Source organism: Blastopirellula marina, from assembly GCF_002967715.1.
Lineage (GTDB): Bacteria > Planctomycetota > Planctomycetia > Pirellulales > Pirellulaceae > Bremerella > Bremerella marina_B.
Map to the genome: position 1 here is coordinate 115,343 of NZ_PUIA01000085.1, position 115,343 is coordinate 230,685.

Sequence of the window (115,343 nt, forward strand, 5' to 3'; positions counted from 1 at the left end):
AAACGGAAATAGCGACCCTGGAATCGGAAGGTCAGCTTTTCGTGATCGATCCCCAGCAGGTGCAGCATCGTGGCATGAAGATCATGCACGTGCATCGGGTTCTCTACCACATTATAGCAAACGTCGTCCGTTTTCCCGTAGGTAAACCCACGCTTGATGCCGGCTCCGGTCATCCACAGCGAGAAACAGCGGGGATGATGATCGCGCCCATAGGTCTCGGCATTGAGCGTTCCCTGACAGTACGAGGTCCGGCCGAACTCACCACCCCACACAACCAGCGTATCGTCCAGCATGCCTCGCTGCTTCAGATCGTTGACCAGGGCCTTGGTGGGCTGATCCGTATCGTGACACTGCCCCGGCAACTGTTTGGGCAGCGTGAAGTGCTGATCCCACCCCATGTGGAACAATTGCACGAAGCGAACGTCCCGCTCGGCCAGGCGGCGAGCCAACAGACAGTTGTAGGCATACGTTCCACGCTTGGTGACATCGGGGCCGTAGGAATCGAGCACGTGCTGCGGTTCGTCCGAGAAGTCGGTCAGATCCGGCACCGATGTTTGCATGCGGTACGCCAGTTCGTACTGCTGAATTCGTGTGTGGATCTCAGGGTCGCCAAACTCTTCCAACTTCTTTTGATTCAGTCGGGCAAGATCGTCCAGCATGCGGCGGCGGGCAGCGGGATTTAAACCTTCTGGATTGCTGAGGTAAAGAACCGGGTCCCCAACACTCATCAGCTTCACGCCGCTGTAAGTCGAGGGGAGAAAACCACTTCCCCACAGTCGATCGTATAACGGCTGGCAGTTCGGCCGCCCGGTTCCACGCGAGACCATCGTGATGAACGTCGGCAGGTTCTGGTTCATCGTGCCCAGGCCGTAGTGAAGCCACGAACCAAAGCTGGGTCGGCCCGGCAACTGATGCCCCGACTGAAAGAAGGTCATCGCCGGATCATGATTGATCGCTTCGGTCTGCATCGAACGAATCAGACACATATCATCGGCCAGCGAGGCGATATGTGGAATCAACTCGCTGCCGATCTCGATGCCAGACTGCCCACTCTTGGTGAACTTATACCGCGATCCAGCCAACGGAAACGACTTCTGCCCCGCAGTCATACCCGTGACACGCTGTGTCATCTCGACAAAGTCCGTCAGCTCTTTGCCTTCGTTTTCGCGTAAAAGTGGCTTCGGGTCGAACAACTCTTGCTGGGAAGGAGCGCCACTTTGAAACAAATAGATAACACGTTTTGCCTTGGGAGGATTATGGAACGCTTTCAGCGCACCAGTCGGAGCGGCATCGGTACTTTCCTTCGACTCGCCGAAGGCATTCTTACCCAAAAGTGAAGCAAGCGCCGCCACACCAATACCCGACGCCGATCGGCCAAAGAAGTGCCGTCGAGTCAGCATCATGCGATGTTCGTTTGCGTCGTTCAAAGGATTCATGGTTTATCACTCCGTGAACAAGTCACGTGGAATTCATCGAGGGAAGCGAAACTATTCGATAGTGACGAACTCATCCAAGTTCAGTATCAAGTGAGCTACGCTGGTTAGGGCCGCATGCTGAATGGGGTCAAGCGAGTTGTCAGTTGTTGATTCACCCACGGTCAGCAGCTTCTTCGCCTCGTCAGGGGATTGGGAAAAATACTGGTGAAAGAACTGCAAGTTCTCGGCCAGAATATCAAGCGTCTCTTTGTCCGCTGGTCGAGCGATCGCTTGGCGGTACATAACTGCTAAGCGGTCACGATCATCTTTGGCTTCTGCTTGCATCGCTACTTTCGCCAGTTGTCGAGCGCTCTCGATAAACGTGACATCGTTCATCAATACCAACGCCTGTAGCGGCGTGTTCGTTCGGGTTGCCCGCACGGTACACACTTCACGACTTCCTGCGTCAAAGATCGTTTGTCGTGGCGGATTAACGGCCCGCTTCCAATAGGTGTACATGCTCTTGCGATACAGACCTTCGCCGGTATCTTGCTTGTATCGAATGCCCGCACTAGAAGCGACCGTCGACCACAGGCCTGCCGGCTGATACGGTTTTACCGACGGTCCACCAGCTTTCGAGTTGAGTAGGCCGCTTGCCTGCAAAGCCACGTCGCGAATCGAGTAACCATCGGCTCGATAGCGAGGTCCGCGAGCCATTAGCCGGTTCTCGGGATCACGCTGGCGGAGTTCAGGTCGATGGATCGACGACTGGCGATAGACGCTGCTGGTAACGATCAAGCGGTGCATGGCCTTTACATCCCAGCCCGACTCGATGAACTCGACCGCCAACCAATCCAGCAGATCGGGATGACTGGGGGCTTCTCCTTGAAGCCCAAAGTCGTCGACCGTCTTCACCAGCCCCACCCCGAAGTGATCTTGCCACATGCGATTAACAATCACTCGGGCCGTCAATGGGTTTTCGTGTGAAACCATCCATTGGGCCAATTCCAAACGGTTGCCAGGCTGGATAGGTGAGTCTTCGGAAAACAGTTGTGCCGGCACAGCACGCGTCAGTGGTTCCTCTTTGACAGGCTCGTTGTATTGACCGCGATTGAGCAGGTAGATCGGCTCTTCCTTTCCTTGCCGCTCGCTCATGATCATGACGCTTACTTCAGGACCAGCCTCTTGGCGATACTGCTGTTCCGCTTTCTTCAGTTGAAGCTCCGCCTTGGCCAGTTGTTGGTCGATTGTTTCGTAGTACTTACGAATGGCTTCCAGGTCTTTGGGCTTTCGCTTGTCGGCCGATTTAGCTAAAGCAGCTTTCGCATCGGCGGTCAGCCCGTCGTCAGCGACCTTGCCTGCATCGGCATGGTCGGAGAATGCGATCCTTGCTTTGCCAATCGCGTGATTGGCGTACTGGCTGCCAAACTTGAGTTCGATGACGAGCGTCTCTTCACCTTGGATCTCGACTGGCTCGGCAAATCGAATAACGGCCGTCACAGGCTCAGGCTTCACATCCGTTCCGAACACCGCCCAGCCGGTGCTGGCCTTGCCATCGAGAATATTCTTGACTGGGAAGCTATCTTGCTCGAACGACGCCGTCGCTGATTGCAGCGCGATTGGTTTTCCATTCTGCAGAACATTCACACTCGTCAGAACGAAGTTACCGTTTACGCTTGGGGCAAGCTGTCTTGGCTTCGCGAAGGCATCGTCCGGCAGCGCCGTTAGTTGCAACGCGGTCAGAGACTTCTGCTGGGGTTGAACGGTGATGCTGTAAACAATCTCGGTCGACTTGTTTCCGCCTGAGTAGCGAACGGTGGCATCCCCTTCGATCACCAGATCTCCGTCCCCTTGAAGGTTGGCCTCTTTAAGTGTGGCCGGCGTCCAGACAATCGAATCCTCTTCGCTTGGTCCCTGGTATTCATCGAGCCATCGCTGCATGCGCTCAGGCACGCCAGCTTTAGCTACTTCCATTTCCTTTTGAGCTTTATCGCGCTTGGCAATCGTTGCCGGCGACACCTCAATCAGTGGCGAACTTGTTTTCATAGTCGGGTTCGCGTCGATACCTCTGCCGGTCCCACGTTCGCCGATGTTGTTGAAATAACCATAGAACTGGTAGAACTCGCGCTGGCTCAATGGATCGTACTTGTGGTCGTGGCAGCGTGCACAACCCATCGTCAGACCCAGCCAAACAGTCGAAGTCGTCTCAACGCGATCGATGACGTTTTCGACGAAGAACTCTTCGGAGAGTGCCCCAGCTTCGGCATTCTGGCGATGGTTGCGATTAAATGCAGTTGCCAGCCGCTGCGAATCGGTAGTATCCGGCAACATATCGCCGGCCAACTGCTCGATAGTGAATTGGTCAAACGGCATATTCTGGTGCATGGCTTGAATCACCCAGTCTCGCCATGGCCAGTTGGTCCGTTCATTGTCATTCTGGTACCCATCGGTGTCGGCATACCGTGCCGCGTCTAACCAGCGCAGCGATTGGTGTTCGGCATAGGCCATCGATCCGAGCAGTTCGTCTATCGCTTCCAGGTAGGCCGTATCGCTGGGGTCCGCCAGAAACTTCTCTTGAAGTTCTGCCGGAGGTAGCAGTCCGGTGAGCGTCAACGATGCCCGACGCAGGCGCGTCGCCGGATCTGCTTCCGGCGAAGGCGCAAGCTTTTCATCCAGCAAACGCTTGGCTATGAAAACATCAATCGGATTGGTCGACCAGCGGGACTTGGTTTCCTCTGTCCATGACGCCGACTTCACAGCATCGAGGGGTACTTCCGGTCGCTGAGGAATCTCGAATGCCCAGTGACGCTGGTACTCGGCTCCTTGTTGAATCCATAAATCGAGAATTCGTTTTTCTTCTTCCGACAGGGTGCGGTTGCTGCCAGAGGGAGGCATTTGCGACGATTCATCGTCGCTGTGAATCCGCAAATGCAACTCGCTGGCTTTCAAATCACCAGGCACAACGCCTGCATACCCCCCGAGGTCTTTCAGTAGATTATCTTGGCTATCCAAGCGAAATTCTGACTCTTGGTTCTTCGCATCCGGTCCATGGCAGTGAAAGCAGCGATCGGAAAGAATTGGCTGAACCTGGGTACGGAAGTCGACCTTTTCCTCGGCCTGGCACACTCCCGGCAGCACCAGAAGTGGAAGTAAGCCCAGAGATTTGATCACGTTACGCCCAAAATACCGTAAAATGAACATGAAGCTTCTTGCGTGAGATTTTATGGGAAATCATGGCAGGTATGCCTATCATACTCCCAATTTGCCAATAACCTGCCGCGCAATTTCGTAACATCCTTTTTTCTCAGAATTTACGGCAGGTAAGCTCGATCCTGGGAGTAATCAGGTTGAGCAACAGTATCGCGAGGTTGGGTTCCAACGTGGAAAAAGATCGATTTCTCACCTTATTTTTGAAACACGAGCGCGAACTGGCAGCGATCGCCAGAGCCTCGCTCCCTGACTGGAACGCGGTGGACGACGTTCTGCAGGAAGCCAGCTTGGTCATGTGGAGAAAGATTGATCAGCTTCAGGCGGACGACGAATTCATCCCCTGGGCACGCATGGTGTTGCGATTCGAGGTCTTGAAGTATCGCCGTAGCTGTAGCCGCGATCGGTTGCTCTTAGATGACGATCTTGTCGCGCTGATCGCCATCGAAGCGAAAGACGAGACGTCGGAATTTGCTCAAGAACAACGTTCAGCCATTCGAGCCTGCCTGGGCAAGTTCTCTGCGGAACATCAAAAGCTGTTACTGGCTCCCTATACACGTGAAGAAGCAGTGAAAGAGATGGCGGAAGCGGCCGGAAAGACGGCCAATAGCCTGTATAAACGCCTAGGGCGGCTACGCACAAAATTGCACGACTGTGTTCGGATGCAACTGGGAACAACATCATGAGCAACGAACCGTCCCCACCTACCGATGAATTGATCGAGAGATACTTCCTCGATCCCCAATCTTTGTCAGATGCCGAGCAGTCAACACTCGTTCGCGCTTTGCAGGAAGACCCAAGCGTACGCAGCCGGTTTCGCGTTGCCGCATTCATCGATGCGGAGTTGCGATTTGAATCGAGCGGTGAAGAAACCTCCTCGCCATCGATCACGGCTCCGACTGGGCTAGGTGATGCCTGGCCGAAATGGATACTCGCGATCGCGGCGACGCTTCTACTGTTCGGCGTGCTGGGTTACCTCAATTGGCCGGCGACTCCTCAGCAAACCCAAGAGCCGATTGCCAATCAGCAATCGCCGCCAGCTACGCCGGAAGTGGCCACCGCGATCGCCCTGCTCGATGTCGGACACAATCAGAAATTCGAGCCTGGTTTCGCCCCTAGCGGCAGCGAGTTCCATCAAGGCGAATACCATTTGAGCGAAGGGGAAGTCACGCTGACTTTCCAGAACGGAGTAGCGGTTTCACTTGAGAGTCCTGCTCGTTTCTCTATCATCGATCCAATGCGTATGCAACTCGATCACGGTCGAGCTCGTGCCATCGTGCCGGAGTCAGGGCACGGGTTTGTGATCGAAACCTCGACAATGGTTGTCGAAGACCTGGGCACCGAATTTGGCGTTGTCGTAGACGACCAGCAAAACCAGGAGCTCCACGTTTTTGCGGGTGAAGTGCGACTGCACGAGAAGAATTTGCCCCCGGAACTTCTGACCGAGAACTCGGCACTTGCCTGGGACAATCACACCAAGCGGCGCACGATTACCCCGGATGACGGAGCGTTCGCGACCAGCATGTCGATCGGCTATAAGCGCTGGCTCGATCACAGCTTGCAGCTTCGCCAAGACCCAGCAGCGCTCTTCTATTTCGATTTCGAGACCGACTCGCGCAAGAGCGCGGAAGTTGTCAATCGAGCCACCACCGGCATTGTCGACAATGGCCAACTTACCAGTGGCATCTGGGCGACTGGACGTTGGCCTGAAAAAGGAGCGATGCTTTTCGAGAATACCGGCGATCGCGTCGAGTTGAATATCCCTGGCACGTACGACCAGATCACCATCATGGGTTGGGTACAGATCAATCGCTACGACTTTGCACTTCAGACGGTATTCAACTCGGTTGACTATTCGCCTGGCCAGCATCACTGGAACTTGACGCGGGGAGGTTCGCTGCGGATGGGGCTCTCGGGTCAGTACGACCTGACAAGCAAGCAAACGCTTCCTCAAAATCATTGGACCCACGTCGCCGCTCAAATGGATGCCAAGTCCCAAGAGTCGGTGTATTACATCAACGGGGAAGAAGTCGATCGAAAGCAATGGACGACCTCGATCCCCATCCGCTACGGCCCTAGCTCGATTGGAGCCTGGGGACACACCAATCGCGCAGGCCAGGTCACCTACAGCCGAGACCTGCGAGGACGCATCGACGAAATTGCCCTGTTCAGCCGCATCCTTTCGGCCGACGAGATTCGCGAAGCGTTTGAAGCTGGAAGTAACTTTCAATAGTTATTTCACTTGTTTCGCTTACTCCCCAATAATTTCAAAAATATAAATATACGAATTCACGTAAGACCTAGCCTTGCTCAGACGCTATAGTTAGTATGAACTCGCGCTTCTCACGTGGTCCCACCTAAACTCGTCCCACCCCCGAAACCGTATACAAAGCCTTCGGTATTTAGGATCCCATGCGTAAAACAATCCTCTCGCTTGTTGTTTGTCTTGGCCTGTGTTGGTCGGGGCAAGGGTATGCTCAGACGTTGCAGCTTGAAAAAGGAGATCACATCTCCATCATCGGCAATACAACCGCCGATCGCATGCAACACCACGCCTGGCTGGAAACGTATATCCATGCGACTCATCCCGAGTTGAATTTGACGTTTCGCAACCTGGCCTTTCCCGGCGACGAGCTGAAAGTTCGACCGCGGGAAGACAACTTCGGCACGCCAGACGAGTGGCTCGCCAAGAACAAGACAGACGTCGTCTTCGCGTTCTTCGGTTACAACGAAGCCCTCAAAGGTCCCCAAGCTGTCGACGGGTTCAAAAAGGATCTGGCCGAAGTGATCGATGGGATGCGTGCCCAGAAGTACAACGGCAAATCGGCTCCTAAGATCGTGATATTCTCGCCTATTGCCCACGAGAACCTCTACAGCCGTCACCTGCCTGACGGTTCGAAGAACAACCCGAACCTGAAGCTTTACACCGAGGCTATGGCCGAAGTGTGCCAGGCCAAGGACGTCTTGTTCGTCGATCTCTTTACCCCATCGCAAAAGCTGTATGCCGACGCCGAGAAACCGCTCACGATGAACGGCATTCACCTGTTGGATCACGGCAACCAAGCGATCGCTGGCGTCATCTACGGACAACTATTTGGCAAGCCCCTACCCGATGCAGGCTCAGAAGAAATCGCCAAGCTGCGCGACGTAATCCTCGACAAGAACTACTACTGGTTCAGCCGCTATCGCGTGGTGGACGGTTACAACGTGTTCGGTGGTCGCTCGAAGCTGGCCTGGTTTGGCCAATCCAACGCCGACGTCATGCTCCGCGAGATGGAAATCTTCGACGTCATGACGGCCAATCGCGATCAGCGCGTGTGGGCGGTTGCCCAGGGTGGTGACCTGGAAGTCAAAGACGACAATCTTCCCGAAGAACTGGTCGTTAAATCGAACCGCGATGGCGACCTGTCCGATGGTGGTTTTTCGTACCGTACCGCCGAAGAAGGCCTGAAGAAACTGGAAATGCACAAAGACCTTCAAGCGAATGTCTTTGCTTCCGAAGAGATGTTCCCCGAACTGATCAACCCGGTTCAGATGGCCGTCGATCCGAATGGTCACTTGTACGCTTCGGTCTGGCCGAGCTACCCTCACTGGAACCCCACCGAACCGCGTCTGGATCGCATTGTCTGTCTGCCGGACGACAACGGCGACGGCGTGGCCGACCGCTGCGTGATCTTCGCTGACGAATTGAACAGCGTCACCGGTTTCGAATTCTGGGGCGGCGGTATGATTGTCGCTTCGCTGCCAGAATTGTGGTTCCTGAAAGATACCGACGGCGACTTGAAAGCCGACGTAAAAATCCGCCTCCTGCAAGGTCTGTCCAGTGCCGACTCGCACCACTCGGCCAACGCCATGGTGCTCGGCCCGGATGGCTGGATTTACTGGTCGCGTGGTGTCTTCAACGTGGCCACCATGGAGACGCCAACCAAGACGTATCGCTCCACACAAACTGGCGTGCATCGTTTCAATCCGCGAACGTTCGAGATGGAATTCCATTACCCCATCGGCCCGAATCCACACGGCGATGTCTTCGATCAATGGGGTTACCAGTTCGCTAATGATGGTACGTCCGGTACCGGCTCGTATGTCGATATCGGCAAAGGTGTCGGCAACAAGCAATGGTTCGACAAACGCGTTCGTCCCGTTGCCGCCACAGGCCTATTGGCCAGCAGCCACTTCCCAGAAGAGATGCAGGGCAACTTCCTGATTTGCAACTGCATCGGTTTTCTGGGCGTCTTGAATCACGAGATCCAGTACAACGGTTCCGACATCCGTGCGACCGAAGTCGATCCGATCCTTGTGTCCTCCGACCCCAACTTTCGTCCGAGCGACGTGGAGATCGGTGCCGACGGTGCGTTGTACGTTGCCGACTGGGCCAATGCCTTGATCGGTCATATGCAGCACAACATGCGTGACCCCAACCGCGATCATCAGCACGGACGTATCTTCCGCGTCACCGCGAAGAACCGCCCACTGATCGAACCAGTTCGCCTGAAGGACAAGCCGCTCGTTGAAGTCCTGTCCGCCTTCTATGCGAAGGAGAACGCGACTCGTTACCGTGCACGTATTGAACTAAGCGGTCGCGATTCTGAAGAAGTTCAGGCCGCGATCGAAAAGTTCGTTGCTGCCAAAGATATCAACAACCCAGCCGACGCCCAGGCAATGCTTGAGTGCTTGTGGGTGCTCGAAGAACACCGCATGCCAAGTATCGACCTGGTCAAAACTGTCTTCCAGGCTGGCGAACCTCGTGTTCGTGCGGCTGCCATCCGTACGCTTGGCCATTGGGCCGATTCGGTTGATGGCTGGGAGCCAACGCTTGTGGCTGCCGCGAGCGATCCTTCGCCGCTGGTTCGTGCCGAGGCCATCAAGTCGGCTGTCGAGTTCACAGGCCCTGCCGCTGCCGAAACCGTCTTCCTGGCTGCCTCGCAAGAGATGGATCCGGAACTGACGCGTCTGCTGCAATATGCCCAAAGCCAGATCGACGTCGATCAGATGATCGCCGAGTCGATTCGTTCGGGTCGCAAGCTCTCGCCTGCGGCAACAACCTATGCCTTAGAGAAGGCCAGTTCCGATCTCCTGCTGAAGCTGGATCGTACCGACGAAGTTTACGCGGCGATTCTTAGCCGTGGTGGTATCCAGCCTAAGTATCGCGAGGAAGCCATTTCCGTTCTGGCTACTAAGAACAATCGTTCCCCGATGGGCGAACTGATTGCATGGGTTTCGACTGCGGAAAGCAAGAACCTGCCGAGCTTGAACGATCTGGCGAACATGCTTCCGAAAGCGAGCCAGGCCGATCTCGCCAAATCGCAAGACCTGCTGGAGAAGCTGGCCTCGACGACCCAGTCAGCGGTCGTGCGTCGTGCCGTTTATACCAGCTGGATTCAAAGCGGCGGGGCCGAAGCTGCCTGGGCACATGCCTCGCAGTCCCCAGCCTTGATGGCTGATCTGCTGCAAAGTGCTCGCTCGATCAGTAAGTCGGCTGAAGCTGCCCCGCTGTACGCCAAGATCCGCCCTCTCATGTTTGAGTTGCCGGCTTCCTTGCGACCGGAAAGTGGTTCCATCGCCGGCGATGGGCCCGCGGTTGCGTTCGATTACTACGAACCCAACCCCGCCAAAGACGTGGCGATCGAAACGCTCAACGCGAGCAAACCGAAGTTCTCTGGCCGGATGGATAACTTCAACAAGTACGTTCCCAAGGGGCGACAAGATACGTTTGCCACCAAGCAAACGGCTTCGATCATCGCACCTGTCGCTGGCGACTATAAGTTTTACATCGCCTCTGACGATGGTTCCCGTGTGTACCTCAACGGAAGCCTTCTGATCAATAACGACGGGCTGCACGGCATGGTCGAACGGGGCGGCAACGCTACCCTGACCGCTGGCCCTCACGAGATCGTCGTGACCTACTTCGACAACGGTGGCGGTGACGGCCTTCGCGTGATGTGGGAAGGTCCTGGCATCAAGAAGCAGGCCATTCCAACCTCCGCTCTGCGTTCGGCCGGACAAGCCGATTTGCGAGCGGTTGCGATTGCTGCCGTTACGGCCTGGCCAGGTCACCAGGATGAAAAGATTGCCGACTTCGCGAAGCTAACGCAATCGGAAGATCTATCGACGGCCGGTCTCAATGCGTTGACCAGCCTGCCGCCTGGTGCTGTCGCCGAGAAACTATCGCCTGAAGCTCAAGCGACTATTCTGGCGACTCTTTTGACGCAAGCCAACGAGGCGACTCCGGTCGAGCGTCAATCGAAGCAGTACGCCAAGGTACTTGATCTTGGGGAAGCTCTGGTGGCCAAGAGCACGGCTAAAGACAGTGGCTCGCTCAATCGCAAGCTCGTGGACCTGCGTAAGAGCATTCCCGTTGCCGCCGATCCGAAAGTCATGGCGATGGGCAAAGAAATCTTCCTCCGCGAAAGTCACTGTGCGACTTGCCACCAGCCACACGGCCAAGGCATGCCGAATCTCTATCCACCGATCGATGGCACCCTTTGGGCGACCGGGTCGGAAGATCGTTTGATTTCAATGGTTCTGGACGGGATGCACGGCACTATCGAGGTAAAGGGGAAGACTTATAGCAGTCCTCCACTACCGCCGATGACCGGCTTCCGTCAGTTGTTGAACGACGAGGAAGTTGCGGCGGTGCTGACCTACGTTCGTAACTCGTGGTCGAACCGTGCCAAGCCGATTACGGCATCGCAGGTTGCCAAGATCCGAGCTATCGACCGCGGCGACGCCACCTTCTGGCACGTCAACGACCTGATGGCCAAGTTCCCGCTAGAAGATGGGCGCAAGCCGATCGAAGCCACTGGGGACAGTTGGGTTCCTAAGTTCGTCAAACAATGGAAGTACGAAGACCTCGATCCGAAGAAGGTTGCTGCCAGCAAGCGAAACTTCGTCGTCGGTCAGGTTTACTTCAACCGTCTTGGCTGTGCCCAATGTCACCAGATTAATGAAAAGGGAGGCAACTTCGGTCCCGACCTTACCCGTCTGGGTGAAAAGAAGGCCACCGCCGAGCACATCCTGGAATCAATCGCTGATCCTGCCAAGAACATCGACGAGAAATACCGAATGCAAACGATCCTGACGATCGATGGCAAGGTAATTTCCGGGATGACAATTGCGGATCGGCCGGATCAACTGGTGTTGATCACTGATCCCGAGCATCCTGACAAGCCGGTCACGATTTTGAAGGATGACATCGAAGAGCGTTCCAATACCGCTACGACCATCATGCCAGGCGGGATGCTGAACTGGCTGACCGAAGAAGAGATCTATGATCTGGCTGCCTTCGTTTTGTCAGGCGGGGACGCGAAGAACAAGCTCTTCCAAGACAAGTAATCGAAGCGATTACTCTTCGCAAACCAATCCAGAGCCTGTCGTGTGCCTAACACGGCAGGCTCTTTTTTTGTTTAACCCACCACCAGTCGTGCTTGCTGCGGAGACACGGTGAACGTCGCAATGTTACCGCTATTGAATTCGATGTAATCGTCTTCGATCCCATCGGAGAAGATCACTCCTTCAGTCGGCATCTGAGATCCGATGACCAGTTCGTCTTCGTCGTTAAGGATTCCCATAACGTGCTCGGCACTGGAATGGCGACTGACAAACGGCTCGCGTACAGCCCACATCAGCTGGCGATCTTTCCGGTCGATGGTGAGAGGCCGAATCTCGCTGCCACCAGCAAACCGGCTCACGCCAGCGGCCATGTTGAAGATCGACGACATCCAACCGGTCGCCCCGGCCCCGGTCGAAATCAACACGCCGCTGGAAGACTGGGCTTCGCGAGAATGCTGGATATCAAGCGTATACCGGGCCGAAGCATGCGACTTGCAACCAATAAAGAAGTCGTTGAAGGCCAGCATCTGCTGTCCGCTAATCGTGTTGACCTCGGCCAAGGTGACCTTATCGACTCGGTGCCGCTGCTTCAGCACCCGCTGCACCGCTGCCCTGGCTTCACCAATCTGAAACGGCAATAACACGCCGTCGTATTGATCGGGATCGGGGTTCACCCCAATAACCGGTAAGTCTCCCACGTACTTGGCCGCGTTGGCCACCAAACCATCTTGCCCCAGCACCACCACCGCCATGCAGCGGCCGAAGTCGAAGTTCGCCAGGTACGAGCGATCGATCTCTCGAACTGGGAAACCGAGTCCTGAAAGGTCCCGCATGACACTACGGACCGCGGTCTGGTAGCGTTGGTCCTCTTCTTCGTAAGCGCCGCGGTCTGTCAAGGCACTGGCTGAAACGACCATGGCATCCAAATCTGCGTCATTGATCGACAACCCTTTCTTGGCCCGAGACTTTCGCCGCCGCTCGACTTCATGATCGACTGCCGCGTCCAACAGAAAGTCGGCCTGATTGACGGTTCCCCACCGCTTCTTGAGGCCTTCCATTCGCGTATTGCGTGTGACCAGCACGATCCAATTTGAACCGAGTCCCATCAGATGCCCTCCTACGCGTTGCGACGTCGCTGTTGTCTAGGGCGGTCACCGTTACTTCCCGAATCCCCGAGCAGCGTTGCGAGCAGTTCCGGCGAGATGTTCAAATTGCCGACCTTTTCGGCATTGTCGGCCAGGTCGCGAAACGCCAACGCAATCATTTGGTTCGCATCGATCCCGCCAGGCGAAGCGGCCAGCAAGGTTCGCCAGTCGATGTCTTTGATCGGCTCGAGAATCGCTTTGAGGGCATCGGCTTTGGCCTGCGACTCTTTCCGCTGATTCTCGATCGCACGATCGACCAACGTGGCCCGTTCCTGCTCGATCGCGATGTCGGCGGCCAGTTTCGTTTCCCGAACTTGCCGCTGCTTCTGCTGCACGGCGATCTCGGTGTTCAGTTCGTTCTCCTTGATCTGGCGTTCCAGTTCAACGGCCGTATTGCGACGAGCATAGATCGCTTCATCCGCTTCCAAAAGCAGCTTTTCTCGCGCCTCGGCTTGAAGTGCTTTGGCCATCTCAGGCGTTGCTTTGATCGACAATACCGAAAGATTGATCACCTCGACCCCCAGCATGGCAACGGCCGGGGAATCGGCCAGTTGAGCGAAGACCTGCTCGACCAGTTCATCACTGCTGGTCAGCAACTGGCGAAGGGTCTTCTTGAGCGTAAACGCCCGAGCTAACGTCTGCGTTGTGTGAATGAGTCGATCGTTCAGCTTCGAGGGATCTTCCGAGCGATACCTTCCCCAAGCATCGGTGCTGAAATCGAGGATTGAGGCCAACTTTCCCGGGCTGTTGACCCGGAGCGTTAACTCTCCCTGAATGGTCGCATCCTGAAAGTCGGACGTCACTTCGTTGAACACGAACGGCACGTCGGTACTTGCCAGCGGAATCTGCACCAGCGTGGCATTGGGTGAAAAGTAGAAAAACGATAGCCCAGCCCCTTCACACACCGGCTTCCCACCACGAAAGAGCATGACATGCGTCGACGGCGGGGCCTTGATGTAGCTGATCCCCAACATGATGTAGTTCCTTCAAAGAAAAGAAGTGCCAGACTTAAAGCTGCCCGACACCCTTAGTGTACGATCAACACTTTTAAAGGTCAACGATTTTGTGCGAGAATTTTTCCGCGATGGAATCGATGCTACCAGGATGATTTCAAGCGATGCACCTCAAGCGAGCGAACGGTTACCTTGCCCGAGGATTTTAGGGCTACCGTCGTATTTTGGGGATCGATGTCCGCATTGAACGTAGCCACATACTGCCCTTCGTTGGTAAAGAGTTCCAGAGACGCCCGATCGACCAGCACGCGTAGCTTCACCACGCCATCGACCGTGGGTGCTGGTACCTGGTGGTTCTGGTAGTGGATAGCACCCTCTGAATACGTGATCGTTTGACCACGCAGATCTATTCGCAACTCGGTATCGGCGCTGGCTTCAAAGGCTACGCTGAAGTCGATGAGCTCGGCCCTGAAATCACTGAGCTTTTCACTAGCTGTCGTAATGTCCGTCTTCGCAAGCTTGATGCCTTCTTCGTACAAGCTTTCAATTTCAACAACCGGCCAACGGAACAGTTCCATCCCGCCTGGCGTCGTCCGCAACTGCATGGTCTGGGGAACACTCATCTGCTGATGAAACGGCATGTCCGCGCGGCGAAACGGTGTGTTCTCTCCCCGCATCCAACCGATGATCACCGTCCGGTTGTCGGGGCTGTTGTTGAAGGTCTGGGCGGCATAGAAGTTCGGGCCATAGTCGCCGCGATGAACCACCTTGTCTGTCGTAAGCTCCTTGCCGTCGAATTCGCCGACTTCGTATTCGAAGCTCGCATCGTACAGAACCCATTTCTTATTGTTGGGATCACCATCGACCGGCAGTTGCACCAGGTCCATGCATTCAAAGACCCAGTCGCGATCGAATTGACTGACTTCCTTCCATGTCTTCAGGTCGTCGGAATTGAAAAAGAGAACCCGCCCTGGCTTTGCCTGCTTGACCCACAGCACCATCACCCACTTCTTTGTCGCCTCGTGCCAGAAAATCTTTGGGTCTCGTTCACCGGCGTCGTATCCTTGGTTTGCCACGATCGGCTTGCCATCGTTCCAAAGCTGAAACGTCCGACCGCGATCGGTGCTGTAGGCGAGTGCCTGGTAAAACGGATGCCGGGCAAACGTGAACGCGGCCGCCAGCGTCTTGGTGTCCCCTTGTTGTACACCCAGGCTATTGTTGTGATCGACCACAGCCGTGCCGGAAAAGATCGTTCCTTCTCCATACGGAAGAATCGCGTGTGGCAGTTGTTTCCAGTGCACCATGTCTTTACTGACGGCGTGCCCCCAGGTCATATTCCCCCAGGCATTCAAGACCGGGTTATGCTGAAAGAACAGATGATACTCGCCATCCAGAAACACCATTCCATTAGGATCGTTGAGCCAATGCTTCAGCGAGGTGAAATGAAACTGCGGTCGATAGGTCTGATCGTAGCCCACTTCTTCATAGGACGGAAACGTCTGGAGATTCGGCCCCTTCGAAAGCTCACTGGCCGGGATGCCCTGGCTTTGACTGCTGACATGGATATCGTCGACATTGATGTGTCCCCAGCCGCCGGTACGCTGATCGACGATCTGTAAGATGCCTTGCTTGCCGACCAGATCCTGCACTTCCCAAAACACTCGTGTCAGTTGCTCGCTACCACCTGACTTGCGGTTGGGGCCGGTCGCCGTACGCACGACTTCCCCATCGACCAGAAGGTTCATGCATGTCTCACCTTCGTACCCTCCGCCACCGATGAGAAAGTGGAAGTACGGCTGCTTGATTTCGATCGTTGGCGAGGTCAGCGTGCCGGTACTGCGATCACCACCAAGAAACGTGTTGACGAGTTGCTTTCCTTGGTAGCCACTGACATCCATCTGACCACCGAGCGCCCCGGCGGCTGGCCGCGTGCCGAATGCCTCACCTTCCGCTTTCCAGTCGCCGTACGAGTCCCCCTCGAAGTCCGCGATAAGCACGTCAACGCCTGGTATGTCGTCGGCCGAAAGCAAGCACGGAAAGAGACACAAGAGCGTCAAAACGAAACAGATCAGGCGAGCGGGGTAGCGATTCATGAAGAGGCCTCTGGAGGTGGGGAAAGACCGCAGCATACAAGAAGAAACGCCGAAGTAAACCTTCGGCGTTTCGCGTTCTTTAAATTGTCGTGAAATCTCAACCGACTTATACTTTCGCGGCATCGGGGATCTCAAACCCCTTGCGATTTGGATCCTTAAGCAGCGTGTTTGCTGCTTCGGCATGGTCGCCGGTGTGCTGTTCGGTTCCAGGATCGAAGGTCAGCATCGGACCAACGGTGTACTTCTCGCTATCTTTGACGCCGACACCTTTCTCCATGATGTCGTGCAGTCGACCGAAGTGTTCGGCAGCGTCTTTGTTGTCACCGAACTTACCTGCCTTGGCGTTGAACGGAACCTGTTCGCCCAGGCGATACGAGTTATTCATCAAGTGCCCCAGCACACACGCATAGTGGGCATCGTGCACGTTGCCGTTGGCCATGCTCGGGTCGTTGGCACGAACGGCTGTGATGAAGCTTCCCCAGTTGCCGCCTGGGGTCACGTCTCCGCGATCGACCTTGACCTTTTCCCCCTTGTCACTTCCCTTGGGATAATACATGCCACGTACGATCCGTCCGCCGTCTTCAAAGTAGTATTCGTTCTCGACCTGGTGTTCGTATCCCTTGTAGTTCACGTTGCGAACGTTGAAGAAGACGTACTGGCCGTTGGGATACTCGGCCATGGCGAACATCGTATTGGGGGTTTCGCCTTGGTCGCCCCACTGGAACCGGCCCCCCAGCGCCATCGCACGAACGGGATGCGTTTGATCTTTATCGATCGCCCAACGAGCCACGTCCAGTTGATGCGTTCCCTGATTGTTCAGGTCGCCGTTGCCGGTCTTCCAGAACCAGTGCCAGTCGTAAGGGTGGTAGTTGGCATGGAACTCGTCAATCACAGCGGGTCCGCGCCACAGGTTCCAATCCAGGTTTTCTGGTGGAGACGATACTTTGTCGAATCCAATGCCACCGCGCGGCTTGCAACAGTAACCGTACGAGACCTTCAGCTTGCCCCACTTACCGGCCTGGATGGCCTCGTGCAGACCGGCGATACCCGCGTCGCTACGACGCTGCGTGCCGTGCTGAATAACGACACCATATTTCTTCTGGGCTTCGACAGCGACACGACCTTCGACCACGTCGTGGCTCATTGGCTTTTCAACATAAACATGCTTGCCAGCCTGGGCCGCCCAGATCGTGATGAGCGAGTGCCAATGATTCGGCGTTGCTACCGAAATGGCATCAAGATTCGGATCGTCGAGTGCTTCCCGAACGTCGCGAACCCCTTTCACTTTAAACTTGCCGTTGGCTCGCTCCTGAACGGCCTTCACGGTTTTGGCCAAAACCTTTTCATCGGGATCGATGAGGTAGGCGATTTCGACATTGTCTTGGCCGAACCAGCCATCGATGTGACTCTTACCACGACCATTCAGCCCGGCGACCGCGATACGCACGCGATCATTGGCACCTTGTACGGCCCCAGATGCGGCAGTTCCGGTAAGAATGAGTCCCGCTCCTGCGGCGGTCGATTGCAGGAAGGTTCGACGATTGACCAACGTCATGGCAAGCTCCGTGTGAGTTTTAGAAGAGGAATTCCAGGGGAAGGACACGCTCGAAAGCATGTTCAAAGTAGGTGAGCCATATTCTGACCATTCCGCACGACCGCGTCAAATTTCCGCTGCTGCGCATAAGTGTAGACCGTATAGGCAAAAACCGCTTGAAGGCATCTTTTTCGATTGACCTATCCATCAGATCCGATCTAACATAAAGCATCCCACCCATAGTAGGCCCCTGCCGCTTGTCCTTCCTTCTGACCTCATCTGCCGAGTGATAATGATTCGACAGCTAGCTCATACCACAGCCTGGACTTTGATTATTGGTTTGTGGTTACCTACGCTCGTTGTTGCTGAGCCTGCCCATCGGCCGTTTTCGGAAGAGATCGGTCCATTCATGCAAAAGCATTGCGTGCATTGCCATGGACCTGAATCGCAAGAAGGGGACTTTCGCGTTGATACCCTGTCGGAAGATGTCGGTGCCGCCAATTCGGTCAATCGCTGGCTGGAAGTGATCGAGAAGATCAACAACGGCGAGATGCCCCCTGAAGACGAACCGAATCGCCCCACGGCCGAACAAGGAGCCGTGGTCGTCGAATGGCTGGCGGCCCGTATCGAAGAAGGCCGCTCGGCTCGCATGGCCAAGCGACAGCCTGTTTCGTTCCATCGCTTGACCCGCGTTGAATATGCCAACACGGTCGAGGACCTGCTCGGTGTGCGTTTCGGTGTCGCCGATCCGGGCGGGCTGAACGAAGATGCCGAGTATCACGGCTTCGATCGCATCGGTTCGGTGCTCTCTCTTTCCGCTTCTCATGTTGAAAAGTACTACGCTGCCGCGGAAGCCATTCTGGACGAGGCCTACCCCGATAAGCCAATCGAAAAGTCGGTCGTCCGTAAGGTCGCCCTCGACCTGCAGGGAGGCCCCAGCAGCGAGCAGCGGCAACAACTGGAAGAACAAGGACTAGCGGATAAAGTCCGTGTCGACATGTGGCCAGGCCATCAACTGCGAGGTGGCCGCCCTGGTCCCGGCAACGATATGGTAAAGAATGGCGGCTACTTCAAAGTCCGTATTCAGGTCAGCGGTATGAAACCGCCTGGCGGCCGAGCCCCTCACCTGACCTTCTATGCGGAAAAGATCGACCGCCTGTTGTTCGAGCAAGACATCCTCGCCCCGGAAGATAAACCAACGATCGTCGAGTTCACCTGCCATCTACCGCCCGGCACAACCACGTTCGACGTGACCAACGATGTCCCTGGACCATCCAACCTGCCGCGATCGGGCCGCTCGGGCGCGATTCCCTTTTTCAGTCTCAAGCAAGGTCGTATTCCCTGGCAGATCAAACTGACCGACGAAGAAGGCGTACCTCTCTATCCGTTCTTGATCATCGACTGGATCGAATGGGAAGGCCCGATCATCACCGACGAGGTCCAAGCCAAGCGGGCCCGGTATATGCCTACCGAAGAAGGGAACCTGGACCAGGTTCGCCAGTGCCTGACGCGATTCTGCGAAGATGCCTTCCGTCGCCCCGTCTCAGAGAGGGAAACACATCGCTACGTTGCTATCGCCTCCCAGCAGATCGAATCTGGTGCCAGCGCGAAAGCAGCCGTAAAAACGGCCATGCTGGCGGTGATGTGCTCCAAGGACTTCCTGTTCCTGGTGGAAGGAGACTCCGCGCAGCCAACCGATAGCCTGAACGATTTCGAGATCGCCAATCGCCTGTCGTACATGCTGTGGAGCACCATGCCGGATGAAGAACTCATCGCGTTGGCTCACGAAGGCAAGCTTCAAGACAAAGCGATTCTGAAGCAGCAGTTGGATCGCATGTTGGCCGATCCGCGTGCAGCCAAGTTCAGTGTCGAGTTCCCTCGGCAGTGGCTGCAGATGCATAAGCTGGGGATGTTCCCGCCTGATCAAAATCTTTATCCCGAGTACGATCCGCATCTCGAACGCAGCATGCGTGGCGAGACGACAGCCTTCTTTCAGGAAGTGCTGGATCAGAACCTGAGCCTGCGCGAATTCCTCGATTCCGACTGGACTATGGTGAATCCGCGTTTGGCGATGCACTACAACATGGACGGGATCGATCAGGATAAATTTCAGCGTGTGCCTCTGGCTGAAGCAGATCACCGCGGTGGTCTGCTGACTCAGGCCGCGATTCTTTCGCTGACATCCGACGGAACACGTCACCGCCCGGTTCATCGTGGCGTGTGGGTGATGGAATCGATCTTCGGCAAGTCCCCTCCTCCACCACCGGCCAATGTCGATCCGATCGAACCCAACCCGGTCGATTCCCCCAAGGCGACCATCCGTATGAAGTTGGAGGCCCACAAGCACGATCCTAACTGTGCGGCCTGTCATCGTAAGATCGATCCACTCGGTCTGGCCTTCGACAACTTCAACGCAATCGGCCAGTGGCGAACCGAAGAAGTGGTTCCCTCCGGCACCGGTGCCAATCCGAAAGTCGATCCCAGCGGTGTGCTACCAGATGGCCGCGAGTTCGCTGGCCCCCAACAGTTCCGCCAACTGCTGCTGGCCAATGTCGACGACTTCAACCACACGTTCATCAAAAAGCTTGCTACGTATTCCCTCCGCCGCACGATGACCATCGACGATCGGGAAGATCTCGAAGCCATCGCGGTCCAAAGCCGTGCCGACGAGTACCGCGTGCGCGACTTAGTGGAAACGTTTGTTTTGTCTGACCTCTTTCAAAGACGATAACCCATGGCCAACTTCAACTCACGACGATGGATGATCAACCGCCGACACGTGCTCCGTGGCATGGGTGCCAGTATGGCGTTACCCCTTCTGCAATGCATGGATCCTGGTCGCCTGATGGCCGACGAGAAGGTCGCTGCCGAGCAGGGACAAGGCAAACCGAAACGCGCCGTCTTCATTTACGTACCCAACGGCGTCAACACGCTCACCTGGCAAATTCAGAAAGCCGGAGCAGATTACGAGCTAAGCGGGCCGATGAAATCGCTCGAGGAGCATCGTCAGCAGATCACACCCATCAGCGGTCTCTATCATCCCAACGGGATCGGCCAGGCTCACGAGTGCGACAAGATCTGGCTCACTTCCGCCAAGATCAGCCAAGAAGGGGGTGCCTTCCGCAATAGCGTCTCGGCCGACCAGATGATGGCCGACGTGACTTCGCAGCATACGCGATTCCCTTCGCTCGAACTGGCAATCACCGGCGGCACGTTAGCCTGGTCGAAGGATGGCATTCCGCTGCCAGCCGAACGTCGCCCAAAAGCGATCTTCGATCGTCTCTTTGGCGTCGAAAAGGGTGGACTGGAAGTCGCCAAGGCAAAACTCAATCGCCGCGGCAGTGTGCTCGATGCCATCCTGGAAGATGCCAACGATTTCCGCGGCAAGATTGGAACGGAAGATCGTAACAAGCTCGACGAGTACCTTCACGCGGTTCGCGACGTCGAACTTCGCACCCAGCGCAGCTACGACTGGCTGGAAGTTCCCAAGCCAGAGGTCGCCGCCGAAACCAAGGCCAAGCTGACTCGCGACATCCCCAACACGGAAGCCGGCGATCTGTACCGGACGATCTACGACTTGATGGTGCTCGCACTACGCACCGACATGACTCGCGTCATTACCTGCATGAGCGGTAGTGAAAGCAACGGCCTGGCGATTCCTGAAATCGGGGTCGCCCAGTCACGGCACGAACTCTCGCACCACAATGGCGATCCAGAACAACTGCGTCGCCTCACCGAAACCGATACCTTCCTGGTTCAGCAGTTCTCGTACTTCCTGAACCGTCTGAAGTCGTACCAGGAAGACAACGAGACGCTGCTCGACCGGACGATGGTCCTGCTGGGTAGTGGCATGGCCTATGGTCATAGCCATGGCAATGCGAACCTGCCGATGGTGCTCGCTGGCGGTGCGTCGATGGGCTTTAAGCACGGTACCCATGTCGACTTCAACTTGCCGACTCTCGGCCAGTACAACATGACCGAAGCACAGAAGCACTATCACGTCTGCTCGCGTCCCGTCGATAGCGACGCCCACTTGAGCAACCTGCTGCTGACGATGATGCAGCGAATGGACGTCAAGGTCGACCAGTTCGGCGACAGCCACCGTGTGATGACAGAACTATTGGGGTAACAAGCGGTGCGAATTCATTTCACCTGGCTACTGCTTCTTGCGACGTGTTTCGCAGCGCCCATCGCGGCGGAAGAAACGTTCCGTACCGACGCCAGCGAAGACGAGAAACTTCCGTGGTATCAAACCGTACCAGGTCAGTTCCCTCCTGAGGGATCGGCCCATTACTACACCGGCGAACTGGTCAGCAAAGATCATATCCACCGCAAAGGAATGATCCGCGTCTCGCGCACCGACAAGCAGCGCCGCAGCCACTGGGACCTGCCGGTTGACTTTCGCCTGCTGCCATACGGATCGCTCGCGTATCACGGTGCACCAGCGGCCTTGAAGGATATCCCCATCGGCACGCATCTTCACGGTTTGTGGTACATCAAGGACGAAGGGGAAGAGACGAAGTCTCTCTTCTACAACCGCAAGAGCATCGAGTCCGACTTCACCAAGGCATTTCGCCTGGTCGATGACTTCACCTACTACCAACAAAAGAATCAGCTGTGGCAGGTCGACCGCGTTGACCTCAAAGAGATGAAGCTGTATCTGGTCAGCCAGGCCGAAGGGGAGGAAAAACCCACTGCCATTGAAGTTGATCTGACGCCAGCCACGCGGGTGTACCTCGGCAAGCAATTCGCCACCCTCGAAGACATCCAGCCAGGACAGAACGTTTTGTTCAACTTGACCTGGGCAACGCTTTACGGCGTTGGCCGTTGTACTGAATTGTGGCTCGACGAAGAGAGCCGCCAGATCGCTACTGCCCAGCAGCGTGCCCAGCACCTGCTGCACCAGAAAGACCGCGGAATCGCAGGTATCATCGATGCCGTCGACAACCAGAACCGCATCTTGACCGTAACGTTCTTTGGCGGGATCGATCCGACGCTCCTGGAAGACTTTAAGCCAAACACGACTGCCCAGGTATGCGTATCGGAACCAACGCTGCAAATCTACGACCAGGTGAACGACAAAAAAGGGGGACCGATTCTTTCGGTCGAGCAGGTCGAGAAGCGGCCCGGCAGTAGCGGCATTCAGGTACGCGTTCAGCCTTCGCTGCTCTTGGAAGGCTACCGGCCCGGACGAATCGTTCGCATCTTCCCTAGCGGCTGGCCGATCGTGACGCTTCCCGAGGAAGAAACCCTGTGGCCGGAACGTGATTAGCCCATCGTTCTTCTCCACTTACATGAAAAAAGCCTCGCAGCATGTGCGAGGCTTTTCTTGTTTTGATTATCAGTCAAGCGAAAACTACTTCTTTAGCTTCGCGATCAGGTATTCCGTCGAGCTGTTATACTCAGGCTTCTCCACGCCTGGGACCTTCAAGTAGACATCGACGCCCACCTCTTTCAGCTTTTCAGCCAAGGTCAAACCCATCACACCGGAGTGGGTTGGATCTTTGGGGGAGGAACCCAGTTTAGGAACTTCGCCACCGTAGAACAGGGCGATCGGTGGATCGTCTTTGCTGACGAGCGAGTATGGCGAGTATTCCTTGATCCACGGCATTACTTCTTCGCGTTTCTCCATCACCACGTCCAGATTGGGCAGACCAAACGCGTGGGCACCGTAGCGATAGTTGGGCATCCACTCGCGTAGCTGCTTGGGATCGAGCGAAACCTGGGCACCATTGACCGCAGCGCAGAACAGGCGGGTCGATTCGCGGGCAATCGGATCGTCGCTCTTGGGATCGGCCATGTCATCATGAAAGGCCAGCCACAGCGAAGAACATGCGCCAGCCGAACCACCGGTAGCACCGATTCGTTCTTTGTCGAGGTTCCATTCTCCCGCTTTCGAGCGGACAAATTGCAAAGCACGTGCGGCATCTTCCAGAGGGGCTTTGACCGGAGGCGTTACACCCTCTTCGACGGCTTGTTTCACGTAGCGGTAATTGATAGCAACCACCGAGATACCGTTATCCAGAAAGGCCTTGGGATTGGTCTTCTTGTCGCCCCCTTGCCATCCACCGCCGTGAATGTAGAAGACAACCGGCGTCGGCGAATCGGATTCGGCCTGGTAGAAGTCGAGCACTTGCCGAGGGTGTTCGCCATACGGGACATCCTTCAGCTGCTTGCCTTCGGCAAAGATGGCCTGTTGAATCAACAACAAGGCAGCAATCGACAACAACATACGTTTCATGAGGGAACTTCCTTTGGTGGGAGGGAGACTAGACTGTGGGTAGGTTCGACTAAAAAATAGCCGCTTTTCACCCAGGTTGCAAGAAAACTCGTTGCCCAGACGTACTTTGATCTAGGGGGCTTTCGCCATGGGGACATCACCCTGAACCTTGGCTCCGGCTGCGTTGAATTCGACATTCTCATAGCGGCAGTCGTGAATGGTGACGACACCCCCATCGATTCGCACACGTGCTGGCAATTGTTTGTCCCTGGTCTCGATCGATACCCGCTCGAGGTTCAGCGAAAACGACTCATCCCCTGCCCTGGGCCCAGCCACCAGAGCCGATGCGGTTGTCCCGTTGATGATCTGACAATCAACCAGGCTGTGCTTTCTGCCAATCAGCAGCACATCGACGTTCACGTTCCCGTAGAACTCGCAGTTACGATAAATGGTCTCGGCCTGATTCACATCGGCGATGCCGTTCTCGTTGCCATAAAACTTGCCACTAGCAATCGAGCACTCTGCTGATTCATGAGCCGAGAATCCTTCGTCGAAGCAATCGAACCCCTCGATCGTTTCAAACACCAGTTGTCGGCAGTCTCCATGCACGTTGAAGCCGTCGTTCAAAAAGTTGCGGGCACGCAGATTACGGATCACCAGTCGTTCACAAACTCCACTCGTGGCGATTCCGTTTACACGGGTCGACCACTGAAGCTTCGATACATCGCCCCGAACGTACAGCCAGCCGGTCTTTTCATCGATGTTCTCGAAGCAGAACTGATTGGCCTTCAACTGAGCGACCGGCGGGAACTCGGGCGAGTTGGAACTTTGCGTTCGCCCCATGCGTTCCATCCGTCCGTCGAAGATCAACAAGTGACGATCCAGCGGCGTGCGCGGAAGCTTGCGGCGGTAGAGTCCCTCCTCGACGAGTTCCCAGCCGGTATCGGGCAACGGATCGGCCCCATCGAGCGTAACGCCGTTTCCTTCTATCGTAATGCCTGACTTCGCCCGAAAATGTCCCGCTTGCCGGTAGACGGCTCCTTGGGGATGCAGGTGAATCACGTCTCCTTCCACGGCCTTATTGATCGCGGCCTGCAATGTCTGTAGCGGGGCATCCAACGAACCAGCGTTCGCGTCGCTTCCCGTAGGCGAATTGACATGCCACTCAGCGGCATCCAGCTGAGTCGTTCCCAGAAGCAAACTATCGATGCAGAGAACCAGCGAAAGAATGAAAACGCGCATAACAAGCTTTGAAATCGGTAGGACCATTGGAGGAAGGTGGTCTCTATAGTGTATCTTCTACTCCAGGCGAGAGATATCTTGCCCCAGGCGAAGAGCGAATCTCTTAGACTTGTAATGGACGAAGCCGAGCGCATGAGAAGCGAAAACCGTCGATTCGTATTTCTACTGGTCTGCTGGTGGGTGGCATGCTTCGCCACCGTGGCGAAAGCGGCCGAGTTCCTGGTGATTTCCGATATTCACTTTGATCCATTCACGACTCTCACCCAACCGACATTCAAGGTCCTTGCCGATGCCCCAGCCAGTCGTTGGCCGGAACTTCTTAAAACCTATAATCAAACGCTGGGAGCCACTGGCAACGACTCGAACTACCTACTGATGGTCTCGGCGATAAGCGCGGCGAAGGCGCATACGCCTAAACCGCTATTCATTCTTTACCCTGGCGACTTCCTCGCACACCAGTGGCAAGAGCGCTACGAAAAGGTCGCCGGCAAGTCGATTGCGGACGACCCCGCCGCCTATCGCCAGTTCACCATGAGAGCGATTGAAGTCGTCACGAACGAAATCCGTAAACAGTTTCCTGACGTGCCTGTTCTGGCAACGCTCGGCAACGACGACTCGTTCTGCGGCGATTATTGGATCCAGCCCGATGGCATGTTTCTTCACCAATTCGCTGACCACTGGCAGCCGATGCTGGGCAGCACGATCGATGCCGATGCGTTTGGCCAATCGTTCCGATCGCTAGGGGCTTACCGCGCCGAACTGCCTGGACTGGCCGCCGATCGTTTGCTCGTGCTGAACTCGGTCTATTGGTCCGGCAGCTACTGCTCGTCCTATTTCGATCCGAAAGATCAGAACTGCTGCCAGTGTCATAATCCCGGCACCAAGCCGGGGCATGCCCTTATGGATTGGTTGACTTCTGAGTTGGAACTGGCCCGCAAGCAGCAGAAGCGGGTCTGGTTTCTGATGCATGTCCCACCGGGACTCGATAGCTACATCGAAGAGAAGGATAGCGGCCACAGCCTGGCAGCCGAGATGTGGCAGCCTGAGTTCATGCAGCGTTACCTGAAACTGATTGACGAGTATCGCGATGTCCTGCACATCTCGTTCACTGGACACACGCACATGGACGACTTCCGTATTGATCGGCTCGACGGCAAGCCGGTACTGCTGCACAAGATTGCCCCAGCGGTCAGTCCCATCTTTGGCAACAACCCCGGCTTCCAGACATTCCAGATTGATCCCCAGACAAGTGTTATCTCGAACTGGAAGACTTATTCGCTGAATCTGGCCGACCAGCAGAAATACAAATTGTGGAAGCTGGAATATGAAGCCCGCACCACCTATCAACTCGAGTCGCTCAACGCCCAGTCGGCCGAGCAGCTTTTCCGCTTCATGCATGCCCATCCTGATTCGACCTTTGCCAGTGCTTTTCGTCAGCACTACAACATGGGGGCATCGGTGATATCGCCGAAGGATCTGTCCGTTTATCTGTGTACCATCCTGAATGCCACCTACCCACTATTTGCTACCTGTCTGCAGAACCACGGCCTTGCCCAGCCCAAGCTGGCGGAAGAGCCAGCTCAAGTTCGTCGACACGCCGGTGGCATGATTGCCAAGTAACGCTAGCGGCCCGTAGTAATCTCTGCTATTCAGGCTGAAACTCGACCTGGCATACCCTCCAGCTCGATCAGCATCCCAACCGTCATTTCTTCGGTTTTGCCCCCATCTTAATCACCTCGGAAATTAATATTGACATATCGCGACCTGGCGATATATTAGATTAAGAGAGGAATGAAATGGAACCGATGAATCAACAATCCGGCAAGCCCTTGGGAAGCGTAGAGCACTTCACCGACGCGGCGGAATGCCTTCGCACGCTGGCTCACCCGGTCCGACTCAGAATTGTCCAATTGCTGCTTCATGGGCGCTACACCGTCGGCGAGATCGCCAAAGATTGCGAAACGCCAGACAACGTGACGTCCGAACATTTGCGGCTGCTGCAGCGATGCGGCTTTTTGCAAAGCGAACGAGAAGGACGATTCGTGTACTACCAGGTTGCCGAGCCTCACCTTCAGCAATTGATGGCGTGCATCGAAGGACGCTTCCTTCCCGGCAGCACAAAGAATGAATGATACCCATACCTTTTTTTAAGCTATTACCTCGTCGCATTGCGACATTACGACCCATTGTATCCTGGTTCACGTAGCCCTTCTGCAAAAGGCGAACATTGGTGTAGCCATGACGATCGTGCTCGCAGTCCTGTTCGGAGCAGTAGTCGGTTTTGCCCTAGGGCTGACCGGCGGTGGAGGAGGCGTGTTCGCCGTTCCTCTGCTCGTCTTCGGATTGGGGGTCGAGCCGCGAGAAGCTGTAGGCATCTCTTTGGCTGCCGTCGGCGGCACGGCGATTTCCGGAGCACTTCCTCGATTGCTGCGAAATGAAATCGAACTGAGAACGGGCCTGCTATTTGCGATCTCGGGCATGTTGGGCGCGCCGGTGGGAGCTTACCTTTCCAAATTTGTCCCCGGAAACGTTTTGCTCATCCTGTTTGCACTGCTGATGTTCGTGGTCGCCTATCGCATGTGGCAGAAAGCCAAGAACCCGGCGGTCGCCGTACCGACGGCCAACTGCGAAAGAGATTCCGACCGTGCCAGTTGTCAGCGAGATGAAGACGGAAAACTGATCCTCACTTCCAAGTGTGCTCGGCTGCTGGTTTTGGTGGGTATCGCCACCGGCCTGCTATCGGGGATGTTCGGTGTCGGAGGTGGATTCGTGATTGTTCCAGCCCTGGTGCTTTTCAGCGGCATGGCCATTCATAGCGCAATCGCTACGTCGCTGTTTGTCATCGTGCTGATCAGCCTGAGCGGGTTTACTTCGCACCTTTTTAGTGGCAATGATTTCAACTGGGGTCTGACCATTCAGTTCTTGATCGGCGGGTTCGCAGGCATGACCCTTGGGAGCCTGCTCGCTCGAAAACTGAAAGGCCCCACGCTCCAAAAGATCTTTGCGATTGCGGTCGCACTGGTCGCCATATTTGTGATCGCCAAGTCAACACTCCTATAACATTAAGGACCCTTACCATGTTACTGAAATACTTTTACGACAAGTCCTTGGCTCATGCTTCTTACATGGTGGGATGCCAACGCGGCGGAGTGGCCGTGATTGTCGACCCAGGCCGCGACATCCAAAAGTACCTGGATGCCGCCCAGCGAGAAGGGGTCAAGATCACCGGTGTCGCCGAAACCCACATCCACGCCGACTACGTCTCCGGTGCACGCGAACTAGCCGATCGCGTGGGTGCCACGCTCTATGTTTCGGACGAAGGTCCGAAGGAGTGGAAGTACGAATACGCTCACCAATACTCGCATCAGTTGCTGCACGATGGCGATCACTTCATGATCGGAAACATTCGTTTCGACGTGCTGCACACACCTGGCCATACGCCAGAAAGCATTTCCTTTATGCTGACTGACCAAGGGGGTGGAGCCCAAGAGCCGATGGGAATCTTCACCGGCGACTTCGTGTTTGTGAACGCGGTCGGTCGCCCCGACCTGTTGGAGCAGGCCGCCAAGATCATGAACACCGCGAGAGCAGGTGCCGTCGATCTTTTCCATTCGCTCGAGAAGTTCAAGCAACTGCCTGAGTACCTGCAAGTTTGGCCAGCCCATGGTGCCGGAAGTGCCTGTGGAAAGGGACTCGGTGCCGTTCCATCGTCGACCGTTGGTTACGAGAAGCGGTTCAACCCAGGCCTGCAGTTCAACGATGAAGAAGCGTTCGTTGAATACATCCTGGCCGATCAACCGGAAGTGCCTCCGTACTTCGCCGTGATGAAGCGAGTCAACAAGGAAGGCCCCAAGGTGATTGGCGAAAAGGCAACGACCAAAAAACTTTCGGCCAGCCAGCTTTCCGCAGCTATCGAGCAAGGCACCGTGGTCGATCTGGTCGCCTCGAAGACCTTCGCCCAGGGACACGCCCCGGGAACGATTAACATCCCCTTCGGCATGCTGAGCACCTGGGGAGGTTGGCTGATCGACTACGATCGTCCAACCAGCTTGATTGGCTCCTCGGAGCAAATCGAAGAGGCCCTGCACGTTCTTTTCAGTATCGGAGCCGAAGACATCAGTGGCTATTTCGAGCGAGACGAACTCGCCCAGGCAAACGTCCTGACCGAAAGCTACGAAACGGTCACCGCAACCGAGCTATCCGAACTGCTGGCCGATCAATCGGTCGCACTGGTCGACGTGCGAAGTGAACAAGAGTGGAACGCTGGCCATATCCCTCATGCCCAGCATCACTTCCTTGGCAAGTTGCCTGAAACGCTCGACACGATCCCACAGGGTCAAAAAGTGGTGATCAACTGCCGAAGCGGTGCTCGCTCGTCCGTTGGTGTCAGCGTGCTCCAGGCTGCCGGTCGCAAGGACGTGATCAACCTTGAGGGGGGCTACACGGCCTGGACAGGCAAAGGTTACTCGGTGGTTCACCCCGAGGCCGTTGCATCCAAGTGATTGGCGGAAGGCCCGTATCACTCCTCCTAGAATTGTAAGGTGACCCATGATCAATACGACGACCCAGGCACGTTCTCAATCTCTGGCAGAGCGGTTGAACGACCCTCGCACGCAAGAGATGTTGCATCGCCTGCTAGACCATGCAGAAGTGCTGGACAATCTGCTTGCGATGGCCCAAGACGTACCCAATCTTGTTGCCATCGCAACGGACTTGTTCGACGCCGTCGCTCGCCAGGCCGCTGATCAAAACATCGACCTCGAGCAACGTGCTACCCAATTGCTTCTGCTTTTCAAGAAGGCGACCGACCCCGAGAACCTCCAGGCATTGAACGTGTTGGTCGATCACCTTCCGCAACTGGAGAAAGCAGCAGAGATGTCGGACGATTTGCCGAACCTGATAGCCGTAGCGACCGATGTCTTCGATGAATGGGCCGCCGAGTTGAAAGCGGATGGCGTCGAACTGGAGCAGAGTGTCCGCAACGGGCTTCGTGCGGCACTCTACCTGGGTGGCCAAATCCGACGTGAAGAACTCGACCGGCTGGGTTACTTACTCAAGTCGGATGTCCTCAGTCAGCATTCCGTCGAAACGGTGAGCCTGATGGGCTCGGCCTTATCGTCTTGTCGCCAAGGAAGCTGCGAACATCCGGTGCCTGAACGCATGGGGCTAATGGGACTGCTCAGCGCCTCACGCGATTCCAATACGCAGCGTGCATTGGCCTTTGCAGTTCAATTCGGGAAGTGCTTTGGCAATTTGCTCGATAAGAACCATCCCTCCACCTCCCCCGATGTCAAGAATTAGGAGCACCTGTCATGACCCATCATCAGATTGTTATTGTTGGCGGGGGAACCGCAGGCATCACGGTGGCTGCACGTTTGCGAAACGCCGATCCGTCGCTCGATATCGCCCTCGTCGAACCTTCCGATAAGCACTACTACCAGCCGCTTTGGACCCTGGTCGGTGGTGGCATCTTTCGCCCCGAAGTATCCGGGCGGGAAGAAGCAAGTGTCATTCCACGAGGGGTGAAGTGGATCAAGGATGCCGTCGCGACATTCCAGCCGAACGACAATCAACTGACCACGCGCGACGGCCAAACACTTACCTATGATTACTTGATTGTCGCCCCAGGTATCCAGGTCAATTGGGATAAAGTCAAAGGACTCAAAGAATCGGTCGGCAAGGACGGAGTTTGCAGCAACTATTCAATCAACACGGTTGCCAGCACTTGGAAGTTCATTCGTGAACTCAAAGAGGGGACGGCCCTCTTCACGCAGCCAGCCGGAGCCGTCAAATGTGGCGGTGCCCCCCAGAAGATCTGCTACCTGGCCGAGGATCACTTCCGTCGATCAGGCGTCAGAGACAAAGTCAACGTGATATTCACCTCGGCAGGACCACGACTGTTCGCCGTGGAAGAATACCGCGAGGTGCTGGAGGAAGTAGCTGCCCGTAAAGGGGTGGATACCCGCTTCCGTCACAATCTGACCGAGCTACGGCCTGAAAGCAAGGAAGCCATCTATCGGCACATGGACACCGACGAAGAAATCGTTATCAAGTATGACATGATTCACGTGACACCGCCGATGGGCGCACCAGACTTTGTCGCCCATAGCGAATTGGCAGGCGAAGGTGGCTGGGTTGATGTCGACAAGTACACCCTGCGTCATAACCGGTTCTCCAACGTCTTCTCGCTCGGCGATGCCTCTAGCTTGCCGACCTCCAAGACTGGGGCAGCCATCCGCAAGCAGGCCCCAGTGCTGGTCGACAACCTGCTGTCCGTGATTCACGATCGTCCACCGGTCGCGCAGTACGACGGATATACGTCGTGCCCTGTAGTGACAGGTTACGATAGTCTGGTCCTGGCCGAGTTCAACTACGAAGGACGCCCGGCCGAAACGTTTCCCTTCGATCAAGCCCAAGAGCGATTCAGCATGTTCCTGCTGAAGAAATTCGGCCTGCCGGCTTTATACTGGCACGGCATGTTGAAAGGTCGTGTTTAGAAACCTCCATGGTTCCCAACTTTTTCGCAACCATCACAGATCACTCCCTCCACACTTAGGACGCCTCCCATGAACGGCATATTGTCTCGCTTCCTTCTTGTTCTATTACTTTCCGCAGTCTGGTGTGCCTCGGTCGATGCCCAAGGATTTGGTCGCGGTCGTATGGGACGCGGCCCTGGTCAAGGTCAGGGTCAGGGTCCTGGCCAAGGCCCAGGTCCGGGGCAGGGTCAAGGCCAAGGTCCGGGTCGTGGCCAAGGTCCCGGTCATGGTCACGATGATCAGCATGCGGTCGACATGGAGGTCTTTCATTACCTGCTGGAAAACCACGAGAAAATTCGGCGTACGGTCAAAGAGCTCGACAACGGTGTGGAAACTCTTACCGAGTCGGACGATCCCAGTGTCGCGGCGCACATCAAGACTCACGTCGAACAAATGACGGTGCGTGTCGAAAAGCCCTCCCCCATTCGCATGCGAGATCCTTTGTTCGCCGAAATCTTCCAGCACACCAAGAAGATCAAGATGCAGCATGAGGACACGCCGAAAGGGGTCAAAGTCACTGAAACATCCGACGACCCTTACGTAGCGACCCTCATCAAGGCCCACGCCAAAGTGGTTTCCGGTTTCGTTGCCAGAGGCTTTGCCGAAGCCGCCAAGAACCACGCCGTGCCAGGTCAAAAGCCAGCAGAACCAGGCGTCAAAAGTTTCCCCAAAATCAAAAACCACGGCGGCGTCATTAGCCTGCCTGGTGCAGCCCATCAGCCTCGCTCGGGCACCAAAATTGCCGTCGATGTTACGCAGTCGTCGGAACCAAACGTATTAAATCCCGCCATTGAAAAGGTTGCTCGCTTCGTCAACTTGTACGCCGGCGGGGGTAAAGAGTCTGCGACGGTCGAAATCGCTTTGGTCTTTCATGGCGGCGCTACTCTGGCCGTGCTGAATGACGATGCTTATAAAAGTACCTACCAAACCGAAGGAAACCCGAACCTCGCCCTCTTGCGGGATCTTCACCACGCTGGGGTGCAGATGTACGTTTGTGGTCAATCACTTCATGGAAAAGGCAAGACTCCCGACGACGTAGCTGTCTTTGTCGATACGGCCGTATCGGCGTTAACGACAAACGTCAACTTGCAGTCGGATGGCTACACCTACATTCCGCTGGGCGATTAACAACCTATTGGTCGACAGAAAATACCTGCTTGTCGGCTCGACAAATATTTAAGAGGAACACCAAATGAAGATCGTCATCGTTGGCGGTGTTGCCGGGGGTGCTTCGGCAGCCGCTCGTGCGCGACGTCTGAGCGAAGAAGCCGAGATCGTTGTTATCGAACGGGGTGCACATCCGTCCTTCGCCAATTGTGGTCTTCCCTATTACGTAGGTGGCGAAATTGAATCGCGCGACAAACTGCTCGTCGCGCCGATTCAACTGCTCCGCGAACGATTGAAACTGGATGTCCGCGTCCGAAGCGAAGTGACCAAGATCGATCCGCAAGCGAAAGCCGTTACCGTTAAGGAATTGGAATCGGGCAAAGAGTACACCGAAAGCTATGACAGTCTAATCATCGCCACCGGTGCCTCCCCTTTCCGTCCCCCGCTGCCAGGGATCGACAACGAGCGAATCGTCAGCCTGCGTGACCTGAATGATGCCGATCGCATGCGGGATCTGGCCATCAATGGAGCCACCCAGGCCGTTATCGTCGGTGCCGGTTTCATTGGTATCGAAGTCGCCGAAAACCTCATTCGTCGTGGCATCAAGACGACCATTGTCGAACTAGCCAATCAAATTCTGCCCCCTTGGGATCAGGAAATGATTCTTCCGCTGCAACGGCATCTCATCGCCGAAGGGATCGACCTGCGGCTAGGGGCTTCCGCAGCGAAGTTCGAGTCTGATCAAGACAAGATCAACGTCACGATGAATGACTCTTCCGTCATCCCGGCCGACTTTGTCGTCCTGTGCATCGGCGTTCGTCCCGATAGCAAGCTGGCCGCAGAGGCTGGCATCGAGTGCGGCCCACGGGGTGGGATTCGTGTCACGAGTCAAATGGAGACCAACATTCCCGACATCTACGCGGTAGGGGATGTCGTGGAAACAAAATGTTCGATCACCGGCGATCCCATCCAGATTCCGTTGGCAGGCCCAGCGAATCGCCAAGGTCGCATCGCCGCCGATCGTATCTTCCAACGCGACTCGCAATACCGCGGCACGCAAGGAACGGCGGTCGTTGGCATGTTCGGTCAGACCGCGGCCATGACCGGCATGAGTGAAAAGGTTCTGCGTGCCAAGGGAATCTCGTACGAAAAAATTTACCTCCACCCAACCGATCACGCTGGCTACTTCCCTGGCGCAAAGCAAATGCTGATGAAGCTGTTGTTCTCGCCGGACGACGGAAAGATCCTCGGGGCACAAGCCGCCGGAACTAGCGGCGTGGACAAGCGAATGGATGTGATCGCGATGGCGATCCAAGCCGGTATGACCGTGTACGATCTGGAAGAAGCGGAACTTTGCTACGCTCCGCAGTATGGCCACGCGAAGGATCCGGTCAACATGGCTGGCTTCATCGCTTCCGGAGTTTTGCGCGGCGACCAGCCGATTATCCATGCAAGCACGCTCGCCGATGAATCTTCCGCAGGTCTGTTTATCCTGGATGTCCGCACCACAGGCGAATATGCCAAAGGGCACATCCCCGGAGCGGTAAACATTCCGATCGAAGAACTACGTGATCGAATCCAGGAAGTTCCGGCCGATAAATCCATAGCAACCTACTGCCAGGTAGGCCAACGCGGCTATCTGGCCACGCGTCTTCTGCTTCAACATGGCATGAATGCCCGCAACATCAGCGGAGGATACCGTCTGTGGAGCATCCTGGAAGATCCCAGCTAGTTGCGCTGGGCAAGCTCTTTGAGGAAACGCAAGTCGGCTTCCGATAGCACCGACAAGGGAATCGTCAACTGATTGCCCTCGGAAGTTCTTAGAACAGCCGACTTCGCGTCCCACTTGACCAATGCTGCGTCGATGTGAAATTGGCCTGACTTATCGGTCCAGGTTCGCATCGGCGTCAGCAATTCGCCGGCACCAGCGGCAGGCATTTCTCCGTTTTGTTTTTTGCCTTTAGCCACCGCAACGAGCTCAATCTGTTTGGCCACCCCTTTCGGATCTCTCACAATTAGTTTCGTACCGTCAGGCGAGAAGGCCAGTCTGGGATCGCGTAAACCTTCTTCGGCATAGACAAGCTTTTTCGCGCTGGTGTCCCATATTTCGAGGCGGTCGAAGAACAGATCGCGATTTTCATCGGCCACGGCAGACGGATAGAAAGTCGCCAGGAAGCGGCCATTTTTGCTGATAGCAATCGGACCGCCTGAGAAACGCGGCCACACGACTTGGGTGGTGCCATCCGGCTGACGCCGAACCAGGTCGTTGTCGATCTCTTTGCCGACCCCAAGCAGTGATCCATCTGGCAGAAAGCCAGCGACCCATTCAAATGTTTCCATCATTCCCAGGTCCGTACCTTGCTTGGCATCATAAGCCTGGACACTCGCTTGAGCTTGAATCGCCAAAAGCATTTCATCATCCGGCGTAAAGGCAAGCTTCCCGAAACCGCGTGAACTGCTGCAGCCCAAAAAATCGAATGCCTTCTTACCGCTTTCAAGTTCCCAAACACATGCCGCGGCGTCTTTATTCGTCGCGGCCAGACGCGTTGCATCGTTTGAAAATACCAGGTCGGTGACCACGCCCTTCAGATCGGTCCATTGCTGAAGCGGACGCAATGACCTGGCGTCCCACAGAATGACACGACCATCGTTACCGCCAGTGGCGAAGTACTTGCCTGCGGGACTGAACGCAACGCTGTTCATCCCTTTCGGATCGTCCAACAGGCTCGCGATGATCGCACCACTTTCGGCCTGCCACACGCGCACTGACCGGTTAGATTGTTCGGCCACGGTCACCACGTACTTTCCATCCGGCGAATAGGCCACGTCGGCGATACGCTCGCCTGGGCCCCCAAGTTTTTCGCGCCCGGTAATCGGCAGCGGACGAAATTCATCCTGCGCATCAGGCCGCTTCTCGTTCACTTCCTGGATACCGGCTACCTCTTTAAAGGATTGGCCCGATCCATCGAACAACACTTGAAGACACAGTCTCTTCCCTCGCGTCTTAGGCGAGCACATCGCGATCAGCCCATAATTACGGGTGTAATTCAATCGACTCAGGCTATAAGTTCCGTCCTCGGTTCGTGTCGGTGGCCCCGGATCAGAAAAAGACCAGCGATTTCGGTACTCCCAAGGAACAGGCCCCAGCGAAGTCAGTTGGCCGGTGCTTAAATCGGCTTGACGCCACTCTCTGCCGGCCAGATGAAGTATCTTCGTTCCCTCGTCGTAACAGAAGTTTCCTTCTTCATATTCAGAAAGGACCAAGGTCTTTTGTTCGTCTCCCAAGCCTCGCCGGTAAAGCCCCTGCCCCTTATTTCGACGGGCAATCATTCTCTCGCGATAAAGTTCTCCGTCGATCACCCATCCTCCGCTGAATTCACTCCACGAGGGATCCAGCACTCGAATCGTTAGATCGTCGGGATTGATGAGCAGTGGATGACTCGACAGCACCTGGCTCATGCTAAAACGCGTTAAGAAGAAGCCTCGCTCGACGACCTTTCCGTTCTCCTTGCGTACCATGGGCAACATCTCGTGCGGGCCAAATCGAATATTGAGATTATCAGCTTCGACACTATTTCTTTCCTGAGGCAGCGTTTCCTTCGCCTCGTGGAAGATTTTAACCTGGTGATCGCCGTCCGCACTGAAGGTAACATCCGCGAACCAGGTTCTCCCCACGTAACCCACGACGATCGCCCTCCCAATGCTCACTGGGGCGACCACAATCCCGAACGTCTCGGCAGACGCATCGGGTACTTCTTTCGGCGAAAGCAGCGGCAAGCCATCGGCTTGAGAAAAGTCATGCCGTTTCCCCGTTTGCGGTTCGAAGACGGCCAATTCCAGGCCCCCTTCGTCATTCAAGACCGAAGCCCAGACAAACTTTCCATCGTAGTGAAATCGACCGCCAGCATTTCGCGGTCGATCGGCTATCTTTCGTAGTCCACTGGCCTGCGAGTAGAGATAGTATGCATTGTCCGCGCTTACCAGGTCCCAATCTCCCCCCAGCGACTCGCAACCGTAGATCGTTTTCAACCCATCGAATTCGATCCGGCGAAAGGTCAAGTTATCGTTCACGGATGCGTCGGCATTGCTGCGATTGACAACCGCAACCGGGGGCTCAGGCTGAATTTCCTTTCGCAGCGACTCTGCCGCCTGACGAACGTGCGGAAGAGCTTCTGGTGAATCGATCAGCTCCTGCAGAAACGCCCTTCCTTCCAGGCTACGAATTCGCTTGGGTTGTTCCCTGGCCAGGATGTAGATACGAGCAAAGTTTTCATCGCTGGCCAGTTGCTGATACTTCAGCAGGATATTCTTGATCTCCGCGTAGCGATCCTGCGGCTTCCAATCTCGAACAATCATGTGCAGCAGTTCCGAGCTTGGCGACCAGGCCTTGGCTTCCGCTAATCCATGAACCAACTGCATCGCGATTGTCGTACGCAAGTCTTGATACGCATGGCTGTTCTGCACAAGCCTCTGGGCAACGGAGTCGGGTTGAACAAAGACGCGTAATTCGTTGATCGACGACTTATCAAACACCCTCATATGCCGAGCAGCCAGGCTGTAATGAGAGTGGTTGACCAACACTTGAATATGCTGCAACGCGTGATACTTCAGCCGAGCACTGTTCTCAATATGCTCGACCGACTGAAAAGGGAACTCTTTCAGGCGGTTTTCCACAATGGTAACCGCCTGACTGTGCATCTCAGGTTGGTCCGGCTCCAGCAGCAAACTGGCTTCGACCAGTGCCTGTGCTTCATCCCAGTTGGCCAACCGCATGAACAAGTTGGCCCGCTCGTTGAGCAGCTTTACTTCCTGCTGTGGGTCAATCGAAGCGGTCTGGATACCCTGCGACGACGCCAGTTCTTGGGCATATTTCAGCAGCACGCCGGACACCGCTTCAGGTTCAATCGTTTCATTTTTATCGTGAACGACCTTTGCCCCTTGCTGAGCCTTCAAGCTCAACCGTACGCGGCGATCGTCTCCCCTTCCCTCGTTGCGGTATTCCCCTAGCACGTAGGTGGGCAGCTTACGCTCGACGTTGGCACCGTCGGCAGCGAGATTGTATTCGTTGGTAATCGCTTTCGCTTCGTCCAGTTCCACGACCACCACCCCAGGCAAGTCAAGCAGCGTTCGCTCGAGAAGCTTGGCGTAGGTCGATCGCAAATAGTCGTATTCATAGGTCAGGTCGTCACTGACAAAAGGAGGCACGGCAAAAATATGCGGTATCGCCCCTTGTGATTTGGCAATGCCATCGCTGGCCAGTTTGACCAGCACCTCGGCATCGTTGGCCGGATCTTTTCCCAGTAGCATCTTCTGACGTACCAGGCGAATTCCTTGATTGGTTTCCGCGATCACGATCTCGGCGTACTTCTTTTGATCCTCTTCGATTGTCCGCAGAAGGACCAGCACATCCGCTTTCAACACGCCGCCGATCGAACGTCGGTCATTGCCTGACTGGGCACCGACGATCGATTGCAACCGCTGCTCATTAAGTAGTTTCTGAATCTCGGTGCGTTCCACCCACTGCGTATTCGGCAATGCCAATAGCTCTGCTTCCAACAGGCCTCCCAACGCGGATTGATCGATATCGATCAGCGCACACCGCGGCTGTTGGGCAAGTGTCACCGAGGGAGCAAGAACCAGAACAGCCCAAAGAACGAAGCGATAAGTTAACAGCATGGGATCTCTAACGGAACTTCTGCAAGTAGCTGAAAACGACGAGGGGTAAGCTTCTTCAAGCTTACCCCTTTGTTCGTCACTGGATGAGGGTCAGATGTTTTACTTCTTTTTCCCTACTTTTTATCCGCGGTCTTCACCAGTTTCGGAATCATCCGTTCGGCGATCGTGGCCGCTGCCGATTGCAGTGCCGACTTACCAGCGATCTGCTCGTTGAGATCAACGGCCACCGATGTCTGTCGATCGATAGCGATCACCTTGCCGGTCTTCGCATCGAGTGCTTTGATTTCGACGCGAGCCTTCACCGGGGCCAGGTTGCCTGCTCGGGCAGTGAACTCACTGAAGCCTTCGCCGACGATCTTGATTTCGGCCGCACCCTTCGCTCCGTCCTTGGCATCGACCACTTCAAACCCAAGCTCTTGCAGGTAGAGAGTCATTTCGGTTTCTGCAGCCGGATCGATCGTGGCGCGTCCCACGTGTCGCTCTTCAATCGAAACACTGACCACAGGCAGCTTCGCTTCGCCGATCTTTTCCTTGAGGGCCGCGATACGTTCGCTCTGAGGAACAACCTTGGGGACCAATTGCTCGGAGTTCTTGCCAATCTCTTTCACGATTTCGGCGGAAAGCGCTTCGGCCAGTTCGTCGATATCTTGATCGACCTGCCCCTTGATGCTCGCGCCGGCAACGCGACTCGTTTCGGTGCCGATAATCTTGGCCACCAGCACCAGCTTGTCGCCTGCCTGAATCACACTGCCGGTCAGAATCAACTTGGCACCGGTTAGCTGTCCCACTTGCACGGCTTCCGAGGGATTGACCAGCCCAGACACGCTGAGCTCTTGTTCCTGCAAGATCTTAGCCATGTCTTCACGATCGACCAGGTACATGGTGGGATCAACAACCAGGCTGGCAAACAGTAGGTCAGAAACCTGGGCACCGAGCCCTTTCACATCCGCGCCACGTTCCTGAAACGGGAAGATGGCGGTGGGATAGACCGCGTCCTGAGCTTTCAGCGTACCGGCCGAACAAGCGACAAGCAGGGCCAGCGTCATTCCAAATAAGAACTTTTGCATCGTGTTATTGCTCCGTAGGAGAAGAGTCAGTTTCTGAAGTTAGTTTTTCCAACAGCCGAGCCAGCAAGAAGCGTGGCGTTGGGCTGCTGTCCCAATGTTGAATCAAATCGAAACAGCAAAGTATGCATGTCCCGTCGTTGTTGAAGCGTACTTCCCACCAAGGCCAACCATCCGAGGCTTCCGCAAGATGAACCCGAAGTTGTCCTCGATGCGATTCCAATGTCACCCGATTGACCGACTGTGGCGGATCGGCCAGCGAATCAAAGTCTGGGTTCAGACGCTTATCAAGGTCACCGATGGCCTGCTTCGATGAGAACTGTACCGCTACGAGTTCTGGATACTCCTCGCGCGTCGGCCAAGGAAACTCTCCGTCAACCGGCGCGATGCAAACAACACGCACGCCACGCTGGGCCAGCTTCATCAGGTTATCGGTCAGACCTCGATTCTTACGCAGGGACGTACGGCTACCAACAATCAGCAGCCCCCCTTCAAAATCAGTCAACACGTTAGAGTTGGTGATCCGCGTGTAAGGAATCTTCGCTTCCTCGAAGCATTTGGCAGTCGCATCTTCTGGATCGTAAAGATGAATATCGAGCCCGGCGAGCCACTCACGACGATCGGTATAGGGGTCTTCGGGAAAGAGCCAAATGGGCTGTTCGTACGTGGCAAGCGGCTCGTTGTTTCCATCGACGATCGTGATCACCATCCGCGTTGCCAAGACAACTCCCTCGCGAACCGGTGGAAACTCGATGGGCAACTCGAACACACCAGGTCTACCGGCGGCCAACTGCAGTGTGTCTTCGCCGCGAGCCAGGGTTCTCGCCCCGGCGGCGTACTGCCAAAGGACTTTGCCTTGCAATGCTTCGGCGGAAACACATCGATAGGCCAGCGCCCCCTGCTGAGCACCGAAGAAGTCTGACTGCTGCGAAAGAGGCTGGATCGACGCGACTCTCTCGTCCCCTTCCGCTGCCCAGACGCACGTTACCATTACCACAGCGTACAGGATCGCCGACAGACCAGAGAAGAATCGCTTCGTGAATTGTTCAATTACCATGGTCACATTCAGCCAAAAGAAATTAACGCGGGCTCAGTTCACGGACATACTTCTGATCTTCCGGCGACAAGCGATCCAAGGGAACAAAAATCGACTGACCATCGCTAGTCTGCAACTGAACATTCTGCCCCTGCATGCTTTGAAAGGTCCCTTCCCGCTTATGCTTACCGGTGCTATCGGTCCAGGTTCGCAACGCGGGGATGGGTGGACCAAGCTGTCGCGGACTGGAATCTGTTTCGGGGATCTCCACTCTTCGCAGGCCGCCTCGATACAAGGCAATCAGCAAGGCATCCTTTTCTGGTGTGAAGACATATCCTTCGTCCAAGATACCGTCGACACTGGTTAACTTGGTTTTCGTGGTTAAATTCCACACCTCCACTCGATAGATCTCTTTCCACTCGTCGTCGATGTAGAGATCGCGAACGTAAATCGCAAGCAACTGCCCATCTTGCGAAATTGCGACGGGGTAACCGATCATGCCAGGCCACAACACCTCGGAGGTCGCATCGATCGAATTCCACTTGATGAGAGTATTGTCCGCATCGTCACCTATGCCGACCAACGAACGATCTTCCAGGTAGTCAGCAGCCCGTGCGATCGACTCAATGCTCCCCACCATAGTCCCGTCGCTGGCATTCCATGCCTCAGACGTACTATTCGACGACGTCAATAGCAGCGAATCATCCGCAGAGAATCCAACCCATTGGATTCCCATATTCTTCCGCTCTACATGGTAGAGGTGTTTTCCATCAGGAACGCTCCAAACACTGGCCGTCCGATCTCTACTAGCTACGGCTAAGCGATCATCCTTCCATGAGAAGGCCATCGCGTAGATCTCTTCCGATTGCCCCTCGCACTCGGCCAAAGGCTGAAGGGTCTTGGCATCCCAGACAATCACTCGCCCCCGTCCCCCGCCGGTGGCAAACATCCGGCCGTTATGGCTGAAGGCGACCCTTGTCATTCCTTCCGCATCACTCGGTAAATTCGCCATCAATTGACCATCTGCAGCATTCCACACTTGGATCGTCTCATTGGTCGTTTTGCTCGTCGTGACAATCCGCGTGTTATCTGGCGAGTAGGCAATACTCAAGCATCGTGGCGGACGCTGCCAAAGGTTTCGATCTTCAACGGGAAGTGATTGGACAATTGTCTTGGGCGCGGCTTGGTCCTTCTTTTCGTCTTGAACACCGTTCAGTGCTTCCTTCAGCGAAACGCCAGAACCGTCGAAAAGTACCTGGATAATACCCGACGGCCCGTCGATCTCCGAACAACTCATGATCGTGCCAAAGTTGTTGCTATCGGCGAGGACTCTCATCTGAAAGGAACCTCGTTCAAAACGGATCGGCGGCGTTTTCTCGGACGCCCCCCAATGATTGGAATAGAGCCACGGCACGGGACCGTACGACTCCAGCTTTCCATCTTTCAGTCTTCCTCGTTGCCAATCGACACCAACGACATTCACTTCGCCCGATTGATTGAAAAAGAGGTCACCTTCTCGAATATCCGGCATGGCAACTTCAGGTTTGAAATCAGGCAAACCAACACGAATCAGCCCTATAGAATTGTACGAAGGGGGTAGTGCGCCAGCATAGTAAAGAGATCCATCTCGCATAGCCTTCACGTCCTTGTCTGGACTTCGGTTGTTCCAACGAGCCTCTGAAACTCTTATGCTGAGATCTTCCGGATCAACCAGTAACGCGTGTTCCGTGGCTTTGTAAACCGGGCACCCACGGCAGATCATCACCACTTGTTTCTGCTTGTCTGATTCAGCCGGTACCGAAATCGTACGAACGGCCGTCGGTTGAAATGCCAGGTCGATGTTTCGCCAGTCAACCTCTTGATCTGTGGTCGTGTTGACCTCTTTGGCCTCGTGGAACACTTTGACTTGATGCTTTCCTTCCGGACTAAAGCGAACATCGGCCAGCCAGGTTCGTCCGATTGCACCAACGACAATCGCACGACCTTCGGCAACCGTCGTCAACGACACCGTTGGAGAAACATAGCTGGTACCGGGAATTTCATCAGGGGCCAAGAGAGGCAATCCATCCGCCTTGGTCAGCTGCATGGCGTCTCCGCTGACAGGATCAAACACCCATACCTGAGCAGCTTGCCGATTAACCGCAGCAGCAACCCAAACATACTTGCCGTCGTAATCGACCTTTTGAATGAATGTGTTGCGAGGTGCTTGCCAAACATAACGCAGCCCGGTCTCTTGCGAGAAGAGAAACAATCCCGCGTTGTTATACAGCGCATCGATCCCATTCTTTAACGGAACGCACCCTTCCATCCAATTCAGTTTCTGGTCGTGCCCGCTCTTTGTTTGGTAGGCAAGTTCAACTCGCCGGAAGGTCAAACGGGTTTCGTTTTCCGGGTCACCAGTGGTTTGAACATGCTCCTTTTTCTGTTCAATACCGATCGCATCAAGCAGTTCTTTGGCCGTCTGCTTTACCTGCTCGTTGGCGTCGACATGAACCAGCAACGCATTCAGAAATCGACGTCCCTCAATACTTCGTAATACGTCGACGGTGGATCCGCCGTGCGCGTAGGCACGAACCATCGAGCTGACGCCTGGTCGATCCTGGTACTGCAAGATCTTGTTGGTTAGCTCCGCATATCCCTCGGCAGGCATCATGACATGAACCATATTTCGCGTCAGAGTCGCACTGGATCTCCAGTCGCCAACTTCAGCAAATTTTTCAGCCAACTTCGTCGCCAGACGGCGTTTCTCGCCTTGATACTCTTTTCCTAGTTCGATTTGCTCATCCAACAATGGAGAGCTGGCATCGTGGCTTTTCAGGCTGGTTCCGATGTTAAAGTAAAGCAAAAAGAAGTGTTGCCTGGAATGTTCAGGAGGGTAATTTGCTATCAATACTCCTAAATGCGATAGAGATCGGCGACGGAGTCCTAACACTTTGGCCAACTCCTCCAACTTGTCTCCGTTGTAGGTTCCGGCCAGTTGTCCCGCCAATTTAATCGCTTCACTATGTATCTCCGGCTGGTCGGGATACAACATCAAACTAGCTTCGATCAACCCCAACGCTTCGGCCCAGTTGCCCAGACGTGCAAACTGTTGGGACCGCTTGTTGAGTTGCTCGGCCTCGACCGCCGGTGCGAACACGATTGATTCGATGCCCTGCGTTTCAGCCACCTTGCGGGCACTCTCGCGCAGGAACTCGGCGACAGCATCAGGGGCAAGTTCCGCTTGTTGTTTATCCAGCTCTTTTGAACCTTGCTGAACGCTGAGGGTGATCCGAACCTTATGCGTTTCTCCTTTTCCTTCATTGCGAAACTGCCCCAGCAGGTAGATGGGCAAGCGGCGTTTGATGGTGCCAGCTTCCGACGTCAAGGTCAGTTCGCTGGCGATGGCCTGGGCTTCTTCCAGTTCCACGATCAGTACGCCAGGCGAGTCCAACAGCGACTGCTCCAGCAGTTTCGCGTACGACGATTTCAAGTAATCGTACTCGTAGGTTAAATCGTCACTCACAAACGGCGGCACGGCGAAGACCTGGCGGATCTCTTGGCGGGCTTTGCGAATCGCTTGATCGATCAGTTCCACCAGCGCCGCCGAATGCTCTTCCAGGTTCTCGCCCAGCACAAACGACTGAGTCAGCAGACGCAAACCTTGATTCGTTTCGGCCACCACAAGCTCGATGGTCGTCTTCTGTGGTTCCTTGCTGGTCCGCAACATGACCAGAACATCCGCCTTGAGCGTCTGCCCCAAGGCAACGCGATCGTCCCCGGCACCTGCCGCAAGGAGCAACTGAAGCTGCTTCTCTTCCAGCAGTCGGTTGATCTCGGTTCGTTCGAGCCACTCTTCGCTGGGGCGCGTGATCAACTCGGCCTCGACCAGGCCTGCCAGTGCCGACTGGTCGACGTCAATCAGCGCACACCGAAGCGGCTGCGAGGTTTCTTCCGGCGGAGCTGCCTGGGCGAAACAGGGATCGAGCAGTATCGCCGCCAAAAGAACCACGGCGAAAAGCGAAACATAGTGTCGATATCGCATACTGAGAGACATCGCTGGAGACGAGTTCCGATTGGAAGTGCATGACAAGGAATTACCGCTCCAGGGACACAGCCTGAATCCCCGCTAGAGAGGCATCTCCTCAAATCATATCACGCTTCATGCGAAATCAAAACCAAACTTCCACCAATGGTCTTAGTTTTCGCGAATCGAAGCTTGCCCCCTCGGGTATTCGGGCCTTCTTCCGGCAGAAACACGACCTTCTCTCCGATATCCGCCCCGCGAATTCTTAGCTGCGGGGGCGATAGATGCACCACACACCATCCTGCAAAACGGTTGTCTTCAGGCCACGGGCGTTGGCGAATTCGTCCACTGCTCGCTTGACGCCCCACACGCCTTCGCCATCGCGATGGATGGCATAGTCGTGCCCGCACAACGCACCTTCGGGGCGAACCTTCGGCCACCAGGCATTCACGTCGGCGCGGACCGACTCGTACATATGGTTGGCATCGATGAATACGAAATCAAGCGAGCCATCGGCAAAGCGATCGGCCGCAAGCGGAGAGGTCTCTTTCAGCGTGAAGCGGCGGTCAGCGGCAAAGTGCGTCCAGAACATGGTCGCGTCGTATGCCCGTTGAAAGTAGGCCGCGTCCTGCTTTCCCATGTAGCTTTCGCCGCCGTACGGCAGCCATGCATCCACCATCCACAAGCGAAGATCAGGAAACGTCCGTAACAGGACCTCGCTCGTCCAACCGTCGAAGACACCCACCTCGGCCCCCGTGAGCCCGCTGCCCAGCGACCGCAAAATTTCGATCAGCGATTCATGCCGCGCCTGTGCCGGGCGTTCTAGACGCATCACGTCGAGCGACTCGTTGAACCATTGAAACAGCAGGCACTGATAGTCCAGTTGCACCCGCGGATACCACTTCGGCCAAGCCCGCATGGCGACTGCCTGCTCTGAGTACGTATACCCGTGAACCGGTGGCTCTTTCGCCAGCGAGCGAAAGTACTCTCGGCAGAACTCGGTCCGACCGAAGAACATGCCACTGTTAAACCAGTGTCTGCCGCGGGCATGAACGGCCGCCGGCAGCGACGACTGGTATTCGATGTACTCTGGCAGTTCGGGCCAGCAGCGAGAGCCGGCGGCGTTGTACACCAGGTCGCACGTGAAGTGCGATTCGAAACGCTCGACCAGCAACGCCGGGTCGCGAAAGATAAGCGTATCGGACGAATCACTTCCCATGACATATGGCGTATCGATCGACTCCAGGGCTTTCGCCGTCAACGAAAGCTTGTCGATGTTATGCCAGTTGTCAGGCTTCGAGAGAATCAAAGGTTTCACGCCGAATCGTGCCAGGCTTTCCTCAAACGCACCGTTAGGCTTGTTACTGCGTGAAGGACCGTGCCAGGTAATAAACGTTACGTCAGAAGTCGCAGTCGACTGCTGCGGGGTAAACGCGGCAATGGTCTGCCGTACGCGGTGCCAGTTGCCGTGAAGGGGGCCTGGGCAATGCAACGCCAAGGGATCGGTATTCCAGAGAAGATTACTTATGCGGAACACGGTCGAGACTATCCCTTCGTTGGCCCTGAGCGTCGCTTTTCGCCTACCAGGCGTTCCAGCAACTGCGTATAACGATCGGCCATCATTCTGGCGTGACCATGCTGCCGGGCAAACTGTCGAGCTTCCGCCCCCATGGCCTTCGCCCACGTGCGATGAGTAACCAGCGACCTGGCGGCTTCAGCGAAGCAATGCGGCTTGCCTTCGACGATCAAGCCGCTTTGCCCATGCACTATCAGTTCCGGCACGGCTCCCACTTCGGTCGCGATAACCGGCAGTCCATGAAACATGGCTTCCAGCACCACCAGCCCAAACCCTTCGTGCTCGGAGGTCATGCAGTAGGCATCCATGGCCTGGTAATAGTCCCCTAGGTAATCGCTGGCCGAGACAAATGCATAGCGATTGGGAATGAGGCGGTTCGCGAGTTCAAGATACTTCGGCAGGTTATGGCCACACCCAACCGCCAGCATCTTGAAGTTTTTGGGAAGCGAGGCAATCGTCTCGATGAGCAGTTCAAATCGCTTCTCCGACGAATACCGGGCAACGATACCCAGCAGAAAGTCATTGGGCTGGAAACCAAGCGACTCTCGAACATCTTTCCGCGATCGTGTGGTGGCTAGTCGTGCGGTATCGATCCCGTTAGGAATCACGGTCGACTGGAAGCCATCGCATACCTTGTCTTTCACGCGCTGGCTGACCGCGATCACGTGGTCGGTAATGCGGCGATTTCCCAGCATGGTGGCGCGGGTCCAATCTCCTTCGCCATGCGCGAGAAACACGCACAGCGGCGGCTTCACGTCGACCAACCAGTCATCCAGGCCGAGCCCCCAATACAGAAACACATCGGAATCTTCCACGGCCGCGCGAACGGTATCTTGCTGACCGATCACCACCGGTATACCCAGCTGTTGGCAAAACTCCTGATTCACAAGATTGGGCATCGTGACGATCGACCGCTGAAGCACGATGCGATTGGGATCGAGAAAACGGACCAAGCTCAACAAGTGCTGTTCCGTCCCGCCCGAGACAAGACAGGGGCCCACATGGGTAACCCGAATTGGCCCAGATTCATCGGCCGAGCGAGGCGAAAGCAAAGCCGATTGCCGTACGAACGAAGTCGGATCATCGTACGGGGTGTAATAGGGACTGCCGAAGTCTGCCAAGGTCAGACTTCGGAGCGTGGGTTGATAATAGTTTTCATTCGAGGCGAGTTCATCTTCGTAGGGTCCAGACACAAGCTTGATCCGTGGAACGAGTTTCAATGTGGTCGAACATGGTGTTTATGAATTGTCGTCAGGGTTGACGCTGCCAAGGTAGGAAGGAAACGTTTCGCCCGCCCCGCTGCGGATCACCTGTTGTAGCTTGGCATCCCACGATGAGGCTGGCTCGTCCAATTTGCTGGCGTCGATCGTTCCGGGCTCGAGTCGCTTGGTAACCTGGTAATCGATTCGCTCGAGGCGATCTCTGACGTAGTCTTCCATATGCGTATAGACAGGCTGCCAGTAATTGGCCTGCCAGTGCCACCTATCTTTGGCTTGCAGCAGACAGTCTTCGTCTCCTTGCATTCGCCCGCAATCGACCAACAGGTTATTGACCACCACGGCGAAATCTTCGCTTGGTGGAATCGCATCGTGCAGCCCCAGCCAAAAGCGAACGCCCACCATCGTGTTGTTGGTGATCTCGAGCTTCTTAGCGAACGCCTCGTCGCTCATGCCGTCGGCCAGGCTCAGATTGATGGCGTTGGCACCGCCGCTGAAGTGATTGCGTGTGATCTGGCAACCGTCGACCGGCCTCATGATACCGACATGCGTGTTGACCGATTGAAAGTGGTTATCGTGGATCGCAATCGACTTGGCGGCCGATCCCGACTCGATCCAAATGGCTTGACCTTGTCCCTGGATATCGAACGTGGAGTCCGCCACCGAGAAGCCATCGACCTGGGCTTCTTGTTCAATATGCACGAGTCCAAACGCCGCGCCTTCGGCGGCCTGCGAAAGAGTCAGACTTTCCAGCGCGATATTCTGGCACGTTCCGCTGATACTAAGAAACGGTCCGTTCTCTACCGCGGCCTCAATTCCCCGGAAGGTAATATTCGTGCATCCAACAACGCGAAATGCAGGCTGATCGGGACTCTGCGGCAGGAAATGCACCGGGCCGGTCATCGAGGGCCGAAGCGTGATGTCCATCACGTTTTCCAACGTGATGGTATCCATGTAGGTGCCCACCGGCAGATCGATGACATCCCCTGGACTTGCATCTTTCAATCGCTCGACCAACAATCGCGCCGGTCTCTTTTTCGTTGAGCTGGAAGGCCCAAGGTCCAGTAGCGAATTCTTCGCCACGTTGCTCCCTTCGGACGCAAACCACCCACTCATCCAACCACCGGCGACCAAAAGCAGCACCATCCCGGTGACAGCCGCGGTAATCCTCTTCCAGTGGGATCGCTGCTTCTTGACACGGTTATTACTAAGCAACATCGCGTCGATCTCATCGGTCGACGACTGATTCAATTCTCGCAAATGCCGCAGCAACAGATCGCGAACTTCCAGCGAAGATTGATAACGTCGATCGGGATCTTTCTGCAGCAGGCGGTCGACGATATCCGAGAAGAACTCCGGAGCGCGCGGATTGATATCCTTCAGCGACGGCGGTTTGAACTCGGTAACCTTGCGTGCCATCTCCAAAGGGTTTAATCCCTGAAACGGTGAGTAACCGGTATACAGCGCGTACAGCACACAACCGAACGAAAACAGGTCGGACCGCGCATCAACCGGCTCGCCGCGGACTTGCTCGGGGGACATATACGCAGGCGTTCCCAGCGGCATGGCTCCTGATGTCAGGTTGGCATTGTCGATCACAGCTCGGGCAAGGCCGAAGTCGGTGATCACCACGCGGTCGCTGCCATCGATCATGATGTTGGTCAGCTTCACGTCCCGATGCACGACGCCCCGCACGTGGGCAGCCGTCAAGCCGGAGGCAATCTGCGCGGCGATCGATAGAATACGCAGCGGCGTCAAGGGTTCTTCGCGTTTCCTGAAATCCCGGAGCGTGCACCCGTCGATCAGTTCCATCACCAGGTACGGCACTTCCCCCTGCGATTCGACGGCATGAATCGTGATGACGTTGGTGTGGCGAATGGCTGCGACGGCCCTGGCTTCGCGAATAAATCGACGCCGGGCAATCTCGGACGATGCCAGCTCGCGACTGACGGCTTTGATCGCGACAAACCGCTGCAAGGCTTCATCGTAAGCTTTATAGACGACCCCCATGCCCCCTTTTCCAAGGCGTTCCAAGATGCGGAACTTGCCGATCATCTCGGGGTCGCCTGGCTCAAGCAACGGAATATGTACTTCGCTGGCAGTCGGTTCGTCTACTTTTCCGAGATAGGTTCGCGTCGCCGAATCTTCTTCGCCACCAGAACTCTGGTGGCCAAATTCGACATCATCCGAGTAGTCATCGGAATCGTGTGGGGGTATCAACGACGTGCTCCTCGCGTTGAGAATACCCGACCGGCACGCCGGGTAACTTCGTTGAATGACGGATCCAAACAGATTAGCCGCTTATCTTACCAGATGTCGCGACAGGATTAAAAAGAAAACCCTATCTCGATTCGTTTGATTTTAATTTGCCTACAAATCAATTCCTGTAATGTAGCAACAGCCATCCCTGCATACCACACATGACATATATCAATTCGAGTGCCAGGCTCAGAGTATCATCTCAACAAAAGCACAAGCTGCGCAAAACGACAAAATACCACGACCCTTCTTCATCCATCGATGGCAAACAAGAGGATCACGTTTATGGCTCTGGTGCCACAAGCTGGTCAATCAGATCTTGCACGTCCCAATGATCGCGAGCCTGAATGATGCGGCCATCTTGAAAGACCGCGAACGAACTGCCTTTGATCTTAACCCACCGGTCGGTGGCCGGAATACCGGCAAACGTCCCCACGTGCTTCTTCGAGACGCTCCAGTAGGTCACGGCCTGGCTGCCATCGCACACGATGTAGTCGACCGTGATCGTCAACGGATTGAATGCCTGCAACACGGTGCTCACACGTTCGCGTATCGCCTGCCGGCCACGTAACGTATTGCCCTCGGCAAACAGTTCGACGTTTTCGTCCATCAGTTCGTCGATCAGGCTCAGATCGCGCTGATTGAAGATTCCATCGAACCAGCGACGCATCAACTCTTCGACTTCGTTCTTGATGGATTCCAGTCGCAGAACGTCCGACAGGCTAAGTGTCGACTTGCTAAGCATGTCGTATGTCTGAAAGATATCGCTGGCCGTTTGCAGTTCGACCGGGCCGCCACGTTCGAGCTTACGAATCAAGCGATCGGAGTATCCTGATCTGGAAGACGCTTCTTCCTGCGTCAATCCACAGGCCTGTCGAAGTTGACGAAACTTATCGCCGTCAACATGAACTCCTCGGGAACTTACCATCTCGCTGCCTTCCCAGAACGTCCCGCTAAGAATACGTTCCGATCAAGTGTTTCCGCACCATGATCTCGTAGAGCACGCGGCCGCAATTCGGTATGACTTTCTGCTTGCGGGCTCTTGGTCGTAGGACTATTGTACCAGAGGCTTTCGTTCGCGAAACGTAAGATTTTACGCGATCATCAGCGTCACTGCAGCGTATCCGCCGCTACCACGTCCAATCTAGTGGCAGCAACATCTCGTCAGCCGGTTGCTCTTCATCGGAATCCTCCGACAAGGCAATCTCGCATACGGCTGCATCGATCGTCAGCGGCGTGTCTTCCACGGCGGTATACACATCGTCCATGGCGACCGGCAGCTGATTCGGATCGTACACGAACAACTCGCGGCCGTAATTGATGTCGAACGCCGTGAGATAGATCTTTCCACCAAAGGTCCACAGTTCTTCTAACTCGGTGAGGCTCCCTTCGGAGTAATTCAGATCGACCTGGGTAAGCGTTCCAGCCCCTTCATTCGCCGCCGGATCGTAGACCCATAGCTCGACGCCGATGGCCTTGATCCACAGCAAATCGTCGCGGCCAAAGTGGCCAAACGAAGTGATGCTGCCGACGCTGGGATCGTACTGCAACAAAGCTCGATCATTCGTACCGTCGAAACCAATGAAGTAGAGCTTGTCGTTCAGAATCGTTAACCGATTGGGATACGACGACTGGTTTCCGGCATAAACATCGGCAACCAATGTGAACGTATCGCTCGCCGGATCGTAGCTCCACAGTTCAGTACCGGCACCAGTATCGCTTTTATTTCCGGTAAAGTAGATCTTGCCGTCGAATGCGATCATATCTCGATCGTATTGCGTCGACACACCGATAATCTCTCGATTGAGCGGCTCGGCTTCTCCTTGCCCGCCGTTGGCGGCCGGATCGTACTTCCAAAGATTGAAACCGCTGGGCAGTTTATGCTCTTGCGACTCGGCATAGAAGTAGAACGCCCCGTCGAGTTCGACCCCTCCTTCGTATCGGATCGTGTCGGGGGTGACGTTGACGTCGAATACCAGTTCGGTCCCGGCCAGCATACGCCGATGTTCGACGTGCTCGAAGCCGCTTAAACGGTTCCTGCGGTGTCGCTTCTGTGAGTTCGATTTCTTCTTATTCGCACGTCCCCTGCGATTGAGAAATTGCCCCATTCGATTCACCTGTTGGCTTCCACATAATAAGCTGCGTCTGGCTTGCCTGATCGGAGAAAGAGCATTGGCAATCGTTACAAACACACCCCCTCCTGCAGCGGTATCCGTGCCGGTATAGTTATGGGGCACCCGGCGGGAAACCTAATAGTCCACGCAATGGATAAGTTTTTGGGTCACAAGACTGCGTTATCTCTGGTCGTTTCCGCCAGTCTCCACGCACCTATGTTCTTCTGTCATATGAGCTTCCTTCTGCCGAGAAAACACCCTGGCCCCGTGGTGAAACAGGCTCAAGTGGTAAATTGCCATGAAATTTAGCGGCAGATTTCCGTATCAATGCGCGTACTATTTGTGGTATCAATGGTATTACCTCAAACGCCATTGAAGGCCCCCACCGCAACTTCCCTGCCCCCCCACGTCCGCCGTCAGCCCCCTAGCCGACAGCTCCTGCCGTTATCCTTCAATTGTTGCCCGATGTCGAAGACCTTCCATCGAACCTGCTTGCTGCCATCTGCGCTGTTCGCAACCGCTATGCTGTTTTTGCTGGCTGGCCAGGTTGTCGCTGAGGACCTGAGCCTATCCGAGCTGAAGCGCACCGGCCTGACGCGATCGCGTTTCCATGCCGCCGCCAAGCCGCTGGCCACCGCCGATCATCCCCCCGAGGCCGATCTCGAGACCTTCAAGTCGAAGATCGAGCCGCTGCTTAAGCAGTACTGCTACGACTGCCACGGACCCGATACCAAGGAAGGGAACGTGCAGGTTTCGGCGCTCGATCCCGACCTGCTTCGCGGTAAGGATACCGACTGGTGGACCGAAGTCTTCGCCGCCGTTACCAAAGGGGAAATGCCGCCGCCCGACGAATACGAAATGGGAGACGCCGAGCGTCGCCAGATCGTCAACTGGTTGTCGAGCGAATTGGAAGCGGCGTCTGTTTTGCGTCGCCAGGCTGGCTCTCACTCGGCCTTCCGTCGGCTGACTCGATACGAATACAACTACGCCCTGCAAGACTTGCTCGGCTTGCCGTGGGACTTCGCCAAAGACCTGCCGCCGGAACCACATTCGGAAGAAGGCTTCGAGAACAGCTCGGAACTGCTGCATCTTTCTGTTTCGCAGTTTGAAACCTACCATCGGCTCGCTCGCCAGGCACTCGACCGTGCGACTGTCTCAGGCGAACGACCGACGCCGGTGTACTGGGGTATCGCCATGGAGCAGGCCGCCCAGCGCGAATGGAAAGAGCAAGATGCCCAGATCAACAAAGCCAAAGAGGAACACGCCGAAGATCCTCAGAAGCTGCAAACCGAACTCGCCAAGCTGGAAGCCAATTTCCACCAGCCCCACGCGACGGCCTACTACAAGCAGCTTTCGACTGGACGAACAGCCAAAGCCCAGTGGGCTTACTATGGTGCCAAATATGCTTTTGCCCCAACCGATACCAGGCCCCAGTTTCCCGATAGCCATGACTGCGTGGCGATCTTGCCGGCCAATCGTCGCCAGAACCTGATCGTCGAGCTTGGCAACCAACTGCCCGACGAAGGAACGATGCGGGTAACCGTTCGGGCTTCTCGTACCAACAACGATACCCCGGGCTACCCGAGCTTGCAGTTGTTGTTCGGCTGGCAAGCCAGTAACGAAGGGCGAGCACTCCTTCGCGTAAGTGACCAGGACGTTCCGGTCACGGCAAGTGCCGACGCTCCGCAGCTGATTCAATGGGACGTTCCGCTGGGTGAAATCTACCCGCGTAATTCGGTCCGCAAGACATCCCCAATGGGTACGACGCCGAGTCCTTCCGAGTACATCCGCATCGCCAACAGCGGCGCGTCGGCTGGAGACGTTCAAATCGATTTCGTGATGGTTGAAGCCCCGGTGTACGATCAGTGGCCGCCACCATCACACACGAACATCTTCTTCGAGAGTGAACAATCCGGTGACGAACTCGCCTATGCTCGTGAAATTCTAAAGCGGTTCATGTCTCGTGCCTGGCGACGTGTTCCCAGCGAAGACGAACTTGCCCGCAAGCTGAAGCTTTTCGAGACGATGCGGGCACAGTCCGATCACTTCGAAGAAGCGGTGATCGAAGTGCTGGCCACCATCCTTTCGTCGCCACAGTTCCTCTACGTGGCCCAGTCACCGCCGCAGGACGAGGCGACCAAGCAAGCGGCAATTGACAACTATGCCCTGGCATCGCGTCTGGCCCTTTTCCTGTGGTGCAGTCTGCCGGACGAGCAACTGTTGGCACTGGCGGAAAGTGGCCAACTGGCCGACGACAAGGTCCTGGCTGCCCAGGTCGAGCGGATGCTCGACGATCCGCGAAGCGAGCGGCTTTCCAAGCATTTCGTGCATCAATGGTTGAACCTGGAACTGCTGGGATTCGTTAACTTCAAGCAGATCGATCCGCTGCTCAAGGAAGCGATGCAGCACGAGCCGGTGGCCTTGTTCGACGAAGTCCTCGATCAGAACGCCAGCGTGCTCGACTTCCTGCACTCCGATTACACGATGGTCAACCAGCGGCTGGCTCAGCACTATGGCCTGGGCGAAGTGCATGGCAACCACTTCCGACGTATTGAACTAAAGGACGACTTCCGGCAAGGGGGCTTGCTCACACAGCCGGGCGTGCTGGCGATGAACTCCGACTTCCCCGACTCGCATCCGCTGAAGCGAGCTGTGTGGCTGTTGGAATGCCTGCTGGCCGATCCCCCTCCGCCACCTCCACCAGCGGTCCCGCAAATTGACCTGGCCGATCCTGAGATTGCGAAGATGACGCTCAAGGAACGCATCGAGAATCATCGCAACCACGCGGCATGCAAGTCGTGCCACGTGAAGATCGACCCGTGGGGCATCGCGTTCGAGAACTACGACGCACTCGGTAAATGGCGCGACAACATTCGCGGCAAACCGGTCGATGCTTCCAGCGAACTGTTCAACGGCGAAACGCTGAGCGGCATGGATGGTCTGAAACGATTCCTGCTGGAAAACCGCCAAGATCAGTTCATACAAGCCACCGTCCAGAAGCTGGCCACGTTCGCCCTGGGACGTCCACTGGGCTTTGAAGACCGGGCCGATGTCGATGCGATCACCGCCCAGGTACGCAGCGAAGGGGACGGTCTTCGCACAATGATTCACACGATTGTCCAAAGCGACTTGTTCAAGTCACCGTAGTATTAAGACGAAGCAAGCCTTACTCGAAAGTCACGAGACATGGGATTGAATTTTCGTAGCCTTGATCGAAGACGATTCTTACGCGGTAGTGGTGTTGCGCTGGCCCTGCCGCTGTTTGGTTCGCTTCTTCCCTCGGCGGCCTTCGGAGAGCCGACCCCCAACAACCCCAAGCGATTGGGCTGTTTCTATTTTCCTGACGGCGTGCCGATGCCGCTGCCGGAAGATCCTTCGTATCAGGACTGGGCCTGGTTTCCGCATGGCGATGGGAAGGAGTTCACCTTCACCAAATGCATGCAGCCGCTTGAGCCGTTGAAATCGGAACTGACAATCCTCTCAGGCTTCTCGCACCCACGTTCGCGTGACGTGCACGGGCACAACAACGCCGACCAGTTCCTGACCGCGGCCCCGACCGGTGGCGGCGATCGCGAGTATGCCAACACGATTTCGCTCGATCAGGAATACGTGAAGTACGTCGGCGATCAAACACGCATCGCTTCGCTGGTGATGTCGACCGATGGCGGAACCGGCACGGCCCGTGGGACGCATACGATTTCGTTCGATCGCAACGGACGCCCCATTCCTGCCGAGCATCGCCCCAAGCAGATCTTCGACATGCTGTTCGTGAAACGCAACGGCGACTCGGCCAGGCGGCTGGCCCTGAGCCAGAGCGCACTCGACGAGATGCTGGCCGATGCCAACACGCTCAAGAAATCTCTTTCAACGCATGATCGTCATCGCCTCGACGAGTACCTCGACTCGGTGCGTCAGGCCGAGATCAAGGTCGACAAAGCGAAGCAGTGGCTCAACGTGCCGCTGCCGACGGTCGATGGCGATCAGTTCAACCTGGAACTCACCACCGATCAGCCGCGTGAATACCTGCAGACGATGTTCGACCTGATTTACTTGGCCTTCAAAACCGATTCGACCCGGGTGGCCACCTATCAGATCGGCCGCGAAAACGGGGTCGGCCGTAGCGATCATCTCGCACGTGCCGTGGGCTTTAACCTGGCCCATCAGCTTTCGCACGAAACGAAGAACCCTGACGGCTGGAAGAACTTTGGCATCTACTGCCAGTTCCTCAACGAAGAGTTCGGACGCTTCGTGGGCAAGTTGAAAGAGACGCCTGAGCCGGCTGGCACCGGCAGCATGCTCGACAACACGCTGCTGCTGATGGGCTCGGCTTCGAGTGCATTCCACCTTTCCCGCAACTACCCGCTGATCCTCGCTGGTGGCAAGCAAATGGGCGTGAAACACGGCCAGTATATCAACCACGCCGGAATGAATTTCCAAGGTGGGCCGTGGCTCGGCAAGGGTGAACCGTGGCAAGACAAAGCCAAGGGAGTCGATATTCCCCTTTCCAACTTGTTCGCCACGATGCTGCAGCGGCTGGGTACCGGTGCCGACAGCTTCGCCGACAGCACCGGAACGATCGCCGAGATTTAATCGGCGATGCGGTAAAGGGCTTTCTCGGTTCGCAGCAGGATGTCGCTACCAATCACGCCGAGGCTCGACAGGGCACGCTCGGCGAGGTCGTTCTCGGCAACCGCTTCGTACTGGTCGCCTGGCTTCACAATGGTCGATTTGCCAGCTTCGTCGAGCAGATAGATCAGCCCGCCTGCGTAAAGCAGCGACGACGAGAAGTTTCCTCCGACACGTTCTTTCCACAGCACTTCGCCGCTCTTGCCGTCGAGGCACGAGAGAATGCCGTTGTCGGAAACCATATAAACGGAAGTTCCCACCGCGACCAGCGAAGGATTCAGGGGGACATTCCGATCGACGATGAACGCTACGTTCGACTCGGTGACGTCCCCTTGGCCATCGGGTCGAATAGCCACAAGCGTCGCCTTGTCGTAGCCGGTGCACACATAGACCAGGCCATTGGCATAGATCGGCCGCGGAACCACCGAGTATCCTTTGCCATAGCCGGCGCGCCAGATCTCTTTTCCGTCGCTCGGATCGACCGCCATTACCGTGCCGCTACCGGCCGAGATCAGTTGCGTCTGGCCGTCAACTTCAATCAACAGTGGCGTGCTGAAGGAAAAGTACTTGGGAATGTCAGCGACGTTGCGTTCAGTTTTCCAGGCCAGCTCTCCGGTCGTCTTATCGAGAGCGATGATGGCCTGCATGTCGGAGCCGTCGATGCTGAAGATCAGATTGCTGCCCCAGATCACCGGCGAGCCACCGTTGCCGTGCGTGGGCTTGTAGCTCAGCTCTTGCGTGCTCCAGACGATCGAGCCATCCTTCTGCCGCAGGCAAGCGGTTCCCATGTGACCGTAGTGGACGTAGACGAATTCCCCTTCGAGGTACGGCGTGGGACTGGCGTGGCTATTCTTGCCGTGGATCTTCGGGGCCGTCTCGCCCACTTGCAGGAAGACTTCGACGTCCCAGAGGATTTTGCCGGTATCGGCGGCCAGGCAAAGCGTTCGCAGCGAGTGATCTGGCTTCTTGTCCTCGCTCTGGGCAACGGCAGTCGTCAGGAAAATTCGATCTCCCGAGACCACCGGCGAAGACCACCCCAGCCCAGGTACTTCCTGCCGCCAGGCGATGTTCTTCTCGGGACCCCACTCGGTTGGCAGGGTCACGTTCGCGGCAATTCCCTCCCCCGTAGGCCCGCGAAACTGAAACCAATCGGACTGCGCCGCAGCGTCACTGGCCAGCAGCAGCACCATGGGCAACAGCAAAAAGAATCGCGACGAGAAACAGGAGAGCAGGCGGTTAGTTTTCATAGGGGTCTGTCAGTCGAGGTGAGCCAATAAAGTAGTGTTGAGCAGACCTCTTAATTTAGCTGAGCGCATAGGGGAATGACACACGATTTTCGTGATTAGTGTGCAGGGAATATTTCGTGGTGAAAACCAAGCAAATGATGACCGCGCAGCACAAATCCGATCCCCTCGCCCCGGCGGGGAGAGAGTGAGGGTGTGTTTCGCCAGCAGGCATTCCAATAGAAAACGTCGGACGCGAACAGCGCAGCCAGTCGCACCCGGCACAACGCTAACCCGCGGCCTTTGAGATGAAGATTGTCCATTATGGCAACGCCATGTGCGCGCGCAATCTTCTTCTCGCCAGCCCCAAAGGGGCGACCGTTCATAGACAGGGGTGGAACCCCCTGGAAAGCGATCTCATTAAACACATCTTAAGCCCTGAAAGGGCGGCCGAACCGGTGCGCGCACACTCGGCCGCCCCCTTGGGGCTTAGGACTCGATGTTGGTGGCACGGGTACCAGGGGCTGCCGCCCCTGGCTATTAGCGGTCGCTCCGTTGGAGCTGACATGTCATGGCGGGCCGCGTTCGTTGGCGTGAGGCGTTTCGTGTTTAAACTCGACGGTCGGCTCGTCGATCGGCTTGGCAGATGACGCGTGAACCAACTCGCCAGATGAAACGTTGCTCAACGTTTCGGACGACACACCAGACGACTCCCCGGGTGCCACACCCAAGTCTGCTTGGGCGTGCGGAGCGCCGGTTGGCAGTTCATGCGTATCCAATGTCGGGACGTTCGCATTCGCTTCACTTAGCAAACGTGTTGCCGTTAGCGCTGGTTGTCGTGGTTGCGTTTTGAAGGGCTGGAGCTCCGGGTTCAACTCGAACAACTCTTGCTCCAACCGATCCAGCTCGGCCTGCTTCGCGCAGATCTCTCCCTGCAGTTGCCGGTCCAGCTTCTGCAATCGGTAATACGTCCACGCATAGAGCCGCGCCAGCTCGTACGTCCACGCTTCTTCGGGCGGGCGTTTCATGCGCCGCAGTTGCCATTCCCGTTCGCGCGTGTTGTCGTCGCGTTCACGCGGTGCTCGGTACGCAGGGGGTTTCCGCGGTTTCTTGGCCTGGGGAACGATCCAGGGAGGTCGCATGTCGGGGAACTGATGGGCCGCGACTTCGGGGTCGATCGGTTCGACGAGCGGGTCGGCCCGGTACGTTAGCCGGTTGGGGTCTGGCACGTAGACGAACGGTTCCGGCGGCGGTTCTTCCGGTTTGTGATCGCCCCGTTCTTCGGCTTCTTGCCGGGCAATCATTTCTTCCAACGCCGCGCACGTTCGCCGTGGGTCCCCTTTGGGGGAGACGCGGACCTGGTTGGCCTGCTGGAAGATGGTCATCTCTTCGATCGGTCGATCGGGGATGACCATGAGCACCTCACCACAGCAGGGGCAGATGATGCGGTTCCCATCGCGCACGGCAACCTGCGGAGTCTGGCTGTGGTGGCCAGCTCCGTGTGTTTCAGGTTGGGGGTCGGAATGGGACATTTTTCTTTTGGGTTGAGTGAAAACGGTGTTCGCACGCCCAAGCAGACTTGGGCGTGGCACCCGGGGAGTCGCGTGAGACTCGCGGGTTCCCCCTAAGATATGTGAACATGCGTATACATGTCAAATGTTTGGGGGAGATTTTTTGGAAGAGTTTTTTGCCGGTCTTATCCGCGTAAGTCTGCGTGATCCGTGGTTGTCTTTTTCTTTGAGAACTTGGGAGCTGGTACTTGGTTCGCCCCTCATGCTGGCCTTCTCCCGGCGGGGTGAAAAGGTAAGAAATCCTTGACTTGGCGGCTTGGCAATGATTGAATGATCATTCAATTGAAAATTCACTCACTTGGCGCGAGTACGATGAAACCTGCATTGAATATTCTTGATCAGCTTGAGGGGGAAGAGATTTCGTGTGCCAGCGTGTTGAAGGTTCTGGCGGACGAAACACGGTTAGCCGTCGTCGAGCAATTGCTGGACGGGCCGAAGACGGTCTCCCAGATCAACGAGGTGCTAGGGGTCGAGCCGACCTTGCTGTCGCACCATCTTAAGGCGCTGCGCGAAGCACAACTGGTTGTCGGTACCCGCGAAGGTCGCTACGTATCGTACTCACTGGCTCAAGCGCTGTTGAACCGTCGTAAAGGACGTGCCCTGGACCTGGGCTGCTGTACCCTTTCGTTTTCGTAGGCCACTTCCCTCCTTGTAGATTCCCACCTTTGGACTGCCCCATGAAACGCTTCGTGTATATCCTGTTGTCGTTTGCCTTGCTGGCGAATGTTTCCTCGACTTATGGCCAGATCGGAGTCATTTCGCCCCAGGAGGCCAATGCCCAGATCAATATCCAGTCGGATAAAACGCAGCGACCGGTCGTGCTGGATACGCGCGGTGGATACAAAGATTATTTCCGCGCTCATGTGCCAACGGCTCATCACATCAATTTTGGTACGTTGCGCGGAACCGATCACGGCGTGCCGGTGCAGTACCTGCCAGACGACCTGACTGCTGCCCTTCTACGCCGAGCCGGGGTCGACAAGGACCGCATGCATTTGATCTACGCGACCGGGGACGTGCTGCCCAACGACGAAGTTCTTAGCGCGACCATGGTTGCCTACGTGCTAGAGAAGTTCGGTATTACGAACATTCAGATCGTCGACGGCGGGCTGGCGCATTGGCAGAAGCTGAACCTGCCGACCACGCAAGAATATTTTGGCAACCCCAGCGGCGAACTGCCGACTTCCATGAACAACGACATTGGTATCGACGTTGTCGAGCTGCTCAAGCGGAAGGACCAGCCTGGGACGGTTCTGGTCGATGCGCGGCCTCATAACGAATACATCGGCGAAGACGATATCTGGCTGCGCAAGGGACATATCCCCGGAGCGATCAGCTTTCATTGGGCACGCTTGATGGAGCAAGACAACACACACAAGTTCCTGCCTTACGAGCGTGTTAAAGAGCAACTGGAAGCGGCCGGCCTGACGGCTGACCAAGAGATTATTGTCTACTGTGGGACATCGCGCGAAGGGAGCCTGCTTCGCTTCTATCTGAAGCACGTGGCCAAGTACCCTAACGTCCGCTTGTATGAAGGCTCGTGGAAAGAATACGCATCGCTCAAGCAGTACCCCACGGAAACAACGCCGAACTAGCGGACGTTTTCTGAAAGAGCATTGCCACCCACGGCTGGCTCACCCTTTCCCCTGGAAGGCCTTCCTGCATGAAATCGACTTGCGTTATTCCCCTTTTCGCTGCTCTCTTACTTTCCGTGGCTGGCTGTCGCGGTACCTCCACGGCCGAGACTACCCCAGCTAATGGCGATGCGCTCGCTGGCAGGCTTTCGTTAACGGGTTCCAGCACGGTGGCTCCATTGGTAACCGAGATCGCCAAGCGCTACGAGCAACTCCATCCGCAGGTTCGCATCGACGTTCAGACAGGCGGCACCGGAAAGGGGATCACCGATACGCGGATCGGTACGGCTGACATCGGCATGGGGAGCCGTCCCTTGAAAGCGGACGAAGCGGACCTGGTTCCTTACCAAATTGCGGCCGATGGTGTGGGATTGATCGTGCATGCCGAGAATCCGATTCGCGAACTTACCGCCGAGCAGATCATCGACATCTACACCGACAAGATCCAAAACTGGAAAGAGGTTGGCGGCGAAGACCAGCCGATCACGGTCGTGCACAAAGCAGAAGGACGGGCCACGCTCGAGGTCTTTCTGCAGCACTTTGCGATCGACAATCCGACGATTCAAGCGGATGTAATCGTCGGCGAGAACCAGCACGCGATCAAAACAGTAGCCGGTGGGAAATGGGCAATCGGTTACGTCTCGATAGGTACCGCTGAGGCCGATATCGAAGCAGGCGTGCCGATTCGCTTGCTGCCGCTGGACGGTGTCGCGGCAAGTACCCCGAACGTGGCCAGTGGCGAGTTTCCTATGAGCCGTCCATTGAGCCTGATCACGACACGTTCTCCTGCGGCGCTCGCAAAAAGCTTCATTGAGTACTGCCAGTCGGCGGAGGTCCACGACCTGGTGAAATCTCAGTACTTCGTGCCGGTGGCAAGTGAGACCGATGCCCAGAAGTGATTTGCCGCTGAAGCTTGTGTGCCGCACGCTGGCCGTCGGCTCGGCGACGATTGTGCTGTTGATTCTCGGTTTCCTGGTGCGTGAGTCGTGGCCGGCGTTTCAGTCATTGGGTTTCGCTCGCTTCTTCTCCGACGACGGCTGGCACCCGGTTTCCGGGCAGTTCGGTCTGATGCCGATGATCGCGGCGACAATTATTACGAGCCTGGGGGGGATCGTTCTGGCGGCACCGCTGGGGATTGCCTCGGCGGTGTTCGTTCAGTTCTATGCCCCTAGCGTGCTAGTTCCGTGGCATCGGCGGTTAGTCGAACTGCTGGCCGGCATTCCTTCGGTCGTGTTTGGGCTATGGGGACTGGTGGTTGTTGCGCCGCTAGTGGCTGGGCTAGGAGGTAGTGGGCAGAACTTGCTGACGGCCTCGATCATTCTGGGCCTGATGATCTTGCCGACGATCGCATTGCTTAGCGATTCCGCGATTGGCTCGGTACCGCGTGTCTGGACCCAAGGAGCGGCAGCGTTGGGGCTACAGCGTTCGGCCATCGTCGCGCAAGTTGTGCTGCCGGCCGCAGGGCGCGGTATCAGCGCGGCACTTGTCTTGGCGATCACGCGGGCCTTGGGGGAAACGATGGCAGTACTGATGGTGGCTGGCAATGTAGTGCAGATGCCAACGTCGCTGCTTTCGCCAGGGCGAACGCTAAACGCGAATATCGCCTTGGAACTGGGGTATGCCTCGGCCGATCATCGGTCGGTGCTGTTTGTCAGCGGGCTGATGTTGATGCTGATCGTGGGCGTGCTGGTGGTTGCCATCTCGCGCCGCGGAGGAACTTCGTATGCCCGTCGATAACACCGTGGCGACAACCAGGAAAAGCCAGCAACATCACCGGCGCGAGTTCGTAGTGACGGCCGGCGTATGGTTGGCCGCTGGGCTGGTGGCAGCGGTTCTGGTGTGGATCCTCGGCGATATTGCCGTGCGTGGGATTTCGCAAATTGACTTGGGTTTTCTCACGCACGACGTCGAAGACGCTGGCAGGTCTGGAGGGATCGGTCCGATTCTTGTTTCGACGGGACTACTGCTGGTGGTCACGTTGTCGATCGCGATTCCCCTTTCGCTGGCCACTGCCATCGAACTTACCGAAGGGGTATCACACGACCGCTTTCTGGTACACAACGTTCGCCGCTGCCTGGACGTGCTGGCCGGAGTGCCGTCGATCGTGTTTGGTTTGTTTGGCAATGCGTTGTTTGTTGTCACTTTAGGAATGGGCTATTCGATTCTGTCTGGCAGTTTGACGCTGGCCTGCATGATTCTTCCGCTGTTGATACGCACGTTCGAACAAGCGATTGTCGCGGTTCCGGCCGAGTACCGCTACGCCGCGGCCGCTCTGGGGCTTGGTCGAACGGCAACCTTGGTAAGAGTGACTCTGCCATCCGCCGCGCCGGCACTTATGGCAGGCATTGTGCTGAGCACCGGCCGGGCTTTGGCGGAAACAGCCGCGTTGATCTTCACTGCCGGGTATGTTGCTCGCATGCCGGAATCGCTGTTGGATTCAGGACGCACGATGAGCGTGCATATTTTCGACATGGCGATGAACGTACCCGGGGGAAGTTCCAGGGCGTACGCGACGGCCTGCGTGCTGGTCGTGCTGCTATTGGTGATCAACGTGAGTGTCGGTTGGTTGCTGCGTATGGCAGGCCTATCGAGCCGATCGCGCTACGGAGCAGGCCGATGATCTCGACCGAGAACCTCTCGATTTCATACCACGGCCGCACGGTGTTGCGGGGAGTGACCATTGATGCGAAGCCTGGCCAAGTGTTAGCCCTGGTGGGACCCTCCGGTTGCGGTAAGAGCAGCCTGCTGACGGCACTGAACCAGATGACCGAGATCATCCCCGGGGCGGGCGTTCAAGGAAAGATCGCGTTCGATGGCCGGCCGATCAATCAGGCATTCGCTTCTACGGCCCAACTGCGGCAGCACGTCGGGATGATCTTTCAGAAGCCGAACCCATTTCCGATGTCGATTCGCCGGAATATCGAACTGGCTTTGCGGGAACATGGGGAGCGAAACCGGGAGATCCTGGCACAGATTACTGAGACAGTACTGAAGGACGTGGGTTTGTGGGACGAAGTATGCGATCGGCTGGACCACTCGGCGCTTGAGCTTTCCGGCGGACAGCAACAGCGGCTGTGCATTGCCAGGGCGTTGGCGTTGAAGCCGCAGGTAGTGCTGATGGACGAGCCGTGCAGCGCGCTCGATCCGATTTCGGCGGAACGTGTCGAGCAGTTGATTCAGTCGATGCGTGGGGACTACACGGTGATTATCGTCACGCACAACCTGGCCCAGGCCCGGCGGCTGGCCGACCAGGTGGCCGTTTTCTGGGTGCAGGATGGAGTTGGTCAGGTGATTGAACAGGGAGAAACCGAACAACTGTTCGCTCGCCCTGAAACCGAGATTGCCCGCGGTTATCTTTCCGGGCAACGTGGCTAATGTCGAATTGCGTGGCCTGCTAAGATAACAGGTGCTGAAAGCCACGCCGAAACTCGTTTTCCGACCTAGCCGAGCCACACAGATCAGCCACCATGGAATCTAGCCCACGTTTGCCTGCGTGTAGCGGGATGAACTTCGACCAGTACGTTGGACTTCGCTTCGAAGAGTTCAAGCGGTATATCGCCTGGACCTCGGAGGATGATGCCTGCTCCCCGTTGCTTTTGGAACTATTGCAGCCTCATTTCGATCGCATCGTCTCTGATTTTTATCAAGAGATCCTCAATCATCCCGCCGCGCTGCGGGTGATCACAGGGGGAGCGTCACAGATCGAACGGTTGAAGGTGAGCCTGCACGAGTGGCTGGCCGAGGCGTTGCTGGCCGAGCACAATGCCGACTACCTGGAGAAGAAGTGGCGTATTGGCCGAAAGCATGTCGACATTGGTCTCGACCAGATTTATGTCAACGCGGCGTTTGCCCGCATTCGGGGGCAACTGGGAAGCGTGCTGGAGAATCTTGAAGATTTGCCCGCCGCGCAGCGGGAACTGCTTCAGCGGTCGCTCAATAAGCGATTAGACCTGGAGTTGGCGGTGGTGTCAGACTCGTACTGCAAGGAGTATCAGTCTCGGCAGATTCCGGTCAATCATGCGCGGCTAGGGCAACAGAAGCGGCTGGCACTACTCAGCCGCGATGCGCTCGCCGGGGCCTCGCTCGACGTGCTATACGATCAGGCGATCGCCTATTTAACGGAATCGCTTCAGGCAGACTACTGCGAACTGCTGAAATACGATCCCGAGCGTAACACATTTATCTTGCGTTCCGCATCAGGCTGGCCCAAGCCATTGCTGGGCAAGTCACTAGATGATTTGGATGTCGGATCGTATTTCGACGTGATGCTATCGAGCAAAGAGACGATCGAAGTCGACGATCATGATTTGCAGACCGAACTGGAATATCCTCCCCTGTTTCAGCAACACCGCATCGTCAGCAGCATTCAGGTCACGATTCGTAATGAAAATGAAATTTACGGCATCCTGGGGGTTCATTTTAAACAGCAGCGCCAGTTTCAGGCTTCTGACCATGACTTTCTGGTTTCGCTGGCCAATATTCTTTCCAACGCCATCCATCGCAAAGGGATCGAGAATCAGCAGCGACAAAGCGAGTATCAACTGCGGAGGCTGATCGACCGGTTGCCGGCCGGGGCGGTGTACGTGGTCAACAATATGCTGCAGGTCAACCAGGCAGTAGAAACGATGACCGGTTACTCGCGCGACGAGCTCAGTTCGCTCGATGCATGGAAGAAGATGCTGGTCGAACCGGAAGCGGACGAAGCGTCGACACGATCGCCCGAACCATCGATCGGGAAGATTCAGCAGTCAGAATTTCGCATCCAGCGTGCCGATCAAGAACTGCGCACGATCGCGAAGCTCAAATTCGAGTCGGCGATCGACGAGATATGGCTGCTGCACGATATCACCGATTCCGAAGACCAGCGGCGTCAACAGCTTCAGGCCGAACGGCTAGCGGCCATTGGTCAGATGATTACCGGTATCGCGCACGAAAGCCGGAACGCGCTGCAGCGGATTCAGGCCTGTACCGAGATGCTGGAATTGGAATTCACGCCTGATTCGCAGGAAATGAAACTGATTGGGCGATTGCAGCAAGCCCAGGACGACCTGCAATGGCTGTTTGACGAAGTCCGCAATTATGCGGCCCCAATTGCCCTCGAGACCCGCCAGATCGATCTGATTGCCATTTGCCGCAAGGCCTGGGAGCAGACCGAACCACTGAGAAGAGACCGCGATGCGGCGCTCGAAATCACGGGAGCAGAGGGTTTCACTCTTCAAGGAGACGAATTTCGCCTGATTCAGGTATTTCGCAATCTTTTAGACAATTCGCTGGCCGCATCGAGCGATCCGGTACGAATTCGCGCAGAAATTGAGATCCACGAGCCCGCGGGGGTGGTGATAACCCTCACAGATAACGGTCCTGGTTTCGACGAAACGATCGCTCGGCGGATGCTCGACCCCTTTTTCACCACCAAAACCAAAGGATCTGGTTTAGGCATGGCAATTGCTTCGCGAATCGTTGAAGCCCACGGCGGCACCATCTCACCGGTCAGCCAGCCAGGTAGGGGGGCCAAGTTTATTGTTTCCTTGGCGGCGATCGGAAATCAGCCGCACTAGAGGTACGCAGTGAGAATCATCGTAGCCGACGACGAACAAGATATGCGGGATTACTTTTCCAAGATCTTGCCCCACTTGGGGCACGAGGTCTTGGCAGTAGCCGCGGATGGAAAAACGCTCGTCGAGTCGTGCCGAAAGTCCTCGCCTGACTTGATTATTACGGATATGATGATGCCGGAACTGAACGGCGATATCGCTTTGCAGGAAATCTGGCAACAACAGGCCGTTCCTGCGATCATCATATCGGCGTATCAGTGCCCCCAGTGGCTCGAAAATGGCACGGGAAACCCAGTGGTTCGTTATCTCAACAAGCCTATCAATCGCTCCCAGCTGCAAGCCGCTTTGCAAACGTTCGAGGATGGCCATTCCGATGGAGGTCATCCTGGCCCCAAGTAGTTGAAACGGCGATTACCTGCATCCATGACGGCACCACAACCGCAAGCCCCCCTCGACCTGCTCTTGGTCGATGACGATCCGTCCCTTCTGGAAGACATTCAGACCTACTTCACGCGGCTGAATTACCGGGTGAAGTCTGCAGTCAACGCGGCCGATGCGGTGGCCTTGATGAAGCAGCACGCATTCCAGGTGGCCGTGTTCGATATGCACTTGCCCGATATGACCGGACTGGATCTCGTCAAGCAATCTAGCGAGGTAGATAGTGATTGCGAGATCATTATTCTGACCGGAGAAGGCTCGATTGAAACGGCCGTCGAGGCGATGAAACTTGGCACGATCGACTATCTGACGAAGCCGGTGCGGCTGAAGGAACTGGAAGCGGTCGTACGGCGCGCCGGAGAGACACACCTGCTGCGAAAACAGAACCAGCAGCTCAAGGGTTTGATTCGCCAGCAGCAATCGAAATCCTCGGAAATTGTCGGCCAGTGCGAACCAATGCAGGCCGTATTCCGCTTGATCGAAAGGGTAGGTCCGACCGACCGCACGGTACTCATCCAAGGGGAAAGCGGCACCGGTAAAGAACTGGTTGCACAAGCGATTCATCGGGCCAGCAGCGTGTCGGAATTTCCGCTGATTACGGTCAACTGCGCGGCTCTGCCCGAGCAACTTCTCGAGAGCGAAATGTTTGGCCACGAGAAGGGTGCGTTTACCGGGGCAACCAACGCCAAGCAGGGGCTATTTGAAGTTGCCGACGGAGGAACGCTATTCATCGACGAGATCGGCGAACTGGCGTTACCACTGCAAGCCAAGCTGCTGCGCGTGCTGGAAGATGGCTCGTTTCGCCGCGTCGGATCGATCCAGCAGCGGCGGGCCAACGTACGAATTATTGCCGCGACCAATCGCGATCTGGTCGAAGCCATCCAGCGGGGAGAATTTCGCGAAGATCTTTACTATCGCTTGAATGTCATCACGATTTCGCTCCCGCCGCTACGCGATCGAGGCAAGGACCTGGAACTGCTGGTGCACAAGCTGGCCGGGCCCGAGTGGCAGTTGGAACCAGGCCTGATTGAGCGAATCGCGCGATACCGCTGGCCCGGCAATGTTCGGCAACTTCGTAACGCGGTAGAACGCGCCAAGATCCTGGCCGATGGCCAACTGATCGAGCTATTGAACTTCCCAGATGAAGTCGTCGCGGCGGGCAGAAACCCGGTCTCGGATGGGGCCAATTCGACGGACCTGGGGAACCTGACGCGGCAGCACATCGAGCAGGTTTATCACGACTACGAAGGCAACAAAACCAAGGCCGCCCAGGCCCTGGGAGTCAGCCGGCGAACGCTATATCGTTTACTCGAAAAGTACGATATTGACGATTCCTGAGGCGCGCCAAATCGCACGCTATTGTGCGAGACTGTCACGCCCTGCTCCCAGGAAATCAAGGCATCGTTTGCCGCTTCGGATTCCCTTCCCAAATATTTCTGTGGTTCGCCTGCGGGTTCCCGCTGACCGTGCTGCCGTAAGCGTCCTTTTCGATCTTCTTACCGGCATACTATGCCCGGTTCTCGGGGCTGTAGCGGCACTTGCGTCTTATTTCCTGCCATATGTAGCAGCATTCTCTCCCGGTTTTTCTCGTTTGCGACATTCTGTCGCACGACTCTGGCACACCGCTTGCCAAAGCGAGTGTGCGACGGGAATTCAAATTCACTAGCAATAGTTTTACGAGATAACTGATGAGTGCTTCGGGCAACGTGCACGGTGATTCGACCGACTACATCAAGAATCTACCTCTAGAGAACGATCGTGGTAACGGTCACTTGGAAACGTATTCCTACGACGACCGAATTACCCGTCAGTTCATGACCGCGACCGTGATCTGGGGCATGGTCGCCTTTCTGGTCGGACTGATCGTCGCCCTGGAGCTGGTGCTACCGTCCCTGTCGATGGGGATCGAGTTTCTCAGCTTCGGGCGACTACGTCCGCTGCACACCAATGCGGCCATCTTCGCATTCGCAGGCAACTCGATCTTCGCTGCCATTTATTACTCGACGCAGCGGCTGCTCAAGACTCGTATGTGGTCTGATACGCTAAGCCAGCTTCACTTCTGGGGGTGGCAACTCATCATTGTGTGTGCCGCGATAACGCTTCCCCTGGGCATTACGCAAAGTAAAGAGTACGCCGAACTGGAATGGCCGATCGACCTGCTGATTGCCGTGGTGTGGGCCGGTTTCTTTGGGGTGAACTTCTTCATGACCTTGATCAAACGGCGAGAACGTCATATCTACGTCGCGATCTGGTTTTACATTGCGACGATCATCACCGTCGCTTTGCTGCACATCTTCAATAACCTGGTGGTCCCCACCGGGCTGTTCAAGAGCTATCCGATTTATGCTGGTGTTCAAGATGCGTTTATGCAGTGGTGGTACGGGCACAATGCCGTGGCATTCTTCTTGACGACCCCGTTTCTGGGCCTGATGTATTACTTTTTGCCCAAAGCGGCCAACCGGCCGGTGTTCTCGTACAAGCTGAGTATCCTCCACTTCTGGTCGCTGGTCTTCATTTACATTTGGGCTGGCCCGCATCACTTGCACTACACGGCCATTCCGGAGTGGGCATCGTCGTTAGGGATGATCTTTTCGATCATGCTGTGGATGCCTTCGTGGGGCGGTATGATCAATGGCCTGCTCACGCTACGTGGGGCCTGGCGAAAGGTGACCGAAGACCCGGTGCTGAAGTTCTTCGTGGTGGGGATCACATTCTACGGGATGTCTACCTTTGAAGGCCCGATGCTTTCGGTCAAGGCGGTGAACTCGCTCTCGCACTACACCGACTGGACGATCGCCCACGTGCATAGCGGGGCATTGGGTTGGAATGGGTTCATGACGTTCGGCATGATCTATTGGCTGCTGCCGCGAGTTTTCCAAACCGAACTGTACAGCAAGAAGCTGGCCGAATGGCACTTCTGGCTGGGGCTGATCGGGATTCTGCTATATATCGTTCCGATCTACGGCGTGGGCGTGTACCAGGGTCTGCTCTGGTTCGCGATCAACGACATGGGGAACTTGTCGTATCCAAACTTTATCGAGACAACCGTCAACCTCGCACCGTTCTATTGGATTCGTGTCCTTGGGGGTGCCTGCTTCATCAGCGGTGGCGTGATGCTTTCGATCAACGTCTACCGAACATGGTGTGCTCGGCCGGCGGTTTACGAAGAACCTCAATACCAGGCCGCCCCTCTGCGTACCGATTACGTCGACCCGCCTTTGGAACCATCGAACCTGCAACAGGTGCTCGAGGTTGCCAAGAAGCTGGACGTCTTCACCAAGCTGGGATGGCACCGTCGGTGGGAACGCAAGCCGATTATCTTCAGTATTTTTGTGGCCCTGGCCGTCATTGCCGCGTCGCTTTTTGAAATCATTCCGACGTTCCTGATTCGCTCGAACATCCCCACGATTGCGTCGGTACAGCCGTACACGCCGCTGGAACTGGCCGGACGCGATATCTATGTCGGCGAAGGTTGCTACAACTGCCACTCGCAGATGATTCGCCCGATCGTGGCCGAAACGAAGCGTTACGGCGAGTACTCGAAGCCAGGCGAGTTTGTCTACGACCATCCATTCCAGTGGGGCTCGCGTCGTATCGGCCCAGACCTCGCTCGCGAAGGGGGACGACAGTCGCATGTTTGGCATCTCCTCCACTTCCGCAATCCTAGCGAGTTTGTGAAGGGTTCGATCATGCCGAGTTATCCGCATTTTGAAACGCAGGACCTGAACTTCAATACGATCCCTGAGCGCGTTCAGGCCGCTGCCTATCTGGGTGCTCCGTATAGTGAAGAAGAACTGACCAACTCGATCGATCTGGCCAAGGCCCAGGCCCAGCAGATCGCCGATGAAATCGTGCAACAAAATGGTCCTGCCGGATTGGAATCGAAGAAGGTCGTGGCCTTGATTGCTTACCTCCAACGTTTGGGGACCGACTTGTTCAAAACGCCCCCCACTTCCGAAGAAGAATCGAACGAAAAGGCAGCACCTGAAACCGAAGCAGAGGTCGCTCTGAGCAGCGAATAAGGATACCAAGCATGATTCGCGAACTACTCAACAGTGTGGAGTACGGCTGGATTGCCTCGGCGGCGTTGGTGCTGTTCTTCGGCGTCTTCGTGGCAGTCACTATCCGTACGATGTTAACCGACAAAAAGACAACCGATTACCAGGCAGATATTCCTCTAAACGACGGCCAGCGGAGAAATTGATGAGCACGAATACGGAAACGAAGACCGCTGCTGACGATGGGGGCATTCCCAGCGATCCTCTCACCGATCACTCGTACGACGGCATCCAGGAGTTCGACAACCCGATGCCTGGTTGGTGGAAGATGCTGTTTTTGCTGTCGATCCTGTACTCGATTGGCTACTGGGTCTACTACGAAAACGGGATCACTCCGAATCGCTCGATCATCGCGGCTTACGACCGCGCACTGGCAGCCAACTTGCAGCAGCAGTTCGCCGAAATTGGCGACTTGCAGCCCACTCGAGAAATCATCTTGAAGTTCGCCGACGACCCCAAATGGCTGAAGGTCGGCGAGGTGGCCTTTCAAACGAACTGCACCAGTTGCCACGGTACCAAGGCCGAAGGACGCGTTGGTCCTAATTTGACCGACGAGAAATGGAAAAACGTCAAGAAGGTAGAAGATATCGCCAAGGTGATCAACCACGGAGCGGCCGGCAATGCGATGCCTGCGTGGCAAAACAAATTGCACCCCAACGAAGTGGTTCTGTTGTCATCGTACCTGCTTTCGCTGAAGGGCTCGATCCCGTCAGGGGCAGGCATGAAATCGATCCCAGGCGAGATCCACGAGATTTCCGACCTAACGGCTGCCCCCGCGACCGAAGAGGCCCCAGCCGATACCACCACCAAACCGGCAGAAGCAAATGAGTGACGAGTTTTTAACTCCCGATGAGCATGTACTTTCGACGTTAGAATCGGACGGTTCGCGGCGGTGGCTCTTTCCGCGCTTATCGCGCGGTCACTACTGGTATCTTCGCCGCATTGTGGGTTTCGCGCTGATCGCGATCTTTGTAGGCTTGCCTCACCTTTACATCAATGGCAAACCGAGCATCCTGCTCGATATCACCCAGCGCGAGTTCACGATCTTCGGCTATACCTTTTTGCCGACCGATACGTTGCTGCTGGCGTTGTTGATGATTGGCATCTTCTTGACCATCTTTCTGCTGACGGCACTGCTGGGGCGAGTCTGGTGTGGGTGGGCTTGTCCGCAGACGGTTTATCTCGAATTCGTTTATCGCCCTATCGAACGATTCTTCCTCGGCACCAGTGGGCGTGGTGGTGTCCCCAACAGCAAGGTGCCTGGGTATCGCCGCGCGGCTTTGTACGGGGTGTATCTCCTCCTCTCGATGGGGCTGGCCCATACGTTCCTGGCGTACTTTGTGGGGGTCGAACGACTGAGCCAATGGGTTCGACAGTCCCCTTTCGAGCACCCCGGCCCGTTCCTGGTGATGGCCCTGACCACCGGGCTGATGATGTTCGACTTTGTCTTTTTCCGCGAACAGCTTTGCCTGATTGCCTGTCCTTACGGTCGCTTTCAATCGGTTCTGCTCGACCGCAACTCGCTGATCGTGGCCTACGATACGATCCGCGGTGAGCCACGCGGCAAGCGAAAACACGAACTGCCGATCATCTCGGAACAACAAGGAGACTGCATCGATTGTGGTTTGTGCGTGCGAACCTGTCCGACCGGCATCGACATCCGCGACGGCCTGCAGATGGAATGTGTTCACTGCACGCAGTGTATCGATGCCTGCGACGAAATCATGACCAAGATCGATCGCCCCACAGGGCTGATCCGCTATTCCAGCCAGGAAGCGATCGAAGGGGGAAAGCAAAAGTTCCTGCGTCCCCGCGTGATCGTCTACCCAGCCCTGCTGACCATTGTGATTGCCATCATGGTCGTCACCTTTGCCAATAAGAAGTCGTTTGACGTGACGCTCATCCGCGGCGTGGGGATTCCTTTCTCGATCGCCCAGGATGGCCACGTGGAAAATGCCTTGCAACTGAAGATCGTGAACCGCCTGGAAGCGACCGACGAGCTAAACGTTACTATCGAACCAGAGACGCTGAAGCTGGATATTGCCGAGAAAGTCATCCTCGACCCGAAGGCCACCAAGACCGTTCCGATTGTCGTGGTTGCCAATCGATCTGACTTCCAGGGAGGTAAGATCCGTGCCACGATTCAAATCCAAAGCACCCAATCCAACAACGTACGGAGAGTCGAATGTCAAATCTTCGGACCTTAGAAACACCCCCTACTGTTGAGACGGCAGTCGCCGAACTGAACGCCAAGTGGATTTGGGGAGGCGTCATCATTGGATTGCTGACAATGCAGATCGTGATGTGCGTTGTGGCCGCCATCCTGGCCGTGCAGTCCGAGGCGACCAATATCCTGCCCGACTATTACCAGAACGCGGTGCATTACGACGACACGACGCACGCTCCGCCACACTTAACCAGCCCAGAATAACCATGGAAGCAGTTTCGATCGGCCTGATTATTCTCACCGCGAGCCTCGCCGGCAGTGGACACTGCGTTGGTATGTGCGGACCTTTCGCGATACTTGCCGGTCAGTCCCAGTCGCCAAGCCTTTTGGGACGAACGCTGGCCGTGGGAAATTATCACGTCGGGCGACTACTGACCTATCTGCTGCTGGGTCTCATCGCAGGCAGTGCCGGTTCATTGGTCGATGTGGGGGGCAGCGCGATGGGCCTGCAACGGCTGGCGGCCTGGTTCACCGGTTCGATCATGATCGCCTATGGGGTGTTTGCGATTTTGAGGTTTTCCCGCCTCGGTTCGTTGCACTTCGCGTTGCCGGAAAAAGTGGGCAACCTGGTTCAGAAAGCATTTCGCTGGACGGGACATTTGTCTGGGAATACGCGTGCATTAGCGATTGGCGGCATCACCGCGTGGCTTCCTTGCGGGTGGTTGTATGCATTCGTGCTGATTGCTTTAGGCACGTCCAGTCCCTGGTCGGGTCTTCTGGTCATGCTGATCTTCTGGCTCGGAACGATCCCACTGCTTTCGGTTTTCGTCTTCGGAATTCAGAAGCTCTCGCAGCCATGGAAGAAATGGTTGCCCATGGCAACCGCCGTGCTGCTGATTGTCAGTGGGGTGTTCACGTTGTCGGTTCGTGCCCAAGCGGTGTTCGATTCGCTGGATGTCAATATCTCGCAGTCGCAAACAACCCGCGAAGCCATCCAGCAGGCCAGCACCACGCCCCTGCCCTGCTGCCACTGCGAGACATCGTGCGAGTAGAATGATCGTCAAATCAACGGCAATCCGATCAGCGAAGACAGATGTCGAGTGCACGCACTGCGGCTTGCCGGTACCGTCGCATTTGATCGCCGAAGAAGCCGAGAACCAATTCTGCTGCCACGGTTGCGCGACGGCTTACCGGATTCTGCAAGAGTTCGACGGATACGACCCCGAGTTTCTGCAGCAAACGCGCAGCGCTGCCAGAAAGCAAACGGCTGCTCAGAGTTACGAGCACCTCGATCATCCCGCTTATCAGCAGAAATACGTCCACGAAGTTTCGCCTGGCATTTCCCGGACGAAATTCCTGCTCGGCGGCGTTCACTGTGCGAGTTGCCTGTTCGTGATCGAGAAGCTCCCCGAGTTCTTGCCTGGGGTCGTTACGACGCGGATGAACCTGACGGCCATGACCGTTACCGTTGAGTGGCATACAGCCTCGACACAACTATCGGAAATCGCTGACACGCTCGATCGACTAGGGTACCCGCCGTTTCCTCCCTTGGCCGACAAGCGAGAGCAACTCGAACAGGTCGAATCGCATCGGCAACTCATTCGCCTGGCGGTTGCTGGTGCCTGTGCCGGCAATACGATGCTGGTCGCCGTCGCGTTGTATTTCGGCTGGTTTTCCGGAATGAGTGCCGAGTTCCTGCATCTGTTTCGCTGGACCAGTGCAGGGCTTGCAATGGTTTGCCTGGTCTGGCCTGGCTCGGTCTTCTTCCGCGGGGCCTGGCAGGCAATCCGGACGCGTACATCGCATATGGACCTGCCGGTTGCACTTGGACTATCGGCCGGAGCAGCCATGGGAATCGCCAATACGATTCTGCAGCGCGGCGAGATTTACTTCGACTCGTTAACCGTTTTGGTCTTTCTGCTGCTGGTTGGACGGTACATCCAATATGGTCAGCAGCGGCAGGCGATTCGGCAGGTATCTCTGCTTCATGCAATGTTGCCACGCGCGGTATCTCGTCTGGTTCGGCCAGTGCCAGATGCAGATACCGAATCGGTACCAATTGAAGCCATTCAACCGGGGGATTGGATTCATGTTCGGGCTGGGGACGTGATACCCGTCGATGGGAATCTCGTTCGTGGATCCACCCTGGTTGATCTTTCGATCCTCACCGGCGAATCGCGTGGCATCGAAGTCCAGCAGGGGGAAGCCGTTTATAGCGGCAGCACGAACATCAGCAGTTCAATCATTATCGAAACGACGCTCGTCGGAACCGATACCCGTATTGGCAAGATTTGCGAACTCGTCGATGAAGAGATTCGCAGCCGCACGCCGATCGTGCAATTCGCCAATCGCATCGGGAACTATTTCGTGGGGATCGTGCTGATCCTGGCCGTCATCACGGTGGCCATCTGGATGTCGTCAGGCCTGGAAGTCGCAATCAACCATGCGATGGCCCTGCTGATTGTGGCCTGTCCGTGTGCGCTTGGACTGGCGACCCCTTTCTCGGTAGCGTTTGCCCAAGGAAGAGCTGCGGCGCGGGGAATCCTGGTAAAGTCAGGCGAGGTATTTGAATCGCTGGCACGCCCAGGCATGATCTGGCTCGACAAAACAGGCACGATCACCGAAGGTCGCATGCGACTGATCGAGTATATCGGAGATCACGACATTCAGCCGGTGATTGAACTGCTGGAACGTCAAACGGTGCACCCGATCGCATCCGCACTGATCAGCAGCCTGAACGTTGCCGAGGCTGCTCGTTTACCCCAATCGGCATTGAGTCAGTTCGTCGTGCTTCCTGGCATCGGGATTCAAGCCGAGGTCAATGGTCAGATCATTCAAGTCGGCTCGGATAAGCTTCTCGCAGAGTCGTCGACCCGCATCAGCGATAACCTGCGTACTGCCGTAAACAACTTTCATCATCGAGGGCTGACGACCGTATTGGTGGTGCAAAACGACCAGGTCGTCGCGGTGGCAGCGATGGGAGACCAGATTCGCTCGGACGCGAAAACCACCATCAACGAACTTGTCCGTTTAGGTTGGGAAGTGGGTATTCTTTCCGGCGATCACCAGGAGGTCGCCTCACAAGTCGGGCAAGAGATTGGTATCAAGCCACAGCATATCCAGGGACATCTGACACCTGAACAGAAACTGGCCGTTGTACAGCACTGGGGCACATCGCGAACCGTGGTAATGGTTGGCGACGGCGTGAACGACAGTGCGGCACTCGCGGCGGCATCGGTTGGCATTGCAGTGAAAGGTGGTGCCGAGGCGAGCTTGAAAGCGGCCAATGTCTATCTGACCCGCGATGGAGTTCAGTCGATTTTGGAGGCCATCACTGGCTCGAAGCAGACCCTGAGGACAATTCACGCCACATTTGCCATTTCACTTTGTTACAACGCATTTGCCGTACTGCTGGCGATGGCAGGCGTGATCAATCCGATCCTGGCCGCGATCTTGATGCCGATCAGTTCCCTTTCTGTCCTGGCCGTGGCCGCTTCCAACAGGGCATTCCGAAACACACCTAGCCAACAGGCCCAACCATGAGCGTCATCTACATTGCCTTGCCAATCGCGCTATTCATGGCCGCGCTGGCGGTTACCGGGTTTGTGTGGTCGGTCCGTGAAGGACAACTCGACGATCTGCAAACCCCAGCCATTCGCGTCCTGGAAGAAGACAAAGTCAAGCCGAAGCGGTAGGTAAGCGCCTCAAACATCGTCGGCCAGCATCGTCGGCCAGCATCATCGGCCAGCATCATCGGCCAGCATCATCGGCCAGCATCATCGGCCAGCATCATCGGTCAGCATCATCGGTCAGCATCATCGGTCAGCATCATCGGTCACTGCAAAACGAATCGCTGCCTGAGCGAATCGAGGGAAAAGGTGCCCGATCTGCCAAGACGTTGTATTACGGGAAGAGCTATTCTCCTGTTTAGAACTTTCTTATCTGTTGAGGTCACTTTCCTCGCGGAAGCGCGCCCTCGTCGTACACGAGTTCCTCGCCAAGCACCCCGCCTCCCTCCATCTTGATTGGTTTCACCATGCATCCCCTGAACCTATCTCGCCGAGACGTTCTCAAAACCAGTTTAGCTGCCGGAACGGCATTCGCCTTTTGGCCGCTGGGCAGCACGTTGGGGGCAACCTCTTTTCAAAGCGACTTGCCGGTCGAAGTGGTAACCAAGGGCCCCAGGCATCATTGGTTTGGGTACTACGACAAACTCCAGTTCGATCCAACTGGGCGCTACCTGTTGAGCATGGAGATCGACTTTGAACATCGCAAACCGACACCAGAAGACGAAATCGGCTTGGGAGTGATCGACCTGCAAGAGGGGAACAAGTGGACCGAACTGGGCAGGACCACGGCTTGGGGCTGGCAGCAAGGATGTATGCTGCAATGGATACCAGGCACCGAAACGAAAGTCATCTGGAACGTGCGTCACCCAGACCGCTATGGAGCACGTATCCTCGACATTGCCACTGGCGAGACCTTAGAGGTCGACCAACCGGTGTACGCACTAAGCCCCGATGGCAAATCGGCGGTCACGGCTGACTTCCGCCGGATCAATGACGTCCGCCCTGGTTACGGTTACGTTGGATTGCCTGATCCGCACGTCGATGACAATGCTCCGGCGAACTCTGGTATTTTCCACGTCGACCTCGTCACGGGAAAATCCAAGCTGATCATTTCCCTGGCAGAAATCGTCAAGCATGGTGAAGTTCCGTGGGATGGCCCGAACGTCAAGCACTACGTAAACCATTTGCTGGTCAATCCGAACGGTACGCGATTCGAATTCCTGCACCGAAGCCGGCTGACCGATGGGAAGCGGAAGACGCGGATGCTGACCGCGAACCTCGATGGCAGCAACATGCGGGTTTTGGACGCCAACGGCATGACGTCGCATTTCATCTGGCGCGATCCCAAGCACATCCTGGCCTGGAGCAATCAACCTTCCCATGGCAACGCGTTCTACGTTTTCAGCGATGAGTCCCAACCAAAGATCGAGGCCATCGGCACCGAGGTAATGAAGCGTGACGGGCACTGCACCTACTTGCCCAATCGCGATTGGATCGTGAATGATACGTACCCCGATGCCCAGCGGTATCAAACGGTTTACCTGTATCACGTACCGACTGGCAAACGGATTGATGTCGCCAAGTTCCAGGCCCCCAAGGTCTACACCGGCGAATGGCGCTGTGATACACACCCGCGACATAGCCCCGACGGACGCTACCTGGTCGTCGATGCTCCCTTTGAAAACCAAGGACGCCAACTGCACGTGGTCGATATTTCGTCGATCGTTGGCTAAGCAGAAGAACTCAGCAATCTGCCCACAAAGAAGACTGGGCCGCCAACGAAAAAACACCGAGAGCAGTCACTCTCGGTGTTTTTTCGTTAACTCGATTGTCGGCGGATATTCCGCTGCAAAGAAAGGCTCCCCCGGCAGGACCCTCTTCGTGAATGTTCTCTGTATTGGATTTAGCGCTATCCGATTGAGGGGAAGGGGTTTAAAGATTCCGCGTTTCTTTCGGTCTACCCTTGCGCGAAGCGAACTCTTTCCTGAATTGCCGAGGGTTTGGCCAATCGCACTTCGACTTCATCGTCCGTGAATATGTCGAGCACTACCACGAAGAACGCCCGCACCAAGGCATTGGCAATGTGCTGCTCTCAAGAAGAAGCGAGCCGGAGAATGAAGATGTGGACGATGAAGTTACCTTCCTCAGTATGGCTGATATCCGGTGCAAGACGCGGCTGGGTGGGATCCTGAAGTCTTACACTCGCGCTGCTTGAATTGGGTTCGGGTAATCGATTTGCATCTTCCTCTACAATAAAGATCGGTGCCTGTCGTGGATTTGGCTTGGTTCTGGTTCGTTGGTTCGATCTTATCAATTGAAATCGTCATTTCCTATTAGCATTCGGAATCGTGATCCGTCGGAGTTTTGCTCGGAAATTGCTACTGATCTCAATTGGTATCGTTTTTGTACAGGGCGTTCTACTCCAAAAATGATGCTTCTAGAACTTTGCCCCTACTATATTCCATGTTACCGGAAGGGTAACACTTGACCCATTTAGATTTGTTATCCCCCGTGACAATGATGTTTCCCGTCTTAAAATCGAACGTGGCCTCACTGTTCGGCGCAATCACTTGTTGTTTCAACATCATTGCAACTTTGCGACATAGGACCCACCCAGTATCGCACGCCAATAACAGGATTTTTCTGCGTTTGCCGTAGGCTTGGTAGAGATTGTGAATCCAACCGAGACTCGCTTGATCGTTCAAGCCATCAAGATTTTCTGGTTCACCATGAGCTAAAATTGTAAAGTACTCATTCTTGAGTAACTCCCTGGCTTTCAATCCGTCTATTTGAAAAAATTGCGCCAAGTTGCTCTTTAGTTGCGGGTCGGAACTGAAATCCTCTTTGGACAGTACCACCAAATTAATGTGAGCGTAGAATCTATGTTTCATATGGTAAATGATTCTTTCATTGAATGGTGTAGCACCGATTAAGCGATTTGTGCTCTGACTCTTTGCACAGGACGGGGAGGTCGCCTAGTCAGAAAATCAAGTCCGACAGCCCGGCCAGTGGTTATCCCCGCTGCTGAATGAGGTTTTGGGCGGAGGTCAAAACTGCCTTCAAGAAACACCTCCTTTCTCGAAGCACGCTGGTAAATCAAAGGTATTTATTAACTCACTTCGGTATATCATTTCTAATTGTCGCTCTTGGCGACCGCAAGAGACTTGCCTGTTAACGGCTGAACATCCGTTAACCCAAGACTTGGAGAGTTTTGCCACAAGATTCAGGGTTACGGGAGGAACTTTGAAGGTCCCTTTCGACTCCCGACTGCTCTATCTTGAAAGAGAGAGCGCGACGCGGGTGGCAAAAACGGCGCAAACCTTTGCCAGAACTAGCCAAGAACGCAAAACGCCCGGGAGTCGATATCTCGACGCCGGGCGTTAACTGGTCGGTGGTTTCTTTCCGCAGAAAAAAATGAGCTCCCCGTGCAGAAACCCTCTTCGTGAATGTTCTCTGTTTGCAATTTCACGTTATCTGATTTCTGGAAAAGGACTTAGCGATTCCGAGTCCCTTTCGGTATACCACAAGCGAACCGTACGCTATAGGAAATCGTGCGGGGTTGGCTACAAACCCTGAACAGAACTGCATGGAACGATTCACTGATACGCTTGAGAAGGATCGCCTAGATCATATTGTCGTGCTTGGTAAGAGTAAGTTGAACATCTCGTGCAAGCGTATGACGGCAATTTCATGAGGTTTGGCCGCAAAAGTGGCGGTGGAAAAAGAAGGCGTAAACGCAGTCGCCGGATGCCGTCGCTGACCAAATTTTCCCTACTAGTGGCTTGACTCAACGTACACCTACGTGTTGCGCACTCTTAACGCCCGATGTGTCAGTAATTATTTCTCCTTTTTTGGTAACCAGGCAGCTTCCTGTGGTAAATACCGGTAGAAAGGATGACCCATGGCGGAGTTAAGCCCCACCGAGCAGTTCATTCAACTGCTTACCGAAAATCAAAACCGGCTTTATGGCTATATCTTCTCACTCATCGGTGAGCGGAGCCAGGCCGCCGACGTGCTGCAGGAAACGAACGTGGTGCTGTGGCGGAAGATCGAAGAGTTCGATCATCGCAAACCCTTTCTGCCGTGGGCATTCACAATCGCTCGCTACCAGGTTCTGGCCAACCTTCGCGATCGCAAGCGGGACCCCATGCTGCTGGATACGGAACTGGTCGAAACGATTTCGCACGAAGCCGAGTCGATGGCCGGGCAGATTGAATCGGTTCGCGACGCACTGAGCCGCTGCCTCGAACGATTAGATCCTTTTAACCGAAAGTTGATCGAAAGCCGCTACTTCGAGGCCAAGCCGCTGGACGAGATGGCTCGCGATTCGAGCCGCACCACTGGAGCCATCAAGGTTGCCCTGCTTCGTATCCGCAAACGCCTGGGTGAGTGTATTCAACATCGACTTGCTGCCGAGAGTTAACCATGAGCGAGAACCAAGCTGAAATCGAGTCGCTGCTGTTCGACTGGGAAGCCGGCACCATCAGCGATGCCGACCTGGCTCAGCTACAGTCGCTGCTGAAAGAGAACCTAGAGGCCCGCAAGTTCTATATCGAGTGGCAGATGCTCTCGACCGCATTGGAGCTGCAGGCCCATGGTGGTCACTCCGATGTGCCGCACGACTTGCCGACGATCGCTCAGCCGCAACAAGCTCAGGTGAAGTCGACCGCTTGGGCTTCGATTGCCGCGGTGGCTTTGGCGGCCTGCGTGCTGCTTTCGTTCGGTTTGATTTGGTCTTTCCTTAATATGAATAGTGGGGACGCAGGCAGCTCCCGCGCGATCTCTATCGGTGATACAGGCAACGCCCAAGAGAGCACCTCGCAAGGGGTTGCCATCCTGACGCGACTTGTCGATCCTGCCTGGCCAGAGGGGCAGCCGTCGCGGCAAGTGGGGGATGCGTTGACCTCTGGCAAGTTCCAACTCAGCAAAGGACTCGCCCAGATCGAGTTCTTCTGCGGTGCCACGATCGTCCTGGAAGGACCGGCCGATCTGCAATTGGAATCATCAACCCAGGCGCTCGTTCGCCAGGGGAAGATTCGCGCGATCGTACCGCCGGCTGCGCGGGGGTTCTCGCTCGATACCGATAAGATGAAGGTCGTTGATCTGGGGACCGAATTCGGCTTGGTTGTGTCGAGCGATTCCGTCGACGTGCAGGTTTTCGATGGCGAAGTCGAATTGCATCCACAATCGCAAACGGTACGCCGCATCACGACGGGCCAAGGCGTCCGTCTCGGCCAGACAGGCGACCTAACCGACGCGTCCATGCCCGCCGAAGCGTTCGTCGGTATTGGCGAACTCGAATCGCTCAGCGAGCGGCAAGACCAGGCACGATACGACCAGTGGAAGACGTGGTCGGAGGCGATCCGCAGCGACCCACGCCTGGTGACGTATTACTCGTTCGATCAACTCGACGACTGGCAGCGGCGTCTGGCGTGTGAGCTGGAGCCTGCCAACCCTGACCTGGATGGTGCGATCATTGGTGCCAAGGTGGTCGGAGGACGCTGGCCACAAAAGAGTTCCCTGGAGTTCAAGCAGCCAGCCGATCGGGTGAGAGTAAACATCCCCGGCGAGTTCCACTCGTTGACCTTTGCGTGCTGGGCACGGATCGATAGCCTCGACCGGGTGTACAACTCCCTCTTTTTGACCGACGCGTACGACAAAGGAGAACCGCACTGGCAGATCCTCGATACCGGGCAGCTGTACTTCTCGGTGCGACCGGTCGAACGAGCGGCCAAGGATGGGCCCAAAGACTTCAAAGCCCTTTCCCCTTCGTTCTGGAATCCGTTATTTCAAGGGAAGTGGATTCACTTGGCGGTGACCTGCGACTGGGAAACTCGCACGATTATTCATTACCTCAACGGCCACGAGCTGAGCCGGCACGAGGTTCCAGCCGAGCAGATGCCGGCTTTGGCACAAATCGGTACGGCATCTATCGGCAATTGGGAACTTCCCACGCTTCCCGATGCCGAGTTCGCCGTTCGGAACCTTAACGGTCGAATCGACGAGTTCCTGATCTTCTCCTCTGCCCTCACCCCTGATGACATTCAAGATATTTATGACCATGGCAAGCCCTAAGACATTTGCTGCCGGCCTCGCACTGACGATCGCGCTGCTAGGCCTGTGGGGACACCTCGCGGCCGCACAAGCAGAAGATCCCAGTCACCCAGACGCCGAGCAGCTATTCACCCTGAAGGTTCTTCCCGTACTGCAGACGAAGTGCTTCGGCTGCCACGGCAGCGACGCCCAGGATGTGCGCGGCGACTACAACCTGCTGACGCGGGACGGCATGCTAACCGGTGGCGAGTCCGGGGAAGCTTCGCTGGTGCCTGGCAAGCCGGAAGAAAGCGCGCTCTACCAAGCCGTGTTGTGGAAAGGCTACGAAATGCCGCCCAAGGAAAACGATCGTCTCAGCGAAGCGCAGATCGCAGACCTGCGAACGTGGATTGCCGCCGGTGCCCCGTGGCCATCGGCCGAGCGTCAAGCCGAGATCCGAAATGCCGAATGGGAGAATGTCACCAACGAAGAAGGCCAGTTGGTGAAGACCAGTGGTGGCACCTCGGACGAGTGGACCAATCGCCGCTACGACCCCAGCGACCTGTGGGCGTTTGAGAAACTGGCTGATAAAAAGCATATCTACCCGGAAGATGTTGCGCTGCACAAAGTGATCGATCACTTTATCGCCCAGAAGCTGACCAGCGCGGAGCTTCCAGTGGCGAAGCAGTCCGAGTCGCGTCAACTAATTCAGCGAGCGACGTGGGACCTGGCCGGTTTGCCGCCGACACCCCAAGAGATCGACGCGTTCGACCAAGGCTGGCAGGCAGATCCTGATGCAGCGTGGAGCAACCTGATCGATCGACTGCTGGCAAGTCCGCGTTACGGCGAGCGATGGGGACGACATTGGTTGGACGTGACACGATACGCCGACACCAGCGGCATGGCCAACGACTACGAACGTTCGAACATGTGGCGTTATCGTGACTACGTGATCCGTTCGTTCAATGATGACAAGCCGTACGACGAGTTTGTCGTCGAGCAGTTGGCCGGCGATGAACTAGCAGACCATTCGGTACGCGAACGAATTGGCGGCAACGAGAAAGAGGTTCAGAAGGTCCAGCAAAGTGGAAAGTACAACGAGCAAGAGTCCCAGTGGTTAGTGGCGACAGGCTTTCTGCGGATGGGTCCGTGGGACAATGCCATGATCGAGAATGAGGAAGCACGGCAGATCTATCTGGACGACCTGGTGAACATCACTGGGCAAACATTCCTCGGTCAGACGATGCGGTGCTGCAAATGCCACGACCATAAGTTCGATCCCCTGCCAACGCGTGACTATTACCGGATGTACTCGGCGTTTTCGACCACGCATATGGCCGAGCGCGATGTTCCCTTTCTGCCGGAAGAGAACCAGGAACGCTTCGACGACCAGAAGCAGCATGTCGAGCGGATGCTGGAGTTTGCCGTAAACGAGAAGAACAAACTGGTCAAAAAGCGGGAAGCAGCCGCGAAACAGTGGTTTGCCGAGCATGACCTGCCATACAAAGATGAGGCCGCGCGGCGCGATCTTCCCGATGACCAGAAGCCGGAGCGGCACTGCGGGCTCGATCATGTCGAGCAGGGGCAACTGAAGGTCCGCGAGCAAGACGAATGGATCTGGACGCGACGACTGGAACGTTTCGAGCCGATGGCACAGAGCGTGTACAACTCGCCGGCCTCGCAGATCGGAAGCACGTTTGCCCGCAAGCTGCGGATCAAGCGGGGCAAGGAACCGAAAACCGATGCCGTGCAGCATATTCTGATCGGTGGTGCTTTGACGGCACTGGGCGATGTGGTGCAACCAGGCGTTTTGAGTGCTGTGGGCCTGCCGGCTAGTCCATCAAGCGAGTCGCCGTACCTGGTGACTTCCGACGTGGATGGGCGGCGACTGGAACTGGCTCGCTGGATTGCCCACCGGGATAACGGGCTCACTTCGCGAGCGATAGTGAATCGTATCTGGCAGTATCACTTCGGCCAGGCCATCGCGGCAAACCCAAACAACCTGGGTGCCAAGGGTGGCAAGCCATCGCATCCGGAACTGCTCGATTACCTGGCGGCCGACTTTCTCGACAACGGCTGGACGATGAAGCGTTTGCATCGCGAGATCATGCTTTCCCAGGCGTATCGCCGCTCATCGATTCCAGCCGCACCGGAGCAAATTGCCGAGATCGATCCGAACAACCAACTGCTTTCGCACTTCCCGCGGCGGAGACTGAGCGCGGAAGAGATCCGCGATGGCATTCTATCGATCACTGGCGAGCTTGTGCACAGCCGTGGTGGCTTGCCGGTCATGCCGGAGATCAACATGGAAGTGGCCCTACAGCCGCGGATGATTCAGTTCTCCTTGGCACCTGCCTACCAGCCATCGCCAACGGCGGACGAGCGGAATCGGCGAACCATTTATGCCTATCACGTTCGCGGCCAGGCCGATCCCTTGACCGAGCTGTTCAATCAACCTAATCCGAACGATTCTTGCGAACAGAGAGAAGCGGCAGCAGTCACACCTCAAGTCTTCACGCTGCTCAATAGCGATACGATGATCGACCGATCGATTGCGTTGGCCCTGAGGTTAGAGGATTCAGAGAAACTTTTGCGGCAGCAAGTTGATCTGGCTTTTCGCCTGGTACTTGGGCGGCATGCGACGGCTAACGAGGTCTATCGGCTCACAAAGTATGTGAGCGAAATGCAAGTCTACCACGCGAAACGGGACCCACAGCCGGCTAAGTATCCAACTGAGATTACACGTTCGCTGGTCGAAGAGTTTTCAGGCGAAGTCTTCGAGTACCAGGAGATTCTTCCAGTGTTCGAGAACTACGAGCACGACACCAAGCCGGCCGAGGTTTCAGCCGATACGCGAGCACTAGCCGATTTGTGCCTATTGCTTTTCAACACCAACGAATTCATGTACGTCGACTAAGGTGCCCCATGAACGCCCATCAACTTACCCGTCGTCAAGCTTTGTATGGCCTGGGAGCGTCACTTGGCAGTGTCGCGTTTTCGTCCCTGCTAAGTGGCACCGCCCATGCAGCAGCGAATGATTCTCCGCTGGCCCCCAAACAGCAGATGCTACCTGCGAGGGCGAAGAACGTGATTATGCTGTTCATGGAAGGAGGGCCTGGACATATGGATACGTTCGATCCTAAGCCAGAGCTTTCCAAGCGGCACAAGCAAGAGTCGAAGCTAACCGGTGGCCTCGAGAAGGGTTTTAAGTTTTTCGTCGGTAGCCCCTTCAAGTTTAACCAAGTGGGCGACAACGGAATTTGGATGTGCGACCAGTGGAAACACCTGGCCGATCCGTATGTGGCCAACGAGCTGTGCAACTATCGCGGCTGCCAGGCTGAATCGCTGAACCATCCCGAGGCCTTGTATCACATGAACACAGGTAGCCGGCTGGGCGGTGATCCGGCGATTGGTGCCTGGGCAACGTATGGCCTGGGGACGGTCAACCAGAACCTGCCCGGCTACGTGGTGATGACCGAGATGGCGCTGCCGCAAGGTGGCCCTGGCAACTGGAGCAACGGCTTTCTGCCGCCGTACTATCAAGGAACTCGTCTGCGTTCGGAAGGGTCACCGATTCTCGATCTTGCGCCACCGGCCTACAAGTCGAGAGATCATCAGCAGCGAGCACTCGATGAACTAGCTGTGCTCAATTCAACCTACCAAGATTCGCTCGGCGTGGAAGACAAGAGGCTGATGGCTCGCATGGAAAGTTACGAACTCGCGTTCCGCATGCAGGCCGAGGTGCCGGACGTGATCGATCTTCAGCAAGAGACCGAAGCCACGCACCAGATGTACGGACTGGATGAGCCCGAGACGAAAGCTTTTGGAAGGCAGTGCTTGATGGCGCGGCGACTAGTAGAGAAAGGGGTTCGCTTCGTGCAGATTTTCAGCGGTGGCTGGGATAGTCACGACTATCTCAAGCGAGGTCATACGTCCCGCATCAAGAGTGTCGACAAACCGGTTGCGGCGCTGATTCGGGATCTCAAACAGCACGGTCTGCTGGAAGACACGCTAGTGATCTGGACCGGCGAGTTCGGACGAACTCCGGATAACAACAAGCGAGGTGGCGTCTACTCGCTGGGCCGCGGCCATAACAACCAGGCAATGACCATGCTGATGGCCGGTGGCGGCGTGCGTCCTGGCATCGTCGGGGCAACCGATGAACTGGGACGATCAGCCGTGGAAACGGTTCATCCGATTCGAGACCTGCACGTGACACTGCTACATCTGCTGGGTCTAGACGATAACAAGTTGACTTACTTTCATGGGGGCCGATTCAAGCAACTCAGCCAGTTTGGCGGCGAGGTGATTTCGGACTTGATCGCATAACGCGTAACAAAGTATTGCGTCGCAATTGAACCAAATCCTGGCGAGCTTCGACAATTTGAGACGCGTGAATTATTTTCCCTCTCTCCGAATCGGCCACTCAGCGAACACCCCGTTTGTTGAGCTAGGTCTTTGCCTAGTAACGACTTCCAGAAAGGAACGGAACGTCCATCTGCTGCCTTGGGGCGATCTGAAAGCGGAGTCGGAGCCTGCCGAAACTCCCAAGGCTAAACACGATCCGCTGGCGCGTGACCGATTCTACCAGTCTCTTCTCGACAACGGAATCGTCGAAAGCCGGGCTGCTCTTGCCAGGTATCTAGGAGTTAGCCGGTCACGGGTAACGCAGGTTTTGACACGACTGAACCAGGGCAATCCTGGCGAATCGCAAGACTTGGCATAGGACCTCGAGTCTAACTCAGAACGCTGTCTCCTGATGCACGTTGGTTCCAACAGGTATTATTGGTGCCCGAGCCGTATCTTAAGCATTCATAAAGCAGCGGGCTCAATCTTTTAGCGATTGCAGGATAACAAACGGCAGGCTACGCTGAAATTTGATCTACCGCTATAGGGCACCCATGCGGCACGTCCCGCTACGTCGATACCGACTGCTGTGAACTGTAAATTGACACTGAGATGACATCTCCCTTTGGCAATCAAACTCCGAAGAATTCTTACTGTGGGATAAGGACGCTATTGCAGCGTGCTATCGTCACTATTGCGTTCGCCGCTTTGTTCGCTGGAGCAACGTTCTCTCACACAGCGGAGACAGGGAGAAAGAAAACGATCGTCGTTCTCTATAGCTTTCGGACTTTGTTGCCCATCAACGTCGACAGGGACCGAGGTATTCGGCGGGCTCTCGCGGAACAGCTGGCCCAGGGTGCAGAACTGGAAGTCGAATACCTTGATCTGTCCCGCTATAAAAATGAAGAGTACGTTCGCGACTGGATTGCCCTTCTGCAAAAAAAGTATGGAGATAGCAACGTCGAGGTGGTAATTCCAGTTGCCGTAGATGCGGTTGAGTTTACATTGGCCCATCGGGATGCCATATTCCCCGACGTCCCGATAGTCTTCTGCAGTGTCGAGGATGCCTTGGCGAAACGAGCTTGCGCTGAGCCCAACGTAACTGGCGTTGTGTATCACTTGGGTGTGGATGCAACGCTTCGTTCTGCCCTGGATATTTATCCGAAAGCTAAACATCTGTTAGTAATTGGTGGCACTTCGCCTCTGGACAAGAGCATCCGTGATCTAGCAGCTTCCCAAATTGCTCAATACGAGCAGGTCTTAAACGTCGAGTACCTGACAGGGCTTCCGCTGCCGGAACTGCTCGATCGCGTGGCTAAAGTCGAACCACACACCGTCGTGTTGATGCTGTCCTACCAAGAGGATACGTCCGGCGATAATTACGTCACGAGAGAAGTCATCGAGAAAATAAGCAATGCTTGCCCCGCGCCTGTGTTTGGTCTTTGGGACACGCTGCTAGGTCACGGGATCACGGGCGGAAGTCTCATTCAGATTGAAACCCAGGGCGAAATAGCAGGTCAAATGGCAGCCCGAGTTCTTCAGGGGGAACGAGCGTCGGATATTCCCTTGGTCGGCGAAGAGTTGAATCAACTCATGTTCGATGCTCGCCAACTGCAGCGTTTGAGCATCCACGAAGACATACTACCGGAAGGCTCGATTGTACGATATCGAGAGCCGACGTTCTGGGAGAGCTACCTCTGGATTTTGGTTGCCGCCTGCACGATTGTTGTCCTTCAATCCCTGCTGATCACAGCACTCTTGTTCGCTCGACTTCGGCGATGGCGGGCCGAACAAGCCCTTGCGGCCAGTCAAGAACTTGCACGCCAGCACAGGTCTGAACTCGCGCGAGTCAACCGCATGACAACTGTCGGTGAATTGACTGCGTCTCTTGCCCATGAAGTGAACCAACCACTCTCCGCTATCGTGAGTAATGCTCAGGCGGCGATCCGGTTGCTTCGGCAAACGCCGCCTGACTCTGAGGAAGCCGATGCCGCCTTACACGACATTGTAGGCGATGGAAACCGGGCCGCAGGCATACTCAATCGTGTGCGATCTCTGGTCAGCAAGGAATCGCCAACTCAAGAGCCATTAGACCTGAACGGTGCAGTCCATGAGGTAATCGAGCTTGCCGCGCCGGATGCCGAGAATCGAGGCATCATCATTCATAAACAGCTTGACGACACGTTGCCATCCATCAATGGGGATAAAATCGAACTACAACAGGTGATCATGAATCTGTTGAATAATGCCGCTCAGGCCATGCAGGATATCGATCCGGAGTTGCGCCAAGTTAACATCCGTACGACACACGACGCTCAGTTCGTGAAATTGACAGTTGAAGACTCTGGCATTGGCTTGAGCGATGACCAACTAAGTCAGATCTTTGCCCCGTTCTACACGCTGAAGACGGGCGGCATGGGCATGGGCTTGTCGATTAGTCAATCGATTGTGAACGCACATAGAGGAGAAATCTGGGCCACGCAGAATGCCAACCGAGGCGTCACCTTCCACGTCCGTTTGCCGGTTGCATCCCCTGATGCATAATAGAGCAATACTGAATACATAAACTGAGCAATCCAGAAACAGGCCCTGTCCTTCGCCTACACCTTCCCCCTTCGATGACGTAACACAAGACCATGCCGTACAAAAATGCCACTGTTTATGTCGTCGACGATGATCAGTCCGTTCGAAATGCAAAAGCCCGTTTACTGAAATCGGTCGGCCTGCGTGTCGAGGTCTTCAGTTCGGCTCGTGGATTTCTGGATCACAAGCGAGCCGATGTCCCAGGCTGTTTACTTCTCGACGTCCGCATGCCGGGATTGAGCGGACTAGACTTGCAGCAGGAATTGTCTGATTCGAAAGTTGATTTGCCGATTGTGTTTATCAGCTCCTTCGGTGATATTCCCATGTCCGTCCGTGCCATCAAGGCAGGGGCCGTCGACTTCTTACCCAAGCCTGTCGATGATCAAGTGCTGCTTAACGCCGTAGGTCAGGCAATCGATCAGCATATCCGCATGCGCCGGGACAGGAGCGAAGTGAAGGACATTCTCGAACGCATCGAGTCGTTGACGCCACGTGAACATGAAGTGCTGATGCTGGTGTGCGAGGGCTTAATGAACAAGCAGATCGCTGGACATTTAAACATTTCCCAGCCGACCGTCAAAGTTCATCGTCGCCACGTGATGGAGAAGATGGGAGCGGCATCGATTGCCGACCTGGTTCACATGGTGGATCAATCTGGCGTCTCTACGCCTTAAGTATAGGTTGCATCATCCCAAGAGATGATTTGCAGCTGTGCTCTCGAGTGCCATCTTAGTTGCTAACAACACCGCCTGTCGTATTTCGTTACTTCCCGGACTGCGAGTCGTGCGACTCCGCCTGAGCTGGAGAGTAATCGACTGCGGTCGGAGCATCGATTGCGATGGCACCACCCTTCAAGGTTGCCGTGATTGACGATGATGAGTCTGTTCGCCGAGCGCTACAACGATTGCTGCAAAGCAGTGGTTATGCGGTCGAGACGTTCGCCTCAGCCGAGGAATTTGTGGAATGCGACGCCGCTTCACATACCGACTGTCTCCTCCTCGACGTGCATCTCCGAAGGGTGAGTGGTCTACAGCTTCAGAGAATGCTGACGGTCGCTAATCAGCACATTCCCATCGTGTTCATTACGTCGCATCAAGACGAGCACTCACGGCAAGCGGCCCTGCAGGCAGGTGCCACGGATTTCCTATGCAAACCCTTTGATACGGAAGCACTCCTTGAGGTAATCGAAAGAGCCATCGAGCACATGGAGTAAAAGCTCAAAGTACATCCACAGAGTTTCGCTTACTTTCAATACTCCCTGAAAAAGAGAGGATCTGAAGATGAGAATGCTGAGTAGTTTATGCCGTCCGATTATCGCTTCAACCGTGATTATGACCGTGGTCTGTGGAACGGTGGTGACGGCGTCTGCCCAAGAAGACTTTTCCCATCAAGTACCCCCCGAATTTCAAGGTTGTGATGCCAGGTCGAACCAAGTGATCCGGCGCTGCTAACTCGACGTGGGCCGACCTGCAATAGCCACTAGGCCCACGTTCATCTTTGCTCATGCAATTCTTCTGATCACAGGCGACTTCAAAAGACGCGTTTACCTTTATTTGAAATGCAAGGTCATTATGAGTACTACAAAAACAGCCCTCGCTTTTATAGCGGCACTGCTGCTTGCTACTTCGGTGCGGGCGCAACAAAAATCAGCCGACGATTCCTCACCCGATCTTCTTCGAGGGTTTAAAGGCAAGATCGAGCTGGACGTCCGTGATTCCCAACCGGACTGGAAGCCCTTCATGCCCCCAAAGGCACCCGAAGGAGCCCCCAATATCCTTTTCATACTATACGACGACACGGGCCAGGCGGCCTGGTCTCCCTACGGTGGCCGCCTCAGCATGCCGACGCTCGACAGCCTCGCCGCCGACGGGCTGATCTACACCAATTGGCATACCACCTCATTGTGCTCACCCACACGCTCCACGCTGCAGACCGGCCGCACCCACTGGATGAACGGGTATGCCAACATCAGCGAAGGCGCGGAGGGGTTCCCGGGCTACAGCACCCGCTTTCCCAAAGAGGTAACGACCATTTCCGAAGTGTTGCAGGCCAATGGCTACGCTACCTTGTGGCTCGGCAAGGACCACAATGTGCCGGAAGTCGACGTGGCACCGGGCGGGTATCGCGGCGAGTGGCCGCTGCAGAAGGGGTGGGATCGCTTCTACGGCTTCCTCGGCGGCGAGACCAACCAGTGGTATCCGGACCTGGTGAAGGACAACGACTTCATCGACCAGCCATACATGCCTGAGGATGGCTATCACTTATCCAAGGACCTCGCGGATCAGGCAATCGAGATGCTCCGCAACAAGAACGCCTCCAACCCGTCCAAGCCCTTCTTCATGTGGTTCAATCCTGGTGCCAACCATGCGCCCCACCAGGCTCCCAAGGAATGGATCGCGAAATACAAAGGCAAGTTCGACGACGGTTACGACGCCTATCGCGAATGGGTAACCAAACGCATGAAGGAGAAAGGCATCATCCCCGAAAATACCGTCAACACCGCTGTTAACCCCCTTCCCAAAGACGAAGCCAATCCGCTGGATTACGTACGCCCCTGGGATTCCCTGAACGACCAGGAAAAGCAACTCTTCAACCGCATGGCAGAGGTTTGGGCGGCCTATTCTTCCTACACCGATTATGAGATCGGTCGTGTCATCGACTACCTGAAGGAAACAGGCCAGTACGAAAACACCCTGATCATCTACGCTGCCGACAATGGTACCTCCGGAGAGGGCTCGCCCAATGGTTCGGTAAACGAGAACAAGTTCTTCAATAGTTTTCCGGACAGTCTCGAAGACAACATGAAGTACATCGACAAGCTAGGCAGCCCGGACACCTACGAGCATTTCCCAACCGGCTGGGCTGCGGCCTTCTCGGCACCGTACAAGTTCTTCAAACGCTACTCAGAGTACGAGGGGGGAACTGCGGATCCGCTAGTCATCAGCTGGCCCAAGGGGATCAAAGCACGTGGCGAGCTTCGCCACCAGTACCATCATTCGACGGATATCGTGCCGACGTTGCTGGAGATCACCGGTCTGAAAATGCCCGAGTTCAATCACGGCGTGAAGCAGTACCCGCTCTACGGCGTTTCCATGGCTTACACGTTTGATGCCAAGCCGAACGACCCGACGCATAAAAAGGTTCAGATCTACGAGATGTTCGGCACGCGGGGCATCTGGAAGGACGGCTGGCACGCGGCCTCCGTGCACGTTCCGATGGGCAACAAGAGCCACTTCGACAGCGACAAATGGGAACTCTACAACATGGAGGAGGACCGCTCTCAGTCCAACAATCTCGCCGACAAGTACCCGGAAAAGCTGAAGGAGCTCAAAGACCTCTGGATGCAACAGGCGAAAGAGAACAACGTGCTGCCACTGGATGATCGTTTTCCTGTGACGATTGCAGGGCTCCCGCGACCCAGTGAGGAACCTCCCCACGATACCTACAAGTATTACCCGGATACGGAACCTGTATCGGAAAGCGTGGCGGTCAACGTGCGAGGTCGTTCCTACAAGATCCTCGCCAACGTCGAGATCACCGACAAGACCGAAGGCGTGATCTTCGCGATGGGCTCCCGCTTTGGCGGTCATTCGCTGTTCATCAAGGACAATAAGCTCTACTACGTGTACAACTTCCTGGGCATCAAGCCCGAGCAGGTGTTCGAGTCCGACGTGACGCTGAAGCCGGGTAAATACACGGTAGGCATGGAGTTCGAGAAGACAGGCCAGGGCGAACACAGCGAGTTTCTGGGCGAGACCAAGCTGTATATCGACGACAAGGTGGTGGCGTCCGGCAAGATGCGCACCCAGCCGGGCAAGTTCACCCTTTCCGGTGAAGGCCTCTGCGTCGGTTACGACAGCGGTGATGCGGTGAGTACGTTGTACAAAGCTCCCGGCAAGTTCACCGGGGGTAAGATCCAAGGCGTTGCCGTATCGGTCAAGGGCGAGCCTTACTTGAACCTTGAACAGGAGGCCAAGCGCCTCATGTTGAAGTGGTAATGACGCGAAGAGCCTGCCAGCGGGAAGCTGGCCCGGCTAATCGTTGTCTCTATCTATCGTTCGTTCTGCTTGCGGCACTCGGCTTCGCGCCGAGTGCCGCCATGGCAGACATTCCAGCGACCAAGCCTACGTCTTCCTGGGCATAAATTCTTAGTACCATATTCTAAGTTGTCACCATCGCAGGCCTTCTGACACAGCAAACTTGTGTGCTCAAGTCAGAGAAATGCTTTTTGGCGGGAACTCATCACACGCACATCTGAAGTCGAGCGTTTAACTTGATTGGCTGGCGGCAGTTGAAGCGGTCAGAGTTAGTCCTGTAAATCACCCAGTACGAACCGTCATGGGATGTTGTCGCTCGCATATCTTTTCGTAGTACGCTTTATACTTCGCGCGCCATCACAAGGACCGCCTACTCTTCAAAAGTGGTTTTTAGAATCCTAAGCCAGCCGATCAGATCAGACACAAAATCAGACATGTGAGCAATTCACGTCAGATCTTACTGATAGTCTTTCTGTGCAACTCAAAAGAAAAACCCACCTTGTCAAAATAGCCAAGGTGGGTCGAGTGGAGGCGGCGAAAAGTGGGCGATTTCGTTGCACACGATTTTCGTAAACGACTAAATATCAGTGATTTACAGCAACGACTTCTCGTGGAAAGATTTTCTTGTCGGAACATTTATAGGGCTCATCGGAATGCTCTCGACGATAATTAGAAACCAACTGCGTCACGATCTACGACAAGAATTATCTTACTCGTCATTGCGCACTGGACACGCCCTCCTGAGCAACTCTTCCCCGGAGATTCGGGATTACAACCAACCGGGAGCTGGTGCCATCTCAGTGATACAGAAACTGCGCAGGTTTCGGTTTATGAGGCTGGCAATCTGCTGGTGAGAAGATGACTGTCCGCGAACCCAAATTCGCGCCACAATGTCATATCAAGATCAGACTCAAAGAGAAAAAACTCATGCATCCACAGACCTATTACGGACACCTCGAATCGATCAAGGGCGATGCTGAGGCCATTGACAACGAGAAGCGGCGGCTCGACAAGCAAATCGAACGTCAGATTCAGAAGGTTGAACAAACGCTAACGCCTGAAACGGTTCCCGGCCTCTTATGGAGCTTAAACCTGAAGGAGCTTCAGCACGTTGCGCCTTTGGTTGGTATTCCAGTATCTGATTTAATGGGGCACTCCCGATATCTTCGAGCACTTTGTGCCAAAGTAGCTTTTAAGTCTGGGGCGATCTCCGAAGACCCGAATACGGACGAGCTACTGGAGATTTGCGGAACCCTGTGGCAAGCATTCTTTTATCGCGAAATGCTTGACGACCTCAAGGATATTGATGGAGCGAAAGACGATCGTCAACAACGGATGATTGCAGGTATGACAAGTCTCTTGAGTGCGATCCAAGGAGAGTTAACGTACCCAGAGCAGGCACGGAATCGAATTGACCGCTTGTTCTCTCCGTTTTGTTCCCGTGTAATTCAGCCTGCACTCGGCGTGAGCGTCTCGCAAATAAACGCCGCTTTTGAGCGAATTCACCGTATTGTCCCAGAGAGACTTGAATCTGCTCGAAAGTTGATGTCGCCAGTATACGAGCACTGGGAGATTTTCAAGCAGATGGCTGCGGACGGTGCGAGTAATGAAGAACTACACCATTTCATGCGCAACCACCCAGATCATGAGAAAGTCGGACATGAGTTTGCCGATGGTGTTCAGACGATAAACGAATGCCTTTTATTCGCTCCACGAGATCTTGACGGTATTTCGGATGGTCACGGGAAAGAATTTCTTGAGGCGTTCTCGTTTTCTCCTGGGGAGAAGAATCAAGATTTTCAAACACCGTATGACGAAGACATTGTTCGGTCACGACCCTTCGCACGACTTGAGGACGGATCGTTCATGTTGCTTGATGTTTGTTATTGCACCTATGCGCCGCTCACGAGATTGCCGGAGTGCTTCGACACGCCGAAGCTCGCTGCTCAGCTACGAAAGCGACGAGACGCCGCACTAGAAGATGAAGCGTCGAGACTTTTTTCAACTGTTCTTGATTCCGCGACGCGCTACCGAAGCTATTGCATACCGGTCGGCCCAGAAGGGAAGCTTGCTGAACGGGACCTTTTACTCATAAATGGTGATACGGTCTTTGTGGTTGAGAGCAAGGCATCTCCACTTCGATCCGTGAAGAAACGCGACGACAAAGTTTCTCGACTTGTTACCGATGTAAAAAAGACCATCCAGGCGGGCTATGACCAAGCAGTGAGTGTGATCGAGTACCTAAAGTCCGCGAGTGGGGCTGTCGATCTGTTCGACAACAAAGGCAACAGAGTTGCAACGATCGACACCACGAAATTTGACCATTTTTTTCCGGTCGTTGCCCTTGATTCGTACTTCGGTTTCATAGCATCCGATTTGGAATGCTGGATGGAAACAGCGGGCGATGTTAGTTATCCTTGGGTTGTCGACACTGACACGCTGGAGTCCATCATTCTAAAGATTGATACACTAGAAAAGTTGACGGAGTTCTTGGCGTGGAGAAAGACCCTTCATGGACTCGTAACGAATGAAGACGAAGCAGTTTTCGCCGGATTCTATTTGCGGCATGGTGCCGTAGCGATGCCTGAGGATGCGGAAGATGGTTCAACAATGGTGCGACTCGATGCAGACTACGCCGACATCTTTGAAGCGGAGTACTTTAAGAGGCAAGGAATCGATGTTGAAATGCCACCGGAAGAAACAGGACCTCCAGTGTGGTCGATAATGAAGCGAGATGGAGACGTAATTGATTTCTCGATCGGCGGAAAACATTTCGACTCCATTAACATCAGAACGGGGCAAGACGCAAAGCAGATGCGTAGAGATGCTGCTCATGCGAAGAAACGCACGTCTGGGCAAAAGCGGCCAGGACGCAATGCACCTTGTCCTTGTGGAAGCGGACGAAAATACAAGAAATGCTGCCTGTGAAATCGATTGCGTTTCTGACAACACCGATCGGCGGATACCACAACGGATTCCAAGAAGTTCTCTGGGCGGTGCACGGGATTCCAAGCACTTCCGCATGGTACGATCCGCAGGCTCGTTGGTAGAGACATGGGTGAGGTCCCCGACGACCTTCCGATATAAGAAGGTCCAGTTTTGCTTCCCTACGCTCGGGAAAGAGCGGCAGTAGCTCGCCTATGCGAGCGTGGCCGACAGAACAGGGCGACTCGGGACGTATCGAATTCGAACGCGTTTGGGCCAAGAGCGGCCGTTAATAGTAGCTTCCAATGCGGCCTCTCGGTCTGGCAAGCGGCGGTTGAGATTCGGATATTACCTATCCGTTCATGATCGCCATTCTCCACCGCCTCCTGCAGTTTCGCTTCGTCACAATCTGCTGAAGCTGCATCGTCCGCCTAGAGGAACGAATCACCCAAAGTCGCAGCGGTGGAAACGACCGACCGCAACTCAAGTTTCCTTGCAGTGTAGTCGATCAGATAGCGGTTTGCGGGCGTCTTCTTTCGTGCACAGGACGAACCGTCATTTCGCTCGGTTTAAGACAAATGCCACGCCCTCCTTACGCGTTTTGAAAGACGGGACTCACAACGATCCGCCAAGTAGTAAGACAACGACTGCCGTAACCGGGCCGCGAGTAAAATTTTGAATCAACGAATAACCCTGTTGCGGCTCCGGTTGATCGACATCGCTCGCCATCGATTGACGCGTGTCCAGTCCGAGATCAAAAATCTGATCGAAGTGCTGAAGGCGCTCGGTAAGTTCGGGATCGCTAGCGTGGGGACCGAGCTTAAGGAACTGGAAGCCGAGCGAGATTAGCTTCAGGCGGACATTAAGACCATGACCGAACAAGAGTCCCCGATTAAGCGGGTCTCTGATTCGGCCAGGGAATTCATCGAGAACTGGAAAGACACTGGCGAAATCCTGGCCGAAGACGATCCGGATGAGAAGCGGTGCATTCTTCACCTCTTCATTCAGTCGCTGGATCTACATTTCGTCGACACTGAGGAGAAGCGGGCAGAGTACAGCCTGACCCTTTTTCCAGAAGTGAAGCCTGAGAATTTCGGCCAAGAAAACAGAAACGGGACCGTCGCCGAAGGTGGTGACCGTCCCGATGTGTTAACCCCTGAGGCTTTGGTTCGCCATAAGGATAAAAAGGCTCCCCCGGCAGGACTCGAACCTGCGACAAGGCGGTTAACAGCCGCCTGCTCTACCAACTGAGCTACAGGGGATCAGAGGAACAGCTAAGTTTACGTTTTTCCTTTTCCCTTTCAAGGCCACCTATCGCGAAAGTTGCCTGGGTAGTGAAAAGAAAGAATTCCGATGCTATCGAAGAAGACAATTCTTCCGAAGGAAGGTTCTGTTCCGCCGTAGAGAATTGGTCTGGATCCAGGCTAGGCGGACCGGTTTTTCACCATCTTCACCGAATTCCCTTTTTCGTTATACGAGACCTCGGTCATGTAGGCCTTGATCAGCATAACGCCGCGACCGGAGGGGACGTCCAGGTTTTCGTCCAGGGTTGGGTCTGGGACGTCGGCAGGTTTAAATCCAGGGCCTTCATCGGTGATGTGGATCAGGACGCGTTCTTTACCGACGCGCATGTCGACTTCAACCGATTTATTCGGATCCTGCTTGTTCCCATGTTTGATTGCATTAACGATGGCCTCTTCGGCGGCCAGGTGGATACCGAAGCTGTCATGCATGGCCCACTCGGCTCGCTCGAGTTGAGTCAGCAATTCTTTAATGAGACGCTGTCCTTCGGCCGTATCACTAGGAATTGTTTCCTTGCTCGACCAAAGCCAGTTGTTGTCATCGCCCATAACTAAGCGCAATCACGAATGGGAGGAGTGTTACGGGAAAAGCCAGTCAGGAACGCCTTCTTCCCGACTGATGTCTGCTGGCCGCTAGACACCACATCGAAAGATGGGTGATAGCACTAGTTTAGCGACAAAATCCCTTAACGGAAAACAGGGACTCCCAATTAGCCACGAAAGGCAGCCAATGCGTCGGGAACGTCGTCCTTAATATCAAACAACTTATTTAGCCGGGTTATGGCAAATACTTCCATAATTTCCGGACGGATGTTGCTCATCTTAAGATGCCCATCCTGCTGCTTCACCTGCTTGTCGAGGCTAATCAGCTTTCCCAAAGCCGAACTCGAAAGGAATTCGACATGGGAGAAGTTCAGCAAAATGCTTCGCTTCTTATCGACCTCGACCAGGTCGTTAAATTCTTGCCCGATTTCTTGTATCTGGACGTCATCCAGGATCTTACGATCCTTGAACTCGACTACGGTGACGTCCTCCACCTCGGTTACTTTGAGGCGCTTTTGGTCCGACATTGCTTTCAATTCCTTTACCTGAAGACTTCGCAGAATTCTAACGTAACGCGAATCGCGAATACAAAGGAAAAATGAGCATTCTGAGAATCTTACAGGCCACTTCAGCGACAGAATCGTCTCAAACGCTAAAGCCTATGATAATTTCCACTTACGCGCTGTCAACGACAAATAGATTTGCTCGACTGACATAACACACCCCTCGCACAGCGGGCTATTCGCCCCGCTTGCCGGTAAGCACCACATGCTTTATTAACAGAAAATTGCCCCCGCGAAATTCCGTTACCGTCCCTGAAACCAGCCAGACCAGTTCACCGGTCGAGCTTTCCTGGGCCTGAACAACGCGTTCCATCATTCGGTTTTCTAATATCTTCAGAACCATTTTCTCGTTTTCGGGGACGAAGCTCAGGCGATCTCCGATCCACTCGAATGTCCCCTTCGAGTCGACAATTTCCGCCCCTTCGCGTAGACGTGTCAGCTTTTCTTGTTGCTGCTGAGCCGACTTCATGCGATCGGTAACGGTCGCCGCACTTTCTTCGGCCGATGCATTCTTCCCAGGTGGCGACAACGCAACCAGGCAGCTCATCACGACGCAGAAAACACTCAACAGGCTCGGCAGCACTTTTTTCACGGCAATTCTCGCAGCACCTTCTATCTAACGAAAAACCGCCCAAGTGTAGGTCGAGAACTGCGATGATGCGTTAGGAAATCATCATGCGGCGAAAAAACATCTTCGTTGCCTCTTCGCAGCAATCGGCGACACCCCAGCAATCGCCGCATCTCATTATCATTAAATCACTTAGGGGATTCCACCCTTCAAGTCCTACTGGCTTGGCACTGCAGCTGCGTTCCGAAAGGAGGACCTTATCCCGTGAAACTTGTCCTAGCTGCAGGCAACCATGTACGACTCCATGACCTCTCTCTCGATCGCTCCGATTGCCGTGGCATTTCTGTTCGTGATTGGCAGCTTCCTGACTCTGGCATCCGGACATGTCTTTGCCCAGGACCTCGCCCCCTCGGCGATTGTCGAACTCACGACATCCAGCGGCAGGACCTTCCGTGGCAGGATTTCCCCCAAAAGTGATTTCCATACCGTCCATCTCACAACGAGTCGTGGTTCGATTGAACTAAGCCGTCCTATCTCTTGGACGGCCATACGCCATCTAACCATCAACGAATTGCCCGCTTCGTTCGAGAAACTGGCCACCCTGATCACCACCGTTCAAAATGCCCAAGGGCAGCCAGAAACGCCTGCCAATGTCATAACCCTCGGCCCTCCGTCCACTCCCAGAGAAAACGAAGTCGAAATCGAACAATTGGAAGCTGGTCCGACGACGGCCCCGGTCTCGAGTATTTCGTCTTGGGCAACCTTCAAGAGCTGGGATAGCGATCCGATTGTCGATGGCTTGGAGGTCACCTTCACCCCAGAAGACTCGCAGGGACTACCAACCGCGGCACGAGGTCACCTGGAAGCAGAACTTTATGCATTCCAGAAATCATCGTTTTCAAGCGTGCCGCATGGCCACGGCGCTCGATTCGTGAAGATTGGCAGTTGGCGAATCCCGCTGGATCAAACGTTTCCGCGTTACGATTCACGCGTGGCACGGTTGCCATATCAATCGATCTCACCGGCTACCGATGGCAGCGTATCGCCACTGGGAACCCTGGTCATTAAGCTGGTCATACCGGGGCAAGGAACGTTTTCGGCAAGCCTGGAAGATGTTCGCTTACGGCCTTACAGTTCGGTTCGCGATGCCAATGTTTTGCGTGGCAATCCGCGATACTACGGTGCCGAGAACCCTCGATATGTTCCGTATTACACTCCGTAGAATGTACGGCAGAGTCGTGCCAAGGCTGGCTAACCAGGCTTCGGCATGGCCAGGCTATGAAGCACCAGGACCGCGCCCATCGAGATCAATGCCCACCCCAACCATTGAGGAGGCTTGATCGTCTTCTTGGCCGAGATGATGTTGGAATCTTCGGCAGCCGCGACAAATGCTGTCGGGACGTCGCTCGGCTCGGCCTTCTTCGAATTGAACTGTTTCGAAATAAACTGGCTCGCTTCCTGAGTCAGTGTTACCGAGTCGACCAGGCGGAATTGGATGCCCAAAGCGAGCAGTACCACCCCGATCATGAAGTATTGATTGCGATTGATTTCCACGGTCAGCTCCGCTGAATCGCTGAAACTTGGTGCATGATGAAATACAGACTTAGTGGTCCGTTAGTCCAATCTTCGAACCATGGGCACTGCTAGCCTGAGCAAATCCGGCAAGTCATGGATCTTCTCTCCTGTAAGGATTTGTCAGCGTCTGCCGAACGTATCGGTTATTCCGAGAAGTCTGCTACGCGAGATTGAAGACTTGCAATTTGACTGCTTCCCCCCTCACGTGACTCGGTTCTTTAACCTATCCATGTAAGGATCGTCGGAGATGCAATCCGGCACTGGTAACATGTTTGCTTTCGGGGCTAAGAAATATGAGTACATCTAATCCTTCACGTGGCCGAGTGCTTGTTTGTGATGATTCGATGTTGATGCGCAAACTGGTCATCGACTCGTTGACCGAAGACGGCTGGACCCTGGCAGGCGAAGCACAGAACGGCAAAGAAGCCTGTGAAAAGTACCAGGAACTTCGTCCTGACGCGGTAACCATGGATATTGTCATGCCAGAACATGATGGTATCTATGGACTGGAACAGATCATCAACCATGATCCGGACGCCAAGGTGGTCATGGTCAGCGCGTTGAATCAAACCTCGCTGGTGGCTGAATCGGTACGAAAAGGGGCTCAAGACTTCATGGTCAAGCCGTTTCTGCCTGAGCATCTTCAAGAAACCATGCGACGGCTGGTCGATGCCAATCTGCAGGCCTAGTTCCTGTCGATCCCATTTCCGGTGGGCAAAAATCGGAAAATCTTACCCACGCTTGTCTTGCGAGCGAGGAAAATACGCGAAGAAAGCGTCGGCAAATGATGCCGGCAGCCGCGTTGTGGCGTTGGTTAAATGCCCCAAATCGGCTAGTCTTACGGAATTGCAAGCACCGCAATCATCGCGTGGAATAGATGTATGGCCCCCGGCGCCCATGAGCCCACCATCCGAGAGCACGACGACGAACTAAATAACCTGTCGTCGATGAGCTTCATTGGACTGGTGTTGACGCAATTCTTTGGTGCCGCGAACGACAACATTTTCCGTTGGTTCGCCATTGGCATCGGCAAAGAACAGCAACCTGAACACGTAGGCACCATCCTGATGGCTGGTACCGCGTGCATGGTCGCGCCGTACCTTATTTTCGCACCTCATGCGGCCTATTTCGCCGATCGATATAGCAAACGTAGCGTCATTGTTGCCTGTAAGATCGCAGAAATTGTGATCATGGTGCTCGGCATTATGCTGGCCTGGAGCGGGCAGCTTTTCTGGTTGTTCAGCGTGGTCTTTTTTCTCGGTGCCCAAAGCGCCATGTATGGTCCGGCCAAGCTGGGTGCCATTCCCGAGATTCTCAAGACGAAGCACATTTCTTCCGCCAATGGAATCATCGGTCTGGCCACGGTGGTGGCTACCGCACTGGGGACTGTGGTTGGCAATTTGCTAAGTGACTGGACGCACCAGGGGGAAACCAACCTCTGGTTAGCCGGTCTCATTATGGTGGGCTTCGCGGCGGTCGGGATTGTGACCAGCTTGTGGATTCAGAACCTGCCGATCAATCAGCCCGATATGAAATTCCCCTGGAATCCATTTCGCAGCGTGATCAAGGATCTCAAAGCACTACGCGTCAACAAGGCCATCTTTTACGTGGCGATGGGCAGTGCGTTCTTCTGGACCCTGGCTGCCCTGGCGCAGTTGAATATCGACCAGTTCGCCGCCGAAAGCGGCACCACCACTCAGGCCGACGTCGGGCCACTCCTTGCCGTGCTGGTTGTCGGAACGGCTGTCGGCTGCATCCTGGCCGGTTATTGGTCTCAAGGTCACGTCGAAATGGGGATTCTCCCACTTGGTGCGACCGGCCTGGCGATTTGCTCGTTCCTGCTATTCCTCTGCCCTTCTCCGATTGTCGGTGCCGATGGGAACTGGAACTTCGTCTTCTTCGTAGCGAGCTTCCTGCTGTTTTTCATGGGGCTATCGGCAGGGTTATTTGAAGTGCCGTTGGCTTCGTTCCTGCAACATCGAGCGCCGGCCGAAAAGCGTGGCACCATTTTGGCCGCGACCAACTTCCTCACTTTTGGTGGCATTTTGATTGTCTCGGTGGTGTTCTCCGTTTTGCGAACGCCGGTCTATGAAGGCAACGTTAATAATGTCGATCAAGTTGCCGGCTTGGAGATCTCTCCGGAGTTCTCGAAACAGGTCCGGCAAAAGTCGGACGAGCTACGATCGGATATTGTCGCAGGAAACCCGTACGATTCGCCGCTAGACATAGCGAAGTCGATCGCATCGAATGAAGACGAAAAGACATACGCGTTCGCTTCGCTACTGATGACCCAGTTGCATCAGGCGTTCACAGATCAAAACCCGATTGATCGCAGTGAAGTGATCGACAAATACCCCGACTACAAGCAGCTCGTCGCCGAAATCTATTTCCAAGCGACCAACTTGCCGCTGATGAGTTCGCGGCAAATCTTCCTGCTGTGTGGTGTGGTAACCATCCCTATTCTTTTCTACATCCTGTACCTGCTTCCCCAGAACTCGCTTCGCTTTCTGGTGTGGTTGGCCAGCGAAACGTTCTACCGCATTCGCGTTCATGATCGCGAGAACCTGCCTGCCGAAGGGGGCGCACTTTTAGTTTCCAATCATGTCTCGTGGCTCGACGGCGTTCTGCTGATGCTCACCAGTAGCCGGCCTGTCCGCATGCTCGTTTGGGGTGGGAACTTCAAGAGCGAATGGTTCCGTCGGTTTGTCGAGTACCACGGAGCAATCCTCATCGACAAGGGGCCCAAGGGAATCCAAAAGGCGCTACAACGAGGACGCGAAGCGATCGAGAACGGAGAGTTGGTCTGCGTGTTCGCCGAAGGGGGCATCACGCGTAGCGGTCAGATTCAAGGCTTCAAGCCAGGTCTCTTGAAGATGGTCGAGGGAACGTCCGCTCCGGTCATACCGGTCTTCATTGATGAGCTTTGGGACAGCATTTTCACCTTCAGCGATGGCAAGTTCTTCTGGAAGCTTCCCCGTAGCTGGCAGACCCCCATCTCCATTCATTTTGGCGAGCCCATCGAGCCTCCGTACGGCATTCATGTCATCCGCCAGGCCGTCCAGCAGCTAGGAGCGATCGCTTTCGAGCGACGAGTTGAGCGAGTGATTCCCCCAGCGAAAACCCTCCTGCGCGTTTGCAAACGCAGACTCTTTACTTCCAAGGTAGCCGATACGACCGGTGCCGATCTGACCGGCGGTGTCTTTCTCACACGGATCCTCGTCCTGCGTCGTTTGCTCAAGCGACACATCCTCAAGTCACGTAAAGAAGAGCAATACGTCGGCGTCTTGCTGCCTCCTTCGGTCGCTGGTGCCGCGGTCAACGGGGCATTGGCCCTCGATCGCCGCGTGGCCGTGAATTTGAATTACACGACCAGCAACGAAGTGATGAACTACTGCATCAAAAAGTGCGGTATCACGTCGGTGCTGACCAGTCGTCGCTTCATGGAGAAGTTCGAGTGGGACCTCGACTGCGAGGTCGTCTACCTGGAAGACCTGAAAGACAAGCCGACCCTCTGGGATAAGATCAGCTGTGCGTTCACGGCTTTCGTGACTCCTAGCTGGATCCTCGATCGTGCGTACGGTCTGAACAAGATTCGCCCAGATGACACCCTGACGGTGATCTTTACGTCTGGCTCGACAGGCGTCCCCAAAGGGGTGCAGCTTACCCACGCGAACATTTCGTCGAACGTTCAGGCCATCCAGCAGATGGTGCACCTGAATCGTCAGGATGTCATTATCGGGATCCTGCCGTTCTTTCATTCGTTTGGCTACACCGTCACCCTATGGACCTTATTTGGTATCGACGTGAAGTCGGCCTATCACTTCAGCCCATTGGAACCGAAGGTGATCGGAAATCTGACCAAGAAGCACCGAGGCACGGTTATCTTGGCGACGCCAACCTTCCTCCGCAGCTACCTGCGCCGTGTCGATAAGGACGACTTCGCGACGCTGCAAATCGTTGTCGCCGGTGCGGAAAAGCTACCCAGCGACCTGTGCGAATCGTTCGAAGAGAAGTTCGGTGTTCGTCCTGTTGAAGGGTACGGAGCGACCGAACTGTCGCCGCTGGTTTCCGTGAACATCCCCCCTGCCCGCTCGATCGACAACTTCCAGATCGATCGCAAGGAAGGGACGGTAGGACGCCCCATCCCCAACGTGGCCGCCAAGATCCTCGATCTTGATACCGGCGAGGCCAAAGGGGTGAACGAACCTGGCATGCTATACATCACCGGTCCCAACGTCATGAAGGGTTACCTCGATCAGCCTGAGGAAACAGCCGAGGTACTGAAAGATGGATGGTACAAGACCGGCGACGTAGCGCTGATCGACGAAGAAGGCTTCTTGAAGATTACCGGACGTGTCAGCCGATTCTCGAAGATCGGTGGCGAGATGATCCCGCACGTTCGTATTGAAGAAGCGATCGAGCAGATCCTCGGCCCGTGTGAAACAGAAGAGCTGGCAGTGGCCGTTACAGCCGTCGAGCATCCTACCAAGGGAGAACGCATCGTAGTCGTGCACACGCCGCTGCAGTTCACGCCTGAGGATATCTGCCAGCGTCTGAAGCAGGCCGGGCTACCCAACCTCTTTATTCCATCCACCGATAGCTTCATGGAAGTCGAGAAGATTCCGATTCTCGGTTCCGGCAAGCTCGACCTGCGAGAGCTCAAGGCAATCGCTACAACGCGATTCGCAACCAATGGCTCGGCGGCGTCCTCTTCGAGTGAGTCGAATTAACGACGCAGCTCGGCGAAACGTTTCCTGGGAATCGAGCCCAGGGAACTACTGGAAGCCGTATCGATCACCGCTTCTTCCGTGACAGCTGGCTCCAGGGGACGCAAGGCAATTTGCTCAGGCTCTTTCGGCAAGAGTGCCGGCTCTTGCACCGGTGCCGCCGCCAATGGAAGAGGGTCTTCGTCGGGCACCTTGGCAAACTGCTGTTGAACGCCTCGCTCCGCAACAACCTTACGCTGGTAAACACGCGTTACCACGTCCCCAAATTGCTTGCGAACCGTCGGATCGATTTTCTGCAAGCGAGAGACCAGGTTATGCATACCGGTGACGTTGTCTTCGGCATTCTTGGAGATCTTTCCGATGAACGAGGAGGTCTCGGCAAAGTTATAATCGGCCGTCTTGCCAATCAGAGGATGAAGCGTTCGAGCAAGCAAGTCCGCGCCACGACTTTCGAATTTGACGAAAACATCTAAGCGATTCGAGACGTACGATTGCCCCTGGCCGGCTTTGGTGTAGCCTGACTGAAGCACCAACACGCAGTTAGCCAGGATCTTCCCCGGCGCGAGTGGCCCTTCGTAATAGCCTTCGGCAAAGAAGATATTCGTTTCGCCGTCGGCGTAAACAATGTCGACATTGCTGACAGTGCCAGCGCCATCATTGGCATGGAACGATGTGGGGCCCATCCGTCTTACTTGGACGTTGGTGATCCCCATCAGTTCCCAGATGTTGACGACCACTTCTGGATAGCTAACCAGAAACGCGTAGATTTCCGGATCGCAATCGATCACCTGTACCGGAAGGCGTCGAAAGATGCTCGGATCTTTCACCACCTGAGAAACACGATTCTGATCCTGCGGGCGCATTTGCGTGAAGGGAATCAGGCGCATCGCATCTTGCTTATCTTCACGGCTGAAACTGACGAGTTCCGCCTCGACTTCCTGGGCATCTACGACGGATGCCGGCAGCACCCCAACGACCAAAACTAAGGCCAACAAGCGCAAGATCGATCCAAGAAGACAGGTCGGAGTGGTTGAATTTCGGAAAATCGGCATGCAAGCATTCCCCCTTGGCTTCGCGACGGCTGAGATGGCCTTACCCTTAAATCGGTTGAATCGCTATGATCGCCACAATCATTCTGAGATTCCTAAACCGAACCATGGGCTAGCACCTGCGGTTTTTCGGCAATGAAAGCTTCCGCCAGCGATATCATCCGTAGTTGATTCCATGCAGCATCCCAGCGAAGTCCCCATTCGACCCATCCGAACCACAGCGATAATGCTGGGCATGCTGCTGTTGCTGGCAGCCGGATTCAGCTTCTTAGCAGTGTGGTACTGGCTACCAGGCCGCATGGATACGCTCGTGCTCAATGCTTCCGAGTCGGAGGTGGCAACGAGAATGGAGCACGCGCTAAGGGACTCGTCGACTCCCTACCAAGATATCGCTCGGTGGATGAGCTCAGACCGCGCTGCTGTGGCCCTGGAAGCGACCAGGCTGATGCAAGCCAGGATCGACCGTCTTCAAGCCGAACCAGGCCTCGCAATTGCCGATCAGGCGTACCGGTTAGCCCAGGCACTGAAGAACGAGTTGCCCAACTACCCCGAACAGACTCACTACCAGGTGCATCTCATGGCAGATCAGATGGCCAACTGGGACCTGGGGAGTTCCACGAAACAGCACGGTCCGTTTCTCATACTCCTGGAAGATATGATTCGCGAAACCAGGCCGTCGACTCCCTCGACCGAACTGGCAGCCAGCGACCATCTAGTGTTGAACTATCTTCAGACGCAAAAGACCAGCGAAACGACAGCGACCAGCCCTGCCCCGATTGATCACCGCCTGGGTGATATCGACCTGCGGGGTGGCTTACCATGGCAGCAGCAATCGATACCTGGGGATGCTCCGAAAACGGAAACAGCTCTTCCTGCCAGGACGCAAAGTGTTCATCGAGACGTCGACGTTTTGCCGGCCAACCGCCGAGTCGCCATCGATCAACCACTAAAGCTTCCCATCCTGACCGAAACTCCCAAGCAGCTTCCGGCCGGCCCACATCCTGATCAGCCTCTTCCCGATTTCAGTCGACTTACGACGCTGGAGATCATGTGGATGCTGCATCTACAGAATTCGCGCATGGTAAAGCACGCCAGGGAAACCCTCATAGCGCGAAACTTCAATACCGAAGACCTAGAACTGGCAACCAGACTTACGCACCCAGATGTAGCCCAACGACTACAACTGGTCCGGGATCTACCCATCATGCCTAGGGAGGATCGAACCCACTGGCTTTACTATATGACAAAGGACCCCGATGAGGGGGTTCGTTATAGTGCTGCAGCCGCACTTTTAACATCTACCGATCCGCGACTGCTAAGACGTTTGAAAGCGGACATGGCAACAGACCCGAGTCCGCGCGTTCAAGCTTTAATTCGACGGTAGTCGATCTCGCCAGCTGGACACCTAGAATTCTAGTGCGTCAACTTGCTCAACATTTCCATCGCCTGCTTCGCTCGGCTAACACCACCGATCGAGTCCACGAACTCTTTCGCCGACATAAGATCTTCAGCGGTGATCTTACCAGTCTTAGCCGGCCCGTTCGCTTTTCTCTTATCCATCGACTTGATGGTGCTTACATATTGTGGCGTAACATCCTTGTAGCCAGCTTTCTTTAAAGCATCCGCTACGATGGTCGGCGAAGCATCGGGGTTGTCCTGCTGGAAATTTCGGATTGCATCTGCTTTAGATGGTTTGTTGGTAGCGCGTTTTGCCATGCTTCGTACTTTTTCTTTCAATGAAACTATCTATGGCGTTTCCTGAATGCCTCGCCCAGGCCCATACTCAGTCTAGACTCACATCTTCAAATCGTCGACTTGCATTTATCTAGAATGCTGTCATTCCGCAAAGAGCTTTCTATCTAGCGGATTTCTGGACTTTACTTCTCCCTGTCGTAACCGGCAGGCAAAGTTCAATCCCTCAATATATCGCTTCCATCTACATAGACCACCCTCGCCTTATAAGCACGTAGCAGTTTCTACGAATGAAAGTACAATAAATGTCCTATTTGCCTAAAACACTTATAGCAATTCACTCTTTTGGGTGATCCCATGCAATCAATTGCAGGGACACCCGAGTGACCAAGTCCGTGCGTACCGTCGCATCGGTAGTTATCGATTACTAACTGGAATGCCGCAGCAAGAATCCACTCCAGTGAGTGGCGAGCAATTTCAGATCAATTGCGTACGATGCGAAAGAAAAAAGTGGGGATGACAGGAATCGAACCTGCACTCCTTGCGGAACTAGATCCTAAATCTAGCGCGTCTGCCAGTTTCGCCACATCCCCTGGCTATCCAAATTACACCAAGTTCTCGGTGCTTTTGAATGAAGGTCTCAAGTATATCATCACCCATGTAGGCTTGGCAACGTGGCCCCCTCTTGGGTGTTCGTGCTTAAGATGCGAAAACGGAAGAGTAGCCCCTACGTCGTTGTTGCTTAGCCTGTATTCTCATAAGCCGAATGAACATGCCTGAATTGAAAGCGGTCGTCTTCGACATGGATGGGACGATCTTGAACACCGAGATGCTCTATCCGCAAGTATCTACCGAGATCCTGCGGCGTCGTGGCCTTTGCTTAACCAAGGAATTAACCGATGCCATGATGGGACGACCGGCTCCCAAGGCATTTCAGGTCATGATCGACTGGCACGACCTGGTCGACTCGATTGAAACGCTCTATCAAGAGTCGGAAGAGATCTTTGCCGACATCTTGGAAACGTCTCTGGGGCTGATGCCCGGTTTTACCGAGTTGTTCAAGTCCATTCTAGAAGCCGGATACCCCATCGCTGTTTGCACGAGCGCCCGGCGAGATACCGCGATCGACTTACTAGGACGCTTTAATATCACACCAGAACTTCAATTTGTGATTGGAGGCGATGACGTCAAGCATGGTAAGCCAGACCCCGAAATCTACTTAACAGCGGCCGATCGCCTGGGCCTGGTACCCAGCGAGATCGTGGTCTTCGAAGACAGCCAAACCGGTTGCAAGGCCGCCATCGATGCCGGCACTTATGCCATCGCGGTACCAGGCGACCACAGTCGCGAGCATGGTTTTGAAGGGGCCCAGTTCGTCGCCGATACGCTGCACGATCGACGTATATACGAACGACTTGATCTACGTTCTCCCATCTAATTCATATCCAGCGATGCGTCGAGATATCTATGCTTTCCATAAGTCGATTGACGAAAACGCGAGCCCCCCTATAAACTGAAAAGGTGCGCCCCCAGAATGCACAGTGTCGGACACTGACTCCCCCCGCAATAAAGGATTGAAGCGATGAAAAATCTCGCCATCGTCCAGATCGACGACGAAATCATGTTGGCACCTGGATCTCCCCAAGATTCCGGCCTGTTGCCCAGCAAACTTGCCGCTCGCAAGCTGAACTCTGCTCCCCTCATCGAATGGCTCGTTCGTCGTATTTCCGAAGCGGAGTTGATCGAAGGAATTGTGGTGGTCATGCCCGATCAACCGCAATATCGCGACCTCGTTACCCTTATTCCGCTAGACATTCCTTGCCACCTGAGCAAGAAGGAAACTCCCCTGGCCCGCCTGGCCGATGCAGCCCGGAAGTATCCTTCCGAATCGATCGTCCGCGTGCCGCTGGAAACACCTTTCTGCGATCCCGTGCTGATTGACCGCCTGCTGATCACGGCACAGATGCACGGCGATAAAGACTACGTGGGTTACTGCCTGGAAGATGGCTGCCCCGCTTGCCAGTCGTCGATCGGGCTATTTTCAGAGTGGATTCGTAGTTCGGCGCTGGCCAAAGCCAATCGCGAAGTGAAATCGCAAGGGGACGCCTATCGAGTCGACAGTTCGTTCCTCAACTATCCGGAACTGTTCGCCCTGGAAATGATTCCGGTTCCCGATTCGCTCAACCGAGAAGATCTCCGTTTTTCCGTCGCCAACGACGAAGACTGGGAAGAATTGCTCGCGATTGTCGATGCCCTGGGGGCCGAGACACTTCACTGGCAAGACGTGGTGCGAATCATCGACGCCCAGCCCCCCATCCGCCAGCGAATGGCCGAGCGTAATCGCCTGATCGCCTAACATCTAGTCGCCTGCGAATCGAATTCATGACCTGGAGGGACGCTTTGACGTCCCTCGGATCTTGCTAGCAGCACCTGGCCGCAAAATCGAAACAATCGTCAAATTCCACTCAATTTACCAAGCTGATTCAGTCGAAGAAGTATCTGAATCGACTTACTGTGACGATCTGCTTCCCCCCAGCAAGGCTGCGATGCCATGAAAAAGTTGCTTACCTTAATCGCCGGTGCCGTTCTGATGGCTAACGTTGGATGCACGATGTGCAGCCACCCGTTCGACTACTCGTACGCAGCATACGACGAAGCGCAAATGAGTGGGCACCGAGCTGGATCCGCTTTCTCCCCTTATTCTTCGGAATCGGTCGTTACCCAGGCCGTACCGGCTGAAGAGATCATCGAAGAAGAAGTAATGTACTACGACGAATCCAACTAAGACATCTTGGTTCCGTCACACCAACAGGGCAGCATGATTGCCCTGTTTTCGTAGAAGCACCTCTTGTCATGGTCCGTCGTCTCTCTTCGTACGGATGTGCTTGCCTGCCCGGCAACTTCTTTTCAAGCCAGTAAAAATGGGGTAGTGTGTACCCCGATCTCTTCTAACGCCCCCTTACCCCCCATCCCCTCAGTTCGTCTGCCCCAATGAGTGATGCTACCCAGCCGTCCGGCTCTGCGCCTGACGAACAACCCATCGACGATATCAACACCACCGTCGAGCCCCCGACTTCCTTCTTCACCACGCTATCGTGGTTAGGTCCAGGGTTGATCGTGGCTGGCTCCATCGTCGGCTCCGGCGAGTTGATCGCCACCACCAAGACCGGTGCCGAGGCAGGCTTTGCGCTGCTATGGCTGATCATCCTGGGCTGCGTGATCAAGGTTTTCGTCCAAGTCGAATTCGGCCGCTATACCATCACCTCGGGCAAGACGGCCCTGGATGGTCTGAACGAAATTCCCGGCCCTGCGGTCTCCTTCAAGGCCTGGGGCAAGCCGTACCGCGTGAACTGGCTGATGGTCTATTGGCTACTGATGACGCTGGCCAGCCTGGCTCAACTGGGCGGTATCGTCGGCAGTGTCGGCCAGGCCCTGCAAATTAGTATTCCTCTCACCGAAAGAGGGCGAACGTTTAACGAGTTCGCCAAAGCGCAAGCCGACATTCAAGTTCAAGAGACCCTGATCCGCCTGGCCACCGAACGTGGTGACAACGATGCCAAGCTGGCGGCCGAGTCTCGCATATCGGAACTGGAAGCCGCGCAAGGAGAGCTGTCTGCACGCTACCTGAGCCTTCGCCGGCTCGTCCAGACCGAGCAAGTCAATCTCGCCAACACGGCAGACGAATCGTCCGCGACACCGATCCAAGGTCGTATCCAAGAAGCACGCAACGAGATGGAGAGCATTAAGGCCTCGATTGTCAGCGTCGACGACAAAATCTGGGCAGGCATCATTGCCGTTATAACCTCAGTGCTGCTTTATCTGGGGCGATACCACTTCATCCAAAACTTCTCGACCGTCCTGGTCGCCGGGTTCACGTTGATTACGATCGGCAATCTTTGTGCCCTGCAGTTCACGCCAGAGTGGGCCATCTCCGGCAGCGAGGTACTCAAAGGACTAAGCTTCAGCCTGCCCGATGCATCGATCGCTGGCACCACGCCGATAATCACGGCCTTGGCAACCTTCGGCATCATCGGTGTCGGTGCGGCTGAACTGATTGCGTACCCTTACTGGTGCGTCGAAAAAGGATACGCTCGCTTCACCGGCAAACGAGACGAAAGCGACGGCTGGGCTCGCCGGGCAACTGGCTGGCTGAAGGTTATGCAGTGGGACTCGTGGGGATCGATGTTGGTCTACACGTTCGCTACCATCGCGTTCTATCTGCTGGGTGCCGCGATCCTCGGACGTACCGGCATGAACCCCGAGAGCACTGAGTTGATCCGCACGCTGAGCGTGATGTACGAACCTGTCTTCGGTTCGTTGGCACCCACGCTGTTTTTGTTTGGTGCGTTCGCCGTGCTTTACTCCACGTTCTTCGTCGCCAACGCAGGCCATGCCCGCGTCGACGCCGACGGCGTCCGGTTGTTCGGCATTATCCCTCCATCGGATCGCGCGTTGCACAACACAGTTTCCGTCTTCAACCTGGCGTTCCCACTCTTCTGTTTCCTGGTTTACACGTTCATTCCCAAGCCGGCTCAGTTGGTGCTACTCAGTGGGGTGATGCAGGCCATCATGCTGCCGATGCTCTCGGTGGCAGCCCTTTACTACCGGTATCGCCGCATCGATCCACGGCTGCGTCCTGGGATCTGGTGGGATCTCGGTTTGTGGACCTCCAGCTTTGGAATGCTGATCGCCGGTGGTTACCTGTTTTATGCCAAGCTTCCGGAAATCGCTCAGATACTAGGACTTGGCTAACGGCGGATCGGCATGTGCCAGGCACAATCGATACAACCGGTGTGCCTGGAACAGCAAACTATTGCCACGGCGAAATTGAAGTCGACGCGTAACAGGGCCAAAACCTACGTTTGAGAAACAGTACTCAAACGCAAAAGGCCCTGTCATGTCCGAAGCGGCACCCCCCACCGAAGCACCCTCAGTTCTGTCGCCTGCCATGTCGGACGCTCCCGCCAAGCTCGCCAAGGTTGTGCATGTCATCAATGGCGAGCACTACTCCGGTGCCGAACGCGTTCAAGACCTGCTGGGCAAGTGCCTTCCCCAATTCGGCTACGACGCAAGCTTCGTCTGCGTGAAGCCAGGTAAATTCGCCGAAGCACGCGCCGCCGAGCAGTGCCCGATCTTCGATCTGCCCATGCGGCACCGGTTCGACCTGTGGCAAGCCAAGAATCTGGCCGACCTGGTGAAAGCAGAACAGTTCGAGGTGATCCACGCCCATACGCCCCGCACGGCGATGCTGGCCATGGGTGCTTCGTACCTGACCAAGGTTCCCTTCGTCTACCACGTTCATAGCCCGACCTCGCGTGACTCGACACGTAAACTGCAGAACTGGGTCAATCAAAAGATCGAACAGACTGCAATCGCCAACGCCTCGCAGCTGGTGTGTGTTTCCAACAGCCTGGCTGGTCATATGCGCAGCCTGGGTGTCAGTGACAACCGCCTGACCGTGGTGCACAACGGCGTGCCGTGCGTCGCCGACGTTCCTGAGCGGGAGCTTCCCAGCGGCATTTGGACACTCGGCACGGTCGCCTTGTTCCGACCACGCAAAGGGCTGGAAGTCTTGCTCGATGCGATGGCTCAGCTGCGTGAACAAGGGCACCTGATTCGCCTGCGTGCGGTCGGCCCGTTCGAGACCTCCGAATATGAAGCCACCATCCACGAGCGTGTGCAGAAGCTGAAACTGGAAGACGCGATCGACTGGATCGGTTTCACGCGTGACGTGAATGCCCAGTTCTCGCAAATGGACCTGTTCGTTCTGCCCAGCCTGTTTGGCGAAGGCCTACCGATGGTGGTCCTCGAAGCGATGGCCGCCGGGACGCCGGTGGTGGCGACCGACGTGGAAGGAGTCACCGAGGCGATCACCGACGGCGAAAGCGGCATCATCGCCAAGCCCAACGATGCCGCGCATCTGGCCCAGCGGATCGAGGCCGTTCTTACCGGGCGAGAAGACTGGCGAAAGATTCGCACGACGGCCCTGGCTCGCCACGCCGAGTCGTTCTCGGACGTCGCGATGACCCGCGGTGTCGCTGGCGTTTACGACCAGATTCTGCAGAAATAGTCCACCCAATCGAGCCACGTGACCAACCGTGTCACGTACCGGGGCGAAGATAGAGAAGTGTTGCCGGAAACGGTGGGTGACTTCACCTCCACGCCGAGGAGAGGTATCCTACCTGTGGCATGTTCCCTACCTCCCCATGGACGGCTCGATGGTGATTTCTCGCGAATTTGTAACCTGGGACCGCCCCATCCTTCATTCGGCAGCCGATTGGCTGATCCAGTCGGCTACGGTCTCGCCTGAAAACCTCCCGCTGGTCGACCTTTCGCACTGCCTGGTCGTGGTCCCCGGCGGTTTGGCAGGCCGACGTCTGACTGAACTACTAATCCAAAAAGTGGAAAAAGACGGCCGCTCCCTCATTCCCCCCAGCATCATTACCGTTGGCCAACTGCCGGAATACCTGTACGAAGCCCAACTCCCTTTCGCCTCAGAATTGACGCAGCAATTTGCCTGGGGGGAAACGCTACGTGCGTTCGGCAACGAGCAGCTCAAACCGCTGATCCCCTTCCCCCCAGATGCGCACGACCTGGGCACATGGCGCGACTACGGCGATTCGGTGCGTCGCGTTTATCGCGAGCTCGTTTCCTACGCGTTCGACTTTGCCGAAGTCGCTCAGAAAGCCCACTCGCTGGAGGACTTCACCGAACAGCCGCGGTGGGACGTTCTCGCGAAACTGCAGAACGCCTATCTGAATCGACTCGACGCGTTGAAGGTATGGGACAAACAGTCCGCCAGGCGTCACGCAATCAAGTACGACGAA

Annotated in this window: 80 protein-coding genes and 2 tRNA genes (2 of these 82 running past the window's edge); 54 read left to right on the plus strand and 28 right to left on the minus strand. The window is 55.5% G+C overall.

The window, feature by feature from the left end; genetic code table 11:
• Positions 1-1,436: the 5' portion of a DUF1501 domain-containing protein gene (locus C5Y96_RS25440; RefSeq protein ID WP_105359284.1), read on the minus strand. It extends 43 nt beyond the left edge of the window; the window shows 1,436 of its 1,479 coding nt (coding positions 1-1,436); it begins with the start codon at positions 1,434-1,436; the stop codon falls past the left edge of the window.
• A 51-nt stretch (positions 1,437-1,487) separates the two neighbouring features.
• Positions 1,488-4,616, minus strand: coding sequence for a DUF1553 domain-containing protein (locus tag C5Y96_RS25445; protein WP_105359286.1), 3,129 nt, complete (start codon positions 4,614-4,616; stop codon positions 1,488-1,490).
• A gap of 179 nt (positions 4,617-4,795) precedes the next feature.
• Between C5Y96_RS25445 and C5Y96_RS25450 the strand changes: the two genes are divergently transcribed.
• The 3 genes from C5Y96_RS25450 to C5Y96_RS25460 all read left to right on the plus strand — a co-directional run bounded on the left by C5Y96_RS25450 (position 4,796) and on the right by C5Y96_RS25460 (position 11,957).
• Positions 4,796-5,308, plus strand: a complete 513-nt coding sequence (locus tag C5Y96_RS25450) for a sigma-70 family RNA polymerase sigma factor (protein ID WP_158261425.1) — start codon at positions 4,796-4,798, stop codon at positions 5,306-5,308.
• Positions 5,305-6,855 carry a LamG-like jellyroll fold domain-containing protein gene (locus tag C5Y96_RS25455; RefSeq protein ID WP_105359290.1) on the plus strand — a complete coding sequence of 517 codons (1,551 nt, stop codon included), beginning with the start codon at positions 5,305-5,307 and terminating at the stop codon, positions 6,853-6,855. Before C5Y96_RS25450 ends, C5Y96_RS25455 begins: the two co-directional genes overlap by 4 nt.
• A gap of 179 nt (positions 6,856-7,034) precedes the next feature.
• Positions 7,035-11,957, plus strand: a complete 4,923-nt coding sequence (locus C5Y96_RS25460) for a c-type cytochrome (RefSeq protein WP_105359292.1) — start codon at positions 7,035-7,037, stop codon at positions 11,955-11,957.
• 71 nt (positions 11,958-12,028) lie between these two features.
• Here C5Y96_RS25460 and C5Y96_RS25465 read toward each other — a convergent pair whose 3' ends face one another.
• The 4 genes from C5Y96_RS25465 to C5Y96_RS25480 form a co-directional block, all read right to left on the minus strand.
• Positions 12,029-13,060 (minus strand): hypothetical protein, encoded by a 1,032-nt coding sequence (locus C5Y96_RS25465; RefSeq protein WP_105359293.1) that lies wholly within the window; start codon positions 13,058-13,060, stop codon positions 12,029-12,031.
• Positions 13,061-13,071: 11 nt separating this feature from the next.
• Complete coding sequence (locus C5Y96_RS25470) at positions 13,072-14,073, minus strand: SPFH domain-containing protein (RefSeq protein ID WP_105359294.1); 1,002 nt, start codon at positions 14,071-14,073, stop codon at positions 13,072-13,074.
• A gap of 122 nt (positions 14,074-14,195) precedes the next feature.
• Positions 14,196-16,145: a glycoside hydrolase family 32 protein gene (locus tag C5Y96_RS25475; RefSeq protein ID WP_158261426.1), complete on the minus strand. Its 1,950-nt coding sequence runs from the start codon at positions 16,143-16,145 to the stop codon at positions 14,196-14,198.
• A gap of 106 nt (positions 16,146-16,251) precedes the next feature.
• Entirely contained in the window at positions 16,252-17,700 is a 1,449-nt protein-coding gene (locus tag C5Y96_RS25480; protein ID WP_105359296.1) for a Gfo/Idh/MocA family protein, read from the minus strand.
• A gap of 271 nt (positions 17,701-17,971) precedes the next feature.
• Here C5Y96_RS25480 and C5Y96_RS25490 point away from each other — a divergent pair, with 271 nt between their 5' ends.
• The 3 genes from C5Y96_RS25490 to C5Y96_RS25500 are packed head-to-tail and all read left to right on the plus strand — an operon-like array spanning position 17,972 to position 22,951.
• Positions 17,972-20,410, plus strand: a complete 2,439-nt coding sequence (locus C5Y96_RS25490) for a DUF1592 domain-containing protein (protein ID WP_105359298.1) — start codon at positions 17,972-17,974, stop codon at positions 20,408-20,410.
• A 3-nt stretch (positions 20,411-20,413) separates the two neighbouring features.
• Positions 20,414-21,808: a DUF1552 domain-containing protein gene (locus C5Y96_RS25495; RefSeq protein ID WP_105359300.1), complete on the plus strand. Its 1,395-nt coding sequence runs from the start codon at positions 20,414-20,416 to the stop codon at positions 21,806-21,808.
• A 6-nt stretch (positions 21,809-21,814) separates the two neighbouring features.
• Entirely contained in the window at positions 21,815-22,951 is a 1,137-nt protein-coding gene (locus C5Y96_RS25500) for a hypothetical protein (protein WP_105359302.1), read from the plus strand.
• 84 nt (positions 22,952-23,035) lie between these two features.
• Here C5Y96_RS25500 and C5Y96_RS25505 read toward each other — a convergent pair whose 3' ends face one another.
• Together C5Y96_RS25505 and C5Y96_RS25510 are read right to left on the minus strand one after the other, a co-directional pair.
• Complete coding sequence (locus tag C5Y96_RS25505) at positions 23,036-23,920, minus strand: alpha/beta hydrolase (RefSeq protein ID WP_105359304.1); 885 nt, start codon at positions 23,918-23,920, stop codon at positions 23,036-23,038.
• A gap of 111 nt (positions 23,921-24,031) precedes the next feature.
• Complete coding sequence (locus C5Y96_RS25510; protein ID WP_146115809.1) at positions 24,032-25,141, minus strand: hypothetical protein; 1,110 nt, start codon at positions 25,139-25,141, stop codon at positions 24,032-24,034.
• Positions 25,142-25,273: 132 nt separating this feature from the next.
• Between C5Y96_RS25510 and C5Y96_RS25515 the strand changes: the two genes are divergently transcribed.
• The 8 genes from C5Y96_RS25515 (at position 25,274) to C5Y96_RS25550 (ending at position 34,516) form a co-directional block, all read left to right on the plus strand.
• The gene (locus C5Y96_RS25515; RefSeq protein WP_158261427.1) at positions 25,274-26,761 is read left to right on the plus strand and encodes a metallophosphoesterase; all 1,488 of its coding nucleotides are present in this window, start codon (positions 25,274-25,276) and stop codon (positions 26,759-26,761) included.
• A gap of 185 nt (positions 26,762-26,946) precedes the next feature.
• Positions 26,947-27,273: an ArsR/SmtB family transcription factor gene (locus C5Y96_RS25520; protein ID WP_233199130.1), complete on the plus strand. Its 327-nt coding sequence runs from the start codon at positions 26,947-26,949 to the stop codon at positions 27,271-27,273.
• A 106-nt stretch (positions 27,274-27,379) separates the two neighbouring features.
• The gene (locus tag C5Y96_RS25525; protein WP_105359314.1) at positions 27,380-28,201 is read left to right on the plus strand and encodes a sulfite exporter TauE/SafE family protein; all 822 of its coding nucleotides are present in this window, start codon (positions 27,380-27,382) and stop codon (positions 28,199-28,201) included.
• A 17-nt stretch (positions 28,202-28,218) separates the two neighbouring features.
• Positions 28,219-29,643 carry an MBL fold metallo-hydrolase gene (locus C5Y96_RS25530; RefSeq protein WP_105359315.1) on the plus strand — a complete coding sequence of 475 codons (1,425 nt, stop codon included), beginning with the start codon at positions 28,219-28,221 and terminating at the stop codon, positions 29,641-29,643.
• Between the two features lie 46 nt (positions 29,644-29,689).
• Positions 29,690-30,442 carry a DUF1641 domain-containing protein gene (locus C5Y96_RS25535; protein ID WP_105359316.1) on the plus strand — a complete coding sequence of 251 codons (753 nt, stop codon included), beginning with the start codon at positions 29,690-29,692 and terminating at the stop codon, positions 30,440-30,442.
• Positions 30,443-30,453: 11 nt separating this feature from the next.
• On the plus strand, positions 30,454-31,638 hold the full coding sequence (locus C5Y96_RS25540; protein WP_105359317.1) for an FAD/NAD(P)-binding oxidoreductase: 1,185 nt from the start codon (positions 30,454-30,456) through the stop codon (positions 31,636-31,638).
• 69 nt (positions 31,639-31,707) lie between these two features.
• The gene (locus tag C5Y96_RS25545; RefSeq protein WP_105359318.1) at positions 31,708-32,805 is read left to right on the plus strand and encodes a DsrE family protein; all 1,098 of its coding nucleotides are present in this window, start codon (positions 31,708-31,710) and stop codon (positions 32,803-32,805) included.
• A 64-nt stretch (positions 32,806-32,869) separates the two neighbouring features.
• Positions 32,870-34,516 (plus strand): FAD-dependent oxidoreductase, encoded by a 1,647-nt coding sequence (locus C5Y96_RS25550; protein WP_105359323.1) that lies wholly within the window; start codon positions 32,870-32,872, stop codon positions 34,514-34,516.
• Here C5Y96_RS25550 and C5Y96_RS25555 read toward each other — a convergent pair.
• The 9 genes from C5Y96_RS25555 to C5Y96_RS25595 all read right to left on the minus strand — a co-directional run bounded on the left by C5Y96_RS25555 (position 34,513) and on the right by C5Y96_RS25595 (position 51,726).
• Positions 34,513-38,460: an SHD1 domain-containing protein gene (locus C5Y96_RS25555; RefSeq protein ID WP_105359325.1), complete on the minus strand. Its 3,948-nt coding sequence runs from the start codon at positions 38,458-38,460 to the stop codon at positions 34,513-34,515. The two genes, C5Y96_RS25550 and C5Y96_RS25555, sit on opposite strands and share 4 nt — an antisense overlap.
• 113 nt (positions 38,461-38,573) lie before the next feature.
• Positions 38,574-39,527: a CsgG/HfaB family protein gene (locus C5Y96_RS25560; protein WP_105359328.1), complete on the minus strand. Its 954-nt coding sequence runs from the start codon at positions 39,525-39,527 to the stop codon at positions 38,574-38,576.
• Positions 39,528-39,531: 4 nt separating this feature from the next.
• On the minus strand, positions 39,532-40,581 hold the full coding sequence (locus C5Y96_RS25565; RefSeq protein ID WP_105359330.1) for a hypothetical protein: 1,050 nt from the start codon (positions 40,579-40,581) through the stop codon (positions 39,532-39,534).
• Between the two features lie 22 nt (positions 40,582-40,603).
• On the minus strand, positions 40,604-44,584 hold the full coding sequence (locus C5Y96_RS25570) for an SHD1 domain-containing protein (RefSeq protein WP_158261428.1): 3,981 nt from the start codon (positions 44,582-44,584) through the stop codon (positions 40,604-40,606).
• A 247-nt stretch (positions 44,585-44,831) separates the two neighbouring features.
• On the minus strand, positions 44,832-46,103 hold the full coding sequence (locus C5Y96_RS25575) for a class I SAM-dependent methyltransferase (protein WP_146115810.1): 1,272 nt from the start codon (positions 46,101-46,103) through the stop codon (positions 44,832-44,834).
• 8 nt (positions 46,104-46,111) lie between these two features.
• Positions 46,112-47,335: a glycosyltransferase family 4 protein gene (locus C5Y96_RS25580; protein WP_105359337.1), complete on the minus strand. Its 1,224-nt coding sequence runs from the start codon at positions 47,333-47,335 to the stop codon at positions 46,112-46,114.
• Positions 47,336-47,380: 45 nt separating this feature from the next.
• Entirely contained in the window at positions 47,381-49,579 is a 2,199-nt protein-coding gene (locus C5Y96_RS25585; RefSeq protein WP_105359339.1) for a serine/threonine-protein kinase, read from the minus strand.
• Between the two features lie 322 nt (positions 49,580-49,901).
• Positions 49,902-50,546, minus strand: coding sequence for an ester cyclase (locus C5Y96_RS25590; RefSeq protein WP_105359341.1), 645 nt, complete (start codon positions 50,544-50,546; stop codon positions 49,902-49,904).
• Positions 50,547-50,748: 202 nt separating this feature from the next.
• A complete protein-coding gene (locus C5Y96_RS25595; RefSeq protein WP_105359344.1) occupies positions 50,749-51,726 on the minus strand; it encodes a hypothetical protein in 978 nt (325 codons plus the stop codon).
• 471 nt (positions 51,727-52,197) lie between these two features.
• Between C5Y96_RS25595 and C5Y96_RS25600 the strand changes: the two genes are divergently transcribed.
• Positions 52,198-54,879, plus strand: a complete 2,682-nt coding sequence (locus C5Y96_RS25600; RefSeq protein ID WP_233199132.1) for a DUF1592 domain-containing protein — start codon at positions 52,198-52,200, stop codon at positions 54,877-54,879.
• Between the two features lie 39 nt (positions 54,880-54,918).
• The gene (locus C5Y96_RS25605; RefSeq protein WP_105359346.1) at positions 54,919-56,322 is read left to right on the plus strand and encodes a DUF1552 domain-containing protein; all 1,404 of its coding nucleotides are present in this window, start codon (positions 54,919-54,921) and stop codon (positions 56,320-56,322) included.
• Here C5Y96_RS25605 and C5Y96_RS25610 read toward each other — a convergent pair.
• Both C5Y96_RS25610 and C5Y96_RS25615 read right to left on the minus strand, forming a co-directional pair.
• Positions 56,319-57,605, minus strand: coding sequence for a PQQ-binding-like beta-propeller repeat protein (locus C5Y96_RS25610; RefSeq protein WP_233199134.1), 1,287 nt, complete (start codon positions 57,603-57,605; stop codon positions 56,319-56,321). The genes C5Y96_RS25605 and C5Y96_RS25610 overlap by 4 nt on opposite strands.
• A gap of 545 nt (positions 57,606-58,150) precedes the next feature.
• Complete coding sequence (locus tag C5Y96_RS25615; protein ID WP_146115811.1) at positions 58,151-59,113, minus strand: hypothetical protein; 963 nt, start codon at positions 59,111-59,113, stop codon at positions 58,151-58,153.
• A 351-nt stretch (positions 59,114-59,464) separates the two neighbouring features.
• Between C5Y96_RS25615 and C5Y96_RS25620 the strand changes: the two genes are divergently transcribed.
• The 18 genes from C5Y96_RS25620 to C5Y96_RS25700 all read left to right on the plus strand — a co-directional run bounded on the left by C5Y96_RS25620 (position 59,465) and on the right by C5Y96_RS25700 (position 78,306).
• Positions 59,465-59,788, plus strand: a complete 324-nt coding sequence (locus tag C5Y96_RS25620) for an ArsR/SmtB family transcription factor (RefSeq protein WP_105359482.1) — start codon at positions 59,465-59,467, stop codon at positions 59,786-59,788.
• A gap of 41 nt (positions 59,789-59,829) precedes the next feature.
• Complete coding sequence (locus C5Y96_RS25625; RefSeq protein WP_105359354.1) at positions 59,830-60,747, plus strand: sulfurtransferase; 918 nt, start codon at positions 59,830-59,832, stop codon at positions 60,745-60,747.
• Between the two features lie 68 nt (positions 60,748-60,815).
• Complete coding sequence (locus C5Y96_RS25630; RefSeq protein WP_105359356.1) at positions 60,816-61,685, plus strand: phosphate ABC transporter substrate-binding protein; 870 nt, start codon at positions 60,816-60,818, stop codon at positions 61,683-61,685.
• Complete coding sequence (gene pstC, locus C5Y96_RS25635; protein ID WP_105359358.1) at positions 61,672-62,523, plus strand: phosphate ABC transporter permease subunit PstC; 852 nt, start codon at positions 61,672-61,674, stop codon at positions 62,521-62,523. The genes C5Y96_RS25630 and pstC overlap by 14 nt, the downstream gene beginning before the upstream one ends.
• A complete protein-coding gene (pstA, locus tag C5Y96_RS25640; RefSeq protein WP_105359359.1) occupies positions 62,510-63,406 on the plus strand; it encodes a phosphate ABC transporter permease PstA in 897 nt (298 codons plus the stop codon). The genes pstC and pstA overlap by 14 nt, the downstream gene beginning before the upstream one ends.
• Entirely contained in the window at positions 63,403-64,161 is a 759-nt protein-coding gene (locus tag C5Y96_RS25645) for a phosphate ABC transporter ATP-binding protein (protein WP_105359360.1), read from the plus strand. Before pstA ends, C5Y96_RS25645 begins: the two co-directional genes overlap by 4 nt.
• Positions 64,162-64,253: 92 nt before the next feature.
• Positions 64,254-66,344, plus strand: coding sequence for a protoglobin domain-containing protein (locus C5Y96_RS25650; RefSeq protein WP_105359361.1), 2,091 nt, complete (start codon positions 64,254-64,256; stop codon positions 66,342-66,344).
• A 9-nt stretch (positions 66,345-66,353) separates the two neighbouring features.
• Positions 66,354-66,740 carry a response regulator gene (locus tag C5Y96_RS25655; protein ID WP_105359362.1) on the plus strand — a complete coding sequence of 129 codons (387 nt, stop codon included), beginning with the start codon at positions 66,354-66,356 and terminating at the stop codon, positions 66,738-66,740.
• Between the two features lie 24 nt (positions 66,741-66,764).
• A complete protein-coding gene (locus C5Y96_RS25660) occupies positions 66,765-68,117 on the plus strand; it encodes a sigma-54-dependent transcriptional regulator (protein WP_105359364.1) in 1,353 nt (450 codons plus the stop codon).
• Positions 68,118-68,467: 350 nt separating this feature from the next.
• Positions 68,468-70,801 carry a cytochrome-c oxidase, cbb3-type subunit I gene (gene ccoN, locus C5Y96_RS25665; RefSeq protein WP_105359366.1) on the plus strand — a complete coding sequence of 778 codons (2,334 nt, stop codon included), beginning with the start codon at positions 68,468-68,470 and terminating at the stop codon, positions 70,799-70,801.
• Positions 70,802-70,812: 11 nt separating this feature from the next.
• Positions 70,813-70,983: a hypothetical protein gene (locus C5Y96_RS27530; RefSeq protein WP_158261429.1), complete on the plus strand. Its 171-nt coding sequence runs from the start codon at positions 70,813-70,815 to the stop codon at positions 70,981-70,983.
• On the plus strand, positions 70,983-71,669 hold the full coding sequence (locus tag C5Y96_RS25670) for a cbb3-type cytochrome c oxidase N-terminal domain-containing protein (protein ID WP_105359368.1): 687 nt from the start codon (positions 70,983-70,985) through the stop codon (positions 71,667-71,669). The genes C5Y96_RS27530 and C5Y96_RS25670 overlap by 1 nt, the downstream gene beginning before the upstream one ends.
• Positions 71,662-73,044: a cytochrome c oxidase accessory protein CcoG gene (gene ccoG / locus C5Y96_RS25675; protein WP_105359370.1), complete on the plus strand. Its 1,383-nt coding sequence runs from the start codon at positions 71,662-71,664 to the stop codon at positions 73,042-73,044. Before C5Y96_RS25670 ends, ccoG begins: the two co-directional genes overlap by 8 nt.
• The gene (locus C5Y96_RS25680; protein WP_105359371.1) at positions 73,023-73,268 is read left to right on the plus strand and encodes a FixH family protein; all 246 of its coding nucleotides are present in this window, start codon (positions 73,023-73,025) and stop codon (positions 73,266-73,268) included. The genes ccoG and C5Y96_RS25680 overlap by 22 nt, the downstream gene beginning before the upstream one ends.
• Positions 73,269-73,270: 2 nt before the next feature.
• Positions 73,271-74,056 (plus strand): sulfite exporter TauE/SafE family protein, encoded by a 786-nt coding sequence (locus C5Y96_RS25685; protein ID WP_105359373.1) that lies wholly within the window; start codon positions 73,271-73,273, stop codon positions 74,054-74,056.
• Between the two features lies 1 nt (position 74,057).
• Positions 74,058-76,547, plus strand: a complete 2,490-nt coding sequence (locus C5Y96_RS25690) for a heavy metal translocating P-type ATPase (RefSeq protein WP_158261430.1) — start codon at positions 74,058-74,060, stop codon at positions 76,545-76,547.
• Positions 76,544-76,699, plus strand: coding sequence for a cbb3-type cytochrome oxidase assembly protein CcoS (gene ccoS, locus C5Y96_RS25695; protein ID WP_105359377.1), 156 nt, complete (start codon positions 76,544-76,546; stop codon positions 76,697-76,699). The genes C5Y96_RS25690 and ccoS overlap by 4 nt, the downstream gene beginning before the upstream one ends.
• Before the next feature lie 341 nt (positions 76,700-77,040).
• Positions 77,041-78,306 (plus strand): twin-arginine translocation signal domain-containing protein, encoded by a 1,266-nt coding sequence (locus C5Y96_RS25700; RefSeq protein WP_105359483.1) that lies wholly within the window; start codon positions 77,041-77,043, stop codon positions 78,304-78,306.
• A gap of 684 nt (positions 78,307-78,990) precedes the next feature.
• Here the strand turns inward: C5Y96_RS25700 and C5Y96_RS25710 are convergent.
• The gene (locus tag C5Y96_RS25710) at positions 78,991-79,464 is read right to left on the minus strand and encodes a hypothetical protein (protein ID WP_105359381.1); all 474 of its coding nucleotides are present in this window, start codon (positions 79,462-79,464) and stop codon (positions 78,991-78,993) included.
• Between the two features lie 1,010 nt (positions 79,465-80,474).
• Between C5Y96_RS25710 and C5Y96_RS25715 the strand changes: the two genes are divergently transcribed.
• The 10 genes from C5Y96_RS25715 (at position 80,475) to C5Y96_RS27535 (ending at position 97,347) form a co-directional block, all read left to right on the plus strand.
• Positions 80,475-80,996 carry a sigma-70 family RNA polymerase sigma factor gene (locus C5Y96_RS25715; protein ID WP_105359383.1) on the plus strand — a complete coding sequence of 174 codons (522 nt, stop codon included), beginning with the start codon at positions 80,475-80,477 and terminating at the stop codon, positions 80,994-80,996.
• A gap of 2 nt (positions 80,997-80,998) precedes the next feature.
• Positions 80,999-82,648: a LamG-like jellyroll fold domain-containing protein gene (locus C5Y96_RS25720; RefSeq protein ID WP_105359385.1), complete on the plus strand. Its 1,650-nt coding sequence runs from the start codon at positions 80,999-81,001 to the stop codon at positions 82,646-82,648.
• Complete coding sequence (locus C5Y96_RS25725; protein ID WP_105359484.1) at positions 82,635-85,523, plus strand: DUF1553 domain-containing protein; 2,889 nt, start codon at positions 82,635-82,637, stop codon at positions 85,521-85,523. The genes C5Y96_RS25720 and C5Y96_RS25725 overlap by 14 nt, the downstream gene beginning before the upstream one ends.
• Before the next feature lie 8 nt (positions 85,524-85,531).
• Positions 85,532-86,935 carry a DUF1501 domain-containing protein gene (locus tag C5Y96_RS25730; protein WP_105359387.1) on the plus strand — a complete coding sequence of 468 codons (1,404 nt, stop codon included), beginning with the start codon at positions 85,532-85,534 and terminating at the stop codon, positions 86,933-86,935.
• Between the two features lie 690 nt (positions 86,936-87,625).
• A complete protein-coding gene (locus C5Y96_RS25735) occupies positions 87,626-89,497 on the plus strand; it encodes a sensor histidine kinase (RefSeq protein WP_158261431.1) in 1,872 nt (623 codons plus the stop codon).
• A 92-nt stretch (positions 89,498-89,589) separates the two neighbouring features.
• Positions 89,590-90,210, plus strand: coding sequence for a response regulator transcription factor (locus C5Y96_RS25740; RefSeq protein ID WP_105359392.1), 621 nt, complete (start codon positions 89,590-89,592; stop codon positions 90,208-90,210).
• 164 nt (positions 90,211-90,374) lie between these two features.
• Complete coding sequence (locus C5Y96_RS25745) at positions 90,375-90,749, plus strand: response regulator transcription factor (RefSeq protein ID WP_105359394.1); 375 nt, start codon at positions 90,375-90,377, stop codon at positions 90,747-90,749.
• A 358-nt stretch (positions 90,750-91,107) separates the two neighbouring features.
• The gene (locus C5Y96_RS25750) at positions 91,108-93,534 is read left to right on the plus strand and encodes an arylsulfatase (protein ID WP_105359396.1); all 2,427 of its coding nucleotides are present in this window, start codon (positions 91,108-91,110) and stop codon (positions 93,532-93,534) included.
• Between the two features lie 897 nt (positions 93,535-94,431).
• Positions 94,432-96,501: a YecA family protein gene (locus C5Y96_RS27650; RefSeq protein ID WP_199188799.1), complete on the plus strand. Its 2,070-nt coding sequence runs from the start codon at positions 94,432-94,434 to the stop codon at positions 96,499-96,501.
• A gap of 672 nt (positions 96,502-97,173) precedes the next feature.
• Complete coding sequence (locus C5Y96_RS27535; RefSeq protein WP_158261432.1) at positions 97,174-97,347, plus strand: hypothetical protein; 174 nt, start codon at positions 97,174-97,176, stop codon at positions 97,345-97,347.
• A gap of 340 nt (positions 97,348-97,687) precedes the next feature.
• Here the strand turns inward: C5Y96_RS27535 and C5Y96_RS25765 are convergent.
• The 4 genes from C5Y96_RS25765 to C5Y96_RS25780 form a co-directional block, all read right to left on the minus strand.
• A tRNA-Asn gene (locus C5Y96_RS25765) sits at positions 97,688-97,760 on the minus strand.
• Between the two features lie 162 nt (positions 97,761-97,922).
• On the minus strand, positions 97,923-98,348 hold the full coding sequence (locus C5Y96_RS25770; RefSeq protein ID WP_105359400.1) for an ATP-binding protein: 426 nt from the start codon (positions 98,346-98,348) through the stop codon (positions 97,923-97,925).
• A gap of 161 nt (positions 98,349-98,509) precedes the next feature.
• Complete coding sequence (locus C5Y96_RS25775) at positions 98,510-98,869, minus strand: STAS domain-containing protein (protein ID WP_105359402.1); 360 nt, start codon at positions 98,867-98,869, stop codon at positions 98,510-98,512.
• 211 nt (positions 98,870-99,080) lie between these two features.
• The gene (locus tag C5Y96_RS25780; RefSeq protein ID WP_105359405.1) at positions 99,081-99,497 is read right to left on the minus strand and encodes a hypothetical protein; all 417 of its coding nucleotides are present in this window, start codon (positions 99,495-99,497) and stop codon (positions 99,081-99,083) included.
• A 268-nt stretch (positions 99,498-99,765) separates the two neighbouring features.
• Here C5Y96_RS25780 and C5Y96_RS25785 point away from each other — a divergent pair, with 268 nt between their 5' ends.
• The gene (locus C5Y96_RS25785) at positions 99,766-100,695 is read left to right on the plus strand and encodes a hypothetical protein (RefSeq protein WP_105359407.1); all 930 of its coding nucleotides are present in this window, start codon (positions 99,766-99,768) and stop codon (positions 100,693-100,695) included.
• A gap of 29 nt (positions 100,696-100,724) precedes the next feature.
• On the opposite strand, the gene C5Y96_RS25790 is transcribed toward C5Y96_RS25785, so the two are convergent.
• Positions 100,725-101,027 carry a hypothetical protein gene (locus C5Y96_RS25790; protein WP_105359409.1) on the minus strand — a complete coding sequence of 101 codons (303 nt, stop codon included), beginning with the start codon at positions 101,025-101,027 and terminating at the stop codon, positions 100,725-100,727.
• A gap of 314 nt (positions 101,028-101,341) precedes the next feature.
• Here C5Y96_RS25790 and C5Y96_RS25795 point away from each other — a divergent pair, with 314 nt between their 5' ends.
• Together C5Y96_RS25795 and C5Y96_RS25800 are read left to right on the plus strand one after the other, a co-directional pair.
• Entirely contained in the window at positions 101,342-101,737 is a 396-nt protein-coding gene (locus tag C5Y96_RS25795; protein WP_105359412.1) for a response regulator, read from the plus strand.
• Positions 101,738-101,929: 192 nt separating this feature from the next.
• On the plus strand, positions 101,930-105,778 hold the full coding sequence (locus C5Y96_RS25800; RefSeq protein ID WP_105359414.1) for an MFS transporter: 3,849 nt from the start codon (positions 101,930-101,932) through the stop codon (positions 105,776-105,778).
• On the opposite strand, the gene C5Y96_RS25805 is transcribed toward C5Y96_RS25800, so the two are convergent.
• Complete coding sequence (locus C5Y96_RS25805; RefSeq protein WP_105359416.1) at positions 105,775-106,827, minus strand: hypothetical protein; 1,053 nt, start codon at positions 106,825-106,827, stop codon at positions 105,775-105,777. The two genes, C5Y96_RS25800 and C5Y96_RS25805, sit on opposite strands and share 4 nt — an antisense overlap.
• Positions 106,828-107,059: 232 nt before the next feature.
• On the opposite strand from C5Y96_RS25805, the gene C5Y96_RS25810 reads away from it, so the two are divergent.
• Positions 107,060-108,208, plus strand: a complete 1,149-nt coding sequence (locus C5Y96_RS25810; protein WP_158261433.1) for a hypothetical protein — start codon at positions 107,060-107,062, stop codon at positions 108,206-108,208.
• Between the two features lie 29 nt (positions 108,209-108,237).
• On the opposite strand, the gene C5Y96_RS25815 is transcribed toward C5Y96_RS25810, so the two are convergent.
• Both C5Y96_RS25815 and C5Y96_RS25820 read right to left on the minus strand, forming a co-directional pair.
• On the minus strand, positions 108,238-108,540 hold the full coding sequence (locus C5Y96_RS25815) for a hypothetical protein (RefSeq protein WP_105359420.1): 303 nt from the start codon (positions 108,538-108,540) through the stop codon (positions 108,238-108,240).
• Positions 108,541-109,027: 487 nt separating this feature from the next.
• Positions 109,028-109,109, minus strand: a tRNA-Leu gene (locus C5Y96_RS25820).
• A 179-nt stretch (positions 109,110-109,288) separates the two neighbouring features.
• On the opposite strand from C5Y96_RS25820, the gene C5Y96_RS25825 reads away from it, so the two are divergent.
• From C5Y96_RS25825 to C5Y96_RS25850, 6 genes are all read left to right on the plus strand, one after another.
• Complete coding sequence (locus tag C5Y96_RS25825) at positions 109,289-109,954, plus strand: HAD family hydrolase (protein ID WP_233199136.1); 666 nt, start codon at positions 109,289-109,291, stop codon at positions 109,952-109,954.
• A gap of 144 nt (positions 109,955-110,098) precedes the next feature.
• A complete protein-coding gene (locus tag C5Y96_RS25830; RefSeq protein WP_105359423.1) occupies positions 110,099-110,872 on the plus strand; it encodes an NTP transferase domain-containing protein in 774 nt (257 codons plus the stop codon).
• 195 nt (positions 110,873-111,067) lie between these two features.
• Positions 111,068-111,301, plus strand: coding sequence for a hypothetical protein (locus C5Y96_RS25835; RefSeq protein ID WP_105359424.1), 234 nt, complete (start codon positions 111,068-111,070; stop codon positions 111,299-111,301).
• A gap of 206 nt (positions 111,302-111,507) precedes the next feature.
• Positions 111,508-113,268: an Nramp family divalent metal transporter gene (locus tag C5Y96_RS25840; protein WP_199188801.1), complete on the plus strand. Its 1,761-nt coding sequence runs from the start codon at positions 111,508-111,510 to the stop codon at positions 113,266-113,268.
• 145 nt (positions 113,269-113,413) lie between these two features.
• A complete protein-coding gene (locus C5Y96_RS25845) occupies positions 113,414-114,586 on the plus strand; it encodes a glycosyltransferase (RefSeq protein WP_105359425.1) in 1,173 nt (390 codons plus the stop codon).
• A gap of 76 nt (positions 114,587-114,662) precedes the next feature.
• Positions 114,663-115,343, plus strand: partial view of a PD-(D/E)XK nuclease family protein gene (locus C5Y96_RS25850; protein ID WP_146115813.1) — the 5' end (the start) only. 2,184 nt of this gene lie beyond the right edge of the window; the window shows 681 of its 2,865 coding nt (coding positions 1-681); the start codon lies at positions 114,663-114,665; its stop codon lies beyond the right edge, outside the window.

Coding starts and splice junctions, on each gene's coding strand:
- C5Y96_RS25445 (WP_105359286.1), bottom strand. CDS start 4,616: ATGTTCATTTTACGGTATTTTGGGCGTAACGTGATCAAATCTCTGGGC.
- C5Y96_RS25455 (WP_105359290.1), top strand. CDS start 5,305: ATGAGCAACGAACCGTCCCCACCTACCGATGAATTGATCGAGAGATAC.
- C5Y96_RS25460 (WP_105359292.1), top strand. CDS start 7,035: ATGCGTAAAACAATCCTCTCGCTTGTTGTTTGTCTTGGCCTGTGTTGG.
- C5Y96_RS25465 (WP_105359293.1), bottom strand. CDS start 13,060: ATGGGACTCGGTTCAAATTGGATCGTGCTGGTCACACGCAATACGCGA.
- C5Y96_RS25470 (WP_105359294.1), bottom strand. CDS start 14,073: ATGTTGGGGATCAGCTACATCAAGGCCCCGCCGTCGACGCATGTCATG.
- C5Y96_RS25475 (WP_158261426.1), bottom strand. CDS start 16,145: ATGAATCGCTACCCCGCTCGCCTGATCTGTTTCGTTTTGACGCTCTTG.
- C5Y96_RS25480 (WP_105359296.1), bottom strand. CDS start 17,700: ATGACGTTGGTCAATCGTCGAACCTTCCTGCAATCGACCGCCGCAGGA.
- C5Y96_RS25490 (WP_105359298.1), top strand. CDS start 17,972: ATGATTCGACAGCTAGCTCATACCACAGCCTGGACTTTGATTATTGGT.
- C5Y96_RS25495 (WP_105359300.1), top strand. CDS start 20,414: ATGGCCAACTTCAACTCACGACGATGGATGATCAACCGCCGACACGTG.
- C5Y96_RS25505 (WP_105359304.1), bottom strand. CDS start 23,920: ATGAAACGTATGTTGTTGTCGATTGCTGCCTTGTTGTTGATTCAACAG.
- C5Y96_RS25510 (WP_146115809.1), bottom strand. CDS start 25,141: ATGCGCGTTTTCATTCTTTCGCTGGTTCTCTGCATCGATAGTTTGCTT.
- C5Y96_RS25515 (WP_158261427.1), top strand. CDS start 25,274: ATGAGAAGCGAAAACCGTCGATTCGTATTTCTACTGGTCTGCTGGTGG.
- C5Y96_RS25520 (WP_233199130.1), top strand. CDS start 26,947: ATGAATCAACAATCCGGCAAGCCCTTGGGAAGCGTAGAGCACTTCACC.
- C5Y96_RS25525 (WP_105359314.1), top strand. CDS start 27,380: ATGACGATCGTGCTCGCAGTCCTGTTCGGAGCAGTAGTCGGTTTTGCC.
- C5Y96_RS25530 (WP_105359315.1), top strand. CDS start 28,219: ATGTTACTGAAATACTTTTACGACAAGTCCTTGGCTCATGCTTCTTAC.
- C5Y96_RS25535 (WP_105359316.1), top strand. CDS start 29,690: ATGATCAATACGACGACCCAGGCACGTTCTCAATCTCTGGCAGAGCGG.
- C5Y96_RS25540 (WP_105359317.1), top strand. CDS start 30,454: ATGACCCATCATCAGATTGTTATTGTTGGCGGGGGAACCGCAGGCATC.
- C5Y96_RS25545 (WP_105359318.1), top strand. CDS start 31,708: ATGAACGGCATATTGTCTCGCTTCCTTCTTGTTCTATTACTTTCCGCA.
- C5Y96_RS25550 (WP_105359323.1), top strand. CDS start 32,870: ATGAAGATCGTCATCGTTGGCGGTGTTGCCGGGGGTGCTTCGGCAGCC.
- C5Y96_RS25555 (WP_105359325.1), bottom strand. CDS start 38,460: ATGCTGTTAACTTATCGCTTCGTTCTTTGGGCTGTTCTGGTTCTTGCT.
- C5Y96_RS25560 (WP_105359328.1), bottom strand. CDS start 39,527: ATGCAAAAGTTCTTATTTGGAATGACGCTGGCCCTGCTTGTCGCTTGT.
- C5Y96_RS25565 (WP_105359330.1), bottom strand. CDS start 40,581: ATGGTAATTGAACAATTCACGAAGCGATTCTTCTCTGGTCTGTCGGCG.
- C5Y96_RS25570 (WP_158261428.1), bottom strand. CDS start 44,584: ATGCGATATCGACACTATGTTTCGCTTTTCGCCGTGGTTCTTTTGGCG.
- C5Y96_RS25590 (WP_105359341.1), bottom strand. CDS start 50,546: ATGGTAAGTTCCCGAGGAGTTCATGTTGACGGCGATAAGTTTCGTCAA.
- C5Y96_RS25595 (WP_105359344.1), bottom strand. CDS start 51,726: ATGGGGCAATTTCTCAATCGCAGGGGACGTGCGAATAAGAAGAAATCG.
- C5Y96_RS25600 (WP_233199132.1), top strand. CDS start 52,198: ATGTCGAAGACCTTCCATCGAACCTGCTTGCTGCCATCTGCGCTGTTC.
- C5Y96_RS25605 (WP_105359346.1), top strand. CDS start 54,919: ATGGGATTGAATTTTCGTAGCCTTGATCGAAGACGATTCTTACGCGGT.
- C5Y96_RS25610 (WP_233199134.1), bottom strand. CDS start 57,605: ATGAAAACTAACCGCCTGCTCTCCTGTTTCTCGTCGCGATTCTTTTTG.
- C5Y96_RS25615 (WP_146115811.1), bottom strand. CDS start 59,113: ATGTCCCATTCCGACCCCCAACCTGAAACACACGGAGCTGGCCACCAC.
- C5Y96_RS25620 (WP_105359482.1), top strand. CDS start 59,465: ATGAAACCTGCATTGAATATTCTTGATCAGCTTGAGGGGGAAGAGATT.
- C5Y96_RS25625 (WP_105359354.1), top strand. CDS start 59,830: ATGAAACGCTTCGTGTATATCCTGTTGTCGTTTGCCTTGCTGGCGAAT.
- C5Y96_RS25630 (WP_105359356.1), top strand. CDS start 60,816: ATGAAATCGACTTGCGTTATTCCCCTTTTCGCTGCTCTCTTACTTTCC.
- pstC (WP_105359358.1), top strand. CDS start 61,672: ATGCCCAGAAGTGATTTGCCGCTGAAGCTTGTGTGCCGCACGCTGGCC.
- pstA (WP_105359359.1), top strand. CDS start 62,510: ATGCCCGTCGATAACACCGTGGCGACAACCAGGAAAAGCCAGCAACAT.
- C5Y96_RS25645 (WP_105359360.1), top strand. CDS start 63,403: ATGATCTCGACCGAGAACCTCTCGATTTCATACCACGGCCGCACGGTG.
- C5Y96_RS25650 (WP_105359361.1), top strand. CDS start 64,254: ATGGAATCTAGCCCACGTTTGCCTGCGTGTAGCGGGATGAACTTCGAC.
- C5Y96_RS25660 (WP_105359364.1), top strand. CDS start 66,765: ATGACGGCACCACAACCGCAAGCCCCCCTCGACCTGCTCTTGGTCGAT.
- ccoN (WP_105359366.1), top strand. CDS start 68,468: ATGAGTGCTTCGGGCAACGTGCACGGTGATTCGACCGACTACATCAAG.
- C5Y96_RS27530 (WP_158261429.1), top strand. CDS start 70,813: ATGATTCGCGAACTACTCAACAGTGTGGAGTACGGCTGGATTGCCTCG.
- C5Y96_RS25670 (WP_105359368.1), top strand. CDS start 70,983: ATGAGCACGAATACGGAAACGAAGACCGCTGCTGACGATGGGGGCATT.
- ccoG (WP_105359370.1), top strand. CDS start 71,662: ATGAGTGACGAGTTTTTAACTCCCGATGAGCATGTACTTTCGACGTTA.
- C5Y96_RS25680 (WP_105359371.1), top strand. CDS start 73,023: ATGTCAAATCTTCGGACCTTAGAAACACCCCCTACTGTTGAGACGGCA.
- C5Y96_RS25685 (WP_105359373.1), top strand. CDS start 73,271: ATGGAAGCAGTTTCGATCGGCCTGATTATTCTCACCGCGAGCCTCGCC.
- C5Y96_RS25690 (WP_158261430.1), top strand. CDS start 74,058: ATGATCGTCAAATCAACGGCAATCCGATCAGCGAAGACAGATGTCGAG.
- ccoS (WP_105359377.1), top strand. CDS start 76,544: ATGAGCGTCATCTACATTGCCTTGCCAATCGCGCTATTCATGGCCGCG.
- C5Y96_RS25700 (WP_105359483.1), top strand. CDS start 77,041: ATGCATCCCCTGAACCTATCTCGCCGAGACGTTCTCAAAACCAGTTTA.
- C5Y96_RS25710 (WP_105359381.1), bottom strand. CDS start 79,464: ATGAAACATAGATTCTACGCTCACATTAATTTGGTGGTACTGTCCAAA.
- C5Y96_RS25715 (WP_105359383.1), top strand. CDS start 80,475: ATGGCGGAGTTAAGCCCCACCGAGCAGTTCATTCAACTGCTTACCGAA.
- C5Y96_RS25720 (WP_105359385.1), top strand. CDS start 80,999: ATGAGCGAGAACCAAGCTGAAATCGAGTCGCTGCTGTTCGACTGGGAA.
- C5Y96_RS25725 (WP_105359484.1), top strand. CDS start 82,635: ATGGCAAGCCCTAAGACATTTGCTGCCGGCCTCGCACTGACGATCGCG.
- C5Y96_RS25730 (WP_105359387.1), top strand. CDS start 85,532: ATGAACGCCCATCAACTTACCCGTCGTCAAGCTTTGTATGGCCTGGGA.
- C5Y96_RS25740 (WP_105359392.1), top strand. CDS start 89,590: ATGCCGTACAAAAATGCCACTGTTTATGTCGTCGACGATGATCAGTCC.
- C5Y96_RS25745 (WP_105359394.1), top strand. CDS start 90,375: ATGGCACCACCCTTCAAGGTTGCCGTGATTGACGATGATGAGTCTGTT.
- C5Y96_RS25750 (WP_105359396.1), top strand. CDS start 91,108: ATGAGTACTACAAAAACAGCCCTCGCTTTTATAGCGGCACTGCTGCTT.
- C5Y96_RS27650 (WP_199188799.1), top strand. CDS start 94,432: ATGACTGTCCGCGAACCCAAATTCGCGCCACAATGTCATATCAAGATC.
- C5Y96_RS25770 (WP_105359400.1), bottom strand. CDS start 98,348: ATGGGCGATGACAACAACTGGCTTTGGTCGAGCAAGGAAACAATTCCT.
- C5Y96_RS25775 (WP_105359402.1), bottom strand. CDS start 98,869: ATGTCGGACCAAAAGCGCCTCAAAGTAACCGAGGTGGAGGACGTCACC.
- C5Y96_RS25785 (WP_105359407.1), top strand. CDS start 99,766: ATGTACGACTCCATGACCTCTCTCTCGATCGCTCCGATTGCCGTGGCA.
- C5Y96_RS25795 (WP_105359412.1), top strand. CDS start 101,342: ATGAGTACATCTAATCCTTCACGTGGCCGAGTGCTTGTTTGTGATGAT.
- C5Y96_RS25800 (WP_105359414.1), top strand. CDS start 101,930: ATGGCCCCCGGCGCCCATGAGCCCACCATCCGAGAGCACGACGACGAA.
- C5Y96_RS25805 (WP_105359416.1), bottom strand. CDS start 106,827: ATGCCGATTTTCCGAAATTCAACCACTCCGACCTGTCTTCTTGGATCG.
- C5Y96_RS25810 (WP_158261433.1), top strand. CDS start 107,060: ATGCTGCTGTTGCTGGCAGCCGGATTCAGCTTCTTAGCAGTGTGGTAC.
- C5Y96_RS25815 (WP_105359420.1), bottom strand. CDS start 108,540: ATGGCAAAACGCGCTACCAACAAACCATCTAAAGCAGATGCAATCCGA.
- C5Y96_RS25825 (WP_233199136.1), top strand. CDS start 109,289: ATGCCTGAATTGAAAGCGGTCGTCTTCGACATGGATGGGACGATCTTG.
- C5Y96_RS25830 (WP_105359423.1), top strand. CDS start 110,099: ATGAAAAATCTCGCCATCGTCCAGATCGACGACGAAATCATGTTGGCA.
- C5Y96_RS25835 (WP_105359424.1), top strand. CDS start 111,068: ATGAAAAAGTTGCTTACCTTAATCGCCGGTGCCGTTCTGATGGCTAAC.
- C5Y96_RS25840 (WP_199188801.1), top strand. CDS start 111,508: ATGAGTGATGCTACCCAGCCGTCCGGCTCTGCGCCTGACGAACAACCC.
- C5Y96_RS25845 (WP_105359425.1), top strand. CDS start 113,414: ATGTCCGAAGCGGCACCCCCCACCGAAGCACCCTCAGTTCTGTCGCCT.